Origin of the sequence: Nocardia sp. NPDC005998, assembly GCF_040614395.1 — a bacterium.
Taxonomy (GTDB): Bacteria; Actinomycetota; Actinomycetes; order Mycobacteriales; family Mycobacteriaceae; genus Nocardia.
On record NZ_JBEXUI010000034.1, the window covers coordinates 1 to 90,240 of the forward strand.

Sequence of the window (90,240 nt, forward strand, 5' to 3'; positions counted from 1 at the left end):
GTCGTAGCGATCGCCGGCAACACCGCCAGAGTGCTCAAAAGCACCTACGACACCAGCAAACTCATCAAAATAATCGGCACGGCCTCCGCAGTGGCGGGTGCCGCAGCCTTCACCGTCACAGCGTTCGACAAGGTCCCCAGCCTCACCGATATCGCCATCAAACTCGGCGCCATCATCGCCATGAAGGTACTCATCGATGATGCCGATTCGGATGACATCAACCCAAACAGCCCTAGCGGCGCGTTTACCACGGCCTCACAAACAACGAAGATCAACAAGATCGCCAGTTACTACGGTGTGCCAGCGAAAGATGTCAAAGAAGCCATCCACAGAATCAAGGCTTACGGGGCATGGCGCGGGGATGGCGCGAACAAGAATCCAGATGTTGTGGTCGATCTGGAATCCGGTGAGGTATATGTGAAGAAGCCGGACGGCACCGCGTCAGACGATAGTATTGGAAATATCCGCGACGAGCTAGACAGATGACAAAGGGTAGATGTGAACTCGGAGATTAAAGAGTACGACGACAGGTGGATAATACAACCTTTACGCGGAAGCCGCATTGTCAATATAGTATGGCGGCCCGATAGGTTCGAATTCCACCTCGATTCCGGATTCAGGATAGCTGCCGGATACTCTACCGAACTGTCACCACGATCACTTGCCGAAGACGATCCCAACCGTCACGCGATCACCTACTGGCCGAAATCCGAAATCGAACGGACGCTTACAGCGCCAATCGTATCGCCAGTATTCTTCAAGTCCGGCAGCTTGCGAATCGGCTTCCGAAATGGGTGGAACATGTTTGTGTCCGACCGGCACCCCGAGATACGAGCCGAGGTTCTCTGGGGCGATACTCTCATTTGGAACCGATCAGGTATCGCAAATCAGTCACATTATCCGGTTGTGACCGTAGACAAATGGTCAGGAGCCAGAATTCAGGCACCTCCGTGGCCATCTCGGCCAGCCGACCTCGAAATAAACTACGACTCAGATGATATCAATGATTGACCTGGGGCTCATCACCGACCGGTAGTACTCCAGCACTGATACTGTATACACCGACGGAAAATATGTCTACGATCCAAGACATAGTCCAAACCCCATCCCCATCGAGCAATGGCGTTATGGGAGATAACCCAGGCGCTACGATCAAGGAAGTTGGGTAATGAATTCTGGCGACTTTATTACTCGACTCGAGCGGTACGGAGACCTGGAGTGGTATCGCCATGCGGGCGGCATCGATGAAGACGGCACTCCTGCTCCACCGCTTATTGTCTGGCGTTTCCCCGAACCTCGGCCAAGAGCTCTGTCGGCGTTCGGTACGTGATTTCGAGAGAATCATCGCAGTGTTGGATCGATATTCCGGCAACTGACTCGAAAACTTCGCGCCATCGCCCCCGCGCCAGGCATCACTGACGGACGAGAAGTACATCCTTGGCAAGCGCGTTGAGGGTGCAGCCAATTACGACCCCACGAAGGGGACCTGGCCTGTCCGAACTACCAGTGAGGACCTAGACGATCTGGTTGAAGCAGCTCAAAGCTCACCGGCCCGAGGGCCGAACAAGGACGGAAACTTTCGAATTTGAGAATCCGGGTGGTCTATCTACTTGTGCGAATACGGGCGTCGCTATCCGCCTCCAGTCCGGTGTCGACGGGCGGGCGGCATCGGTGGCGGGCACCATCAGGCCGCGCGTTCACTATCGGCACGGCAGTGGCACAGTGAACCAGAGGCGGGCCCGAGCGAAGAGGAACAGACCATGAGCGAACGTACCCCCAGCCAGTGGGAAGAGCGCACTGCTGCCGACCCTACGCATTCGACGTGGTACGTGGAGCGGTTCCGGGCAATGGCGGCCGAAGGCACAGATATTGTCGGGGAAGCCCGGCTGGTCGACGCGATGCTCGACCGCAGTGGCCGAGTTCTGGACGCGGGGTGCGGTCCGGGCCGTGTGGGTGGCTATCTGCACCGAGCTGGCCACGTCGTGGTCGGCGTCGACGTCGACCCGGTGTTGATCGCTGCGGCGGAGCAGGACTATCCCGGTCCGACCTGGATGGTCGGTGATCTCGCCGAACTGGACTTGCCGGGCCGTGGGATCGCCGGCGACTTCGACGTCATCGTGTGCGCGGGGAACGTGATGACATTTCTGGCACCGTCCACCCGGAAGGCGGTGCTGACCGGGTTCGCCCGCCATCTCGCCCCAGCCGGTCGGGTGGTTGTTGGGTTCGGCGCCGATCGTGGTTACGAGTTCCCGCAGTTCCTGGCAGACGCCGAGGATGCCGGACTCACGGTGGATTTGCGGCTATCGACGTGGGATCTACGTCCATTTACCGACGAGTCCGACTTTCTAGTGGCGGTGTTCTCGCGCGCAGATTGAAGCCTGCCCAGCCCCGAGAGATCCCGCTTCTGAGTGCAGGGTCGCACAGTGTTTGTAGCAGCGAGTGGCGTGGACGAATTTCCTTATGCTCCAACCGGTTCGATGCTCGATCCAGTGGCTTGCGGCAAGGGGGGCGAACACGATGCTCAGGTGTGCCTCGATCCGCTGGGCGCGCGTTTCCCAAACGGGGCCGGACCCCGGAGTTCGACGGTCGGTGGCCGGGTCGCGGGGTCCGGACAGGACCCCGCCACCAGCTGCGCCGACCACGCACCCGTCAGGCCGCGTCGAGGGCCGCAGTGATCTTGCGGGCCATCGCCGCCACGGCCGGGCCGGGCTCACCCTTGCGGGACTGCGCGGCCGCTTCGACAGCGACCAGGACGGTGTCGCGGAAGTTGTCGGCCTCGCCCGGATACTGCTCGCCGAGCAGGCTCATCGCCGCGGTCAGGCTCGGCAACACCTGATCAGCGAGTTCAGCGACCGACTTGCCCGCCAAGTGGATGTCTTTGGACTTGGCGGCGAGCACATGCCCGACCAGTCCGGTCGCCGAGGTCAAGACGATGGAACCGTGCGTAATGCCCTTGTGCGACGCACCGGCGGCGGCCATCAACGACACCGCACCGTAGGCGGCGGTGCGCAGGGTGCTCTTGTCCTGGTCGGCCAGGGTGATGGTGACAGACATCTCGTGTACTCCTCGAAATCGGTTGCGGCACCGACCGGAACCGTGTCGGTGCCGGTCGTATTGTTCGATGGACACACTGTCGCCGGGCCGACTGACAACGACCTGACACACACCTGACACCCGCACTGACACCACGATCGGCCATCAACGCGCCAGCTGACCCGCCGACGATCGGCCGGCCCGAGACCGCTGCGGCACAGGACATCCGCAGAATGCCGATGTGCGGATGTCGCGCAGACAGTCATGGCGAACCGAGCAGTGAGCGCGTCGGGGTGATGGAGCGGATCCGGAGCAGGATGTCGAACCATTCACCCAAGCCGGCACCACCGATGTAGTGGTCGGCATCGCGATCCGGGTCGTAGGTTCCGATGACGAGACGGAGTTTCGCGGGCTCGTGCAGCCATCGTTGTACCGCGTCGGCGGGCGGATTCCGCAAATCGAGCCAATAATTCTCGCGTTCGGGCAGGTCGAGCATGGTGTCGGCGAAATCTTTCGCCGGCGCGGGGATGACCGTGTCGGCGCGGACCTGGCCGTGATGGAAGGTGATCGCCACCGACAGGTAGCCGGTGCCGAACCGTTTCCGGAGCAGAGATCCTGTGGTCGGGAACTCCTGCGACATCGCGGCCAGGGTGAGCCGATCTGCGACCGCTGTATTCGACACCCCTTCCCAGTACACGATGCGATCCCCAGTGCGGTCGTGCCAGTCGGCGATGCGATCGGCCGCGTCCGCAGTTTCGGCGGCGAAGTCACGGCGCCCAGAGGCGGTGCTGAACTCGTGGTATCGCACGATGAGACGGGCTGCGTCCAGCACGGCGGGCATATCGGCGGCACCGGGCAACGACTCGACCAGTGTCAGCGCATCTCGGGCGTAGTCGACGAACGGGCGCCCGGGGTGGGTGCCGTTGGCGCGCTGTATGTGTTCACCCAACCGGTGGGCGGTGACAATCGGGTCGTAATGCGAGCTCAGCTCGCCGAGCCGTTCCGGCGCAACAGTTCTGACGAACGCCGTCACTTGCCCATAGTGTGCAGGCTTCGCGGCCTCCGGCGTCAGGCCGAACAGCCGCAGTGGATCGTCCGGGTGCGCACGATTGAAGGCGCGCGCCCATTCCAGCACCGCAAGTGTCTCGGAGTTGCGCCACGGGACCCAGACGTCGTCGAGCAATTTACGCGGGTCACCGACACCCGTGCGCGCGTATTCGTCGATGGCCGCGATGACGGCAACGTCGTCGAGCAGCGCCAGCGCCCGAAACCCCTTTTGCTCCACCAGCATCCGCAGTATTCGATGCGCGGTTGCAGACAGTTCGTGCCCGGCGCGGGTGGTCATGCCGATACCGGCGATGGTGACGTCACCGGCGGCCCGATCCGCCAGCACCTCGAGATCGGCAAGTGGCCCGTCGGCCTCGACCACGTCGAGCGGATGGGCCGTGTCGCGAATCCATTGCATGACCTCGGCGGCGTCGGGTCCCGGGTACGACATGATGTCCTCCTACAGTGAGCGAACGGCCCCTGCCGTGCCGGAAGGGGCAGCTGAGTAGCGACGAAAATGTCTTTAATTGCAAAGCTAATTAACTTTGACGACAAAAGTAATTCGCAGTGAGGCAGATGTCAACGACAGAGTCGCGACCGGATTCGTTCCTGGTTCGGCTTGTTAACGCCGCCAATGCTTTCCGTTGTTTCGGCGATCCGGTCACGACCCGATGGGCAGCCATCCAGGCAGATCGCTGGGGACGGATGCGCGCGATGACGATCGGCTTCGACGGGCTCTTCGGTCCATCCGACCGGCCGACCGACATGCGAGCGATCCCGTTCACGTTCCCCACGATCGAGAGACTCCGATCGGTCGACTTCATTGCGCCACAACAACAATCGAGGTACGGGGGCGGTCGGGAGGTAAACCCTCGACTTACGCCCGCGTAGGCGCATGGTGATCGCTTGTCGAAGGGGCTTGTATCGGCAACGCTCAGACCAGGTTCACGCGGTACGGAAGGCGTCGATGTTGCGGGTGCACCATTGTTCGAATGTGCGCGGGTCCCTTCCGAGCAGCTGGCGGACGGTGTCGGTGCGGAACCCCACTGTGTCGGCGCGCATCAATTCGAATCCCTCGATAATTGCGGCGGCCAGGGCGGGTGGTGCGCCGTTGGGGTAGCGGGAGTGCAGGGCTTCCTGCGGTGTGGCCGCCTCGTGGACCTCGATGGTGCGGCCGATCGTTCTGGCGATGGTCGCGACTTGCTCTGCGACAGTGTAGGTTTGCGCGCCGGTGAGGGTATAGGTCATGCCTTGATGGCCGTCGTTGGTGAGTAGTTCGGCTGCCACCGCGGCGATGTCGGCGGGATCGATCGGGGCGTAGCGGCCCGGTCCGGTGGGATCGAGCACCGCACCGCCGGAGCGAATCGTCGGCGCCCATGCCAGCGCGTTCGTCATGAAACCACCGGGACGCAGCACGGTCACCGGAATGCCGGATTCGGCGACGATCCGCTCGCGGTCGCGATGCCAACGCCCCATGGCCGGTACGGGGTCGCCCATCGCATTGAAAGACGACAGTTGCACGATATGCCGGATCCCGGCGGCTCGCGCCGCGCTCACCGCACTCACCGTATGCTCCGAGCCGATGCCCGGCACCAGGAGGAACAGCTTGTCGGCACCGCCGAGGGCCGCCGCCAGGGTGGCTGGTTCGTCCAGGTCGCCGACGATCAGCTCGCTCCGGCCGGGATCCGCGATGCGAGCCGGATCGCGAACGAGCACACGGAATTCCGCACCCCTGGCATCGAGTTCGCCGATGAGCTCACGGCCGATATTTCCGGTGCCACCGGTAACAACTATCATCAGATCTCCATATCGTTAGCCGTCTAACGAACGAAACGTTAGACGGCTAACGATCAAGCGTCAATGCCTGGCGACCACAACAAGGAGGCCGACCGTGCCCGAATTCCTCGACCTGCATGGCCGCAGTTCGAAGGTGCTGCGCGCCCTCGCCGATCGCGAGATGCGTACGCATGGACTACATCTGGGCCAGAATCATGTCTTGGCCCTGCTGTGGGAGCGCGACGGCCGCACGCCGGGCGAGGTCGCCGCGGCGCTGAACGTCACCACCCCGACCGTGGTCAAGATGGCCACCCGGATGAGCACGGCGGACCTGCTCGAGCGCCGCCGCGACGAACACGACAACCGCCTGGTCCGCCTCTGGCTCACCGATAAGGGCCGCGCTCTCCAGCAGCCGATCGAGGCGCAGCGACAATCCCTGGAGGACAAGGTGACCGCAGATCTCACCCCCGCCGAACGCCGCCACCTGATGAGCGCCCTACGCAAAATCCACCGGACGGCGAGCGAACTACTCGGCGACTCCACACCCTGATCCCAGTGTGCAGCGCGGCTCGAGTTGCGCCGGGCGACGCCGCCCCTTCGAGCCGCGGCGGTCATCGGCCGACTCGTGGGCGTACCCGACCTTTCGGACGGCCGAGACTCACGGTGCGCGATTGCCCCCGGAGACAGAAACCAATTCAGTTCGCCCCGGGCCGCTGCGATCGGATGATCTCCGCGAGTCGCGCGTAATCATCGGCGCGCGCCGTCGACGCACGAAACGCCAGCCCCAGCGTGCGCCCCGGTGCGGGAGCAGCGAAGTGCGCGGTTTCCAATGTGCCGCGCGCGGTTTCGGCCTCGACCGCCATCTCCGGGATCAGCGTTACGCCGAGGCCGCCCGCGACGCATTGGACTACCGTCGCCAGCGAGGCGGCCCGGGTATCGCCGACCGCGGCCGGATGCGCGTCAGCGGAGCGGCAGAATTCCAGGGTCTGATCGCGCAGGCAGTGCCCCTCGTCGAGGAGTAGCAGCGGCAGCGCATCGAGGGTGGCCGCGGCGACATCGGTGCGACCGGCCAGCTCGTGGCCGCGCGGCGTAACCAGCACGAACTCTTCTGTGTACAACGGGATCTCGACCAGGCCGGGCGCCTCGGTCGGCAGCGCGAGCAGCGCCACATCCAGCACCCCGGTGCGCAGACTCTCCAGCAGCCGGGCGGTTTGGTCCTCGATCACCTGAGGAAGGAGGGCGGGCAACACCTTGCGCAACTCGGGCAGCAGACTCGGCAGCACATAGGGAGCAACCGTGGGGATGATGCCGATTCGCAGGGTGCCGCCCAGACTGTCACCGGTCGCCGAGGCGACGAATCGATCGGCCGCCTCGAGGGTGGCCGTCGCCTGTGGCAGCAGCCGCATACCCGCGGCGGTGACCAACACCCGACGGGTGCTGCGCTCGATCAGCTGCAGCCCGAGCCCGTGTTCCAATGCGGCCAGTGCCTGCGATAACGTGGGCTGGCTCACATTGAGCCTGGCTGCCGCGGTGCCGAAATGGCGATACTCCGCAATCGCTACGAACGCACGCAGCTGCGACAGGGTCGGCTGATAAGTCTGATCAGTCACGCCTATCAGTGTAGTGCGACTGATCACGTTTACCTTTCACTGGCCTTTGGGCAAGATCACCCGTGAGCTTTTCGATCCACTCGCTCTAGCAACCCGACTGACGAGGAGACAAGCATGGCTTTGCTGACCATCGGCGACCAGTTCCCGGCATACAACCTCACCGCGGTGATCGGCGGTGACCTGTCGAAGGTCGACGCTCAGCAGCCTGACGACTACTTCACCCAGATCACCTCCGACGACCACGCCGGTAAGTGGCGCATCGTCTTCTTCTGGCCCAAGGACTTCACCTTCGTGTGCCCGACCGAGATCGCCGCCTTCGGCAAGCTCAACGAGGAGTTCGAGGACCGCGACGCGCAGGTGCTCGGCGCCTCGGTCGACAACGAGTTCGTGCACTTCCAGTGGCGCGCCCAGCACGAGGATCTCAAGACCCTGCCCTTCCCGATGCTGAGCGACCTCAAGCGTGAATTGGCCTCCGCCACCGGCGTTCTCAATGCCGACGGCGTCGCCGACCGCGCCACCTTCATCATCGACCCGAACAACGAGATCCAGTTCGTCTCGGTGACCGCGGGTTCGGTCGGCCGCAATGTCGACGAGGTGCTGCGGGTGCTCGACGCATTGCAGTCCGACGAGCTGTGCGCCTGCAACTGGAAGAAGGGCGATCCGACCATCAACGCGGGCGAACTGCTCGCCGCGAGCGTCTGAGCATTATCCGATACACCTGAAAACCCCCGAATGAGAAGAGGATTCGCCGAATGAGCATTGAGACCCTGAAGAACTCCCTTCCCGAGTACGCAAAGGACCTCAAGCTCAATCTGTCGTCCATCGCACGCACCACGGTGCTGAACGAACAGCAGCTGTGGGGCACCCTGCTGGCGTCGGCGGCCGCGACCCGGTCGGCGACGACGCTGCGTGAGATCGCCGAGGAGGCCGCGGACAACCTGTCGGCGGAGGCGTACAACGCCGCCCTCGGCGCCGCCTCGATCATGGGCATGAACAATGTGTTCTACCGGGGCAAGGCGTTTCTCGAGGGCCGCTACGACGATCTGCGTGCCGGTCTGCGGATGAACATCATCGGCAACCCGGGTGTGGACAAGGCCGATTTCGAGCTGTGGTCGTTCGCGGTCTCCTCGATCAACGGCTGCGCCCACTGCCTGGAAGCCCACGAGAAGACGTTGCGCGAGGCGGGCGTCTCGCGCGAGGTGATCTTCGAATCACTGCGCGCGGCCGCGATCGTGGCCGGTGTCGGCCAGGCCGTGCAGTCCACCGAGGCGCTGGCGGCCGTCACGGTCTGATATCTCGATACGCCGAGCAACGGCTCCGCCCGAAAGGGCGGAGCCGTTGCCGTTTCCGTGTCGACCGGTACATGTCGGAGCGGCTCGTTAACCTGTCCGCGATACGCACCTCGTGAACAAGGGAGACGGGCCGATGGCTGTCCGCACGCCACCGACCGATGAGGACATCTGGGTGGTACCCAGCGCCTGGTGGTCGAAAACCGATCCATTTCGCGGGCGCTGCCCCGTGGCCAGGATCGCCGTGAATGTAGCTGCGGCACAGTCGATCTCCGACAAACTGGCGCAATCCGCGGAGCGGATCCGTGCGATTCTCGGCCATTCCGGCTCGCACCGGGTGCTCGCCCAGCGGGGCGCGCAGTACCTGTCCCGTCCCGGTTCCGATCCGCTCGGTGCGGCCGTGTGCGCCGCGATCGGCATGGACGCGAAGCTATTGGATGCCGATGCCCTCGGCCGCTACTACGACAACCACGCGGATCTGGCCGACTATCTCGTCGCCACCCACGGCCTCCGGTTCGCCGTCTCTACCGTGGCCGCGCTCACCGGCGTCTGCGCGGAGTCGCAGTCGGCCGATAGGTGGAACGGACACGCCTACCGGATCACCGCGCAGCCCTGTGATCCGCCCGCCACGCTGGTTCGCCGCCTACGCACCCTGCTGGCCGCGGCCGCGGACATGGACTATGCCGACGCCCTCGACGAGGCACGGCGGTTGCGGCGCGGGACGCTATCGATCCGGCTGCTGACCTCCTATCTGTTTCCCACCGAACAGCATTGGGTGACAGCCGATCTCGCCGATCCACAACTCAGCGAGGGCTTCGGTGCCACCTTCCTGCTCGCCTCGGTGACCGATCCGGCACTGGCCCATCGCATCCTCGGCATGATCACCTGGCATTGGCATCTGCTGCGCGATAACAAGTCGCTGATCTACAGTCTCGCGGCACATCTCGGCCCCGCCGCCACCAGCGTCCTCATCCGGCTCTGGGAGACCGGCCGCGGCAACGGCTCCGCCCCGGGACCGGAAACCCTGGCGCGCATCCTCGCCCGACTTCCCGACGATGCGGCGATGGACTTCCTGGCCGAGCACGCGTGGCGCAATGCCACCGCCGCGGCGCTGCTCGGTTCCACCGAACGGTTCCCCACACGGGCCATGCGCGTGCTCGCCGCGCGGACCACCCGGAGGGAAAGTACCGACACCTTCCGCGACCACGTCCGGCGTCATCCCGAACTCGCCACCGCCGTGTGCGATGAACTACCCGAATCCGCTCGGCGGCTGATCATCGAGAGTCTGCCGACGCCGTCGGTTCCCGCCACTCCCGCCGAGCTCGTTCCGGCGATTCTGCGCGATCCGCCATGGCAGCGACCGCGCCCAGAGCCGAACACCTTCGCCAACCTCGAAGCGCCTGCCGACGTGCGTGTTTCGTGGCAAGCGGGCGAGCGGGAGAAGTGGCTCGGCCGTGTCGAGACACTGACCACCGACGAAGTGCGGCAGCGGCTGGAGCACGTCCCGCCCGGCGGCTCCACGATCAGCGAATGGCAGCTGACCGCACTCGCCCAGGTCGAGCTCGCGCGCGCGGACCCGTATCTGTGCACCAGCCGCATCAGCTCGTTGCTCTGGCACGCCGAGCCACTGCTCGAACTCACGGCTGCCCACGGTGCCGCGGCTCACGATCTGGTCATCGACGCGGCCACGACGCAGCCGCGCTACCACGCCCCGGCGATCGCTCCGTTCGAAAGTCCGACCGTCGCCGCACTGATCGCCGACTGGCTGCGGTTGCGCTCACGCCGCCGCATCGCCCTGGACTGGCTGCGCCGTCATCCGGACTACGCCGCTACCGCCTTGATCCCGGGTGCGATCGGCAAGGCGCGCAAGGCAAGACGCACACACGCCGCGGCCTTGCGCACCCTCGCCGCGCTCGGCCACACCGATACCGTGCTCGCCGCCGCGAGGGCCTACGGCGCGACCGCTGCCGTGCGCGAGTTGCTCGATATCGATCCGGCCGAGATCGTGCCCGCGCGGATTCCCCCCTTGCCGCAATGGTTGTCGATTCCTGAGCTGCCGCCGATCATGCTGACCACCGGATACCCACTGCCGCACGACGCGGTCGCCAACCTCGTCGTACTCATGATGCTGTCGGACCCCGGAGTTCCGCACGCCGCGCTGGCGCGTATCTGCGAGTACTGCGACACAGCGACATTGGCCGTCGCGGCCGGTGCGATCTTCGACCAGTGGACCAAGACGGGCTCACCGTCGAAGGACACCTGGGTCTGGGAGGCGTTGGCCGCCTTCGGAAATGACCAGACGGTCGCGGATCTGCTGTCTCATATCCTCTGGAGTGCAGCCAAGGACAGTGTGCTCGATACGCTCGCCGCAATCGGCTCGGACTGTGCGTTGTCCGCGCTGATCACGGTGACCCAGCAGGGGCGCAACGCCGCGGTCCGTGCGGCGGCACGGATTCGAGTCGACGACCTGGCCGACGAGTTGGGGTTGAGTGCGGATCAACTCGCGGACCGAATGGTTCTCGACCCGGGGCTGCGTCCCGACGGCACGGCCTTGCTCGATTTCGGACCACGCCAATTCGTCCTCGGCTTCGATGAACAACTGCGCCCCACCATTACCGGCGCCGACGGCATCCGCCGTAAATCCCTGCCCAAGGCGAATGAACACGACGACCAGGCGCTCGCCGCCGAGTCGGGCGCGGCGTACCGCACGATTCGCAAGTACATCCAGAATTGCGCCGCCGAGCAGATCCGGCGACTCGAACGCGCCATGGTCACCGATCGCCGCTTCACCCTCGATGAACTGCGCAACCAGTACATCGCGCATCCGGTGCGCATCAACCTCACTCGCCGACTGATCTGGGCGACCTACCGTGACGATCGACTGGTCGAGTCCTTCCGCGTCACTGCGGACAACACCTTGGCCGACGTCAGCGGCGGCACACTCGAACTCGCCGAAGACGCCGACATCGGAATTGCCCATCCGAGTCATCTCGGCACCGACCTGACCGCCGCATGGGCGGGTGTACTGGCCGAATACGAACTCCCGCAACCATTTCCACAGGTCGGCCGGAGCGCAAACTCATGAGACAGCAACGGCTCCGTCCCCGCGGGACGGCGTCGCCTTTATCGACCAGCCCAACCGGTCGGCGATCTTGTTGAGCTCCAACTGATGGCACAGGAAGGTGAGTCCGAAAAACAGGTTCAGCAGGAAGCTGAACAGCTGGCTGCGCCGCCTCCTGGGACATGACGATGCGGCTGCCGGTGCGGCAGAAACCAAAGGGACTGACCAGGACCAAGGGAATTCAGGGCATAGCGGACAATTCGGCACGTTAGTGGCTTATTTGTCCCAGACACATACCCGCCGACGAGTCATAGGATCACTGGTTAATTGCCGGTAGGCTCGCGCTCATGGGTACACAAGGTGAACCGGAGGCTACCGGTACGCGGGTCGAGGTCGTGCGGGTGTTCACGGATCCGGCGGGGCACGGCGGCAACGAACTCGGCATCGCCCGTGCGGCCGACGTCGCCGACGTGGACCACCAGGCGCTGGCGGCGAAGGCGGGCTTCAGCGAGACCGTTGTCGTCGAGGATCCTGTCGACGAGATCGCCAAGGTACGGATCTACACCCCTGCGGTAGAGCTGCCGTTTGCTGGACACCCATCCGTGGGTACCGCGTGGTGGTTCGCCGAGCAGGGCCGCCCGGTGCGGATCCTGCAGCTGGCAGCGGGTCCGGTCGCCGTCGAGCTGACCGACGGCCTCACCTGGATCAGGGCGCGCGGCGAATGGACGCCGGAATTCACCTTCCACCAGCTCGACGACGTCGACGCACTGACGAACCTGCGGCCCGACGACTTCGACGAGGGCCACCATTACCTGTGGACCTGGACCGACGAACACCGTGGCGCATTGCGCTCCCGAATGTTCGCCCCATCAATGGGAATAGCCGAGGACGAAGCCACCGGCGCCGCCGCCGTCGCCCTCACCGCCCTACTGCGCCGCAGTCTGATCATCACCCAGGGCAAAGGGTCCCAGCTCTTCACCGAATGGGACTCCGACGGCTGGGTCCGTCTCGGCGGTCGAGTCGTCGCCGACTCGATCATCCACCTCTAGTCCACCCCACCACCGCCCGCGTGACCGAGAATGCGTTGGTGCAGGTGCGCTCTCGACGTTTACCCGCATGGCGATCGCCTGTCCAAGGCCGGGGTCAGGTGGCGGTGGTGGCTATCAGCATGTAGGTGGTGCCCAGGTCCATTACGAGGTGGGGGATCATCGCGGATGAGAGGGCGCGGGTGCGGAGCGGACCGGTTGACGGGCCGATCGGGTGGCCGAGCCAGCGTTGTGGACGTCCGGTGCTCGCCGCGATGATCAGCGCGATCGCGTCCGCCGCGAATAGCGTGGCGAGTGCGAGGGCGGGGATCGGCTTCGGACCATCGACATGGCTGCCCGGACCGTGTCCGGACATCGTGTACAGCATCGTGAGCGCGACGACGATATGGTAGCCCAGCGCGACCATCCGATCGGCGGGCATCAATCGAGTCGCACTGCGCCACTGCACAATTCGATCCAGCAGCAGTGCCGCGAAGACGACGACCATTGCGACGAGCACCCCGCGCAACGCGACCGGATTCGCGCCCGTGGGAAAGACCAGCATCGCGAGCATGACCAGACACATGATCAGATGCGCGGCATCGGATTCGTGACATGCCGCCGCGCCCTCGCCCATCGAATTTGCCTGCGGCCGAAGAGAATCAGTCGCTCTTCCGACGCCAACGAGCGGAACGGCGACCGTCCCGGCGTCACCACACTCCCCCGCCATCCGACGCATCTCACGGGCCGGTGCCGCCAACCGGCCGAGCACCACCGCCGCCGCGAACAGAAACGCCACAACCACCGACCACCGCAGGGCGGCATACTCCTGCGCGAATACGACCACACCCACCACCTCCCGACACCGCGCTACCTATCCATGGTCGCATCCGCCACGCCCCTCGGCCGCCCTTTCCGCAGCAACCCCTCGCACCCGCATCGTTTGTCGGGATCCGCACTCGCGCCGCGAGCACGTCATCGATCAGTTTGCGTGCGGCACCGAGTGCGGATCCCGATAAAAGGTGCGAATCATTACCGCCGTCGGCGCGAGGCGGCTATCGGACGACGCTCGGGCGGAGGCGGTCGGCGGCGGCTCGGGCGAAGCGGCCGGGTGAGATACCGCGCCATTGTTTGAATGCGTTAGAGAAGCTGGGTGCGCCGGAATAGCCCATGCGGTAGGCGACATCCTCGACGGTGAGGCCGGTGGTCAGCAGTTCTTCGGCGAGCGTTCCGTAGGTCTCCACGCATAGTCGACGGTAGGAGGTGCCCTCGTCGGCCAGGCGCCGCCGCATTGTGCGCAGGCTCATGTGCAGCTGCTCCGCCACGTCTTCCTGGGTGATGCGGCCGTTCATCTGATGCAGCAGCACCTCGCGCACCGATCCGGCAAGGCCCTGTTTCAATCCTCGGCGTTGCAGCAGGTCGATGCACTGTTCCTCGAAGAGCAGTGCGGTGAGCGGGCTGGCGTTGGGCATCGGCCGATCGATATCGGTGGCGTCGAAGACCGCGAGCTGGAACTGCGAGGATTCGGTGCTGGGAATCTCGAATTGGTCCAATATCGGCCGCAGTCGAGGTAGGAGCCCACCGGCGACCTCGGCCCGCACTACCGGCGGCGGCACCCCGAACACCAGATACCAGTTGTACAGCAGCGCAGCCACATCCCGCTCGGCGAGGAATGCGCGTACGTCGCCCGGCAGATCACGATCGTCGCCATAGAGCCAGATCTCGTCATCGTGATAGACGTGCCAGGCACGCGCCAACGAGGTCAGCATGCTGAAGTAGCGCATCGCGACCTCGATGGCCGAACGCATGGTCGGACTGCTCAGGACCGCCATCCCGAGCACGCCGTGGGTGGTGACGCGCGTGCGCATGCCCGCCTCGAAGCCCACGCCCGGTTGGTCGTCGAGCAAGGTGACGATATTGCGCACGAGTTGGAGTTCTTGTGCCGCAGTGATCTCCGCACCCGGCGTCTTCAACACCACCGGATCGATGGCGGTACCGCGCAAGATGTCCCCGCGCGTCAGATCGTGGTCATCGCCGACCTCGGCAAGGATCGCCGCATGTGCCACCGACCGCCGCCACTCCCATGAGGCCACCGATTCATCGTGATCGCATCTGGCCGATACTCGCAAGGTTTTGGCCGAACATCGTATATACCAATCGAGTTCGACTCGAGCTGACCGGTTTGCGCAATGTCATGACCCGATATCGCATGGCTACTACGCCGCCGCGAATCTACCGTCATGGCTATCGTCGAGCGAAGACCAAGGTAGGCGAGAACAACATGCCGAGAAAGACCCTTGTCGGCACGCGCGTCGCGATTACGGGCGGCACCTACGGTATCGGTAAGGAGGCCGCATTGGCCTTCCTCGCCGCGGGGGCCGATGTGGCGATCGGTGACGCGGATGCGGGCAAAGTGCGTGCAATCACCGCCCAGTTCAACCGGATTCATGGTGCCGACGCGGTCGGTCTACCGCTGGAGGTCACCGACGACGTGCGGTTCGCCGAATTCCTGGCCACCGCCGAACGCAGACTGGGTGGTCTCGATGTGGTGGTGAATGCCGCCGATGTCGAACCGACCGGCTCGTTTCTCGCGGAGTCCGGGCCGGAATCCGACCGCCAGATCGACACCAACCTGCGCGCGGTGATCATCGGATCCCGGCTCGCCGGACTGCGTTTCGCCGAACAGGGGCACGGCCACATCGTCAATATCGGTTCGGCCATCGGCGTGACGGCCGCACTGGGCGCCGCGGTGTACTGCGCGACCAAGCACGCGGTGATCGGGCTCGGCACCGCATTGCACCGCGGACTCGCCGGACAGGGTGTACTGGTCAGCACCATCGCACCCGGTTACGCACCCGATGCGCAGATGGTCGCGGACGCCATCGTCGACTGTGTCGAGTATCGGCGCGGCGGACTGGTGGTGGTGCCGCCGAACGGGTGGTTCCGCACGGCGATGCCGGATCCGGCACAGTTGCGGCATACGATGCGGCGGATGCTGGGCATCATGTGATGCCGCTGGCTCAGGCCGACAGCTCCCGTAATACGCGCTCGAGCACCTTGCCGGTGGGATTGCGCGGGAGTTCATCGATGAAGAGCACATCACGCGGCACCTTGAACCGGGCCAGATGCGACTTGACGTGTTCGCGGACCTCATCCTCGGTGAGCGAATATCCCTCGCGCACAACGACTACCGCACGCAGTCGCTGACCGTACCGGTCATCGGGCACACCGAACGCGCTGACCTCCGCCACCGCGGGATGGGCCGCGAGGAGTTCCTCGACCTCGCCCGGAAAGACGTTCTCACCACCGGAAACGATCATATCGTCATCGCGACCGTCGATGAAAAGTCTACCGGCACTGTCGAAGTGGCCGACATCACCGGTGGACATCAACCCCCCGATGCGGGGCTTGTCACCGCCACCGGTGTAGCCCTCGAACTGGTAGTTGTTGCCGACGAAGATCCGCCCGGTAATACCGGGACCCACCTCGCGGTCATTGTCATCGAAGATCTTCACGGTGGTGCTCGGCACCGGGGAGCCGACACAGCCGGGCTCCACCGCCAGATCGGCGGGCGTGGCAATGGTCGCGTAGGCCACCTCGGTGGATCCGTACACGTTGTAGACCACCGGTCCGAAGGCTTCGGTCACTCGGCCGCACAGCTCGGCACCGAGCTGGGATCCGGCGACGAAGATGATCCGCAACCGCGAGAGATCACGTCCGGCAAAGGCTTTCGGTCCGGCATCGACGAGCCGCTGCAGCATCACCGGCACCGCGATCATGGCGGTTGCGCCATGCCGGTCCAGGCTGTCCAGCACCGCCTGCGGATCGAAGCGGCGCCGGATGACCAGCGTCGAGCCGAAGCCGACCGCAAGGATGGCGTGCGCGAAACCGAGCGTATGGAACAGCGGCGCCGGGCATTCGGTGACTTCGCGCGCCCGGAACGGCACCTTGCCGAGGATGGCGCCCAGCGGCGACAGCGAGGTCGGCTCACTGCTGCGCGGCGCCCCCTTCGGGGTTCCGGTCGTCCCGCTGGTCAGCAGGACGATGCGGGCGGCGGTGCGCGGCTTACGCGGTGGTGTGCGCGCGGCGCCCGCGATCAGATTGTCCAGGGTGTCCACGCCGGGCCGATCGGCCCAGGCGCGGTAGCGGCCGCGCCGGGGCGTGAAATCGCCCAGCATGCTGGCATATTCATCGTCGAAGACCAGCAGATCGGCGCCCTCGCGGGTCACCACCTCCCGCAACTGCGGGCCCGCGAAGTCGGTGTTGAGCAAGATGATTCGGGCGCCGCACTTGGCCGCGGCGAAAACCGAATAGTGGAAGCCACGATGGTTGCGCGCCAGGATCGCCACACCTTCACCGTCGCGCAGACCTCGCGCCCGCCAGGCATTCGCGAGTGCGGTACTGCGCTCATCGAGTTCGCGGAAGCTGATGCGGCCGAGTTCGTCGATAATGGCGCTGCGATCGCGATAGCGCAGGGCGGCAACGGTTGTCAGTCCGCCGAGCAGTCCGGAGCGCAGTACCGCCGCGCCCATTCTGGCAAGCCGATCCGGACGTTCGGGCGTCGCGAGTCCGGCACGCACGGTGAGTGCGGCGTAATAGGTCTCATCGGCGGCCCGTCGCGCCGCGGTCGTGGCCAGCGTCCCGAACTTGTTGGCAAACTTCATTATTCGATCCTCGCGTTGTCCCTGTCCGCCCGCACGTCGGCTGGCATCGATGTACCGCGCCGGTCGGCTCGAGCTACGCCTGTGCCGTTGAGATTTCCGCCACACTCCGAGGTACGCGATGGATCATCGGGTCGAATGCCTTTGGCCGCAGCCGAGATCGAGCGGCCCGCGTTATCGACCAGGGTCTCCGGTGCGCAGAATTCGGCGAACACCCGGTCGGCGACGGTGTCAATGCCCTTGTCGGTGGACAGGTCCCCCGCGATCGCGTGCGTCACCCCACCGCGCGCACCGATCTCGCGCACCGGCACCTCGAGTTCGTCGGCGCGCCGTGCCACCACCAGGGTCGTCGCACCCACGACCGCGAACGCATCGGCCAGCGCCCGGCCGATCCCACTGGACGCGCCGGTAATGAGCACAGTGCGTCCCGCGACCCGATCGGCCAGCGACGGCACCCAGGGCGCGGGCAGGCGGCGCGGTTTGATCAGCACATTGTTCGCCTGCCGGGCGAACTTCTCGAACATCGACATCGTTGGCCACCTAAGGTGAGGGCGAGTGCCCTCACAGTAGAGCGCGCCGAAGGCCTTCGTCGAGTACCGACCCAGACAGCAGGGTCCAGACGCACTGTCCATGATGGACGAATGTCCAGCGATATTGACGAGCAGCTACGGAGCCGAAACGCCGACCTGCGGATCGTCGTCGACGATCTGTCCGGTCCGGAGGTCGCGGCCCTGCTCACCCAGCATCTGGCCGAGATGTACGACAACTCCCCTGCCGACAGCGTGCACGCCCTCGACCTGGATGCCCTGCGCGGCCCGGCCATCACCTTCTGGAGTGCCTGGGAGGACAGCGAACTCGCAGGCTGCGGCGCACTCAACCAGCTCGACGCCACTCATGGCGAAATCAAGTCGATGCGCACCGCCACCGATCGCACCGGCCGCGGCATCGCCGCCACCCTGCTGGGCCACCTCATCGCCGAGGCCCGTGCCCGCGGCTACCACCGGCTCAGCCTGGAAACCGGAGCCTCCGACTACTTCGCCCCGGCGCAACGGCTCTACGCCCGGCACGGCTTCGAGGTCTGCCCACCATTCGCCGACTATCTCGAGGACCCGCACAGCGTCTTCATGACGCGCACCCTCTGAGCGCCGCCGCCCGCTCGCCGCGTCGACTGTTCGCAACAGCAGGACTCGATTCGGCCGCACACAACTCGAAGCGGCGCTATCCGCTCGAGTCGGCCCCGCACGGCTTGATCCAGCCCCACACGACTCGAATGCCACCGCACCCTCGACACGACCCCACACGACTCGACCCAGCCCCACACGACTCAAATGCCACCGCACCCTCGACACGACCCACACGACTCGATTCGGGCCCGCACAGCCCGATTCCGCGCCGCAAGCAGCGGTCGCTGGTCCGCGTCAGGCGGCGTTGATCGCGGTGATCAGCGTTCGATTGCCTGCCGTTCGGGTCGTGATGATCTGGGTGAAGGTCTGTGGTTGCTCACCCGGTCGCTGTTGGGTGAGCCGGACCTCCCAGTGCGCCTCCCCTGCATCGGTGCCCGCGCGGGTGATCTGCACGCAGTACAGGGTGCCGGTGGGGACCTGGTTGATGCCGCGCTGGATCTGGTCGGCGGCGGGCACATTCGCGTCATTCGCGACGACGCCGCGCGCCGCGAACCCCGAACGCTGCACGTAATACGCACGCTCGAAGGCGAGGATCGCCGAGGGGCCATCGCTGGTGCCGCCCGGATCCGTGCCGGAGATGACATCGCCGGTGCGCCGCTGTTCACAGCCCGGTGTCGCGACCTGCGACGGTTGATCGCCGGGGGTGGTGGTCCCCGGAACGCGTCCGGCGGTCCCTGGCACGACGGCCGCCGAGGTCGCCGCGGCGGGGCGCTTCTGCTCACCCGAACCGCCGAAGACGAACATCAGCACCGAAACCACCGCGAGCACCACACCGAGCACGATCAGCACCGCGACCACCCGATTGCCGCCACCTGCCGGTTGCTGATCGCGACGTCGCGGCGGATGCCGCAGCGCCGGGCCGGGATTGCCGCCGGACCGATCGATGATCGTGGGCACAACGGCTTTGGTTTCCGCAGGTAGCGGCGATTCGGTCGCGACGGTGCGGGTCCGGTCCCGGCTCTGCTCCGCCTCCGTTGGCGCCACGGCGGGATGACGCGGTTCCAGCCATTCCTGCCAATCCCCGGACGGCCGGGCACGCAGTGGCCGCTCGGGTGGGTCGAGCGGATCGACCCGAGGGCCCCGTCGTTGGCCCGAACCACGCCGCGCGCCCGGACGCCGCCGCTTCGAGGCGGGGGCGGCGGGCCGGATCATGGGCAGTCCGGTATCGAACGGATTGCCCTGGTTCCGGCTCGGGGAGCCGGAATCAGAGCTCGTCATCGTCGAATTCGCCGATCACCGCGGGCGGGACGGTCGCCAGCACGGTCGGCACGGTGACGCCGAGTTGGCCGTCGCGCGGGCGGCGATCCTCATCCGATTGCGGTGACGGCGGCATCGCCAGACCACCGGTGCTGCCCGGCTGGTTCGCCGGTTCCGGCGCGGAGGGCCGCGACGGTGGCGTCTCCGCAGTGGCCGGTGCCTGCGGCCCCGGTGCTGGCATCGGCGCCGGAGCCGGTTTCGTGGCGGTGGATCCATTGGGCGGGATCACCGAGCTGGTCCCGGCATTCGGCGCGGGCTTGGCCGACAGACCCGATCCGCCGCCGAAGTCGATCACATTCGTGGGTTTGCTCGCGGACTCGCCGGTGGTCGGGTTCGTGGTGCTGCCCGGATGGATGAGTTCCGGAATCGCCTTGTCGATTGCCTTATCCGCGGAGGTGGCCACGGTGTCCATGGCGTGCGTACCGACTTCGGCGATCTTATCGATGAGGTGGGTGCCGATATTGACCCCGGCCTCGATGGCGGCGGTGCCGACCGAGACACCCGCGTTGATCAGGTACTGCTGCAACTGGAGTTGGGCTGCCTGCACCGGGTCCAGTGGCGTTGTCGTGGTCACGCCCGCGGTCGTCGTGCCGTCCGTCGTACCGGGCACGACCGTCTGCTGGGTGGTGCCGACGCCCTGCGGTGTGGTGACGGTGAGCGGTCCCATCGCATCGAGCCGGGCGGTGTGGCCGTCCATTTCCGATTGCGCGGTGCTGACCGCGGTGACGGCGTCCCGCAGCGCCCGGGTTGCCCGCGCGATCACGGCATCGGTATCCGAGGACGCGCTCGCGGTGCTCATGATCTGCCGGGCGTCCCTGCGGAAGTCCGCGATGATCTGCTCCACCTTCTGCGCGGCACGGGCGCTGGTGGCATGGGCGTCACCGAGCACCGACAGGTACTCCGGTCCGCGGTCGGAGATATCGCCGATCTGAGTTTGCGTGGTGCGCAACGCCGGAACGGCATCGTCGGCGGCGCGCGAGGTCCAGGTCGACTCGAGTGCGTGCAGGCCGTCGCGGTGCGGGCCCTCGGCATCGGCGACCTGTGTGGACGCCGCGGACAGCGCCTCGACCACGGACCGGTCCGGTGTCGCGACGCCGCTGCCGAGCGAGGCGCGCAGCTGTAGTAGCGGCTCCACCAGCGCGGCCACGATCGGCGGATCCACATTCGGGTCGACGGTGCTGACGGGGGTATCGGCGGCGGTGTTAGCGGGCCGCCGTCGGAGCAGTCGTCTCATGCCTGCGCCTCGCTGACGCTCGGCTCCGGCATGTGCCGTGCACGCTGGCTCATGATTCGCTCACTTCGTTCGCTCATGCCAGCGCTTCTCCTTGCCGGGCAAGAGCGCCCGCGGAATCTACGTCGATGCCCTGCATATCCGCGCTGTAGTCGCGCAGTACCTGCCCATAGGCGGCCACCAATTGTCCTGCGGTAGAAAGCGCTTGGACATGTTCGTGCACCTTCTCGGTGAATCGGGCCGCAAATGTGGCGCCGACCGGTCCGAGATCGGCGACGAGTCGCTCCGGATTCACCGCGCCACCCGCGACAGCCGAGGCCGAGGCCAGCTGTTGCGACACCGTATTCGCGATCGCGGTGTAGGCGGCCATCGCCGCCGGGTCGAGCTTCAGCGCGTCCACTGTTCCCCCTTAATTACGGAAACCAATCTGTCGCCTCATATTTCGACACTCCGAGCGTACTTGGGACCCGGACAATGCGCGCCCGATCCCGCGTTCGGACCGAGTCTATGCGGCCGCGGCTGGCGCTTATGCGACACCAGTCCGTTATGACAGAGGCCGAGGTAGCGATTCCGGAAACGATCACTTTCACCTCGCGGCGGTCATATGCTTAGCGCTACGAGGTTGGTCCCATCATCACTCTGGCGATCCACGCCCAGGGTGCCCAAGGTGAGAGGGGTCAGTAGCGTGAAGAACAGCAAGCGTTTTCGAAACTGGTCGGTCAGATCCGCAGTGCTCGTCGGTGCCGTGTCGGCCGGACTCCTGATGGCGGGCACGGCGCAAGCAGAACCACTGTGGCCGGGTGGCCCGGATATCGGCACACCGGCGATCATTCCGCCCATTCCGCCGGCTCCCGTTTACGCACCGTGTGCCGAGAACGCACGGATGTGTATGCGGCTGTCCACGAACGAAGCCTGGCTGATGGAAGACGGCAAGGTGACCTACGGTCCGACCCCGATCTCCCACGGTCGGCCCGGGTACGAGACGCCGCCCGGGGTCTTCCGGGTCTCCTTCAAAAGGGAGGACTTCTGGAGCACCATGCACAACGCTCCGATGAAGTGGGCCGTCTTCTTCAACGGTGATATCGCCACCCATATCGGCCCCATCGAGGAACAGTCGCACGGCTGCATCCGGATGACCCCCGAGGGCGCCGAGGCGACCTACCACCACCTCAACCCCGGTGACATCGTCGAGGTCGTACGCTGACACCGTCACCGAGCGAGGCCTGAGCGGAATCCACCGACTGGGCTTGCTCGTATCCGTCGGATCAGCGGCAAAGTCGTTGCGCACCAACGACAACCACCGGATCGCATTGATGGCACCTCAGCTGGCCGGGCTCGGGCCTTGTTCCGGACCGACGGCTGACGGGTGCGCGCGCCGAATGCGATCGGTCGTGGCATGCCCGTCATCGACAGGCCAGAGCACTGCTGGACCGAACCAGTGGCACAGCAGCAGGGCGAGCTCGACATCGAGGCGATCCTCGCCGATCGGGCGGCCGCGGCGGTCGACGGCGCGCTGGACACGATATTTCACCGAGTTGAAGTGCAGGTTCAGCTCGTCGGCGGCGGCCTTGTAGCTCGCGCCGTGATGTAGGAAGACGCGCAGGGTGTCGCGCAGTCGCGCATCGTTGTCGGAGTTGGTCGCCAGCGGCCCGAGCACATCGCCCACCCAGGCCCGAGCCTCGGGCAGATCGCCGCTCAGCAGTGCGGCCGCGGCCAGCCCAGGGTCGCCGGACGCCGTGACGCGCGCGCTGCGTGGACCCGCGGCGATGACGACGTTGCGGACGCTCTCGGCCTGCCGATGGGAGCGACGGAAGCCCTCGACACCGGGTAGTGGCATACCGAGGGCGATACACGGAGCATCGTGGCGCCCGGCGATGAACCGACGGACCAGCCCCTCGACGGTCGGCGCGGTCTCGGCGCTCAACGGAATCCAGCCCCAACCGCTGACTCGATCGGCGGCGACGAACAACGCACTCCCCTGTGTCGGTAGCGATTCGGTGAGCTCGCGCAGGAAGCGTTCCAGCCGCACCAACTCGTTGCCCTTCACGTCGTCGGAGTACCAGAGAATCAGTGCGAGGTGAATTCGCCTGAGCGGGTAACGGATTGCCGCGGTGACCGCGTCCAGATCCACCTCGCCGTCCTCGAGCAGCTCGCGCACACGGACGGCGCGCACGCTGTTGCGGTGCTCCGACCACCGATCGCGCTCGACGTCGTACACCCCGACGACCTGCTGGGAAATCCAATCGATGTAGCGGAAGGAGACCGTTGTCATCCGTTCGTAGACATCGAGGCTCAGTGTCGGATCGAGGTCCGCGGCGCGGATCTCGTCCAGGATCACATCGAGCAGCGCCTGCTGACCGAGCCGGTAGGCCCGCACGAGCGCATTGGAGGAGACATCGTGTTGGGCCAGGCGCCGCGCATACTCCAGCGCGGCGGTCGGCGGTTCGACGCGCTCGATCGGGATGTCGTAGTGCAACGCGTGGAAGACCGCATCGATATTTCCCTCGACGCTGGCGCCCAGTAATTCGATGAGCTGCGAATTACCCCGCAGTTCGGAAATCTCGGCGGCCAGGGTCTGCTGAATCGACCGGGATACCTCGCCCAGCCTGGCACGGAGCAGCCCTTCGATCCTCGCGGCGTTCTCTATGACGACTGCATCGTCGAACCGGCGCCGGTCAGCCATAACCAACAGTAGATCGCTGTGCCGACCAGGGTGATCGATTTCCTGATGCGGTTGTCTTCCCACGACAACACCGGCCGCGGACTTCGTATTTTCGCGACGGTGTTTACCAGATGTCCGATTCCTATCGTTTGGTGTATCCCTTCGAAACCCCCAGCCCAGGAATTGTCCATGAACCTTTCGGAACTCCCCGATCTACGCGCCACCCGCGACCCGTACGGACCGAGCATCGCCGACGATGACGTCGAGTTGAACAACATTCAGTTCCTCCGGACCGTCCAGCGGGCCGCGGCGACCTTACGCAGCCAGGGCATCGGCGCCCAGGACGTGGTCGCCGTGATGCTGCCCAACACCGTGAGCCTCGTGGTGACCCTGTTCGCCGCGTGGCGTATCGGTGCGGCCGTCACTCCGCTCAGCCCCACACTCGTCCCGTCCGAGGTCGCATACCAGGTGGCGGACGCGGGGGCGAAGGTGCTGGTCACCGATCGGCAGATCGAACTGGCCACACCCGCGCTGTTGCCGGTGCGTGAGCTGACCGCCGAACCCCCGGCCTTCGCCGATCCGGTCCAGCAGTCCGACGACGCGCTGGCTTTGCTCATCTACACCAGCGGCACCACCGGCCGCCCGAAGGGCGTCATGCTCGACCACGCCAACCTGAAGGCAATGTGCCGCATGGTGATCGACGCATTCCAGCTGACCGGCGCCGACCACAGCCTGCTCATCCTGCCGCTGTTCCATGTCAACGGCATTGTCGTCGGCACGCTGTCGCCATTGCTGGCCGGTGGCCGGACCACCATCGCGGGCCGGTTCAGCCCGAAGACCTTCTTCGAGCGGATCGTACGCAGCGGCGCGACCTACTTCTCCGCCGTACCGACCATGTACACGATGCTGGCGGATCTGCCCGTGGATGTGCGACCGGATACCTCGGCCGTGCGATTCGCGGTATGCGGCGCGGCACCGGCCAGCGTCGAACTGCTGGACAAGTTCGAAAGCCGTTACGACATACCGATTGTCGAGGGATACGGACTGTCCGAGGGATCCTGCGCGAGCACCGTCAACCCGATCGGCGGCCAGCGCAAGCCGGGCACCGTCGGGCTGCCGCTGCCCGGCCAGACCATCCGGATCGTCGACTCCAACGACCTCCCGGTGGCCGACGGTGAACCGGGCGAGGTGCAGGTGCACGGACCGAATGTCATGCGCGGCTATCTGAATCGCCCCGAGGAAACCGCCAAGGCGCTCGCGGGCGGCTGGTTGCACACCGGCGATATCGGACGCATCGACGAGGACGGCTATCTCGTGCTGGTCGACCGCGCCAAGGACATGATCATTCGCGGCGGCGAGAACATCTATCCGAAAGAGATCGAGACCGTCATCTATCAACTGCCCGAAATCGCCGAGGCCGCGGTCGTCGGCCGGGCCGATGCGGTGTACGGCGAACAGCCGGTGCTGTTCGTCTCGCTGAATTCCGGCGCGCAGATCGACGCCGAGAGGATCCATGAGCACGCGCGCGGCGCGCTGTCGAAATTCAAACTGCCCGTGGCGATCACGATTCTCGACGAGCTGCCGAAGAACGCTGTCGGCAAGATCGACAAATCCTCGCTGCGCAAATCGCTGCACCTCCAGGGTGCCTGAGATACATTCGAAAATTAGGAGTTCACAATGAGTTTCACAAAGCCGGATCTCCCAGCCGTCGATCCGGAAACATTTCTGCGGAAGCCGCTCATGGAGCGGATGCGCATTCTCGCCGTCAGCTGGGGCGAGCACGGATTCGGTTCGCCGCGAATGGTGCACACGATCTACATCCTGAAGCTGCTGCTGTGCTACGCGCTGGGCGGCATTGTCGTGGCGACCGTGACCTCGGATCTGCCTGCGTTCTGGCATGTTTCGCAGTGGTGGGACCAGCCGATCGTCTACCAGAAGGCGGTGCTGTGGACCGTCCTGCTCGAGGCGATCGGTGTCGCGGGCTCGTGGGGACCGCTCGCGGGGAAGGTGAAGCCGATGACCGGCGGCATCCTGTTCTGGGCCAGGCCGGGCACCATTCGGCTGCGGCCATGGCGCTGGGTGCCGTTCACCGGGGGTGATCGCCGCACCTGGTTCGACATCGTGCTCTATGTGGCGATGCTGGTCGCCGTGGCGGTTCCGTTGGTTCTGCCCGGCGTGCACAGTGACTCGCTATCCGCCGCGGTCCCGGACAACACCTCGGGCCTGGTCGCCCCCGCGCTCATCGTGCCCGCAATCGTGCTGCTGGTGGTCAACGGCCTGCGTGACAAGACGGTTTTCCTCGCCGCTCGCGGCGAGCAGTACCTGCCCGCGCTCGTCTTCTTCACCGTGCTGCCATTCGTGGACATGATCATCGCGCTGAAGCTGCTGATCCTGGTCGTCTGGGTCGGTGCGGGTGTGTCGAAGTTCGGCAAGCATTTCGCCAATGTGGTCCCGCCGATGGTCAGCAACAGCCCCTCGATGCCGTTCACCTGGATCAAGCGGGCGCATTATCGCGACTTCCCGCGTGACCTGCGGCCGTCCCGGGTGGCGGATCTGATGGCGCACGTCGGCGGCACCTTCGTGGAGATCGTCGCACCGCTGACGTTGTTCTTCTCGACGAATATCTGGCTCACCGTGGCGGCAGCGACCGCGATGGTGGTGTTCCACCTGTTCATCGTGTCGACCTTCCCGCTGGCGGTGCCGCTGGAGTGGAATGTGCTGTTCGCCTACACCACGATCTTCCTGTTCCTCGGCTTCCCCAACTGGGACGGCTACAGCGTCACCGATATGTCCTCACCGTGGCTCACAATGGTGATCGTGGCAGGGCTGGTTTTCTTCCCGATCCTGGGCAATTTCCGCCCCGACAAGGTGTCCTTCCTGCCCTCGATGCGGCAGTACGCGGGCAACTGGGCGTCGGCGGTGTGGGCGTTCGCGCCCGGTGCCGAAGCCAAACTGGATCGGGTGACCAGGACGGCGCGAAATCAACTCGACCAGTTCATCGAGTTCGGCTACGAACCGCAATGGGCCGAGATCACCCTGCAGAAGACCATCGCCTGGCGCACCATGCACAGTCAGGGCCGCGGCCTGTTCTCGGTGCTGCTGAAATCCCTGCCCGATATCGATACCCGGACGGTGCGCGAGGCGGAATTCATCTGCAATTCGCTGATCGGGTTCAACTTCGGTGACGGACACCTGCACAACGAGGATCTGGTCCGGGCTGTGCAGACCGAGGCACAATTCGAACCGGGTGAGCTGATCGTCGTCTGGGTCGAGTCGCAGGCGGTGGGCAGCAAGGTTCAGCACTACAAGGTGATCGACGGGGCGCTCGGGGTGATCGAGCGCGGTACCTGGAAGGTCGCCGATGCGGTCGCTGAGCAGCCGTGGTTGCCCAACGGTCCGATCCCGACCGAGGTGAGCTGGTCGCTGACCGAACCGAAGCCCACTGCCGCACCGGTCATCCTGGATGAGCACGGGCATGGAGCGCTGGCATGAGCACCGCAACCGTGGTGGGCGGCGGCCCCAACGGGCTCGCCGCCGCCGTCGCCCTCGCGGCGGCCGGAGTACAGGTCACCGTGTTGGAGGCGGCGGACGAGATCGGTGGCGGCACCCGCTCCAGCGAGGCGATCGTGCCCGGTCTGCTGCACGACCACTGCTCGGCCACCCATCCGATGGCCGTCGGCTCGCAATTCCTCGGCAGTCTCGGCCTCGACCGGTACGGGCTGCAGTGGCGCTGGCCCGAGATAGATTGCGTACATCCGCTCGACGGCGGTTCGGCGGGAGTGCTGCATCGCTCGGTCGAGGAGACCGCGGCCGGGCTCGGCCGAGACGGGGCACGCTGGCGGCTGGCATTCGATCGCCCGGTGGCCCGGTACGACGCGCTGGCGCAGGACATTATGAGCCCGCTGCTGCGAATGCCACACCACCCGCTGACGCTGGCACGATTCGGCATTCCGACCATACTGCCCGCCTCGACGCTGGCACGGGCATTCCGGACCGCGGCGGCCAGGGCGTTGTTCGGCGGCATCGCGGCACATACCTTTCGGCCGCTGCATCAGCCGCTGACCTCCGCGATCGGACTCGGCATCATCACCGCCGGGCACCGGCACGGGTGGGCCGTTGCGGCGGGCGGATCGCGATCGATCAGCGGCGCGCTCGCCGCGCTGCTGGCCGATCTCGGCGGCAAGATCGAGACCGGGACCCGCATCGACGCGATATCGCAGTTGCCGCACACCGACATCACGATGTTCGACCTCGCGCCCGGCGCCGTCGCCGATATCCTCGGCGATCGGCTGCCGCGCCGAATCGCCGAGGCGTACCAACGTTTTCGGCAGGGACCCGGGGCTTTCAAGGTCGACTTCGCGGTCGAGGGTGGCGTGCCGTGGACCAATCCGGACGCGCACCGCGCCGGGACGGTGCATCTTGGCGGCGACTACGCCGAGATCGCCGCCGGTGAACGGGATATTCACGCGGGCAGGATGCCGGAGCGACCGTTCGTCCTGGTCGGGCAGCAGTATCTGGCGGACCCGCAGCGCTCGGTCGGCAATGTCCATCCGCTGTGGACCTACGCGCATGTGCCCAACGGATTTACCGGCGATGCGACCGCGGCGATCATCGCCCAGATCGAGCGGTTCGCGCCTGGTTTCCGGGAGCGCATCGTCGGGCAGACCGTACGGACGACGACGGAGATGGCGACCTACAACCCGAACTATGTCGGTGGCGACATCATGACCGGCGCCAAGGATATTCGTCAGTTGGTCTTCGGTCCGCGCACCACACTGTCGCCGTACGACGTCGGCGTGCCGGGAATGTACATCTGCTCCGCGGCCACGCCACCCGGTCCCGGCGCGCACGGTATGTGCGGCGCCAACGCCGCGCAATCGGCGCTGCGCCACCTGGAAGAAATCGGCTAGCAATCGGGTCGCCCGAGATCGATGTCACTTCGGGCCGACCGGCCGCACTCCAATAGCGGCACCGCATGTTCGCAGGTCCTGTGTCCACCTGCCAATGAATCCCTCGGTTCTCGTCTCCCCGAGACGATGATCCCGATCGAATTCCATACGACAGTAATTGCAGCCAGCAACGGCGCGGCATACCAAGATTCCAAATACCCAGAAAGCATCAGGAATGACCACCTCGTACGTTCAAGAAATCCCCGGGCTCGGACTGGGCACCGGAAAACTCACCGGCCGCGTCGCCTTCGTCACCGGTGGCACCCGCGGTATCGGCGCCGCGATCGCGCGCAGCCTCGCTGGCCAGGGCGCCACAGTGGCGGTGGGCTACAACACCGACAGCGCCGACCATTTCGTCACCAACCTCACCGAGCAGGCCCGGGCGCACGGCGCCACCGCTTCGGCCCATCAGGGCGATATAAGCTCCGCCGCCGACTGTCGCCGCACCATCGCCGAGGTGATCGAAACCCATGGGCGACTGGACATTCTGGTCAACAACGCGGGTATCACCATGGACAAGACGGTGGCCGCGATGACCGAGGAAGACTGGCACACCGTGCTCGCGGTCAACCTGTCCGGCGCCTTCTTCCTGTCCCAGGCCGCGCTTGCGCACATGGTCGAACGGGGGACCGGACGCATTGTCAACGTGTCCTCCGTGGTCGGTGAGACCGGCAATATCGGCCAGGCCAACTACGCCGCCGCCAAGTCGGGGCTGTTCGGGCTGACCAAGACCCTGGCCAAGGAGGCCGCCTGCCAGCTCGACAAATCCGGCCTGCGCACCGACTACGGCATCGGCATCACGGTCAACGCCGTGACGCCCGGCCTGATCGCCACCGAGATGACCGACCGCATTCCGAAGCAGGTGATGAGCAAGCTCACCGCGCAGATCCCGGTGGGGCGGGCCGGTCGCCCCGAGGAAGTCGCCAGGGTCGTGCACTTCCTGGCCGCTGACGCCTCCGCCTACATCACCGGACAGGTGTGGAGCGTCAACGGCGGCATGGATATGTGACCCGGGCACCGTCGAACTATCCACCCGAGAGAAGCCATCGTGACGAATACCGTTGATACCGAACGCAATTACCCACCCACCACCGCCCGTGGCGCGGACGAGCTCGCCGCTCCGCTCGATCTGCTGCTGCTCGGCCCCGCCTTCGGCCTGCGCCGCCGCATGACACCGAACACCTCCTGGGCACATATGGCCGCCAATCTGGCCCGCAAGCCGGGGACTGTCGCCGAGCGCGGCCGATCACTGGTCAAGGAATTCGGCCTTATCGCCCGCGGTTCGGCCACCCGGGAACCGGCCAAGTACGACAAGCGCTTCGCCGACCCCGCGTGGCAACAGAATCCGCTGCTGCATCGAACGGTGCAGGCCTACCTGGCCGCATCCGAGACCGCCGAGACGCTTTACCGAGACGCCGAGCTGGACTGGCGCGATGGCGAGCGGATGAAATTCGTACTCGACAATGTGATCGAAGGCGCGTCACCGAGCAACAACCCGCTGCTCAGTCCGCTGGGCTGGAAGGCGCTCATCGATACCGGCGGACTGAGCGCGGTCCGCGGCCTGCGCCGATTCCTGCGCGATATCGCCGGTCAGCCGCGAGTTCCCGCGATGGTCGAGCCGGATGCGTTCGCGGTCGGCGAGACGATCGCCACGACACCGGGCGCGGTCGTGCTGAAAACACGGATGTTCGAGTTGATCCAGTACACCCCGCAGACACCGACGGTGCACACGGTTCCGCTGCTGATGGTGCCACCGGTGATCAACAAGTTCTATGTTATGGATATCGCACCCGGCCGCAGCATGATCGAGTATTTCGTGCAGCAGGGCCAGCAGGTCTTCGCAATATCGTGGCGCAATCCGCATGCCCGGCACCGAGATTGGGGATTCGACAGCTACGGCGCCGCCATTGTGGAAGCACTCGACGCGGTGCGGCGGATCGCGGGGACCGAGCGCGCGCATCTGATGGCGAGCTGTTCCGGCGGCATTCTCGCGGCCATGGTCGCCGCGCATCTCACCGATATCGGCGAGGACGATCGGCTGGCGAGCCTGACGCTCGCAGTCACCGTACTCGATCAGTCCAAGGCAGGTTTCGCCTCGGCGGCGCTCGGCGAGAAGGAGGCGCATACGGCGATCAGGATGTCCGAGCGCAAGGGCTATCTCGACGGACGCGCGCTGGCCGAGGTGTTCGCATGGCTGCGGCCAACCGATCTGATCTGGCGGTATTGGGTCAACAACTACGTCCAGGGGCGCGCGCCCGCGGCGTTCGACGTGTTGTTCTGGAATGCGGACACCACACGCATGACCGCGGCCCTGCATCGGGATATGGTGCTGCTCGGGCTGCACAACTCGCTGACCGAACCGGGTGCGGTGCGCATGCTGGACTCGCCGGTGGATCTGTCGAAGGTGACCGTCGATTCATATGTGATCGGTGGCATCGCCGACCACATCAGCCCGTGGCAGGCCACCTATCGCAGCGCACGGCTGCTCGGCAGCACGCAGCAGCGGTACGTGCTCTCGACCAGCGGACATATTGCGGCGCTGGTCAATCCGCCCGGAAATCCCAAGGCGTCCTACCGATTCGGGCCCGCCGACACCGAAAGACCCGACGAATGGCTGGAAACGGCGGAGCGGGCCGCCGACTCCTGGTGGCCCGATTATGTCGCCTGGCTCGCCGAGCGCGGCGGACCCGAAAAGCCCGCGCCGCAACAGCTCGGCGCCGAGGGCCTGCTACCCGTCGGTCCGGCGCCGGGCACCTATGTCCACGAACACTGATGTCGCGCAGTGAGCCGATGATCGCCGCCACCGGGGACCACATCATCACCGTATTCGGCCAACGGATTCGAGTGCGTATCCGGCCGGGACGGGGCATACCGCTGGTGTTGTGCAATGGCATCGGCGCCGGGCTCGAGGTGCTCGCGCCGATTGTCGACGGGCTCGACCTCGAGATCCCGGTCGTGAGTTTCGATGTGCCCGGCACCGGCGAGTCACCGCATTCCCCACTCCCCTATGGGTTTCCGTATCTGGCCTGGCTGCTCGGCCGCATCCTGGACAAACTGGGCATCGACCGCGTCGATCTGCTCGGCCTGTCGTGGGGCGGTGCGGTGGCACAGCAATTCGCTTTTCAGAACCCGCGCCGATGTCGCAGGCTGGTGTTGGTGTCGGCGGCGACCGGCGTACTGATGGTGCCCGCCCACCCGCGGGTGCTGGTCAAGATGGCCACACCGCGCCGGTTCCGGGATCCGGAGTACGCCACCGATATCGCCGCGGCCAGCTACGGCGGCACCGCACGCACCGATCCCGAGCGCGTCGCCGAACTGTTCCACCGTCAGGTGCACGCGGGATCCTTGCGCGGCTACCTGTACCAACTCCTCGCGGGTTCGCTGTGGACCAGTCTGCCCGCGCTGTGGGCGATTCGGCAGCCCACACTCATTGTCGCGGGCACCGACGACCCGATCATCCCGGTCGTCAACGCCCGCATCATGCACCGAATGCTGCCGCATTCGACGCTGCACCTACATCCGGGCGGACATGTCGACGTCGTTACCGACGCGGCCACATTCGGTCCGGTGATCAGCGGATTTCTCCGATCGGCCCGCGCGCGCCCGCGTCCGACTCGAGCGCCCACTGCTGGGGACCGGTACCGCATTGACGACGTGCGCCGGGCACCGCGAATATGAACTATGGGCAACGAAAACCTGCACAACAGGCGACACACCCGGCGTCCCGGGATGCCGATCGCCTGATACGAGCAGCTGGTGCGCGACGAATCCGATGTAGCACAGGCACGTGTGTTCTACGACCTCCTCACCGCCGAGGCCGAATCACTGACCGCCACAATCGAGAAGACACTGACCAGACGCGGCAGTCCAAGGGCGACAACCGAATCCCGACTGCTCATTCGGGAACTGCGCGAAGTGCGCCGATGCCTGGACCAGCTCCGGACCCGCTTCCCCGAGGTCGCCCGATCGAAGCGTTGACCGGGCCATCGATCGCCCGGTCAGCGCTTCATCTTTCGGCCGCCACCGCCTCAGCGTTCGGAAACCAGCTCCGGCTCCGGCTCGTCAGCCGCGTCCTGCGCCATCACCGCCTCACCGCGCGCAACCATGCCCGCCTCGTCGGAGAGTTTCATCTGTGGGATGAACAGTGCGAGCACGAAGGCGATCGCCGCGCCCGGGATCAGGTACCAGAAGCCAGGGACCAAGGCGTCCACGTACGCACCGACGATGGCGTCGTGCAGCACATCGGGGAGGTGTTTGACGACCGAGGGAACCAGGCCGCCCGGATCCAGTTTCGCCGCAGCGGCTTCGGGGCCGTGGGAGATGAAGACGTCGGTGAGACCTTCGGTCAACCGGTTGGTGAAGATCGAGCCGAAGATGGCTACGCCCAGTGCACCGCCCATTTCGCGGAAGTAGTTGTTGGCGCTGGTCGCGGTGCCGATCTGGTTGGGGGTCACCGCATTCTGCACGACCAGCACGATGATCTGCATGATCAGGCCGAGGCCGGCGCCCATGACGAACAGCATTGCGGAGACGACCCACATCGCGGTGTCGGCGTCCAGGCGGGTCAACCACAGCATGTCCACGATGATCAGCGCCGCGCCGAGCGGCGGATACGCCTTGTAGCGGCCGGTTTTGGTGACCATGGTCATCGAGGCCATCAGCGCAATCATCAGTCCGACCATCATCGGGATCAGCAGCAGACCCGATACCGAAGCCGAAGCGCCCGTTGCCATCTGGAGATAGGTGGGAATGAAGGCCAGGGCAGCGAACATCACGAGGCCGACCAGGAAGCCGATCGCGGAGGTCAGCACGAAGGTGCGGTTGCGGAACAACCACAGTGGCAGCATCGGCTCCTCGGCACGCGCCTCCACGAGTACGAAGGCCGCGACCACGGCGATGAACGCGGCGATCATCGTGACCATGACTGTTGAGCCCCAGGCGTATTGCTTGCCACCCCAGTCAGTGATCAGGATCAGCAGCGTGGTCGCCGCCGACATCAATACAACACCGAGGTAGTCGGGCCGGGTCTTGGGCCGGTGGCTCGGAATGCTCAGGTAGCGGAACGCGATGAACAGCGCGGCGATACCGATGGGCACATTGATCCAGAAGCACCAACGCCAGCCGAGATGATCGGCGAAGAAGCCGCCCAGCAGCGGACCGGCGACCGACGTGATGCCGAAGACCGCGCCCATCGGGGCCATATATTTGCCACGGTCCTTGGCGGGCACCACATCGGCGATGATGGCCTGGGCCAGGATCATCAGACCACCGCCGCCGACACCCTGCAGGCCACGGAAGGTGATGAACTCCCAGAAACTCGTCGACGCCGCGGCGCCGATGGAGGCGACCGTGAAGACGGTGATGGCGAACAGGAACGGCCAGCGACGGCCGAACAGGTCACCGAATTTGCCGTAGATCGGCATCATGATGGTCGTCGCGAGCAGATAGGACGTCGCGGTCCAGGCCATATGGGAGATGCCGCCGAGGTCGCCGACAATGGTCGGCATGGCGGTGCCGACGATCGTCTGATCCAGGCTGGCCAGGAACATCCCCGCGATCAATGCTCCGAAGATGAGCGAGATTCGCTTCTGGGTCAACACAATTGGGGTAGGAGGCGATTCAGCCGGGCCACCCGTCTCCCGGCCACCGCCCCCTACGGAATCGCTTCGCGATGCCGCACTTTTCATCGGTTACCTCTCCTTCTCCTGCCGCCCGGCTGCTCGAACAGCCGGGCGGCCATCGCACCGTGTTGGTGTACCGCTGCCGCCAGCGATACGGTCGGATCATTTGCCGAGGACATGGCCGCCCTCGTGGTGATAGTCGTCATGAATCCCGCTGCCAGACCGATGAATTCGGGTGATAGGTCGGTGCCGAGCCGTGCCGAGAGGAGTTCGCCGATGACGCTCTCCAGTCGAGCACCCGAGGCGACGAAGGCCGCGAGCACCCGCGGCTCGGTCTTGATCAGCGCGGCTACCAGCGAAATCCCCTCGCGCACAACGGTTTCGGATTCGAATCCGTGGGCGAACAACCAGGTGAGATCGTCCATCAGCACACCGCTCGGTCCGCCAGCGATGAACTCTGCACGCAGCTCCGGTGTGCCGATCTCGTCGACCGGTCCGACGATCGCGTCCATCTTCGTTTCGTAGTAGTTGAAGAACGTGCGCGGGGAAACCCCGACCGCTCTGGCGATGTCCTCGACGGTGGTGGCGTCGAGCCCCCGCTCGACCGCCAGCCGCCGCGCGGCCATACAGAGGTCGAGCAGGGTCTGGCGCTTCTTCTGCTCCCGCAACCCGATCGGTCGCTCGTCGCGATTCGCCTTGGACATGTCCGCCAAAGTAGCACAAACTGCAATTTTTCATAAACTGCAAGTTCAGGGGATACTTGCGGCGGAGACGGCCCGCAAGGGCCCTGAGCTCAGATGACCGCCACGCCGGGGACGATCGCACCCACTCGTGCCATCCGGAAACGACCGGCGGAACAACCCGTCACACAGAGGTCATCCTACGAATTCGTGCGTGCCCGAATCTCCTTGCGACGTAGGAGAATTGACGCACATCTCGAACCTAATTAACTCCGATATAACTCAAGTTTCATCGACTCGAGATGCAATTTTCGCTACTGTTGACCTTGCCTACAGCGAGGTGGGATTTCGAGAACCTCACATCGGTCGGGGGGATTACGCCCGTAGGAGAACTCCAAGTGAAGTATCCAGTGTGCGCTCGTGTGTTAGGTCCATTGACGCTTGCGCTCAATAATCACAACGCAACGCCAACCGCGCAAAAGCAACGCCAACTACTCGCATTACTTCTCGTCCGGCACGATACCGTCGTTCCGGTCACCACCCTGGTCGAAGAGCTGTGGAACGACGATCCACCGCGCAGCGCCGTCACCGTCGTACAGACCTATGTGCTCGGAATTCGCAAGAAGATGGCCGAACAACTCGGCATCGGACAGGCCGAAGTGGCCGAACGTTTTCTGCGCACCCGCAGCAAGGGCTATTCGTTCGACGTCAAGGACTGCCTGTTCGATTTGCGCGACTATCAAACCATGTCCGAGGCCGCCCGCTGTGCCGCCAAGACCGGCGACGACTACCGAGCGGTCGACCTGTTCACCGCCGCGGAGGCGCTGTGGAGCGGTCCGGCGCTGGTCGATGTGGAGGGCGGGATGCCACTCGCAGCGGAGATCTCGCACCTGGATCACCTGCGGCTGACCAATATCGAGCTGCGCGTCGAGGCCGAGCTGCGGCTCGGGCGATATCGCGAAGTCTGCCCCGACCTGGCCCGACTCACCGTGCAGCACCCACTGCACGAGCGGCTGCAGGCGTATTACATGTTCGCACTGTGCCGTTCGGGCCAGCGCGCCCGCGCGCTGGCCTCCTACCAGCAGTTCAGTAGGTCGATGCAGCGCGAACTCGGCCTCGACCCGTGCCAGAAGCTGCAGAAGTTGCATCAGGACATCCTTGCCGCCTCCGACGTATCGGTGAGCGCCATGCTCAACAGCCGCCACGCCGGATATCTCATCGGTTGGTACTCCGCCGAATTCCGCTCGGCGCGAGCAAAACCCGCCTAACCGTCCCGCAACAACTCGTCCACCAGCGCGGTCGAATGCGTCGCCGACCGCATGGCGGGATGATCGAGCACCTCGCACAGAAAATCCCGGGTCGTCTGCACCCGTGCGCCCGAAATCCGGAATTCGGCCAGCGCCCGCCGCATGCGCGCGAGCGCCCGCTCCCGGTCCGGCGCCCAGACGATGAGCTTCGCCAGCAGCGAGTCATAGTGCGGCGGAATCGAATAACCGGCGTGCACATGCGTATCCACGCGCACGAACGGACCGCCCGGCGGTGTGAATTCCGCCACAATTCCGGGAGCCGGTGCGAATTCGGCCGCCGGGTCCTCGGCATTGATCCGGCATTCAATTGCCGCGCCGCGCAGGGAAATATCCCGCTGGGCGATGCCGAGCGGTTGCCCGGCCGCGATCCGGATCTGCTCGGCGATCAAATCGATACCGGTAACCATTTCGGTGACCGGATGTTCGACCTGAATTCGGCAGTTGACCTCCATAAAATAGTAATTCCCTTGGCGATCCACCAGAAATTCCACGGTTCCGGCACCGACATAGCCCGCTTCCAGCACCCCGTCCACCGCGGATTTGCCCATCCGCGCCGCGAGCCCGTCCGGCAGCCGGGGCGCGGGCGATTCCTCGATGAGCTTCTGATGTCTGCGCTGTACCGAGCAGTCGCGCTCCCCGAGGTGCACACCATTGCCGTAGCCGTCGCACAGCACCTGGATCTCGACATGCCGAGCGCCCTCGAGGTACTTCTCCAGATAGACTCGACTGTCGCCGAACAACATTCGCGCGGTCGCCCGGGTCTGCTGGTAGGCGTGCGGAAACGCCGCACTCGCACGCACCACCTGCATACCGCGCCCGCCGCCACCGGCGGCCGCCTTGATGATCACCGGATAGCCGATCGAATCGGCGAGCGCGTGCGCCGCATCGGGTTCGAGCGGATCGAGACTGCCCGGCAGCAGCGGCAAGCCCGCCTTGGCCATCAGCGTGCGCGCCGACTGCTTATCGCCGAGTTGGGCCATCACATCGGCGGGCGGACCGATCAACGTGACCGCCGCCGCACGGCAGGCATCCGCGAAATCCGGTGACTCCGAGAGGAATCCGTATCCGGGATGGATGGCATCGGCTCCGGTCAGCTCGGCGGCGGCCAGCACCGCCGCAGCATTGAGGTAGCTCCGCTTGGCCGCCGCCGGCCCGATCTGCACCGATTCATCGGCGAAGCGCACCACTGCCGACTCGGCATCGGCGACCGAGTGCACCGCGACGGTGCGCACACCCAGCTCCCGGCAGGTGCGCGCGACCCGCAGCGCGATCTCGCCGCGATTGGCGATCAGAATCTTGTCGAACATGGTGTCCCGCACTCTCTTACGCCACCGAACGGACCGGAACCTGCTGCCGCGCACCGAATCGGCGGAATCGCGCCCGCCGCTCGGCCGCGAGATCCGCGCCGCTGTGCCCGGTCAGCTCCCGCAGACTCGCTGTCAGCGCCCGGTGCAGCTGATTCGCCGCCGCCAGCGGTGCGGTGCCGACATCATCGCCCGGTTCGGGCAAGACCGCGTCGACGACGCCGAGCCGCAGCAGATCACCGGCCGTAAGTGACAGCGCGGCAGCAGCTTTCGGCGCGGCGGTGGGATCATTCCATACGATGGCCGCACAACCTTCCGGGCTGATCACCGAGTACGTGCCGTTCGCGAACATCAGCACCCGGTTGGCGACGCCGAGTGCCAGCGCGCCACCGCTACCGCCCTCACCGATCACCACACTGATCACGGGCACCCGCAGCGCCGACATCAGCCGGATATTCTCCGCGATCACCACGGCCTGCCCCTGCTCTTCGGCAGTCGCACCGGGATAGGCCCCGGGAGTGTCGATCAGGGTGATCACCGGCAGCCCGAGCTTTTCGGCAAAACGCATGAGCCGCGCCGACTTTCGGTAACCCGCCGGTGTCGGCATGCCGAAGTTGCGGGCCATCATCTCCTTCGGCTCATGGCCCTTCTGGTGCCCGATCACCACGACCGGCTGCTCACCCAGCCACGCGGTGCCACCGACAATGGCGGGGCAGTCCCCGGAAATCCGATCCCCCCGCAATTCGTGGAAGCCGTCGAAGGCGAGGGCGAAGTAATCGAGCGCGGTCGGCCTGCTCGGCGTCCGCGCACGCCGGACCTGCGCCCAGGGATCGCTGTCGGGCATCCGAGCCGGATCGGTGATGGTCCCCGCATCGAGTTCGGTGACCGCATCGCCGGTCGGGTCGACCGGACCGGCGACTCGCAGCAGGGAGCCCAGCGCCTGCCGCAGACCCGCGCGCGGCACGATCATATCGATAAGGCCACGCTCCAACAGGAATTCGGCGGTCTGGAACCTCGGCGGCAACTCCTGGCGGATGGTCTGCTCGATCACGCGGCGGCCCGCGAAGCCCAGCCGTGCGCCCGGCTCGGCGATCAGCACATCCGACAGCGTCGCGAACGAGGCCGCGACACCGCCGTAGGTCGGATCGGTGATCAGGGTGATGGTGAGGATTCCGGCGCGGTCCAACTGCTCCAGCGCCGCACTGGTCTTCGCCATCTGCATCAGCGATAGCGGCCCCTCCTGCATCCGCGCCCCACCGGAAGCGGTAACGATGAGCAGCGGAATCCGTTCGGCGAGTACGGTTTCCGCGGCAGCGGTGATCATTTCCCCGACCGCGGTGCCCAAGCTGCCGCCGAGGAAGCGGAAATCCATTGCCGCGACGATCACCGCATTGCCCTCGATCTCCGCGAGCGCACACAACACCGCATCGTGCATGCCGGTGCGTGCCCGCGCCGCGGCGAGCCGATCCGCATAGGGCTTGGTGTCGGTGAAGGTCAGCGGGTCGTCGTCGGTGGGGATGATGGCGAGGGGTTGGTAACGGCCCTCGTCGGCGAGCTGGACGATGCGCTGCTCGGCGGTGATCGGGGTGTGTCTGCCGCATTCACCGCAGACGCCGAGGTCGCGGGCGAACCGCTTGCCGTACAGCGGAATCAGACAGGCCGGGCAGAGCACCCAGTCCGCGGCGCCGTCCGAGCCGAGTGCTGACTTCATCACGCGTATCTCCTGTGCTCGAGGAAGGTATGACCCACAGCCTGCGCGGGCCCGCTCGAGAACAACTCGACTCCGGCACTCGAGTCAGGTTCGAGGACCGCCTTCGATGCTCGAGTACACGATCGAAGGGAGATAACGCCATGAACCCCAACGCATCCGGTGGTGCGGAATGAGCCGCCGCGTTGTCGTCACCGGACTCGGTGTCCGCGCGCCCGGCGGTTCCGGTAAGGACGAGTTCTGGAAACTGCTGTCCGAAGGACGCACCGCCACCCGCCGGATTTCATTCTTCGACCCGACACCGTACCGATCCCAGGTGGCTGGCGAAGCCGACTTCGACCCGATTCGGGAGGGCCTCTCGCCGAGGGAGATTCGCCGCATGGACCGGGCGGTGCAATTCGCCGTGGTGTGCGGACGGGAAGCGGTGGCCGATAGCGGCATCGATATCGGATCGCTCGACCCGCACCGGCTCGGCGTCAGTCTCGGCAGCGCGGTGGCCGCCGCGACCAGCCTCGAACAGGAGTACCTGGTGCTGTCGGACTCCGGTAAGAACTGGCTGGTCGACCAGACCTATCTGTCCCCGCACATGTTCGACTACATGGTGCCCAGCGTGATGCCCGCCGAGGTAGCTTGGAGTGTCGGTGCCGAGGGCCCGGTCGCGATGGTCTCCAACGGCTGCACATCCGGACTGGATTCGGTCGGCCACGCGGTGCAATTGATCCGCGAGGGTTCGGCCGATGTCATGCTGGCCGGGGCCGCGGATACCCCGATCACGCCGATCGTGGTGGCCTGCTTCGATGCGATCAAGGCGACCACCTCGCGCAATGACGACGCCGAACACGCCTCGCGCCCGTTCGACAATTCGCGCAACGGCTTCGTGCTCGCCGAGGGCGCCGCGATGTTCGTGCTGGAGGAGTACGAGAGCGCGCGCATACGCGGCGCACACATCTACGCCGAGATCACCGGCTACGCAACACGCTGCAACGCATACCACATGACCGGTCTCAAGGCCGATGGGCGGGAAATGGCCGAGGCGATCCGCGTCGCACTCGATGAGTCGCGCATCGACCCCACCGGCGTGGACTACATCAACGCACACGGTTCGGGCACCCGACAGAACGATCGGCACGAAACCGCCGCGGTCAAGCGCAGTCTCGGCCAGCACGCCTATGCGACACCGATGAGCTCGATCAAGTCGATGGTCGGGCATTCGCTCGGTGCGATCGGCTCGGTCGAGATCGCCGCCTCACTGCTGGCCCTGGAATACCAGGTGGTGCCGCCGACGGCCAACCTGCACGAGGCCGATCCGGAGTGCGATCTGGACTATGTGCCGCTCACCGCGCGCGATCACCGGATGGACACCGTACTCACCGTCGGCAGCGGATTCGGCGGCTTCCAGAGCGCGATGGTATTGCGCAAGCCGCACGAGGTGGCGGCATGATCCTGGTAACCGGAATGGGTGTGCTCGCGCCGAACGGCCTCGGCGTCGAACGGTTCTGGGATGCGGTACTGGACGGTCGCGGCGGTATCGCGCCACTGACCCGGTTCGACGCGAGCCGCAGCAGCGCACGATTGGCCGGGCAGGTTGTCGATTTCGACGCGGGCGAACATCTGCCGAGTCGATTGCTGCCGCAGACCGACATTTCCACCCGGATGGCGCTGGTCGCCGCGCAGTGGGCGCTGGACGATGCCAAGGTCGATACCGCGACACTGACCGACTACGACATGGGCGTGGTCACCGGAAATGCCTCCGGCGGTTTCGAATTCACCCACCGCGAGTTCAATAAGCTGTGGTCGCGCGGTTCCGAACATGTGAGCGTCTACGAATCGTTCGCCTGGTTCTACGCGGTGAACACCGGGCAGATCTCGATCCGGCACGGTATGCGCGGACCGAGCAGCGCGCTGGTCGCCGAACAGGCGGGCGGATTGGACGCGGTCGGACACGCCAGGCGCACGGTGCGTCGCGGTACCCCGCTGGTGGTCACCGGCGGGGTCGACTCGGCGCTGGATCCCTGGGGTTGGGCGGCACATCTGGCCAGCGGTGCGGTCAGCACCTCGGACGCACCGGAGCGCGCCTACCTGCCCTTCGATGTCGAGGCGTCGGGATATGTGCCCGGTGAGGGCGGGGCGATGCTGGTGGTCGAGGATGCGGCGGCGGCCCGAACCCGTGGGGTGCCGAAGGTGCACGGCGAAATCGCCGGATACGCATCGACATTCGATCCGCCCCCGGACTCCGGAAGGCCCTCGGGTCTGCGCCGAGCGGCCGAGCTCGCACTCGCCGATGCCGGTGTCGGGCCGGAGGACATCGATGTCGTATTCGCGGACGCGGCAGGCGTGCCCGACCGCGATCGAGACGAGGCGGCGGCCATCGAAGCCGTCTTCGGGGCCGGCACAGTCCCGGTCACGGCGACGAAACCGCTGACCGGACGACTGTTCTCGGGCGCGGGCCCGCTCGACATCGTGACCGCGCTGCTGGCCATCCGCGATTCGGTGATCCCGCCAACCGCCCACACCACCACCCTCGCCGAGGACTACCGGATCGACCTGGTTCTCGGCGCACCACGGCCCGCCACCGTCGGCGGCGCCCTCGTCCTGGCGCGTGGCCGTTGGGGTTTCAACTCCGCGGTCGTCGTACGCGCCGTCACCGACTGATTCGAATATCTAGGGAGCCGATTATGACCATGACCATCACCGAATTACGCCGGATCCTCGTGGAATGTGCGGGCGGCGAGGATATCGCCGAGCTCGCCGGCGATATCGCCGGCGTCGACTTCGAACAGCTCGGCTACGACTCCCTGGCGCTCATCGAGACGGCCTCCCGGATCCAACGCGATTTCGGCGTGACGATTCCAGAGGAGCAGCTCATCGATGTCAAGACGCCACAGGAGCTGGTCGATATCGTCAACAGTCAGTTGCCGGGTGCGGCATGAATATCGAGGTGATGAGCCACAGCAGGGTGGTGCAGGCGCCGCCCGAGATCGTCTACGCCCTGGTGGCCGATGTGACCAAGTGGCCGGTGATCTTCGCGCCGAGCGTACTGGTGCGCCATCTGCACCGCGGACCCGATGACGAGCGGTTCCGGTTGTGGGCCACCGTCAATGGCGAGGTGAAGAACTGGACCTCCCGCCGGGTGCTCGATGCGGCGCAGCGGCGCATCGTCTTCGAACAGGAGCGCAGCCAGGCGCCGATCGCGTCCATGGGCGGTAGCTGGTCGATCCGCGAAATCGACTCCGGCACCACGAAGGTAACCCTCGACCATCGCTTCACGGTGGTGGACGGGGCCGACCGAAATGTGGTCGCGGGCGCGGTGGATCGCAATAGCGAAACCGAACTGGCCGCGCTGGCGCGCATAGCGGAGCTCGGCCATCCGGTCGAGGATGTCGTGCACACCTTCGAAGACACTGTCACGCTGGATATTTCGGCGGCCGAGGCATACGACTTCGTCTACCACAGCGAGCGCTGGCCCGAACACGTCCCGCATGTCGGGCGGATCGAGCTCACCGAGGACGCCCAAGGCGTGCAGCTGATGGAGATGGATACCGTGACCGAGGGTGGTATCCCGCACACCACCAAATCGGTGCGCGTCTGCTCGTCCAATGAGCGCATCGACTACAAACAGCTGCTGCCACCGACCATGCTCTTCGGGCACAGCGGCGCATGGGAATTCACCGACGGTCCCGATGGCGCGGTGGTGACCGCTCGGCACACCGTGGCGATCAATCCGACCGCCGCCCGCGAAATCCTCGGGGCCACCACCGATCTCGCCGACGCACGCGCCTATCTCACCGACGCGCTATCGACCAACAGCCGCAATACCCTGCGGTGCGCCGTAAGGTATGCCGAGACCGTGAAGTCACCGACATGACGGCCACCGAACCACCACAGGTGGCCGGTGACCCCGTGGTACGCGAAATCGCCGACCGGGTCTACGCGTACACCCACCACCGAGGCGGCTGGTGTGTCAGCAATGCGGGTGTACTGGCCGGTCCGGACGGGGCGGTGGTGATCGATACGCTGGCGACCGAGGGGCGCACCCGCGCGCTCGTCGAATTCGTCGACGGACTCGATATCGGCCCCGCCAGAACGATTGTCAACACCCACCATCACGGCGACCACAATTTCGGCAATCACCTCTTCGGCCCCGCCGCGGTCGTCGTCGGCCACGACCGGATCCGGCCGGAGATGATCGAAACCGGACTCGCGCTGACCCAACTGTGGCCCCAGGTGCAATGGGGCGACGTGCGCGTCACGCTGCCGAGCATCACCTTCAGCAGCCGGATCACCCTGCATATCGGCGAACGCCGCGTCGAACTCATCCACCTCGGACCGGCCGCACACACCACCAACGATGTGGTGGCGTGGCTGCCCGAGGAGAAGGTGCTCTTCGCCGGAGATCTGGTGATGTCGGGTGCCGCGCCGTTCTGCCTCATGGGATCGGTCAGCGGATCGATCACCGCGATCAGCAGACTTGCCGCATTGGGTGCGCGGACCGTGGTGTCCGGACACGGTCCGGTCACCGGACCCGAAATCTTCGACCGGACACTGCGGTATCTGCGGTGGGTGCAGCAACTCGCCGCCGAGGGACGCTCGCTCGGCCTCACCCCGTTGGCCGTCGCGCTCGAGGCCGATCACGGCGAATTCGCCGACCTGGTCGATGAGGAACGGATCGTCGGCAATCTGTACCGCGCCGATGCGGAATTGGCGGGCGGTCCGATCGGCGAACCCCTCGATGTGCTGTCGATCTTCGACGAGATGATCGTCTACAACCACGGGCAGGTGCCGACATGTCTGGCGTGACAACCGAATCGGTGCAGGTCTGCGTGGTCGGCGGCGGACCGGCCGGGCTGATGGCCGGTCTGCTGATGGCCCGCTCCGGCGTCAAAGTGCTCGTGCTGGAAAAACATCCGGACTTCCTGCGGGACTTCCGCGGCGACACCGTGCATCCGTCCACACTGCGGGCCATGGACGAGTTGGGGCTCGCGACGGAATTCCTTGCGCTACCACACGTCGAACTGCCGCAGCTGCCGATGGCCACCGCGTCCGGTCCGGTGATCTTCGCCGACTTCCGCACGCTGCCGGGTGGCTTCCCGTTCGTGGCGTTCATGCCGCAGTGGGATGTGCTGAACTTCCTCGCCGACGCGGGCAGGCGGTATCCGGGCTTCCGGCTCATCCAGCACGCCGAGGTCACCGAGCTGATCCACGAGGACGATACGGTGGTCGGCGCACGGGCCAGCACACCGGATGGTGCCCTCGAGGTGCGGGCCCAGCTGGTGATCGCGGCGGACGGGCGCAATTCGATCGTGCGTGGCCTACTGGACGTCGCCGCCAGTGCCGCCCCGATGGACGTGCTGTGGTTCCGCGTCGGCAAACCCGACGGCGAACGGCTGCCCACCGTGCGCAGCGGCAAGGGCTTCTTCATCGTCTGCATCGACCGCGGCGACTACCTCCAGGTCGCGTACATGATCCCGAAGGGCGGATTCGCGACCGTCGAGGCGGGCGGACTCCCCGAATTCCGGGCCGGACTCGCCGCGATCTATCCCAGCCTGACCACCCAGCTGGCGGCGGAAATTCGCACCTGGGACGATGTGAAGCCCCTTGACGTACGGGTGGATCGGCTGCGCCGCTGGTATCGGCCGGGTCTGCTCGCGATCGGCGACGCGGCGCATGCCATGTCGCCCGCGGGCGGGGTCGGCATCAATCTCGCTGTACAGGATGCCATCGCGGCCGCCCGCCTGCTCGCACCCACGCTGAGCACGGGTGCCCGACCGAGCCTCGCCCAGTTGCGCGCCGTGCAGCGCAGACGCGAATTCCCCATGCGCGTAGTCCAATTCGCGCAACTGCGGCTGCTATCGGATCTGTATCCGAACGCGGGGCGGCCGGGCACCGATAAACCCGTGCTCGTGCGCCTGCTGCGCCGCTTTCCCCGCCTGCCGCGGCTGGTGGCCCGCGTGATCGGACTCGGCATTCGGCCCGAGCCGGTGCCACCGGCGGCCGCCATTGCCGGAACCGTCACCGCCCTATCGAAATTCAGGGAGAACTGATCGTGTCGACATATCTGCTCGTCCACGGGGCATTCCACGGCGGCTGGGTCTGGCAGCGGGTGACACCACTGCTCGAGGACGCCGGACACCGCGTATTCGCGCCATCCCTGGTCGGCCTCGGCGACCGCGCCGACCAGCTGACTCCCGAGGTCGGCCTCGACACCCACGTCGAGGATCTGGTCGGCCTGCTCACCTTCGAGGACCGCACCGATGTCATCCTGGTCGGCCACAGCTATGCGGGCATCGTGGTGACCGCCGTCGCCGACGCCGTACCCGACCGCATTGCCGAACTCGTCTACATCGACACCTTCGTCCCACGCAACGGTGAGGCGGTCGCCGACATCATGCCCGGCATGGTCGATGCCTTCACCGCCGCGGCCGACGCGCACGGCGACGGCTGGCGGGTACCACCGCAGACCGAGCCGATGGGCGACGGCGGACTCTACGGCGTCACCGAGGAGCCGGATCTCAGCTGGGTGGCCTCGATGCAGACGGCACAATCGCTGGCGACCTTTCAGCAGCGCATGTTGCTGACGAATCCCGAAGCGCTGAAGGCGATTCCGGTCACCCATGTGCACTGCAGCGAGGGCGGCGCGGATTTCAAGGCCATGCGCACCGCCATGCCGCGCACCCTGCCGCCCGCCGACCTGCCACCGGAGCGGCTGCATGTGCTGCCGACCGGACACGACTGCATGATCACCATGCCGCAGGAATTGGCCGGACATCTGCTGGCTTTGGCACGGAAACGCTGGGTCAGGGACGGATGAGGACCTTGAGTGCTGTGCGGGTGTCCATGGCGCGATAGCCGTCGGCGATGTGGTCGAGGTCGGTTTCGCGGTCGAAGACCTTGCCGGGCTCGACGCTGCCGTCCAGTACGCCGGGCAGCAGGGTCTCGATGTAGGCGCGGACCGGCGCCGGTCCTCCGGTGAGAGTGATGTTGGGGGCGAACAGACTGCCGAAACCGATAGGGGCGCTTTTGTATTGCGGAACACCGACACGGCTGATCACGCCACCGGGGCGAACGACGCCGACGGCCTGCTCGTAGGCGGGCAGGTGGCCGACCGCTTCGATGACGACGTGAGTTCCATCGCCGCCGGTCAGGTCGCGGACCACAGCAATACCTTCCGCACCGCGCGCTGCCACGACATCGGTGGCACCGAATTCCAGGCCCAGATCGGTGCGGTCCTTGTGGCGACCCATGAGGATGATCCGTTGGGCGCCACGCTGGGCGGCGGACAGCACGGCCATCAGCCCGACTGCGCCATCGCCGATGACGGTGACGGTGGTGTCGGTCCCGACGCGGGCTCGACAGACGGCGTGGTGTCCGGTGCCGTAGACGTCGGACAGCGTCAGCAGTGAAGGGATCAGCGGCGAATTCTCCTCCACCGGAACCACAACGAGTGTGCCGTCTGCGAACGGGACGCGCACCGCCTCGGCCTGTCCGCCACCGACGCCCTCAGAGTTCCAGTAGCCACCGCGTCGGCAGGAGGTGTGCAGGCCTTCGCGGCAGAAGTCGCAGGTGCCGTCGGAGTACACGAAGGGCGCGATCACGAGATCGCCCCTTTTCACGGTGCGCACGTCGCTGCCGATGTCCTCGACGACACCGACGAACTCGTGCCCCATGGAGGTGCCCAGCGGTGTCGGCCGCATCGAGTGATAGGGATGCAGGTCGGTGCCGCACACGCAGGCACGCACGACGCGGACGATCGCGTCACCGGCGTCGTGGATCGTCGGGTCGGGCACGTCGATGACGCGGACCTCGCCCGGGCCGTACATGTAGGTCGCTCGCATATGGAACCTCTTCGTGGTGTCGAGATCTCGATGGTGGTGCTCGGTGTGGGCACGCGTTGCGCCCGGTTCACCGCGTCGGTGAGCGCATGCGCGCCCACCGACAGTGGTGATGTGGCAGCCGATCTTCCGCCGGGGGGTCGACGGCAGTGTTATCGCGAACCGCGGGTCGGTCAGCCGGTCAGGCTTGGTGGCCGATGATGCGGGGCCGGTCGTCGCTGACCGCGGTCACATCCACCGGCGGATGGGAGCGTGCACCGAAATACAACAGCTCCCACACGGTTTTCGCGCTGAGCGCCTCGGCGTGACCGTCGCGGGTTTCGATGAGATCGACATCGCCCAGGAACCGGTGGTAGGCGCCGTGTTGGCCGAAATCGATCCGGAAGATGTCCGCGTTGTAGCGGAACGTGACGGTGTAGGTGGTGCCGGACTCCTCGATCGAGTACTGCACCAGCCGGTCGACCGGCACACCGCTGTCGGGATGGATCGACTGGTCGCCGGTCACCACCGCGACGCCGTCGCCCACTCTGGCCGCCACGATCTCGCTACCTCTCGCGATCATCAGCACGGGAACCGTTGTGCCGCCATAGTTGTCGTTGACAACGAAGGTCAGTGACACGATGGTGTAGTCGCCGAGCAGCGCTCTGCCCCAATACCAATGATCGAGCACCTTGCGCGGGGCGATATTGCCCCAGTTGTGGTCGTGGTAGCCGAGCCCACTCAGTGCGGCGGTACGACCGTCGACGGTCAGGATGGCCTCGACCGCGCCGCGCGCCACGAACGGGAGCCATGCGATGTAATGCTCCTCGTCGGCGCCGAAGTACAGGAATCCCGACTCCGGCCGCCACGGCGGCACCTGTGGCGTGAGCGTGAGATCCACCGTGAACTCGTCGATTTCGACGTGGATCTCATAGTGCCGGTCCACGATGCGAAATATGTTGGGGCCGATACGCACATCGCAGGCGTCGGTCGCGGCGGAGAACTCCGTCGGCTTTCCGAGGTAGGTCTGCTCGAGCCGACTGCCGTCGGCGCGGGTCAATGTCACCAGCACGAACGGGGTCAGGGGTGCCTTCGGTGACACATAAGGGGGTTTGGTGTGGAACTCGATGGTCAGGACCGAACCATCGTCGAGGTGGCCATCGAAGTACCACCACTCGAAGGTCCCATCGGCCGCGCCGGTCCGCAGACCGTCTTCCCAGCCGTGGATCACTCCGGGGGTTTCGTTGGCTCGTTGATAGTGGCTATCGGTCCGGCCGACAACGGCTTTCATCCCGCGCTCCTCATCTCGGGCGGCCACGTTCGACGCGGCCGCGACTGCGCCGGCGTCGATCACGCCGACTCGTTCTTGACCGCGATCACCGACAGCGGCGACACGACCGGAGGTCCGGCGAGCAGTTCGGAGCCCTCGCCGAGGATCAGCTGCGCGGCCGGACCGGCCATGTGGGCCTGCTGCGCCTCGGGTGAGGCAAAGATGTCGACCAGATGGAACGTCGACGGCTCGGTCGCCGACCGGCCCGCCAGCCACACCGCCGTGCCTTCCTCGGCTCGGATGTGCGGCAGGGCACGTTCGAGGATTTCCGCGAACGCGTCGGCCTTGCCGTCAGCGGTGGTGAAGGTGACCAGGATGGCTGTGTTGGTGAGCGTTGTCATGACCGTGACTCTAGGAGCGCAAATAGTCACGATTGCGACAAATCAGCTACTATTTGCGACATGAGGATCGGTGTTGCCGCAATCATGGGCGGCTGGGACTCCGGCCTGACCACTGTGCTCGATGTGCTGCGGACCGCAGAGGCGGCCCGTGAACGCGTCGATCGCGATATCCCCGCCATCTCGATACAGGTCGTCGCGGCCGTTCCGACGCCGGTGCCCACGCAGGGCGGGCTGCTCGTCCCGATCGACTTCACCTTCGACGATGCCCGGATGGACCAACTCGACGTGCTGGTCGTTCCCGCGATCGGCGCGAACAGTCCGCCCGGTGTGATCGATGCGTTGATGCGTCCCGACATCTCCGGTTTGCGCGCTCGATTGCGGGACTGGGCCGACGAGGGGCGTCAGCTCGCGGCCGCCTGTACCGGCACGCTGCTGCTCGCGGAGTCGGGGATCCTCAACGGGCGCCGGGCCACGACCAGCTGGTGGCTCACCACCGAATTCCAGCGACGCTATCCGCGGGTCGATCTCGATATGTCCCGAATGGTGGTCCAGGACGGGCACATCACCACCGCGGGTGCGGCATTCGCGCATATCGACCTGGCGATCAACCTCGTTGCCCGGGTCAGTTCACAACTGGCCGAGTTCACCGCCGCGACACTGCTCATCGACCAGCGTCCGGCCCGCAGCGTCGAATCCGCGCTGGGATACCTGTCGACTGTCGATCGGCTGATCACCGACTTCGAAACCTGGGCGCGGCTACACCTGGCCGAAGCGATCTCGGTTGCGGACGGCGCGGCGGCCATCGGCACGACCCGCCGCACACTCGAACGCCATATCCGTCAGCGACTGGGTACCACTCCCAATGCGCTCGTCCAACAGATGCGCGCTGAACGGGCTCGACACCTGCAGCGCACCACCAACCTCACCCTCGCCAAGATCGCGCCGATGGTCGGATATCAGAGCACCACCGCGCTGCGAAAGGCGCTCAACGCCACCGAAAGCCGCGACGACACCGAAGCGGAACCATTGGACGCCACACACGACTGAGCATCGCCGCGGAAGCGACAACTGCCGTGCAAGGTATGTCGCAAACGTTGCCTGCCGTGTCGCATCAGTGACGTTCGTGCTGCGTAGCGTCGACCGCGATGACGAATTGGTCGCCATTGCAGTCGTGAACTGGAGAACGCTATGAAGGCAAGTCAGGCATGATCAAGAATTTGCGGCCCAGCGAGGTCCTCACGGTCGAGAAGTCGGGCCACGTGTTGTTGATGGGTCTGAACCGGCCCGCCAAACGCAATGCGTTCAACATGGACCTGCTGCGAGCGCTCGGAAACGCCTACTACGTGCTCGACACCGACGATGACCTGCGCTGCGGTGTCCTCTACGGCAACGGCGACAACTTCACCGGCGGACTCGATCTCGCCGATGTGCTGCCGCAGATCGTCGACGACAATGTCGATTGGGCCGAAGACGAACTCAACCCGGTGTCCACCACCGGCCCCGCGCGAACAACCCCGGTGGTAGCGGCCGTGCACGGATGGTCCATGACCATCGGTATCGAACTGCTCTTGGCAGCCGACGTCCGAATCGCGGCCGCCAACGCCCAGTTTGCTCAGTTGGAGGTGCAGCGCGGGATCTTCCCACTCGGCGGTGCCACCTACCGGCTGCCACGGGAAGCCGGGTGGGGCAATGCGATGCGTTGGCTGCTCACCGGAGATCCGTTCGACGCGCACGAAGCATTGCGGTTGGGGCTCGTCCAAGAAGTCGTCGAAACCGGCCAACAGCTCAGCCGCGCAATCGAACTGGCGCATCGGATCAGCGAGCAAGCCCCGCTCGGCATCCGAGCGACCATGGCGTCGGCTCGGCTCGCGCTCACCGATGGGGAGGTGGTCGCAGGCGACGCCATCCGAGACGAGCTGCGGCGCATATCGACCAGCGACGACGCCAAGGAAGGCATGCTGTCGTTCATGGAGCGACGCCGAGCACAGTTCACCGGGCGGTAGCCGCTCGCGCAGCTGCAGGTGCGCGGTAGCAGCCTCTGCAGCCGCGGAATGTGGCGTATCGATGACGAATTCGGGTGCTGTCCAGTCGAATCGGGCCTGCGGCTCAGCCTTCGACAGTGTCGTAGGCGGCCCGGGCCGCCAGCACCTCGCTGAGATGTTCGCTCGACCAGTCCACGATGCTCGCGAACACCGGCCGCAGTGTCACCGCGAGCGGGGTCGCCTCGTACTCGACACGCGGCGGCACCTCCGCATGGTAGGTGCGGGCCACCAGGCCATCGCGTTCCAGCTGACGCAAACGCTGAGTCAGCACCTTGGGGGTGAGGCCCGGAATGCGCTGCTGGAGTTCGGTGAAGCGCAGGCGGCCGTCGTGCGTGAGCACCCAGAGCACCTGGGTGGACCAGCGGCCGAAGACGAGGTCGATCACCGGGGTGATCGGGCAGGGATCGACGCTCGCGGGCGCACCCGTCGCGCGGCCACCGCCCGTCATCGGATCGCTACGCACATTTTCTCCCGGGGGTCACTTTCCTCTTGGTAACTACTATACTTTGGAAAGTACTGTGAAACCAGGGGTCGCGAGCGAGCACCACCGCACGCGAAAACCGAAGGGAGCACAGTCATGACGACGATTTCCGTGGACGGGCGCATCGACCTGCCGCCCCGCAGCGGCGAACGCCCGCGCACCCGGGCACACAATCCGCATCAGCAGCTCAGTCAGCTGGCGCCACCGGAGCTGCAGGAGACGCTGTGGTCGAGAATGACCACGCTGAACGGAGTACTGCTCGGTCGCAGCGGTGTATCGCTGCCCGACACCCGTGCGCTGCATCTGCGGCCGACCATGGCCAAGGGGCCCGGCGAGGCGTATCTGGTAGGCACCGAATTCGCGCATTTGCACGGACACGGCGACGGCAGCCTGCACATATGCCTGCCGAAAGATATCGCCGCCGAGGCGATCGCGCAGGGCTGGGCGGAGCTGCATCCGATGGCACGTCAGCGTTTCCTGCCGCAGACATTGGTAATGGTCTACGGGCCAAGGGATATCGACGAACTCGAGGTCGCCTGGCGGCTGGTGCGGATCAGCCACCGGTTCGCGCACGGGTCGGCTACAGCGTGATTAGAGCGGCGGCCGCCATCGTGGGCGATATGAACGCCACCGATCTCATCGGAACCTGGGAACTGATGTCCTACTTCGATATCGACGAACACGATGCGACCAGCACCGGGCCATTGGGAGACGCACCGCGCGGCCTGCTGATCTACGGCGCGCACGGCTATATGTCGGTGAGCATGATGCGCACCGACGGGGCAACGGGCACACCGCCGTTCATGGGTTATGCCGGCTCTTGGCGCCGCCGCGGCACGGAAATGGTGCATGCGATCACCGTGTGCTCCAATCCGGCCTGGGCCGATACCGAACAGGTGCGCCAGATGTCGCTGCACGGCGACATCCTGACGCTGATCGGGGCCGCGCAGGTCGGCGGGCGGGTGCAGCGCCGGGTACTGACCTGGCGCCGCACCTGCCCGCCGTCCTGAAATCCCGTGTCATTCCGGAGAATACGAGAATAAGGGCTCATCGAATTGGACCGGTTCGTTGTTTTCCTTGAGTATTTCGGTGATCACGCCGCTGGCCTGCGCGGTCACCGGGATCATCAACTTCATCGCCTCCACGATGCCGATCTGCTGTCCGGCCGTGACCCGGTCGCCCACCTCGACGAAGGGCTCCGCGCCGGGTTCCTGGCTGCGATAGAACACCCCGACACTCGGTGCGCGGAAGAGCGCACCGACAGTCGGACTATCTTGCACGGCAGAGGTTTCGACCGCTCCCCCCGCCACATCGACCGTTCCGGCGGCCACCGGGGCCGCGATGACCGGCGCGGGCGAGACCTGCCATTCGGCCTCGATCGTCACCTCCCCCACCTGGACTCGCAACGCGCTCGGCTGATGCGGGAAACCCGCGAGCAAATGCAGCGCGCCGGTCTGGATGGCATCGAGGATGCGCAGATACTCGTCGTGGCCGGTGGCGGTGTTCTCTGCAACTGCGGTGCTGTCTTCAACTGCGGTCATTGTCCCTACCTCTCAGTAATTGCCGAGTCCGCCACAGACATTCAGCGCCTGTGCGGTGACCGCACCCGCGCCGGGGCCGATCAGGTAGTCGACCATTGCCGCCACCTCGAACGGCTGCACGTAGCGCCCGATCGGCACCCGTGCGCTCACCCTGGCGTGCACCTCATCGGTGTCGACACCCCACAGACCGGAGTACACCTCCCGAACCCGCTCGGCCATCGGCGTTTCCACGAAACCCGGGCATACCGCGTTCACCGTGATCCCGGTCTTGGCCAGTTCCAGTCCGAGCGCCTTGGTGAACCCCACAACGCCGTGTTTGGAGGCCGAATACGGCGCCCCGTGCACGACGCCCTGTTTGCCGCCGGTGGAGGCGATGTTCACGATGCGGCCGCTGCCGCGCTCGAGCATGCCGCCCGCGGTCAGCACCGCCTTGGTCATCAAGAAGACGCTGTTGAGGTTGGTATTGATCACGTCGAACCACAGCTCATCGGTGACCTGCGCGGTGACGCCGCCGCCGCTGCGGCCCGCATTGTTGACCAGGATGTCGATCGGGCCGTACCGCCGCACCCCCGCGTCGACGTACTCGCGGATCTGGGCGGCATCGACCACATCGCAGACCGTGCCGTCGACCTCGTGGCCGTCATCCTGCAGGCTTTTGACCGTATCGGTCACCTTTTGCTGATCACGAGCGCAGATGAACACCGCGATGCTCTGGGCCGCAAGACTTTTGGCGATTTCCAGACCCATACCGCTGGTCGCTCCGGTGACCAGCGCGACGCGCTTGCTTTCCGCCATGACTCCTCCATCGGTCTTTCCGGGCTGTTCGACCTCCAGACTCGTCGCCGGACCTATAGCCCGGGTCAACCCGCGCGCGGCTCGAGCCAGCCTCTAGCGGCATCGGCGACCGTTGCGTGCAGCCGCGCCCCGCCGCAACCAAGGAGCCACCATGCCCACCGTCGCCAGCCGCACCGAGTTGTACGCCGAGGTCCAGCAGTTCTATGCCGATCAGATGCAGCGGCTGGACAACCGCGATATCCCCGGCTACGCCGAAACCTTCACCGAGAATGCGGAATTCGAGCACACGCCCGGTCGGCCACCGGCTCGGACCAGGGCGGGCATCATCTCGGACCTGGTCGAATTCCACCAGCGTTTCGAGGCCGATCCGATGCAGCGCAGGCACTGGTTCAACATGATCAACCTGCAGCCACAGGACGACGGAACCATTGTCTCCACCGCCTACTGCCTAGTGGTCAAGATTCGGCCGAACAGCAAGCCCGAAATCGCGCCGAGCTGTGTCGTGCACGACGTGCTCGTCCGCGTGGACGGCAATCTGCTGACCCTGTCCCGGCGCGTCGCCCACGACTGAATCCGCTGTCCCCGACTACCTTTCGAGGAGAACCACGTGAACACCGTGCAGCCGCAGACTCTGCTCACCCTTGCCGCCGAAGCCCAGGACCTGTTGTTCCGGGAGGCGCGCACCGCGAATACCTTCACCGACGCACCGGTCACCGACGACCAGATCCGCGATATCTACGAACTGGTCAAATACGGCCCGACATCGATGAATCAGCAGCCGCTGCGCATCGTTCTGGTCCGCAGCCCCGAGGCGCGGGCCCGCCTGGTCACCCACATGATCGAGGGCAATCGGCCGAAGACCGCCGCCGCACCCCTCACCGCAATCCTGGCCGCCGACTTGAACTTCCACGAAAATCTGCCGAAGGTCTTCCCACACGCCCCCGAGGCGAAGGACTACTTCGCCGAGCCCGGCTACCGCGCCGAATCGGCCCGCTTCAACGCCCTGATCCAGATCGGCTACTTCATCCTCGGCATCCGGGCCGCGGGCCTGGCCGCGGGCCCGATGAACGGTTTCGACGCCGCCGCCCTGGACCAGGAATTCTTCCCCGACGGCACGCACAACTCCCTGGTCGTGGTCAATATCGGCATCCCCGGCGTGGACGCCTGGTTCCCCCGCTCTCCCCGCCTGAGCTACGACGAGGTCATCACCACGGCATAGCTGCAATGCCCATTCAACCGCAGCCATCGGGGCGACTACGGTGTCTGCCTTCTGATTGTCGGGAACCTGTTTCAGGCGGTCGGATCCGGTTGGGAGCGTTCGGCGAGTTCGGCGATCAGCGGTTGTGCCGCGTCGGGGATCTGCGTGTCGGTCCAGTGATAGGTGCTGGTCTGCTGGCCGTCGGTGACGGTGAGTTCGTACTCGAACTGATCCGGCATCGCCGGACCGCGCCTTGGCGTGTCCTGCTCGAGCGGTGTGTCGTTGAGCAGGTCGGTGATGACCGGCGACTGCTCGGCGGGCAGGTCGCGCGCGTCGAGCGAGGTTGTCATCTCTATTCCGGCGAGGCCGCCGCTTCGCCGGAATTCGAGATGTACATTCGGTGTGGCCATGGACACGATGGTATTCGCGGCCGGTTCAGCGCAACGTAACCTTCACGGCATCCCATGCGGATTGCACCGCATGCGCTTCATTGCTGGCCCTTCCGAAACGGTAGCGGGCCTGTTTCAGGGTCAATGCGGCGAAGTTGCTGAAGGTTGCGTTGGGTTTGAGCCCCGGGTCGATGAGCGCGTCGTACCAGACTGTTCCCGGCGTCTTCCACGCTTCTCCGCCCAATGTGGTGGCGAGTACATAGAACGCGTGGTTCGGGATGCCGGAGTTGATGTGGACGCCACCGTTGTCCCTGGTGGTCTGCACATATTTGGACATATCGGCGGGTTGGTTGTCGTGGGCGTTGGCGGTGCCGGGGGCCTTCAACGATCGCAGCGCAGGTGACAACAGCGGTCCCACGATATCCGCACCGATCAACCAGTCGGCTTGATCGGCGGTCTGGCTCAGGTGGTACTGCTTCACCAACGATCCGAACACGTCGGATAGGGATTCGTTGAGTGCGCCGGACTGGTTGGAATAGGTGAGATTCGCCTCGAACTGGGTGACCCCATGGGTCAACTCGTGTGCGATCACGTCGAGGCTGCGGGTGGTGTCGGTGAACAGCGGGCCGCTTCCGTCACCGAAGAACATATGTCCCTGTCCGTCCCAGAACGCGTTGTCGTATTTGGTGCCGAAATGGACCATCGCGGCGATCGGCATGCCCTGATCGTCGATGGAGTCGCGTTGGAAGACGTTCCAGTAGAAGTCATACGTGGCGCCGAAATTGTCATAGGCGGAGTTGACCGACGGGTCGGCAACCGGCGGCTGACCTTCGGCTCGGGCAAGCGTGCCCGGCACCGTTGCAGTGGAATGCTGCTGGTCGAAGATCGATCGCTGCGGTACACCGTTGGATACCGCGCCGACGGCCTGTTGCGGTTGTGGTCCCTGTCGTCCGGCGGCCTCGGCGCGCAGCATTCGGATGCTGTTGTCGAGATCCATGGTTGCGAGCAGTGCTGCTCGCTGTTCCGGCGGGAGTTCACGGGCGACCGACTGCAGTAGGTCGGGTGGGAGGATGCATGCTCTTGGGTATCGCATTTTCTGCTCCGTTTCGGATGCTGTGCGGCGGCTGATTCTGGATGCGGGCGGCCGGTTGGGGCGCGGCAATGGCTCGCGCGGAGTCGAGGTTTGCGAGGACCGTTTTGGCCGCTCGACGTTATCCGGGCGTCTATGGCCGTCGAAAACACTTGTGGTGCTAACGATTTGCTGTTTCTTGCCGCAGCGGTTGAGCGGAACAGATGAGTGATTTGCGCCTTACCCCCAGACCAGCGTCTACCTGCGCATTCATTCTCGGACGGCGCATAGTCGCGGACACGGGTATGCGACTACTCTTTATTTCCTGTCGGGGCGACCTCCGGGGCAGGTAGTGCCCAAAAGGGCAAATTTCTTCCGGGCGCATGCTGCAGCCGTTGACCTGGTGAGCGCGGATCCGCAGCGGGTCGACGATGCGGCGGGAGGGGGCCTGACGTCTCGATCACCCCAACGATCGAGTTCCAGGAAGGCGGGCCGCCAGATGATCTGGTAGGCCTGCCGGGCAGGCTCGGGCAGGGATGCGAGCATGGTGGCGACCTCGGTGTCGGTGGCATCGTCCAGCCGTTTGGCGAAGGCTGATCCTGCGAGGTGCTATCGCTCGTCGACGATTTCGCCGGTCTCGGCCGTCGCATCGACGGTCAGCGCCATGAGGGCGGCCACCAGCGGGAAGCCCTGCGATACGGCGATAGCGGCCAGGATCTGCTCGGCCGAGTCCCAGCGCCAGGTGTCGGAGTAGCTGCCGTCCTCCAGCCGGGTGAGCCGGGTTTCGGTCAACCCCCGATCGGCCCTACGGATTCCGTCGATCAGCGCGGCCCGCAGAGCGAGCAGGATCTCGAGCTTATCGTCGGTGACGCGGTAGTGGTACATCCTGACCACAGGCATGGTTGATGTCCTCGGGATGCGGCGCGGGTGCTCGGTGGCGTGGGCCCCGCGGTGTTCGTGCTGGCCGGAAAGAGCCTGTCAGGCAGCGGTATTCGCAGGTAGTGCGTGCAGCACACATCGCATGTGCAGATGTGGGCAGCCCACATATGCGCAATGCATATCCGTCAGCAGGGAACGCGGGCCGACAGTAGGAATTCGCCTCCGGATACCGCGGTGGTGAAAGAGCCGCCCGCGCCGAGTACCCGGGCTCGCATATTGTCGAGCCCCTGTCCGCCGGTTCTGCTCGCACGCTGCGCGCCGTCATTGCGAATATCGAGGTGCAGGTGGTCCTTGCGGCGTCGACATTCGATGCGGACCCGGGTGGCCGCACTGTGGCGCAGCACATTGGTGACCGCCTCGCGCACCACCGGGGCCAGCACCGCCCCCGCCTCATCCGGGAGTTCGTCGTCGTAGCCGAGCTCAACAGTCGCGACGGCGTCGTTGAGCGCCTTTCCGGCCGAATCCAGTTCGCGACCCAGTGATCTCGCGGCCTCGTGGTCCACCAGCGCATATGCCTCCGACTGGGCGTCGGCCGCGATTCGCAGTGCCTCCTCGATCTCCCGCTCGGCCCGCACCGGGTCGCGGGTGATCAGATCGGTGACCAGATCTGCCTTGAGCGCCAGCACCGACAGTGCCAGGCCGAGCAGATCGTGAATATCGCGGGCCAGTCGCAGTCGCTCGACATGCAGTGTGGTGCGGACCAGTTCGGCGCGCGAGCGGTTCAGCTGTTCCGAAAGCTGCCAGAACCGGGCCAATCCGAACAACGTCAGGGTCGCCTGCAGAGCCAGCAGCAGCCAGAGCCCGGGATCGATGGGTGCGGTTCCCGGTTCGGTGTAGCGGCCCCGCAGTGCGAACAGAGCGATCACCGCCACCACCGCCCACGGCCCGCGCAGAGTAAGCAGCACCGCCGCCGCCAACAGGATCAGCCACGCGGACCAGTACGCGCCGAACCACGGCAAGGGAATCAGTGTGATCGCGGCCTGCGCGGCCAGCATCGGTACGGCGAAACGGGCCGAGTACAGCTGGGCCAGGAACAGACAGGACATCAGTGTGCCGCCGATGGCTGTGGACAGGCGGTGTCCACTCAGCTCCATGGTCTGGTTTGCTGTCCAGGCGAACAAGCCGACCGCGATCGCGAGGAACGTCAGCCGCGGGACCAATCGCGCGATCGGTTCGCCATCCACCGGCTGCACTTCGAGATCGCGCTGGGTGAAGGCGATTTCGCGTACCGCCCGAATGATCCGTCGGGTGGCGGACGCCGCGCGATCGACCGCGTCCCGTGCCCGTTCGGGGCGCGCGGTCAGATCTCGGCGGGCGTCGGCCAACAGTTCCCTTACCGTGCCCACCTCCTCGCCCAGTGCAGCGCGCAACTGGTCGGTGACCTGTAGGCGCTCCTGGGCCAGGGTCACCTGGGCCAGTTCCGAGTGGGTGGCGGACAGGCGATCGAGAAGTTCGGGCAACCGCAGCAGGCTGTACAGCACCAGACCGATCGCGGCCGTGCCCAGCGCGGCGTACAGCGATCCCGGCCATACCTGCTGCCATTCGCCGTGCACCACACCGGAACCCACCGCGACCAGCCCGAAAGCCGCCCAGCGCCAGCGCGTTACCGTCGCGAACAGTACGGTTGCGGCGAGTAGACAATCCGTGTTGACGGCACCGCCGAAAACGAGGATCGGCAGATAGGTCGCCACAACCTGCGCCGCGAGCACCCGGCCGCGTGCCGCTGGCCGACACTGCGCGATGACGAGCAATCCGGCCTGCACCACACCGCAGCCGACCGCAGCCACCGCACCACCTTCAGCCAGCACCGAAAGCAGCAGTACAGCGAGGAGAAGATATCCGGTCGATCTCGGTAGCGCTGGCAGCACCCGGTCATTTCATACCGGCCGGATGGTTAGGTCAAATACTCACAACCATCCGGCGTCGGTGGCCAGACGCACCGCATCCACCCGGGTGCGCGCCTGCAGCTTGGTCACCGCCGAGGCCAGATAGTTGCGCACCGTGCCATAGGACAGGTGCAGCCGCGCCGCGATCTGCTTCGGCGCCGCGCCCTCGGCAAAACAGCGCAGCACCTCCACCTCGCGGTCGGTGAGCGGATTGCCCGGACTGCGCAACGCGGTGTACGCCAGCCCCGGATCGAGCACGCTGCCACCGGCCGCAATGGTGCGGACCGCATGCAGCAGATCCTGCCGGGAACCATCCTTGAGGATGAACCCGCACGCGCCGATCTCCATGGCGCGCTCGAGATGTCCGGGAGTGGCCAGCCCGGTGAGGATGAGGACCCGGCACTGCGGATACCGAGTGCACATCTCCGCGGCGGCCTCCAGCCCGGTCCGGCCGGGCAGGTCGATATCGAGAACAGCCACCTCCGCCTGCGCATCCACGGCAGCCGAAACAATGGACTCGCCACTTTCGAGCACAGCCACCACGCTGATGTCGTCCTCGAATTCCAGCGCCGCGACGACGGTTTCCCGCAGCAGCCGCATATCCTCGGCGACCAGCACCCTGATCATGTGGCATTGCTCCTCACCGCCGGGCGCGTGTCGACTTCCACTGTGGCGGTTTGCCCGGACCGCTATGCCATCATCCCGTCCACGCTCGCCCGGCTCCACCGGACACCCCCGCCCAGGGGCGCTCCCATTGATCTCGGGGCATGCGAACGCACCGGTCGCCGATGTCCTTGGACGTTGCCGCCGACTTACGTTGGCTACGAAGGGCGGTCAGTTTGCGGGCCCGGTCGACACTCGGCGGCGTGCGCGTCGCCTAGGGTCTCGGGAGGTCCAAATGCCGGAGCCGCTAGCTCTTCCGTCTTCAGCGCTCCCCGCCTACCGGTCGGCGTATTCGCCGTGGAGCATGCCGGTGGCCTGGCCGATCTCGATGAGGTAGCCGTCCGGGTCGCGGAGATAGCACCGGATCTCGGCTTTGCGGTCGAGTGGTTCGGTGAGGAATTGTGCCCCTTTGGATTTGGCATCGGAGTAGAACGCGGCGATATCGGCGACCCGCACATTCAAGAATGACGAGACCGGATCACCTGATTCATGGGCAGTCAGAATGGTCTCGGGCTTATCCGGGGTCGGTCCGCCGCCCGGGTTCATGATGATCCAGCTGTTGGCGACCTTGACGATGGCCGGGTTCTCCTCCAGCACGACCCGGCCGCCGAAAATTTCGGCGTAGAAATCTCGAGACCGAGCCACGTCGCGCACGGTCAGGAAATGCGTCAGGAGCAATCCCTGTTCGGGAGCAGGCAGGTCGTTCCGATTGGTCACGGTTCCCTCCGTTCGTCCAGTGTTCTGTCCTTCTGGTCCCACCGGTGCGGATCGCATTCGAGTGCCGCTCGGTCCCATTTGCCGCGTTCGGCGGCCGCTCGATAGGTGGTCTGTAGGAATTCCATCAGGCTTCGTTCCGGATCTGCAGCGGTGCGCACCGCCTCGTAGGGCAGCAGAAACTGGCCGTTGTCGGCGCTGTAGAAGGCGTGCCGAGGACCGACCGGATAGTCGGCGAAGCCGTCGGGTTCGGGATAGGCGTAGGCGTAGAAGGCACCTTCTTCGCCGCCACCCGGCCAGAAGCCGCAGCTGCTCAACTCGTGGGAGTAGCCCTCCACCATCACCCAATTACCGCAGTTGGGTGCGCCGCCCGGATGCTTCGGCGCGGTGCGGCCGGAGAACCTGGTGCAGGCCAGATCCATGGCGCCCCAGAAGAAGTGCACCGGGCTCACCTTTCCGATGAAATATGAGCGAAACTCGCTCATTACTCGATGGGCCGCGATGAGTTGACGCCAGAACAGTTGCACGGCGTCGCGATCATAGGAAGCATGCTCGTAGTCATCGGCGAACGGGATCGCGGGATCGACCTCGTTGGGCTTCGCCTGAATTTGTACCGCAACGCCGAGCTCGTCGAGCGCACCCATCGTTTCGGCATAGAAATCGGCAACCGGCTTGGGTTCGAGCGCGATCTGCCGGGCGTGGCCATTACTGGTTCTTATGTGCAACCGATGCTCGGTGAAGTCGAACTCGATGTCGAACACACCGGCCTCATAGGGCATCGCGGAGGTGGTCAACCCCCGCGGGCTGACGTAGAGGGTGACCTGCCACCAGTGGTTGATCAACGGCGCATGAGTGAGTCGAATCTTGCCGATGATCTGGGTCCACATATGCACCGTATCGCGGGTAGCGGTCCAGTCCTCGACCCGCAGCCGCGGCCAGCGTTGCGATGACGCGATCTCTGTGCGAGTGGTCTCGGCCATCAGAGTTCCTTGGTCCGTCCGTCGGTTTCGGTGCCGGTCGCGGCGCGGATTCTGCTGCCTTGCCGTGGCGCTGCGGGCGTCGGCCCGGTGTCGGGCATTCAGGAAACGAGCAGGTCCGCGTTGACGATCGCCGCCCAGGTGGTTGGCATGCCGTGCGGGAAGCCGTCATAGGTCTTCAGCGCGCGGTTCTCGAGAAGCTGCGTGGACAATGGCGGAGGCCTGGTACGGAACGATCCGATCGTCCTCGCTGTGCATCACCAGCACCAGCGCGGTGATCATCTTCAGGTCTTCAGTGTAGAAGATCCCTGTGCCGTCAATGGTGCTGATCGTGCCATATAGAAGAAGGTATACCGACCAGTGGGTCGGTTTTCAGATTTCACGCGGAGTCAGCACAGGCTGTCGACAAATATCGAATGTCGTTGCGACAATAGCCGAAAATAGTTGGTAAGAATGCGTCCCATGACAGGGACTGCCTCCAGCGAATTGATAGTTCGGCAGGCCGACTCGAACGACCGGACATACGACGGGCGGCCTGCGCGGGCGGAATTTCGTGCTGATGTCGAGGGGCTGCGTGCGGTCGCGGTGCTGGCCGTCGTCGTATTTCATGCGGGTGCGCCTGACGTCAGTGGCGGGTTTGTCGGTGTCGACGTTTTCTTCGTCATCTCTGGGTTTCTTATCACCGGGGTGTTGTGGCGTGAAGTGGCGGTTACCGGCACGATCGGGCTTGCGCGGTTCTATGGCGCTCGGGCGCGCAGGTTGCTGCCTGCCGCGGGCATCGTGTTGGTGGCGACTGCGGTCGCTGCGGCGATGCTGTTGCCTCCGTTGCAGGTCCGCGAGGTGCTCGGCGACGGGATTGCCAGTGCGTTGTACGCGGGAAATTATCGGCTTGCCCTGCACGGCACCGACTATCTCGCCGCGGATACGCCGCCTTCGCCGTTTCAGCACTACTGGTCGCTCGGGGTGGAGGAGCAGTTCTATTTGTTGTGGCCTGCGCTGATCATCGGCATCGCCTGGTTTGTGCAGCGCCGCCGCAGGCCAGGGGCGCACGCCTCGCCGGTTCCGTATCTGCTCGTCCTCGCGGTAGTTGCCGCGGTGTCGTTCGCGGTTTCGCTGGCCTGGACCAGCACGCTGCCATCGTGGGCGTTCTTCGCGCTACCCGCACGGGGGTGGGAGCTGGCTCTCGGCGGCATCGTGGCGCTCTCGGTCCCGGTATGGCGCCGATTTCCGACACCGCTGGCCACCGTCGCCGGGTGGCTGGGGCTGGCATTGATCGTCCTGAGTTGCACCCACTTGGACGGGCGGACACCGTATCCCGGTACCGCGGCGCTGCTGCCCGTGCTGGGCGCCGCGCTGATCGTCGCTGCGGGCTGTGCCGCACCCCGGCTCGGAGTCGGTCGCGCACTGTCGGTGGCTCCGCTGCGGGCGCTCGGTCGTCTTTCCTACTCCTGGTATCTCTGGCACTGGCCGGTGCTGCTGCTCGCGCCACGGCTGGTCGGTCACCCACTCGATGCGGTCGGCTCGGTGGGCGCGGTCGTGACAGCCGGTGGCCTCGCCATGCTCACGCTGTGGTTCGTCGAGGATCCCGCCCGTTTTGCGGCGCCGCTGCGGCATTCGGCCACGCTCAGCCTCGCGGGCGGCGGTGTCGTCACCGCGGTCGCCGTCATCGTTGGGGTGGTGCTGCTGGTGCTCGTGCCCGTCCCGGTGGGCCGTGGCGCGGCGGCCGAGGCCCTTACTGTGGCAGCGCCGGGCGTGCCGCCGTCGGAAGCCGTCGATCCGCAGGACGCGACGGTTCAACAGCTGACCGCGCAGGTGCAGGCCGCCGTTGCGGCATCGGCCGAATCGCATTCGATTCCGTCGAATCTCTCCCCGGCGCTCGCCGACGCCGCTGCCGACAAGGCGGCGGTGTTCGGAAATGGTTGCGTGCGTTCCTGGCTCGATGTCGGACAGCCCGAGTGCGCTTCAGGCGATCTCGGATCGGCGAGCACGGTGGCACTGGTGGGCGATTCGCACGCCGCGATGTGGAGCCCGGCGTTCGAGCAGATCGCCGAGCAGCGGCATTGGCGCCTGGAGACGATGAGCAAGGTCACCTGCCCGCTGATGGAACTGCCCATCACCAGCCCCTACCTGGGCCGGGAGTACACCGAATGTGTGCAGTGGCGCCACCAGATCATGGCCCGACTGCAGGCCGAGCATCCGCGGCTGATCGTGCTGAGCATGTCCCGGCGATACGGCGGCGACTTCGGATTCACCACCTACGACCAAGCCTGGATCGATAGCCTGTCCGGCCTGACCACACAGCTGCGCGCGACCGGCGCGAATGTCCTTGTCCTCGGGCCGATTCCGGATCCGCACAGCACCGTGCCGACCTGCCTGTCCGACCATCTGGACGACGCGCTGGCCTGCTCCCCGCCACGGCCGGTCGCCGTGAACGACGCGGGCATCGCAGCCGAACGGGCCGCGACGATGGCGGGCGACGGGCAGTACGCCGACCTCACCGCGCTGTTCTGCACCACCGACCGCTGCCCGCTCATCACCCGCAACAACCTGATCTACCGGGACGACAATCACCTGACGGTCGCCTACGCCAAGTCGCTCGCGCCGATCGCTGCCGCGCTGGCCGACCGCGCCCTCGCCCGCGGCTGAACCCCGGCCAGCTAGCCCAGAGCGCGGGTGAATCCCTCGACGAGTTCGTCGACCTGGTCGTCGGTCATCACGAACGACGGCGAGATCTGCATGGCGCCCTGGCCGGCCGCACGTCCCGAGATGCCGTGTTCCCGGAGGGTTTTCACCAGCGGCAGCCCCTCGGAGGGATCGGCGAGCTGGATCGCGGCGACCGCGCCGAGACCGCTGCGTACCTCGGCGACGCGCGGGTGATCCGCGAGCGGGGCGAGCTTTTCGTGCAGAGTGGATTCCAGGCGCTTCGCCTCGTCCAGCAGCCCCTCGCGTTCGACGATGGCCAGGTTGGCCAGGGCCGCGGCGGCGGCTCCGGCGTGGCCGCCGTAGGTATAGCCGTGCCGCCACCAGACGCCGCCGCTGAAGAAGGGAGCGGCGATATGGGGGGCGATGAAGACCGCGCCCATCGGGACATAGCCGGAGGTGAGGCCCTTTGCGGTGGTCATCAGGTCGGGTTCGAGATCGAAACGGGATGCAGCGAACCAGGATCCGCCGATGCGGCCGAAGCCGGTGACGACCTCGTCGATCACGAAGAGGATGTCGTGGTCGCGGCAGATGCGGCGGACCTCGGCGAGGTAGCCCTCCGGCGGCAGATACACCCCACCCGCGCCGATAATGGGTTCACAGAAGAAGGCGGCGATACGCTCTGCGCCGATCTCCTCGATGAGCGCGAGCAGCGCCTTCGCATCGTCCCATGCAACGGTGCGGGCATCGGGCATCAACTCGCCATAACCCTCCCGGTTGACCGGGATACCCGCCAAAGCCGTTCCCGCGACGTGCATTCCGTGATAGGCCCGCTGACGTCCGACCACAATCGTCTTATCCGGGCGACCGAGCTCGTGCCAGTAGCGGCGGGCGAGTTTCGCGGCGGTGTCCACCGAATCCGAACCACCGGAGGTGAAGAAGATCTTGCTGCCGGGCACCGGTGCGATGCTCGCCAGCTTCTCCGCCAATTCCTGGGTGGCGGGTTCGGTGATATCACCGAAGTTCGAGTAGTGCGCGACCGTGCGCAGTTGCTCGGCGACCGCGTCGGCGATCTCCGCGCGACCGTGCCCGACATTGGTGAACCACAGCCCGGCCGTCGCGTCCAGATACCTGGTACCTGCCTGGTCGTAGACGTAGGCACCCGCACCACGCGCGACGACGAACGCACCGTCGCGTTCGACGGCGCCCATATCGGCGAACCCGTGCCATAGCGCACCCATATCAACCACCTCTACCTCGACGACCACATCACTTCGTCCGCACTGCACCGGTCGCTGCCCGATGCGCCGAACGCGACTACCGCGAGTGCGAACAGCGCGAACCCGATGACCGGGACCACCGGGCCGATCGCCGTCGACACCTGTCCCCGTTGGCACGGATCGTGAACGGGTACGGATACCAGTCGACGATCGGCCCACGGATCAGGGTGTACGCACCGCAGCCGAGCGGGCGGACCGGCCAGCAAGCGATCCGCCGCCTGGAAACGCCCAGCACGACCGGCGCCAGCACCCGATCCACGACCATCACGATAGGCATGAACCGGTGCGCCACCTCATCCACCCACCTCTGTTCGTCCCAGCGGGCGATATGGGCGAGCAGCACCCGCGAGCGCGAAGCGCAGCCGCCGCAATGTCAGCCACCACTCGATCGGACCGTAATGTCGGTGCGGTGGAACAGTTTCCGAGTCGGGCGCTGGTATTGGGCGCCGGTGGTGTCGTCGGAACCGCCTGGATGGCCGGTCTGGCCGCCGGATTGCGTCAGCACGGCATCGATCTCGCCGCCGCCGACCTGATCGTCGGCACCTCCGCGGGCGCGATCGTCGGCGCGGTCCTCGCTTCCGGCCGAGATCCGGGCAAACTCGCCGAACCCCGGCAACCTGCGCCGTCCGATCCGCAACTACCTGCGCCCGACCCGCGCGCGCTCGGCCGTGTGTTCGCGGTACTCGGCGATAGCGAAACGACACCGGAGCTGAGGCGGCGACGGGTCGGCGAGATTGCGCTCGAGATGAGCGCCGAACACGATGCCGTCCATGTCGAGCGCATGCGAACCCTGATCGGCACGGCACAGTGGCCGGACCGATTGCTGGTCGTCGCCGTCGACGCCAGTTCGGGCCAGCGCCGAGTCTTCGACCAACGCGATGCGGCCGCACTGCCGGACGCTGTGGTGGCCAGTCGCGCGATGCCCGGCGTCTACCCGCCCATGACCATCGGCGACCGTCGCTTCATGGACGGTGGCATGTACTCCGCCACAAATGCGGATCTGGCCGCCGGGGCCGAACTTCTCGTCACCCTTCATCCACTGGCACACCTGTTTTCGACCACTGCCCTCCACACGGAACTGCAATCCCCGCGGCCTGGAGAGTCATTGGTGATCACCCCGGACCAACGATCGATCGATGCCTTCGGCGGCGACCTGCACGACCACGCACACTGGATACCTTCCTTCCGAGCCGGATTCGCCCAGGCCGATGCGGAAGCCACACGCCTCCAAGGGATCTGGCCGACCGCGAGGTAGCCTCAGGCCGACCGCCGGAAGGATGAATATGACGATCAGCGAACCTGTTCGAGCCCGGTATCCGCTCCTTTCATCCCCCGGCTTCCTGTGGTTCTGGTCCGCCGACAGCGTATCGATGGTCGGTACCTACATCACGGCGCTGGCGCTGCAGGTGCTCGCGGTCGAAACGCTGCGGGCATCGCCCATCGAGCTCGGCGTGCTGGGCGCCGCGCGCTGGCTGCCGTATCTGCTCTTCGGTTTGATCGCCGGAGTGCTCGTCGATCGGTATCGGCGGCGGCCGGTGCTGGTGGCCGCCGATCTGGTGCGGGCGGGTTTGCTCGCGCTCATCCCGCTGACGGCGGCGACAGGCGTGCTGAGCATGCCGGTCTTGATCGCGGTCGTGCTGGTGTTCGGCACGGTATCCCTGGCCTACGACGCCGCACATCAGTCGTTTCTGCCGACTCTGGTGCCACCGGAACTGCTCACCCCCGCCAATGCCCGGCTGGAACAGTCCTCGGCGGTGGCGCAGACCTGCGGGCCGGTCATCGGCGGTTGGCTGGTCCGGATCGTCGGCGCACCGCTGGCGATCCTGGTGGACGCGGTGTCGTATCTGCTCTCCGGGCTGATCGTGGCGCGGCTGCGCGTGGCCGAGCGATCCGATCCGCCGCAGGACCGGAATCTGCGCAAGGAACTGCGCGAAGGGCTGAGATGGGTGTACGGGCATCGGATGCTCGCCCCGCTCGCCATCGCTTCGCACGGCTGGTTCTTTTTCAGCGCGGTGGTGTCAACGGTGTACGTGCTCTTCGTAATCGACGAACTCGGCTTCGACGCTTCCGCCCTCGGACTGAGTTTTGCGTTCGGCGGCGTCGGTGCTGTGGCCGGGTCATCGGTCGCCGACCGCGCCGGTCGCCAATTCGGTATGGGGCCGGTGATCATCGGCTGCCGATGGCTGACGCCCATGGGATATGCACTGATCCCGTTGGCGCACAATGGAGCTGCGGGTCTGACGCTGCTGTGCTCCGCCCAGTTCCTCTTCGGTCTCTCCATCGGCGTCGACAGTCCGCTCGAAATGGGCTACCGCCAAGCCGTCACACCCGACCGTCTGCTCGGCCGGATGAATGCGACCATGCGCTCATTGAACCGGGCCGCGATCGTGATCGGCGCACCGACAGGTGGCGTGCTGGCCGCGTGGCTCGGCATTCGGTGGACACTGTGGGTCGCGGTGATCGGGCTGCTGATCTCGGCGATCGCGTTCACCGGATCGGAATTCCGTCATGCCCGATCGGGAGCGGACCTGCCGGGCTGATCACGATCGCGTCGGCGGTCGACCTGCACCGAGCGCGGCGACGGCGCGAAGACGCCGGTGCGGATGACCGGGCCGATGACGAGGGAGAACCAGCCCTGCTGACGAGGATCGATGAACGGGCGGATCTTCCCAGATCAGAACCGCTGCGATCGGTGCGCCGAGCCGGTCGACAAACGTCGTCACCACCCTGATCGCGGGTGTGCGCACCGGATGCTCACGCCCGCCTCGGATTCGACTCGCCGGTTTCGCTACCCTGGTGAACGCAATGACCAGGACAACCGACGCGAATCTCCGCGAGCTCCGGACCCGCCTGGCCGCCGTAACGCTCCGCGATGAACACCGGTTGCGCCGAAGCCTGGACCGGGCCCGCGGCGGCGATCTCACCGGTATCGCGGCCGAGATCGCGGCGGCCGAGCAGCGCGTCGAGGCTCGCCGCGCCGCGGTACCCAAAATTCGCTATCCCGAGCAGCTACCCGTCTCCGCGCGCCGCGAAGATATCGCCAAGGCGATCATGGAGAACCAGGTCGTGATCGTGGCGGGCGAGACCGGATCGGGTAAGACCACTCAGATTCCGAAGATCTGCCTGGAACTCGGCCGGGGCATTCGCGGCACCATCGGACATACCCAGCCGCGTCGGCTGGCCGCGCGCACCGTCGCCGAGCGCATCGCCGAGGAGTTGGACACCGAACTCGGCGACGTCGTCGGCTATACGGTGCGCTTCACCGATCAAGCCTCCGATCGCACGCTCATCAAGCTGATGACCGACGGCATCCTGCTCGCCGAAATCCAGCGCGACCGGCTGCTGCGCCGCTACGACACGATCATTATCGATGAGGCACACGAGCGCAGCCTCAATATCGACTTCCTGCTCGGCTATCTGAAGCAATTGCTGCCGCGCCGACCGGATCTCAAGGTGATCATCACCTCGGCGACCATCGATCCGGAGTTGTTCGCGCGGCACTTTGCGAAGCAAACAGACGACTCGAGCGCGAAGCAAACAGACGACTCGAGCGCGAAGCAAACAGACGACTCGAGCGCGAAGCAAACAGACAACCCGAGCGCGGACGAATCGAGTGCTCCCGCACCGATTGTCGAGGTTTCCGGCCGATCGTATCCGGTGCAGATCCGCTACCGGCCGCTGGCGCTGGAACTACCCGGCAGCGCCGATGAAGACGACGAGGACACCCGGATCGTGGATCGCGACCCGGTCGATGCCATCGGCGACGCGGTACGCGAATTGTTCGCCGCGGGCGACGGCGATGTGCTGGTGTTCCTATCCGGCGAACGAGAGATCCGCGATACCGCGGATGCGTTGCGCGACTTGAAGATTCCGCGCACCGAGATCCTGCCGCTGTACGCGCGCCTGTCGACCGCCGAGCAGCATCGGGTATTCGCCCCGCATACCGGTCGACGAGTCGTCTTGGCCACCAACGTCGCCGAGACCTCGCTGACCGTCCCCGGTATCCGGTACGTCGTCGACCCGGGTACCGCGCGCATCTCCCGCTACTCGATGCGCACCAAGGTGCAGCGCCTACCCATCGAAGAGGTTTCCCAGGCCTCGGCCCGCCAGCGCGCCGGACGCTGCGGCCGGGTCGCCGACGGCATCTGCATCCGGCTGTACTCCGAGGACGATTTCGAATCCCGGCCCGCCTTTACCGAACCGGAGATCCTGCGGACCAATCTGGCCGCCGTCATCCTGCAGATGACCGCACTCGGCCTCGGCGATATCGAGAAGTTCCCGTTCGTGGAGGCGCCGGATCGCAGGGCGATCCGAGACGGTATCGCACTGCTGGAGGAGTTGGGCGCACTCGCGCCACGCGCCACCGCAGCACCCGCGCGGCGCGCCGCCGAACCGGATGTTATCGAGAAGACGAACACCAGCACCACTCCGGAACGGCGCGGCGCCGATAGCGTTGCGGGCAAACAGATCCGAGCTGACGAATCCACCGACACACGCTCCGATGCGACGCTGACACTCACTCCCACCGGTCGCGAGATGGCGCAACTGCCGGTCGATCCCCGCATGGCACGGATGCTCGTCGAGGCGCAGCGCAATGGCTGTCTGGCCGATGTGCTGATCATTGTGGCTGCGCTGTCCATTCAGGATGTGCGCGAGCGGCCCGCGGACCAGCAGCAGGCCGCCGATACCAAACATGCGAGGTTCGTGGTCGAGGGCTCGGATTTCCTGGCCTACCTACGGTTGTGGGAGTACCTGAACGAGCAACGTAAGTCGCTGTCGTCCAATCAGTTCCGGCGCATGTGCCGCGAGGAGTTCCTGCACTACCTGCGAATCCGGGAGTGGCAGGATCTGCACGGGCAGTTGCGGACCATCACGCGGGGGCTCGGGTGGTCGACCCACGACGGTTCGAATGGCGACGAAACCGGTTCGCGCCGTGGACGATCCGGCGGGTCGGACAGTTCCGCCCCAGCTCGGGCCAGCGGCGGAGACTCCAGCGGTGGACGGGGCGGGACCGACTCGTCTGCTGCGAACTCATCCGGCACTGGCGCGAACCGTCGTCGCGGTCGCGCACGCGCTGGCGCGGCGTCGGCAGTGCAGGCGGCCCGAGGCGGACGTGTCGCCGAGCCCGCACCGCAGGCAGCGCCGCTCGAAAACGATGGCACCCCATGGGATTCGACCGCAATCCACCAGGCATTGCTGGCAGGCATGCTCTCCCATATCGGCGTCCGCGAGGCCGAATCGCGCGAATTCCTCGGCGCGCGCAATGCCAAGTTCATGATCTTCCCCGGCTCCTCCCTGGCGAAGAAGCCGCCCCGCTGGGTGATGGCCGCCGAACTCGTCGAAACCTCGCGGCTCTGGGGCCGGATGGCGGCGCGGGTGGAACCCGAATGGGCCGAGCGCCTCGCCGGTGATCTGGTGAAACGCACCTACTCCGAACCGCATTGGTCGTCCAAGCGCGGTGCGGCGCGAGCTTATGAGCGGGTCACGCTGTACGGCGTTCCGCTGGTCGTCAGCCGCGCCGTCGATTACGGCCGTATCGATCCGGAGCTGTCGCGTGAACTGTTCATCCGGCATGCGCTGGTACAGGGTGAATGGCAGACCCGGCACGAGTTCTTCCACCGCAATCGCGAACTCCTCGACGACGTTGCCGATCTGGAGCACCGCGCCCGCCGCCGCGACATTCTCGTCGATGACGAGGTGCTCTTCGAGTTCTACGACAAGCGCCTACCCGCCGATATCGTCTCGGTGCGCCATTTCGACAGCTGGTGGCGCAACGCCAAGCGCAAAGATCCTGCGCTGCTGGACTTCTCGACCGAGACCGTGGTCAATGAGGCGGCCGCGGTCCTGGATCCGACCGATTTCCCGGATGCCTGGCGCCAGGGCGAGCTGAGCTTCCCGCTCACCTACCAATTCGAGCCCGGCAACGACGATGACGGCGTCACGGTGCGGATACCGGTCGAACAGCTGGCGCATGTGCGCGCCGTCGGCTTCGACTGGCTGGTCCCGGGCATGCGCGAAGAGCTGGCCACCACACTGATCAAGACACTGCCGAAGGCATTGCGCCGCACCGTCGTTCCCGCACCGGACTTCGCCGCGGCCGCACTCGCCGCACTCACCCCGCGCGCCGAACCCCTGCGCACCGGCCTGGCGCGGGAACTGTCGCGCCTCGGTTCGGTCACCATCGCGGCGAGCGATCTCGACCCCGCCGCGCTGCCCGACCATCTGCGCATGACCTTCGCCGCGATCGATGCCTCCGGCACGACAATCGCCCGAGGCAAGAACCTGGCTCAGCTGAAAACCCAACTGTCCGAACAGGTTTCCGCCTCGGTCGCCCGCGCGACCGCGGGTGCCGAGCGTGCCCCCGCCACGGTGTGGACCTCGGAATCGCTCGGGACGGTCGCACCGACGGTGCGCAGCGAGGTCGCCGGACAGACGGTCACCGGTTATCCGGCACTGGTGCCCGAGGGCGAAGGTGTCGCGGTCCGGGTGCTCAGCTCGCCCGCCGAACAGGCCGCCGCCATGCGAGCAGGCACGCGCACCCTGGTGCTGGCCGCCATGCCGACCTCGGTCCGTACCGTCACCGCGAGTCTGCGGCCGCAGGATCGGCTGGCGCTGAGCCAGAATCCGTACGGTTCGCTCGACCTACTCATCGAGGACTGCCGCGCCGCCGCCGCTGACGAACTGATCGCCGCCGCCGGTGGCCCGGTGCGCAGTCCGGACCAATTCGATGCCCTGGTCGCGCGGATCCGCCCCGAATTCGTCTCCGCCGTTGCCCGCACCGTGCGCCTCGTGGTGCCGATTCTGGCCGGGGCACACCAGGTTTCGTCCATCCTCGCGGAAACTTCCGAACGCGATATCGCCGACGATGTCCGCCACCAACTCGACGACCTCGTCTTCCCCGGATTCATTTCGGAATGGGGCGGCACGCGTCTGCGCGAACTCCCCCGCTACCTCCAGGCCGCGCGCATCCGCCTCGAATCACTGCCCGGATCCGCCGTCCGCGACCGCCAGGGCATGGTCGAGATCGACCGCGCCCTCACCGCCTACGACCGCCTCGTCAACGCCCTGCCCGACACTCGCAAAGACGCCCCCGACGTCACCGAGATCTGGTGGATGATCGAGGAATTCCGGGTGAGCCTCTTCGCCCAGAAATTGGGCACACCCTACCCGGTCTCCACCAAGCGCATCGAAAGGGCGATCACGGCCATCCGCCGCTGACGCCCGCCGGGACTCCCGGTAGTTCTGGGGGCGCGACGAGGTGCAGATACGCGGCTACTGTCGCCGGACATGGTGGCGTGCAGGAGCATTGCGGCCACTGACCACATCCGCCGCGCGCCGGAAGCCGCCTCGGCAGTCCGGCGCGAATTCTCGAAAGAAGAGTTCGCTATGCGGAAATCCCTCGCAGTGATCGTCGCCGTATGTGCCGTCGCGCTCGCCCCGGTGGTGGCCGCTCCGGCGGAGCCGGTGACACCGCAGCCAGCGCCGGTCCGCGCCGATAACGACCTGCTGCGACAACTGGTCCGACTGCTCGACACCGGATCGGTCACCATCTGCCCCGGGCAGGCGATGGGCAGCTTCGGCTGCTCCTGCCCGCCGGGCATCTGCCTATGACCGGGGTGGTCAGTCCGCGCTGGCCGCGACGGTGGCTTCCTCGCGATGTTTGCGCAGGTCGGCGATTTCGCGTTCGAAGTCGTCGGCCGAGGTGAAGGAGCGGTAGACCGAGGCGAAGCGCAGGTAGGCCACCTCGTCCAGATCGCGCAGCGGGCCGAGGATGGCTAGGCCGACCTCGTGGCTGGGGACCTCGGGGGAACCCTTGGCGCGCACCGCGTCCTCCACCTGCTGGGCCAGCAGGTTCAGGGCGTCCTCGGCGACCTCGCGGCCCTGGCAGGCGCGGCGCACACCGCGGATGACCTTTTCCCGGCTGAACGGTTCGGTGACACCGCTGCGCTTGACCACCGATAGGATCGCGGTCTCGACCGTGGTGAATCGTCTCCCACACTGCGGGCAGGAGCGCCGACGGCGGATGGCCGCGCCTTCCTCGGCCTCACGCGAGTCGACGACCCGCGAGTCGGGGTGTCGGCAGTAGGGGCAATGCATCCGAGAGATCCTTCGTCGATGCGCGCGCCCGCGTCCGAATCGGCTCCGGTTCGGCGTTCCGATCCGGCGAGCACGTGTACAGGGGTCTAGACCTATACGTCCATATCGGTTCCAGGATACCCGGGACGGGTCACCAGGCGTCTCACCCGTCCCACCTATCCCGCGCGCGGGCAGTTATCCGAGCTGCCACTGGGTGGTGAGATCGGTGATCAGTTCCGGGATGCGCGCGATCATCCGGCCGTGCGCGAGCTTGTTCCAGAAGGATTCACCGAGTACGACCTCGGCGAAGGGCCGGTTGCTCTCCATATCGATATGGCGCGGCGCCAGGTCGCCCATGATGTAGGTCCAGCGGGTATCGCGGTCGGCCCAGTTGAAGTCCGGCAGCGGGGTGCGCAGCGATACCGTGCGACCGGCGATATCTGCGCTGACGGTCGTGGGCGCGAAGACGCCGGGGGCGCGGACACCGGGAACGGCGGGCTTACCTGCCACGGTGCTCACATAGGTCAGCACCCGGCCCATCGTGCCGCGGCCCGCCGAGGTCAGGTCCCATTGGTCGGCGATGACGCGGTTCTGCTCGCGATCGGTCATGCGGATCAGCGCATCGATATTGCCGCTCTGCGTGTGGGAATCGATCGACCGCCATGCCGTGCGAATATCGGCATCGATCACCCCTGCGGCATACATTTCGTCGATTCCGGCCATACCCAGCGCCGCGTAGGCCTCGTGCATCGGGACCAGGTCGGTAAAGATGTGCTTCTGCATGATCATCAGCCGGGTCTGGTACCAGGTGACGTCGTCGGCGCTCAGCCGTGAACCCTCGGTGGCCAGCAGCCGGATATCGGCGGGCACCTCGGCCACCAATTCCGGTGGGGTGCCACGCAACAGATCGGCGACCACATCGCCGAGTTGGTGGATGCTCGGCACATCGAGCACCACGCCGATATCGCGGAGGTCGAAGAAGCCCGAGGCGAAGGAGCCGCCCGCGATCCCGGCCAGCCCCGCCCACCAATAGTCCTGATGCTGATTCGCCAGCCGGAAGTAGTTGACGTAGACCTGGCTGAAGGTGCGCTGGTTGGCGCGCACACCGAGCGCCGGATCCCAGGCCGCGAGGTCGATATCGGCATTGCGGGTCGAGACCACCAGCCAATACTGGTGCAGCAGCGTGCCGTAGCGGCTCGGCGGCACCCCGTCGACCCTGGCCTGGTCGAGCGCGTCGCGCAGTGTCGACTCATCCAGTGGCAGTGCCGGATTCAGGCCACCACCGCCCGCGCCGTCGCCATTGACCGCGGGTAGATCCAGATATGCCTGGTAGGCGGACGCCGCGTGCGCGGCCGGAATCATGGTGAGGCCGAAGACAAGACAGCTGAGCAGCCCGGCGATTCGGGCGAGAATACGGACAGCGTGTTCGGCGGTGCGGCGATGCATCATTGCGTGGTGTCCCGAAATCGTTCGTCGGCATAGTTGCCGAGATCACGTTTTCAGGCACAGTAACAACATGTTCTAGTTTGCAATCGACAATTTCGGCCACCCTTCGTGGCGGATCGGCCGGTCACCATCCGCCACACCGACTTTCGATGAGCGCTATCGCGGCAGACCGATTCCGGCACCGTCCGGAACTGATTGCTGTTCGACCACGGCGGGCACCGGCGCCGGGGTCTCACCACCGAAAGTCCCGGCACGCCAATGCGCCAACCCGATCAGCGCCGTCACCACCAGCGCGCTCAATAGCGAGGCCACCGCGAGCACCGCGAAGCCGACCTGCGCCTGTTCCACCCGTTCCATCGGATGCGGCACCCGCGCCCGTCGCAGCGCGGGCGTTCGAACCGGACCGCGATCGTAGAGCGCCACCACACCGCCGGGCCTGCTGCCGCGCGGCCGCCGGTCCACCCCGGCCCGCGCGGCATCGAGGGCGCGTACGCCGCCACGATGCGGGCGCCGGGTGCGCGGAACGGAATCGAAACCGAGGTCGATGCCGGACTCGGTTTCCAGGTCGGTGCTCGGGGCGCTGATCGCAGTGCTCATCGGACAAACCTCCGTGACGGGGTGTTGGTGGGTGCTCAGGTATGTCGCGAGACGATGGGAGTCGCTATTCGATCAAGTGTTCGAAGAACTCGTGTTCGATTTCTACCACGCTCCACCGACAAAGTCAGCAGAAAACGCCGACATGCCTCGAACAGATGTTTGATACATCGGCGTGACCGGACTAGATTCGGTAGACGAAATCCATCACACGAAAGGGCGGTTGCGGTGAGCCACACAGACGACACGGGCGACGAGAGCGGAGTTGGCACCGACCCGTCCGGTACCGGGGCGGATCTCACCGTGCGTCAACGCAAGGTCCTCGAGGTCATCCGCACCTCGGTGAGCGAGCGCGGCTATCCGCCGAGCATCCGCGAGATCGGCGACGCGGTCGGACTCACCTCCACCTCCTCGGTCGCCCATCAGTTGCGCTCCCTCGAGCGCAAGGGCTATTTACGCCGCGACCCGAATCGGCCACGGGCCGTGGATGTTCGCGGCCTCGACGAGGCGGTCCGCGCGGTGACCAGCCTGCCGACCGCCGAGGACGTCGAAACCGGTCGGCCCGTCCCGACCTTCGTGCCCGTCCTGGGCCGAATCGCCGCCGGTGGCCCGATCCTGGCCGAGCAGGCGGTGGAGGATGTCTTTCCGCTGCCGCGCGAACTGGTCGGCGACGGATCGCTGTTCCTGCTCAAGGTCGTCGGTGAATCAATGGTGGACGCCGCGATCTGCGATGGCGACTGGGTGGTCGTGCGCCAGCAGAATGTCGCCGACAACGGCGATATCGTGGCCGCGATGATCGAGGGTGAGGCGACGGTGAAGACGTTCAAACGCACCGGCAAGGATGTCTGGCTGATGCCGCACAATCCGCTCTTCGAGCCGATCCCGGGTAATGACGCGCAGATCCTCGGCAAGGTCGTCACGGTCATCCGAAAGATCTGAGAATCGTTGGGTTGCGCGGGCCATCGGTCCGCGCAACCGACGTTCGGCGTCAGTGCAGGAACAGCCCCAGCGGCCACGCCCAGTGATCGAGTGTGATCCGCTCGATGAGCAGAATCTGCAACTCCCCGACGACCCCGCCGAGTACCGCGCCGACCGCGATCGCCGTCGGCTCATCCTCCTTCACTGCGGGCCGCAGCAGATTCTCGAACTGCGCGGGTGAGAGCTCGTCCATCCGTTCGATGACGGTGTTCTCGATATCCATGGCCTGCATCGTGTAGGCGTGCGCGTGCTGGGTGGTGGCCTCGGCGTAGGCGAAAACCCGTTCGGCCGCCGTCGCTTTCAGCTCCCGCCACCGGTCGGTGCCAACGGTCAGGGTGACCAGTGGTTTGGCCAGGCTCGGCGCGGCGTCCGCGGCCCGGTCGACATATTTGGCTGCCAGTTCGAATACCCGGTCCGCCGCGGGCCCCTTCAGGATGGCGTCGACGATCTTGTCCGGCGTGAGCAGTTCGGCTGCGATCAGATGCGCGTACTGCGGAATCAGTTCGTGCCGGTTCTTCGCGAAGAGTCCGTGCCAGGTGAAGATTCCGAAGTACCGCTTGGGCTCGTGCGGGCGGAACAGCATCTGCAGCCCGATGTAGTCGGTGATCCACCCGTTCACGAACCCGAATACCGGCATCAGCCACGGCTCGCGGAACATCGCCCACATGATCGCCTGTCCGACGCCGATGAGCAGCCCGAACCAGAAGCCGATCTTCGGAATCATGGTCATCTGCGCCCCGGCGATATCGCGCATCATCCGATTCAGCAGCGCTTTATCCGCGGTCAGATTCGATATGACCATGGCGCGCAGATCGAACAGCCGCACGATATCGCGCTTGGCGTCCTCGATGGCTGCGACCGCGTATTTCGGTGTCTCGGACTGGATCAGCCCGATCACCGCGTGCCGGGTCAGCTCCGGCATCGCCTCCCACAGTCCCGGGTAGTAGTCGATCGCCATGGAGCGCACGACATCGTCGACGGCCCGGCGCATCGGCGCCTCGACCTCGTTGATCAGCCGATCGGCGTCGAGTCGGTCGAAGAGTTCCTGCGGCTGCAGCAGATTCGTGCTGATCATGTCGTAGGCGATGCCCGCCATCTTCTCGGCCTGGCGCGGCAGCATCCCCTGCCAGCCCAATGGAATTCGGCCCAGCCGCACCCCGACGAATTCCAGCGGACGAAACATCATCTCGATGGCGATCAGCTTGGTGAACCACCCGATCCCACCGGCGATGAATGGCATCGACAGATAGATCCACCACCACTGCCGCACATCCGCCACAATCGACGACCACGACTGCACGCCATACCCCACTCTGCATCGAAGATTCGAAGTTTACAGTGTTGTATCACGACGGCAGCGGCGAACTGCACCCCATGACCTCGTATGTCCGCTGAGGCCAACGGGATAGGAACATTTCGAAACTCACGTTCGCGGCAGCGAAGCAGAATGCCAGCGCGCCAATGACATTCAGTCCGGAGATGGCCCGGAATCGAAGGCAGTCCGACCGACGATCAGCGCGGCAGCAGCGTCATCCAGAAGTCGGCTCGATGGTCGGCGGCATAGGTCTCGATGAGGCGGTTTCCACTGGGACGGAAGGACATGACGAGCGGCGCGGCCGGGTCGTAGGCCGGAATCGGTTCGAGGCCAGCCGGATTCGGGCTGGTGTCGATGGCGAATCGAGTCCAGTACCTGCGCATTTCGCTGGCGAGGCGCTGCTGGTCGGGGGTGAGCACGGCACCGTAGACCCAGCTGAGGTCGCGCAGACTCCACAGCGATATCAGTTCGCTGGCATGGAAGGCGCCGAGCGGGAAGATATTCGGCGGGGCGAGCGGCGCCGGATCATCGAAAGAGTAGACGTAGGTGGGGTTGTGGGTGCTCAGCGCGGCGTACTCGACGGTCAGCGCGGTCAGGGTGCGGTCGGTCCAGGCGCGCGAGAGTGCGAGCGCGGGCTGAGGGTAGGCGGCTGCCGGATAGAGCTGCTCGACGCGGTCGAGTTGCTCCGGCGTCAGGTCGGGCATGGCGGCGGCCAGTGCGTCGCGGTATCCGACTGCCGTCAGCGGCTTACCAAGGGGCACACCGTATTTCAGGTACACCCAGAGCGCCATCTCGTCATTGTTCGCACCGACGAGGGTGGGCACTGCGGCCAGGGATCCGTTGCGCAGTGCCGCCTGCGGGCCGGTCGGCAGGAACGATCCACCGTAGACGGTCGCGGCAATGGGATTGCTCGCCAAGGTGTCGACCGGCAGTGCGCGCAGGCAAGCGGCGGTCTCGGGTCCGGTGCAGCCGAGACGTGCGGCATAGGCGTCGCCGTCGGCCGCCGCCGTCGCGACCGGCACGCCGGCCGAGCACGGGCCGCTCTCCCGGATCGCGGCACGGAACAGTCCACGCGAACTCGGCGCGGCCAACTGCGCGCAGACCGACGCGGCGCCCGCGGACTCGCCTGCGAGGGTCACCTGATCCGGGTCACCGCCGAAGGCCGCGATATTGCGCCGCACCCACTGCAACGCGGCCTGCTGGTCCAGATAGCCGTAGTTCCCGGCCCCGGAGCCGTCGTCGAGTGCGGTGGCGGCGAGGAAGCCGAGCGCGCCGAGGCGGTAGTTGATCGTGACCACAATGACGTCACCGTCACCGTGCGTGATCAGCGGAGCGGCACCGTAGATATCGCCGGAGCCGCTGGTGAAACTGCCGCCGTGGATCCAGACCAGCACTGGCAGCGGGCGCCCGTCGGCCGGCCGGCTGCGCGGTGTCGAAACATTGAGGTACAGGCAGTCTTCCGACTTCGTCGGATTCGCCCCCAGCAGACCGAAGACGCTGTTGTCCTGCGGACAACTCGGCCCCGCCACCGCGGCATCGCGCACACCCGGCCACGATGCGGCCGGAGCTGGTGCCCGCCACCGCAGGTCCCCGACCGGCGGGGCCGCATAGGGAATACCCGCGAATAACCGATGATCCGCGGCCAGCACACCGCGGAGCTGACCGGTTTCGATGGTGACGAGGTCGGCGGCGATCGGCTCGGCCGGAGCCGGTGCCACACCGCTGAGCACGAAGACCGACGCCAGGGCCGCGAACCAGCCGCGAGCCACCGGTCGATCGGGCAGGACACGCCTACCGAACCACCCGTCCGCTGTCACCCACCGACGCCTGCGCACGGGCCAACGCTAGTCACCGGCACCGTCCGAGCGGGCGGTAATCCCCGAAAACAAGGCTTCCGACCGCCCGGACAAAAGTGACCCTTGCCACAGTCGGTACGTGGGCGTACCGTGCTGATGGTACGCAGATGTACCACGCTGGGAGGTGCCGCATGACCACGGTGAAATTGCCCGACGGACCGACTACTCCGGCTCTGTTTCAGGCCGTGGAGGTGATAGCGGGCCGTACCCGCGCCTGGCGCAGACTGCACGATCGCTATGGCTCGGCATTCACCGTCTACCTACCCAGGTTCGGCCGGATGGTGGTGCTATCCGATCCGGCCGAGGTGAAGGCGCTGTTCACCGCGAGCTCCGATATCGCCGACAATGTCGATGTCAATCTCGGCCAGTTCCTCGGTCCCGGCTCGCTGTTCTCACTGCAGGGCGCCGAACATCGCAAGCAGCGCAAACTGCTCACCCCGCCGTTCCACGGCCGCCGTCTCGCCGTATACGAGGCGCTGATCGAGGAGGAGACGGTCCGCGAACTGGCGACCTGGCCGCAGGGCCAGGAGTTCGCCACGATGGATTCGATGATGCGGATCACCCTGAATGTGATCCTGCGTGCCGTATTCGGCGCCGAGGGCAGGGAATTCGACGAGTTGCGCGAATTGCTGCCCAAACTGGTGCTGGTCGGCTCGGCACTGGCCGCGCTGCCGGTGCCACGAAAGTTCCTGGGGCGCTTCGGACCTTGGGCCCGCTTCACCGCGCACCGCCGCCACTACGACGAAATCGTCGGCCGCCTCATCGACCGCGCCGCCGCCGACGAACACCTCGCCGACCGCGACGACGTGCTCGCAATGATGCTGCAGGCCCGCTACGACGACGGCACCGCGATGACCCACAGCGAAATCGCCGACGAACTGCTGACCCTGCTCACCGCGGGGCACGAGACCACCGCGACCACACTCTCCTGGACCATCGAGCGGTTGCGCCGCCACCCGGAAGTGCTGGCCCGCTTGGTCGCCGAGGTGGACGAGGGTGGTTCGGCACTGCGCGAGGCCACCCTGCTCGAGGTGCAGCGAGTCCGGCCGGTGATCGATGCGACGGCCCGCAAGATCCGTGCGGAGTCCATGCAGCTGGGGCGGTGGACGCTGCCCAAGGGACAGAATGTGCTGGTCTCCATCCGGCTCGTGCACGATAACGAGGAGCTGTTCCCCAACGCCCGCGCCTTCGACCCGGACCGCTTCGTCGGGGTCCGGCCCGGCACCTTCAGCTGGATCCCGTTCGGCGGCGGCGCGCGGCGTTGCATCGGCGCGGCATTCGCCACCATGGAGATGAATGTCGTATTGCGCACGCTGCTCAGGGATTTCACGCTCGCACCGACCGATGCGCCGGACGAGCGGACACACTTCCGCGGTGTCGCGCTAGTGCCCGCCAAGAAGGGCCGCGCCGTGGTGTACCGCCGCGCGTCCGTGCCGACCGCCATCGCGGCGCGCACCGAGCAGGTGACGGCGTGACCGAACAATTCGCCGATGTGGGCCGCGGGGTCACCCTCGCCTACGAGCGCCTCGGCAGCGGCGGCACGCCACTGCTGCTCATCGCGGGGCTCGGTCAGCAACTGCACGATTGGCCCGACGGATTGTGCGATCTGCTCGTCGCACGCGGCTATGACGTCATCCGATTCGACAATCGCGATGTCGGCAAGTCGACGCACTTCGGCTTCTCGCCACCGGGTCCGCTCGATTTCCTCCGAAAGCGCTGGCACACAGAGCAATACGATCTCAACGATATGGCCGCCGATACGGTAGGTCTGATCGATGCGCTCGAGCTGGGCTCGGTCCATCTGGTCGGCATGTCACTCGGCGGGATGATCGCGCAGACCGTCGCCGCCCGCTATCCGGACCGCGTCGCCTCGCTGACCTCGATCATGTCGACCACGGGTGCGGCAAGGGTGGGACGACCGGCCCTGTCGACCTGGCGGCTGATGTTCGGCCGACCGGCACGCAACCGCACCGAGCACATCGATCGCTCGGTGCGCATGTATCGGCACATCCGCTCGCACGGCTATCCGTTCGACGAATCCGCGGTGCGCAACGCCGCGGCGACGACCTGGGATCGCGATCCGCATCCAGCGCCAGGGGTTGGCCGTCAACTGGCGGGCATCCTCAAATCCGGTGACCGGACAACCCAACTCGGCACTGTCGTCGCCCCTACCCTGATCCTGCACGGTGACCGCGACCTGATGGTGAACCCGACCGGCGGCACGGTCACCGCGCGCGCCATTACCGGCGCGCGCCTGCACACCCTGCCCGGCATGGGCCACGATCTGCCCGTCGGCGTCCGGCCGACGCTCAGCGACCTCATCGACACCCATATTCGCACCGCCAGGAGCACCGATGCCCCGCACCGCTAGGCCGCTGTCCGGCCGTCCCGCCATGATCACCGGCGCCGCCTCCGGCATCGGCCGCAGTCTCGCCCAATTGCTTTCCCGCCGTGGGTCACCGGTGGCGATCGCCGATATCGATGCGACCGGATTGAAGCAGACGGCCTCGTCGCTGCCTGGTCCGGTGCTGACTCGGGTCCTCGATGTGCGCGATGCCGCCGATCAATTGGCCTTCGCCGCAGAGGTGCGCGAATGGCTGACCGAGCCGCTGGCGGCGGTATTCAATAATGCCGGTGTCGCGGTGTCATCGTCGGTGCTCGACGCGGTACCCGAAGACGATGAATGGCTGCGGCAGATCAACTTCGATGGTGTCGTCAATGGCACCCGCGCATTTCTGCCCATTCTGGTCGAACAGGATCAGGGCGTCATCGTGAATACCTCGAGCGTATTCGGATTGGTCGGCATGCCATACCAAAGTGCCTATTGTTCAGCGAAATTCGCGGTGCGCGGCTTCACCGATGCATTGCGCCAAGAGCTTCGGGGCACCGGAGTATCCGCGGTGAATGTGCATCCGGGCGGAATCACCACCAATATCGCGCGCAATGCCAGGGTCCGCAAGGATCCCGAGGGCCGCGGTCGCTCGCACGAACAGATGGCGGCCGAATTCGAAGCGCTCACCTTGACGTCACCGGATAAGGCGGCCGAAATCATCTGTCGCGGAGTGGAACGCGGGAAGTCCCGCATCCTGGTCGGGCCGGACGCCTACATATTCGACGCACTCGCACGCGTGACCCCGACCCACTACTACGACATATTCACGGTGCTGGAGCGGCGGCTGCGCGCCCGGGCCGAGGTGGGAGCGACGGCATGAGGAATTCGATGAGGGGTCCCGGCCCGGCGGCGGGTCGGCCCGAGCATTTCGATGTGCTGATCGTCGGCGCCGGCCTCTCGGGCATCGGTGCGGCACACCATCTGCAGACCGCGTTTCCGGGGCGCAGCTACGCAATTCTGGAGGCGCGCACGACAATCGGGGGCACCTGGGATCTGTTCCGCTATCCCGGGGTGCGATCGGATTCCGATATGCACACTCTCGGTTACCGTTTCCGCCCGTGGACGCAGGCCGCAGCCATCGCCGACGGACAGTCGATCCTGGACTACATTCGCGATACCGCAGCCGATGCCGGAATCGATCGGCGAATCCGATTCGGGCACAAGGTCATCGGTGCCTCCTGGTCGACGGCCGAGGCGCGCTGGACGCTGACCGTCGAATGCGACGGCACCACCTCGACGCTCACCTGCGGCTTCCTCTACGCCTGCAGCGGCTACTACCGCTACGACCAGGGCTACACCCCCGACTTCCCCGGAATCGATGATTTCCGAGGGCAACTGGTGCATCCGCAGCAATGGCCCACCGACCTGGACTACGAGGGCAAGCGCGTCGTCGTGATAGGCAGTGGGGCCACGGCGGTGACGCTCGTGCCCGCCATGGCCGAGAAAGCGGCGCAGGTGACCATGCTGCAACGCTCGCCCAGCTACATCATGTCCATACCCACCGAGGACGCGGTGGCCATCCGGCTGCGCGAACGGCTCGGACCACGCCGGGCCTATACGATTACCCGCTGGAAGAACGTGCTCATCAGCACCCTCATCTACCAGCTGAGCCAGCGACGTCCCCGGATGATCCGCAATCTCATCCGCAAGCAGAATGCCGCGCAACTGCCCACCGACTACGAGGTGGACGTCCACTTCAAGCCGACCTACAACCCATGGGATCAACGGCTGTGCCTGGTACCGGACGGGAATCTGTTCGGCGCGATCCGGGCCGGTCGCGCCGCGGTGGTGACCGATCGCATCGACCGGTTCACCGCCGAGGGCCTGCGCTTGAGCTCCGGCGCCGACCTGCCGGCCGATATCGTGGTGACGGCGACCGGTCTGCAATTGCTGGCCTTCGGCGGAATCGAGTTCACCGTCGACGGCCGGACGATCGCACTGCCCGAGACCATGGCCTATAAGGGCATGATGCTCAGCGGTGTCCCCAATTTCGCGTTCACCATCGGCTATACCAATGCGTCCTGGACGTTGAAGGCGGATCTGGTCGGCGAATTCGTCTGCCGACTGCTGCGGCATATGGATGCCAATGGCTACGACCAGTGCGTGCCATGGCCCGATCCGGATATCGAGACGGCACCGCTGTTGGACTTCCAGTCCGGATATGTCCAGCGCTCCATCGACCGGTTCCCGCGGGCGGGTTCGCGGCGACCCTGGCGGTTGGGCATGAACTACGCCCACGATGTGCTCGCACTGCGCCATGGGCGAATCGAGGACGGCACCATCCGATTCGCGAACCGAACCGCACTCGGCGAGCCGGTTCCGGTGCGCGTGAGGTCATGATCGCCGTGGCGGCGGGGCGCACTAACCTGATCGTCGTGACCCGTGCCGAGCCCGCCGCCAGCATCGCCGCCGAGGCCACGCCGGAATCCGCCTTCCGGCGTCGACTTCTCGACGCGATGGCCGACGCCGTGCGCGACCGCGGCTACCGCGAGACGACCGTGGCCGATGTGGTCCGCAACGCGCGCACCTCCCGCCGCACCTTCTACGAACACTTCGACAGCAAACAGGACTGTTTCATCGCGCTGCTGGCCGAGCGCAATAGCGAGACCATCCAGCAGATCTACGATGCGGTCGACGCCAGCGCGCCATGGCGTACCCAGGTCCGGCAGGCCATCGAGGCCTGGATCGGCGCCTCGCAACAGGATCCAACGATCACCCTGGCCTGGATCCGCGACATCCCCGCCCTCGGCGAGGCCGCCCGTCAGGTGCAGCACGACGCGGGCGAGGCCTTTATCAATCTCATCCAAAGCCTCACCGCCACACCAGGGTTCGAGGCCCCCGGACTGCACCCGCTGACCCGTCAGATGGCCACCATCCTCTATGGCGGCTACCGCGAACTCATCGCATCCACCGTGGAGGAGGGCCGGGATATCAACGAGATCATCGACGTCGCCGTCGATACCGCTATCGCCCTCGTCGGCCCCCGCTACGAGCCGCGGCGCTAGTCCTTCACCGCGGTGAACTGGGCCAGCGCGCCATTGCACACCAGTTCCACTTCCCGCAGCCCTGCCGCGGCGATCCAGCTCGACAGATCGGCGGCGGTGCCGGACGGACCGAATACCCCGATCGCCCGCATCACTTGCATATGCAGGTCGAAGCGCCGCCGGACACCGCGCACCACACAACTGCCCACCAGCCGTCCCCCCGGCGCGAGCACCCGTGCGAGCGCGGCGACCGCAGCGGCCGGATCCGGCATGCAGTGCAGGCCAGCGAAGGTCACCACCAGATCGAACTCGCCGGTAGGGAAGGGCAGGTCGACCACGTCCGCACGCACGTAGTCGATACCGGACACCCCGGCACGGTCGGCCGCGCGGCGCGCCGCCGCCAACTGGTCGTCGGAAATGTCGGCCGCCACGTAGCGGATCTGGTGCCCCGGTCGCAGACGGCGCAGTGTCACCCCGCCGCCGACCGGCAGATCCAGTACCGCGGAGCCCTCCGGCAGCTCGTTGACGATGTCCATCGCCGCGTACATCCGGCGGGTGTCGCAGCCCCAGAGCACCTGTCCGGCAGGCCGGGCCACCTGCGGATGATCCAGGACGAAGTCGTACACCGGGGCACCGAGGCTCCCCCATGTTCGGCTCTGCCACACTTCACGGACATCGGGCACGGCTGTCTCCTCTTCGCGCGGTGGGAGTCCAGGCTAGGCCGGTGCTCATCGACGCGCCAAGAGCTACTGGACGCGATCGCCGCCGATCGCGCCGCTCACAGCGCCATAGATGTCGTGGCCCAATGGCGCACATCGCCATGAGATCCGGCGTGGTCCGGGCAGCGACAGCTCACCTACCGCCGCCGCACCAGTGCGGGGTATACCCGGTGGACCGATTCACCAATTTCAGCGACAAACGACATAATCGCAATGCAACTATTATTTGTTAACAACTTGGCGGAATTTATACGGATTTGCACGTCGCAACATTGCGATTTCATCGACTTATATACGCGATGTAAAATCGTCGGAGTCAGGGCTTTTGGTCATGAGATGCAGGGTCGAAGGTCCCTGCGCGGCACAGCGTTTACATTCGGCCAGCTGGTGCATCGCAACGCTCTCGAGGGGGAACCAAGATCACCGACCACCCCCTTCCGAATTCGCCGATAATTTCGCGGTGCGGACCGCTGAAACGGGGGTATACATCCGCGAACTATCCGGCTTAGACTGGCCGTGGTCGGGATAGAGGAAAGTTCAATGACCGTTTCGCCGACACAGCTCCGTCCCGGCCAGGGATCGAGCGGAGATACCGAGCCGGACGCGTCAGTAATAGGGCAGGTGCCGCTGTCTGCCGGGCAGCGGGGGTTATGGCTGGCGCAGAAATTGAGTCCGGATGTGCCGATATCAGAGGCACAGTATGTCGAGTTGCGTGGCGATCTCGACGTCGATCTGCTGCGCGAAGCCTCGATTCGGGCAGGCCGCGAGTTCCAGTCCGGATACCTACGGCTGGTAGAGGTCGACGGCGAGCCGTACCAGGTGTTCGACCCGTCGCTCGAGTCGCCGGCGCCGGTGATAGACGTGCGTGGCGAACCGGATCCCGTCGCGGCTGGCTTGGAGTGGATGCGTCGGGAGTACACCAGGCCGCTCGACATGACGCGGGACCGGTTGTTCGGATCGGCGGTTGTGTGGGTGGGGGACCGGCATTACCTGCTGTACACCCGAATCCACCACGTCGCGATGGACGGCTATGCCGGAATGATGACCCTGAACCGCATAGCGGCGCTGTACACGGCGGCGGTGCAGGGCCGGACGGCGGAGCCGAACCGGGCCGCGGACGTGCGCACGTTATACGAGGCCGACCGCAGCTACCGGGAGTCGAAGCGGTTCGCCGACGACCAGGAATATTGGCTGAACAAGCTCGCCGACGCCGGGGACGTGTCCAGTCTGGTCGATGGGCACGCACCCGCGCGCGCGAACAGTGCGGTTGCAACCGCCGAACTTTCGCCGCTGATGGTGCAGCGGATCGAGCATGCCGCGGAAGTGTGGAACGCGAGCCCGGCCGCGGTGGTGATCGCCGCATTCGGCTGCTATCTGGCGCGGATGACCGGCCGCGACAACGTCATGGTCAATATTCCCGTATCGGGTCGCACGAACGCGGTACTGCGACGGTCCGGCGGGGTCTTCGTCAATGTCGCTCCCCTTCCGCTCATGCTGGATCGGGACGATACCGTGGCGACACTGACGCGGCGGGTGCAGTCCGATCTGGTGGGGGCGTTGCGGCACCAGCGGTGCGGCCTGACCGACATTCGTGCCGCCGCCGGACACCACGGCGGACTGCGGCGTTTCGCCGGCCCGGTGGTGAATGTCATGTTCTTCCACCAGGAGATCCGGTTGGGTTCGGTGACCGGGGAGTTCCATATCCTCAGTTCGGGGCCGGTCGACGATCTGCTGGTCGACCTGTATCAAACCGGGGAGCCGCCGCGGACGATCCTGCACTTGCTGGCCAATCCCAACCTCTATACCGACTCCGAACTCTCGGCGCATTGCACGAGGTTCATGGAGTTTCTCGATGCGTTCGCCGCCGCGCCGGACACTGCGCTCGACCAGGTTCACCCCGAAAGCGCCCGTGACGGCGCCCGGATCAAGCGCCGCCGCGAGAACCTGGCGTTCTGGCGGGCCACGCTCGCGAACCTGCCCGAGGAGCTTCGTCTGCCGGTCGATCGGCCGCGGTCAGCGGTACCGTCGAATCGAGGCGCCACCGCAAGCTACCCCTTGCGTGCCGATCTGGTTCCGGCATTGGAACAATGTGCGCGGCAGCATAGTTCGTCGCTGTTCACGGCGATCCATGGCACGTTGGCGGTACTGCTCGCCCGGTTGAGCGGCACCACCGACATTCCGATCGGTACACCGACCAACGGGCGCGCTACGGCCGCGCTCGACGGTGTCGCCGACTTCGCCGACACCGTGGTGCTGCGGACCGAGATCGATCCCGCTGAATCGTTCACCGAACTACTCGGCCGGATCGAACAAGCCGATGTGGACGCCTTCGAACATGCCGATGTTCCGTTCGAGCAGGTGGTGGACGATCTCGTTCCGCAGCGGCGTCAGTCCCGGCATTCCCTGGTTCAGGTGATGTTGGCGTTGCGGAATCAGGAGCCGGTGGGGTCGGCCCTGTCCGATTTCGAGCCGCCGGTGGTCGACCCGAGCGATCAAACGCCTGGATTCGATCTGCGATTCATCCTGTCGGAAGATCATGACGGCGGCGATATGACCGTCGCGGTCACCTACGCCACCGACCTGTTCGACGCCACGACCATCGATTCTCTTGCCCACCGGTGGATTCGGATACTCGAATCGATAGCCACCGATCCAACCGTTCCGGTCGGGGCGATCGATGTGCTCGAGCCTGCCGAACGAGCCGATCTGCTGACCCGCTCCGGCGCGCCCTCGGCACCGCCGACCACGCTGCCCGATTTGCTGTCGGCAGCAGTCGCGTTCGATCCCGACGCCACCGCGATCGCGTGCGATGGACGACAGCTGAGTTATCGGGAACTGGACGAACGCTCCAACCGGTTGGCGCGGCAGCTCATCCGACGTGGCATCGGACCGGAAGACGTTGTCGCGATCAGCATCCCACGTTCCGCGGAGTCGATGCTCGCGGTCTGGGCCGTCGCGAAATCGGGGGCCGCCTTCCTGCCGATCGACCCGACCTATCCGGCCGAGCGCATCACCCACATGATGACCGATTCGAACGCGGCCATCGGTCTGACCATGCCAGCCGTATGCCCACAATTGCCCGACAATATGGACTGGCTGATATCGGACGAACTCGACACGTCCGGCGAGCAGCCCAACACCGATGATCGTCCGATTACCGACAGCGATCGGGTTCGTCCGTTGCGGATCGACGATATCGCCTACGTCATCTACACCTCCGGATCGACCGGACGACCCAAGGGTGTCGCGGTCACCCACCGCGGACTCGGCAACTGCGCCGCGGAACACCGGGTTGCCATGGGCATCGAATCCGGTTCCCGCACGCTACATCTGGCGTCACCCAGCTTCGATGTATCAGTGCTCGAGTTGCTGCTGCCGTTGGCGGCCGGTGCGGCCATGGTCATCGCACCCAACGACGTCTACGGCGGTGATGAACTCGCCGCACTGCTCGACCGCGAACACATCAGCCACCTCCTCATCACACCTTCAGTACTATCCACCATCGATCACACCCGTTGGCCGCTGCCAGATCTGAAGTATCTGATGGTCGGCGGCGAGGACTACGGCAGCGAATTGGTCGAACGCTGGGGCGGCGACCGCGTCGTGCTCAACGAATACGGGCCAACCGAGACCACCATCTCCGCGACGCTGAGCGCCCCGTTGGCAGTTGGTGAGTTGGTCACGATCGGTAGGCCGATATCCGGTGCCTCGGCATGGGTGTTGGATCAGCGGCTGCAACCGGTTCCGGTTGGGGTGGCCGGTGAGTTGTATGTCGCGGGTGATCTGCTCGCCCGTGGATACCACCACCGAGCAGACGTGACAGCCGAACGATTTGTGGCCTGCCCATGGCTACCCGGCCAACGCATGTACCGCACCGGCGACGTCGTCCGCTGGACCACCAACGGAACCATCCAACACCTGGGCCGCTCCGACTTCCAGGTAAAAATCCGCGGCCTCCGCATCGAACTCGGCGAAGTCGACACCACACTCACCACCCACGAAACCGTCGCTTACGCCACCACCATCGGCCACCACAACGGCACCGGAACCCAAACACTGGTCTCCTATGTCGTCGCCCCACCCGACCACACGATCGACGCCACGACACTGACCGACTACCTGAGCGACCGGTTGCCGTCGTACATGGTGCCTTCCTCGATCATGGTGCTCGACCGTATCCCACTGACGCCGGTGGGCAAACTCGACCGAAAAGCACTACCGAGACCGGTTTTCACCGACACCAAACCGTTCCGAGCACCCCGCACAGCGACCGAACACACGGTCGCGCGAGCGTTCATCGATGTATTGGGTATCGACAGGATCGGTCTCGATGATTCGTTCTTCGCCTTGGGCGGCGACAGTTTGGTCGCGACCCGCGTCGC

79 protein-coding genes and 2 pseudogenes are annotated in these 90,240 nt (G+C 65.8%); 43 read left to right on the plus strand and 38 right to left on the minus strand.

Annotation, left to right across the window (positions count from 1 at the left end; genetic code table 11):
- Window positions 1–486: pseudogene (locus ABZ293_RS32160) on the plus strand (hypothetical protein); the annotation flags it as partial.
- A 1,274-nt stretch (window positions 487–1,760) separates the two neighbouring features.
- On the plus strand, window positions 1,761–2,375 hold the full coding sequence (locus tag ABZ293_RS32165) for a class I SAM-dependent methyltransferase (protein ID WP_355186822.1): 615 nt from the start codon (window positions 1,761–1,763) through the stop codon (window positions 2,373–2,375).
- 274 nt (window positions 2,376–2,649) lie between these two features.
- Here ABZ293_RS32165 and ABZ293_RS32170 read toward each other — a convergent pair whose 3' ends face one another.
- The 3 genes from ABZ293_RS32170 to ABZ293_RS32180 form a co-directional block, all read right to left on the minus strand.
- Window positions 2,650–3,054, minus strand: a complete 405-nt coding sequence (locus ABZ293_RS32170; protein WP_355186824.1) for a hypothetical protein — start codon at window positions 3,052–3,054, stop codon at window positions 2,650–2,652.
- A 241-nt stretch (window positions 3,055–3,295) separates the two neighbouring features.
- On the minus strand, window positions 3,296–4,531 hold the full coding sequence (locus ABZ293_RS32175) for an erythromycin esterase family protein (protein ID WP_355186826.1): 1,236 nt from the start codon (window positions 4,529–4,531) through the stop codon (window positions 3,296–3,298).
- A gap of 494 nt (window positions 4,532–5,025) precedes the next feature.
- Window positions 5,026–5,877: an NAD(P)H-binding protein gene (locus ABZ293_RS32180; RefSeq protein WP_355186828.1), complete on the minus strand. Its 852-nt coding sequence runs from the start codon at window positions 5,875–5,877 to the stop codon at window positions 5,026–5,028.
- A gap of 94 nt (window positions 5,878–5,971) precedes the next feature.
- Here ABZ293_RS32180 and ABZ293_RS32185 point away from each other — a divergent pair, with 94 nt between their 5' ends.
- On the plus strand, window positions 5,972–6,406 hold the full coding sequence (locus tag ABZ293_RS32185) for a MarR family transcriptional regulator (protein ID WP_355186830.1): 435 nt from the start codon (window positions 5,972–5,974) through the stop codon (window positions 6,404–6,406).
- A 145-nt stretch (window positions 6,407–6,551) separates the two neighbouring features.
- Here ABZ293_RS32185 and ABZ293_RS32190 read toward each other — a convergent pair whose 3' ends face one another.
- Complete coding sequence (locus ABZ293_RS32190) at window positions 6,552–7,466, minus strand: hydrogen peroxide-inducible genes activator (RefSeq protein WP_355186832.1); 915 nt, start codon at window positions 7,464–7,466, stop codon at window positions 6,552–6,554.
- Between the two features lie 114 nt (window positions 7,467–7,580).
- Between ABZ293_RS32190 and ABZ293_RS32195 the strand changes: the two genes are divergently transcribed.
- The 4 genes from ABZ293_RS32195 (at window position 7,581) to ABZ293_RS32210 (ending at window position 12,865) form a co-directional block, all read left to right on the plus strand.
- Window positions 7,581–8,168, plus strand: a complete 588-nt coding sequence (locus tag ABZ293_RS32195) for a peroxiredoxin (protein WP_354952218.1) — start codon at window positions 7,581–7,583, stop codon at window positions 8,166–8,168.
- Between the two features lie 50 nt (window positions 8,169–8,218).
- Window positions 8,219–8,758, plus strand: coding sequence for a carboxymuconolactone decarboxylase family protein (locus ABZ293_RS32200; protein WP_355186834.1), 540 nt, complete (start codon window positions 8,219–8,221; stop codon window positions 8,756–8,758).
- Window positions 8,759–8,891: 133 nt separating this feature from the next.
- Complete coding sequence (locus ABZ293_RS32205; protein ID WP_355186836.1) at window positions 8,892–11,840, plus strand: DUF4132 domain-containing protein; 2,949 nt, start codon at window positions 8,892–8,894, stop codon at window positions 11,838–11,840.
- A 323-nt stretch (window positions 11,841–12,163) separates the two neighbouring features.
- Window positions 12,164–12,865 carry a PhzF family phenazine biosynthesis protein gene (locus tag ABZ293_RS32210; RefSeq protein WP_355186837.1) on the plus strand — a complete coding sequence of 234 codons (702 nt, stop codon included), beginning with the start codon at window positions 12,164–12,166 and terminating at the stop codon, window positions 12,863–12,865.
- Window positions 12,866–12,959: 94 nt separating this feature from the next.
- On the opposite strand, the gene ABZ293_RS32215 is transcribed toward ABZ293_RS32210, so the two are convergent.
- On the minus strand, window positions 12,960–13,688 hold the full coding sequence (locus ABZ293_RS32215; RefSeq protein WP_355186839.1) for a DUF5134 domain-containing protein: 729 nt from the start codon (window positions 13,686–13,688) through the stop codon (window positions 12,960–12,962).
- A 208-nt stretch (window positions 13,689–13,896) separates the two neighbouring features.
- On the minus strand, window positions 13,897–14,934 hold the full coding sequence (locus ABZ293_RS32220; RefSeq protein WP_355186841.1) for an AraC family transcriptional regulator ligand-binding domain-containing protein: 1,038 nt from the start codon (window positions 14,932–14,934) through the stop codon (window positions 13,897–13,899).
- Window positions 14,935–15,122: 188 nt separating this feature from the next.
- Here ABZ293_RS32220 and ABZ293_RS32225 point away from each other — a divergent pair, with 188 nt between their 5' ends.
- The gene (locus tag ABZ293_RS32225; RefSeq protein ID WP_355186843.1) at window positions 15,123–15,851 is read left to right on the plus strand and encodes an SDR family NAD(P)-dependent oxidoreductase; all 729 of its coding nucleotides are present in this window, start codon (window positions 15,123–15,125) and stop codon (window positions 15,849–15,851) included.
- A gap of 10 nt (window positions 15,852–15,861) precedes the next feature.
- Here the strand turns inward: ABZ293_RS32225 and ABZ293_RS32230 are convergent, their stop codons facing one another.
- Together ABZ293_RS32230 and ABZ293_RS32235 are read right to left on the minus strand one after the other, a co-directional pair.
- A complete protein-coding gene (locus tag ABZ293_RS32230; protein WP_355186845.1) occupies window positions 15,862–17,505 on the minus strand; it encodes an acyl-CoA synthetase in 1,644 nt (547 codons plus the stop codon).
- Window positions 17,505–17,993, minus strand: a complete 489-nt coding sequence (locus ABZ293_RS32235) for an SDR family NAD(P)-dependent oxidoreductase (RefSeq protein WP_355186962.1) — start codon at window positions 17,991–17,993, stop codon at window positions 17,505–17,507. Before ABZ293_RS32235 ends, ABZ293_RS32230 begins: the two co-directional genes overlap by 1 nt.
- A gap of 150 nt (window positions 17,994–18,143) precedes the next feature.
- On the opposite strand from ABZ293_RS32235, the gene ABZ293_RS32240 reads away from it, so the two are divergent.
- A complete protein-coding gene (locus tag ABZ293_RS32240; RefSeq protein ID WP_355186847.1) occupies window positions 18,144–18,644 on the plus strand; it encodes a GNAT family N-acetyltransferase in 501 nt (166 codons plus the stop codon).
- Window positions 18,645–18,920: 276 nt separating this feature from the next.
- Here the strand turns inward: ABZ293_RS32240 and ABZ293_RS32245 are convergent, their stop codons facing one another.
- From ABZ293_RS32245 to ABZ293_RS32255, 3 genes are all read right to left on the minus strand, one after another.
- Window positions 18,921–19,904, minus strand: coding sequence for a hypothetical protein (locus tag ABZ293_RS32245; RefSeq protein ID WP_355186849.1), 984 nt, complete (start codon window positions 19,902–19,904; stop codon window positions 18,921–18,923).
- Window positions 19,891–21,177, minus strand: a complete 1,287-nt coding sequence (locus ABZ293_RS32250; RefSeq protein ID WP_355186851.1) for a hypothetical protein — start codon at window positions 21,175–21,177, stop codon at window positions 19,891–19,893. Before ABZ293_RS32250 ends, ABZ293_RS32245 begins: the two co-directional genes overlap by 14 nt.
- 73 nt (window positions 21,178–21,250) lie before the next feature.
- Complete coding sequence (locus ABZ293_RS32255) at window positions 21,251–21,574, minus strand: hypothetical protein (protein WP_355186853.1); 324 nt, start codon at window positions 21,572–21,574, stop codon at window positions 21,251–21,253.
- 285 nt (window positions 21,575–21,859) lie between these two features.
- Between ABZ293_RS32255 and ABZ293_RS32260 the strand changes: the two genes are divergently transcribed.
- Entirely contained in the window at window positions 21,860–22,378 is a 519-nt protein-coding gene (locus ABZ293_RS32260) for a L,D-transpeptidase (protein WP_355186855.1), read from the plus strand.
- Between the two features lie 117 nt (window positions 22,379–22,495).
- On the opposite strand, the gene ABZ293_RS32265 is transcribed toward ABZ293_RS32260, so the two are convergent.
- Entirely contained in the window at window positions 22,496–23,857 is a 1,362-nt protein-coding gene (locus ABZ293_RS32265) for a helix-turn-helix domain-containing protein (RefSeq protein ID WP_355186857.1), read from the minus strand.
- A gap of 168 nt (window positions 23,858–24,025) precedes the next feature.
- On the opposite strand from ABZ293_RS32265, the gene ABZ293_RS32270 reads away from it, so the two are divergent.
- From ABZ293_RS32270 to ABZ293_RS32300, 7 genes are all read left to right on the plus strand, one after another.
- Window positions 24,026–25,486: an AMP-binding protein gene (locus tag ABZ293_RS32270; protein ID WP_355186858.1), complete on the plus strand. Its 1,461-nt coding sequence runs from the start codon at window positions 24,026–24,028 to the stop codon at window positions 25,484–25,486.
- A gap of 27 nt (window positions 25,487–25,513) precedes the next feature.
- Complete coding sequence (locus tag ABZ293_RS32275; RefSeq protein ID WP_355186860.1) at window positions 25,514–27,328, plus strand: DUF3556 domain-containing protein; 1,815 nt, start codon at window positions 25,514–25,516, stop codon at window positions 27,326–27,328.
- On the plus strand, window positions 27,325–28,746 hold the full coding sequence (locus ABZ293_RS32280; protein WP_355186862.1) for an NAD(P)/FAD-dependent oxidoreductase: 1,422 nt from the start codon (window positions 27,325–27,327) through the stop codon (window positions 28,744–28,746). The genes ABZ293_RS32275 and ABZ293_RS32280 overlap by 4 nt, the downstream gene beginning before the upstream one ends.
- Before the next feature lie 214 nt (window positions 28,747–28,960).
- A complete protein-coding gene (locus tag ABZ293_RS32285; RefSeq protein ID WP_355186864.1) occupies window positions 28,961–29,794 on the plus strand; it encodes a 3-oxoacyl-ACP reductase family protein in 834 nt (277 codons plus the stop codon).
- Between the two features lie 39 nt (window positions 29,795–29,833).
- Window positions 29,834–31,558, plus strand: coding sequence for an alpha/beta fold hydrolase (locus tag ABZ293_RS32290; RefSeq protein ID WP_355186866.1), 1,725 nt, complete (start codon window positions 29,834–29,836; stop codon window positions 31,556–31,558).
- Window positions 31,558–32,463: a poly(3-hydroxyalkanoate) depolymerase gene (phaZ, locus tag ABZ293_RS32295; RefSeq protein WP_355186868.1), complete on the plus strand. Its 906-nt coding sequence runs from the start codon at window positions 31,558–31,560 to the stop codon at window positions 32,461–32,463. Before ABZ293_RS32290 ends, phaZ begins: the two co-directional genes overlap by 1 nt.
- Before the next feature lie 78 nt (window positions 32,464–32,541).
- A complete protein-coding gene (locus tag ABZ293_RS32300; protein ID WP_354952179.1) occupies window positions 32,542–32,763 on the plus strand; it encodes a hypothetical protein in 222 nt (73 codons plus the stop codon).
- A 50-nt stretch (window positions 32,764–32,813) separates the two neighbouring features.
- Here the strand turns inward: ABZ293_RS32300 and ABZ293_RS32305 are convergent, their stop codons facing one another.
- Both ABZ293_RS32305 and ABZ293_RS32310 read right to left on the minus strand, forming a co-directional pair.
- Window positions 32,814–34,385: an MDR family MFS transporter gene (locus ABZ293_RS32305; RefSeq protein WP_355186870.1), complete on the minus strand. Its 1,572-nt coding sequence runs from the start codon at window positions 34,383–34,385 to the stop codon at window positions 32,814–32,816.
- An 83-nt stretch (window positions 34,386–34,468) separates the two neighbouring features.
- The gene (locus tag ABZ293_RS32310) at window positions 34,469–35,110 is read right to left on the minus strand and encodes a helix-turn-helix domain-containing protein (RefSeq protein ID WP_355186872.1); all 642 of its coding nucleotides are present in this window, start codon (window positions 35,108–35,110) and stop codon (window positions 34,469–34,471) included.
- A gap of 374 nt (window positions 35,111–35,484) precedes the next feature.
- Between ABZ293_RS32310 and ABZ293_RS32315 the strand changes: the two genes are divergently transcribed.
- Complete coding sequence (locus ABZ293_RS32315; protein ID WP_355186874.1) at window positions 35,485–36,354, plus strand: AfsR/SARP family transcriptional regulator; 870 nt, start codon at window positions 35,485–35,487, stop codon at window positions 36,352–36,354.
- Here ABZ293_RS32315 and accC read toward each other — a convergent pair.
- Window positions 36,351–37,712, minus strand: a complete 1,362-nt coding sequence (accC, locus tag ABZ293_RS32320; protein WP_355186876.1) for an acetyl-CoA carboxylase biotin carboxylase subunit — start codon at window positions 37,710–37,712, stop codon at window positions 36,351–36,353. The two genes, ABZ293_RS32315 and accC, sit on opposite strands and share 4 nt — an antisense overlap.
- Before the next feature lie 4 nt (window positions 37,713–37,716).
- Entirely contained in the window at window positions 37,717–39,408 is a 1,692-nt protein-coding gene (accA, locus tag ABZ293_RS32325; protein ID WP_355186964.1) for an acetyl-CoA carboxylase carboxyl transferase subunit alpha, read from the minus strand.
- Window positions 39,409–39,577: 169 nt separating this feature from the next.
- Between accA and ABZ293_RS32330 the strand changes: the two genes are divergently transcribed.
- The 7 genes from ABZ293_RS32330 to ABZ293_RS32360 are packed head-to-tail and all read left to right on the plus strand — an operon-like array spanning window position 39,578 to window position 46,213.
- Entirely contained in the window at window positions 39,578–40,846 is a 1,269-nt protein-coding gene (locus tag ABZ293_RS32330) for a beta-ketoacyl-[acyl-carrier-protein] synthase family protein (RefSeq protein ID WP_355186878.1), read from the plus strand.
- A complete protein-coding gene (locus ABZ293_RS32335) occupies window positions 40,843–42,057 on the plus strand; it encodes a ketosynthase chain-length factor (protein ID WP_355186880.1) in 1,215 nt (404 codons plus the stop codon). Before ABZ293_RS32330 ends, ABZ293_RS32335 begins: the two co-directional genes overlap by 4 nt.
- Window positions 42,058–42,080: 23 nt before the next feature.
- Window positions 42,081–42,335, plus strand: a complete 255-nt coding sequence (locus tag ABZ293_RS32340) for an acyl carrier protein (protein WP_354952165.1) — start codon at window positions 42,081–42,083, stop codon at window positions 42,333–42,335.
- An 11-nt stretch (window positions 42,336–42,346) separates the two neighbouring features.
- Complete coding sequence (locus ABZ293_RS32345; RefSeq protein ID WP_355186882.1) at window positions 42,347–43,270, plus strand: aromatase/cyclase; 924 nt, start codon at window positions 42,347–42,349, stop codon at window positions 43,268–43,270.
- The gene (locus ABZ293_RS32350; protein ID WP_355186884.1) at window positions 43,267–44,202 is read left to right on the plus strand and encodes an MBL fold metallo-hydrolase; all 936 of its coding nucleotides are present in this window, start codon (window positions 43,267–43,269) and stop codon (window positions 44,200–44,202) included. Before ABZ293_RS32345 ends, ABZ293_RS32350 begins: the two co-directional genes overlap by 4 nt.
- A complete protein-coding gene (locus tag ABZ293_RS32355) occupies window positions 44,190–45,446 on the plus strand; it encodes an FAD-dependent oxidoreductase (protein WP_355186885.1) in 1,257 nt (418 codons plus the stop codon). Before ABZ293_RS32350 ends, ABZ293_RS32355 begins: the two co-directional genes overlap by 13 nt.
- Before the next feature lie 2 nt (window positions 45,447–45,448).
- Window positions 45,449–46,213, plus strand: coding sequence for an alpha/beta fold hydrolase (locus tag ABZ293_RS32360; RefSeq protein ID WP_355186887.1), 765 nt, complete (start codon window positions 45,449–45,451; stop codon window positions 46,211–46,213).
- Here ABZ293_RS32360 and ABZ293_RS32365 read toward each other — a convergent pair.
- From ABZ293_RS32365 to ABZ293_RS32375, 3 genes are all read right to left on the minus strand, one after another.
- Window positions 46,200–47,237, minus strand: coding sequence for an alcohol dehydrogenase catalytic domain-containing protein (locus tag ABZ293_RS32365; protein ID WP_355186889.1), 1,038 nt, complete (start codon window positions 47,235–47,237; stop codon window positions 46,200–46,202). The genes ABZ293_RS32360 and ABZ293_RS32365 overlap by 14 nt on opposite strands.
- A 178-nt stretch (window positions 47,238–47,415) precedes the next feature.
- Complete coding sequence (locus tag ABZ293_RS32370; RefSeq protein WP_355186890.1) at window positions 47,416–48,504, minus strand: lipocalin-like domain-containing protein; 1,089 nt, start codon at window positions 48,502–48,504, stop codon at window positions 47,416–47,418.
- Window positions 48,505–48,563: 59 nt separating this feature from the next.
- The gene (locus ABZ293_RS32375; RefSeq protein WP_355186892.1) at window positions 48,564–48,884 is read right to left on the minus strand and encodes an antibiotic biosynthesis monooxygenase; all 321 of its coding nucleotides are present in this window, start codon (window positions 48,882–48,884) and stop codon (window positions 48,564–48,566) included.
- Window positions 48,885–48,944: 60 nt separating this feature from the next.
- Between ABZ293_RS32375 and ABZ293_RS32380 the strand changes: the two genes are divergently transcribed.
- Window positions 48,945–49,931: a helix-turn-helix domain-containing protein gene (locus ABZ293_RS32380; protein WP_355186894.1), complete on the plus strand. Its 987-nt coding sequence runs from the start codon at window positions 48,945–48,947 to the stop codon at window positions 49,929–49,931.
- 158 nt (window positions 49,932–50,089) lie between these two features.
- Window positions 50,090–50,887, plus strand: a complete 798-nt coding sequence (locus ABZ293_RS32385; RefSeq protein ID WP_355186896.1) for a crotonase/enoyl-CoA hydratase family protein — start codon at window positions 50,090–50,092, stop codon at window positions 50,885–50,887.
- A gap of 103 nt (window positions 50,888–50,990) precedes the next feature.
- Here ABZ293_RS32385 and ABZ293_RS32390 read toward each other — a convergent pair whose 3' ends face one another.
- Entirely contained in the window at window positions 50,991–51,389 is a 399-nt protein-coding gene (locus tag ABZ293_RS32390) for a helix-turn-helix domain-containing protein (RefSeq protein ID WP_355186898.1), read from the minus strand.
- Window positions 51,390–51,503: 114 nt separating this feature from the next.
- Here ABZ293_RS32390 and ABZ293_RS32395 point away from each other — a divergent pair, with 114 nt between their 5' ends.
- Window positions 51,504–51,998 carry a luciferase family protein gene (locus tag ABZ293_RS32395; RefSeq protein WP_355186900.1) on the plus strand — a complete coding sequence of 165 codons (495 nt, stop codon included), beginning with the start codon at window positions 51,504–51,506 and terminating at the stop codon, window positions 51,996–51,998.
- 29 nt (window positions 51,999–52,027) lie between these two features.
- Entirely contained in the window at window positions 52,028–52,417 is a 390-nt protein-coding gene (locus tag ABZ293_RS32400) for a lipocalin-like domain-containing protein (RefSeq protein WP_354952151.1), read from the plus strand.
- A gap of 9 nt (window positions 52,418–52,426) precedes the next feature.
- Here the strand turns inward: ABZ293_RS32400 and ABZ293_RS32405 are convergent, their stop codons facing one another.
- The gene (locus ABZ293_RS32405) at window positions 52,427–52,948 is read right to left on the minus strand and encodes a biotin/lipoyl-containing protein (RefSeq protein ID WP_355186902.1); all 522 of its coding nucleotides are present in this window, start codon (window positions 52,946–52,948) and stop codon (window positions 52,427–52,429) included.
- Window positions 52,949–52,960: 12 nt separating this feature from the next.
- Entirely contained in the window at window positions 52,961–53,743 is a 783-nt protein-coding gene (locus tag ABZ293_RS32410; protein ID WP_355186904.1) for an SDR family NAD(P)-dependent oxidoreductase, read from the minus strand.
- A gap of 151 nt (window positions 53,744–53,894) precedes the next feature.
- Here ABZ293_RS32410 and ABZ293_RS32415 point away from each other — a divergent pair, with 151 nt between their 5' ends.
- Window positions 53,895–54,314, plus strand: coding sequence for a nuclear transport factor 2 family protein (locus ABZ293_RS32415; RefSeq protein WP_355186906.1), 420 nt, complete (start codon window positions 53,895–53,897; stop codon window positions 54,312–54,314).
- A 36-nt stretch (window positions 54,315–54,350) separates the two neighbouring features.
- On the plus strand, window positions 54,351–54,962 hold the full coding sequence (locus ABZ293_RS32420; RefSeq protein WP_355186908.1) for a malonic semialdehyde reductase: 612 nt from the start codon (window positions 54,351–54,353) through the stop codon (window positions 54,960–54,962).
- Window positions 54,963–55,033: 71 nt separating this feature from the next.
- Here ABZ293_RS32420 and ABZ293_RS32425 read toward each other — a convergent pair whose 3' ends face one another.
- The 8 genes and pseudogenes from ABZ293_RS32425 to ABZ293_RS32460 all read right to left on the minus strand — a co-directional run.
- Window positions 55,034–55,351: a protealysin inhibitor emfourin gene (locus ABZ293_RS32425; RefSeq protein WP_355186910.1), complete on the minus strand. Its 318-nt coding sequence runs from the start codon at window positions 55,349–55,351 to the stop codon at window positions 55,034–55,036.
- A 25-nt stretch (window positions 55,352–55,376) separates the two neighbouring features.
- Window positions 55,377–56,423, minus strand: a complete 1,047-nt coding sequence (locus ABZ293_RS32430; protein WP_355186912.1) for a M4 family metallopeptidase — start codon at window positions 56,421–56,423, stop codon at window positions 55,377–55,379.
- 585 nt (window positions 56,424–57,008) lie between these two features.
- A complete protein-coding gene (locus ABZ293_RS32435) occupies window positions 57,009–57,299 on the minus strand; it encodes a hypothetical protein (protein WP_355186914.1) in 291 nt (96 codons plus the stop codon).
- A 164-nt stretch (window positions 57,300–57,463) separates the two neighbouring features.
- Window positions 57,464–59,125, minus strand: a complete 1,662-nt coding sequence (locus tag ABZ293_RS32440; protein ID WP_355186916.1) for a histidine kinase — start codon at window positions 59,123–59,125, stop codon at window positions 57,464–57,466.
- A 120-nt stretch (window positions 59,126–59,245) separates the two neighbouring features.
- Entirely contained in the window at window positions 59,246–59,851 is a 606-nt protein-coding gene (locus ABZ293_RS32445; protein WP_355186918.1) for a response regulator transcription factor, read from the minus strand.
- Window positions 59,852–60,163: 312 nt separating this feature from the next.
- Complete coding sequence (locus ABZ293_RS32450; protein ID WP_355186920.1) at window positions 60,164–60,604, minus strand: VOC family protein; 441 nt, start codon at window positions 60,602–60,604, stop codon at window positions 60,164–60,166.
- On the minus strand, window positions 60,601–61,581 hold the full coding sequence (locus tag ABZ293_RS32455) for a DUF5996 family protein (RefSeq protein WP_355186922.1): 981 nt from the start codon (window positions 61,579–61,581) through the stop codon (window positions 60,601–60,603). The genes ABZ293_RS32450 and ABZ293_RS32455 overlap by 4 nt, the downstream gene beginning before the upstream one ends.
- 98 nt (window positions 61,582–61,679) lie before the next feature.
- Window positions 61,680–61,878 (minus strand): annotated as a pseudogene (locus tag ABZ293_RS32460) (alpha/beta hydrolase); the annotation flags it as partial.
- Window positions 61,879–62,040: 162 nt separating this feature from the next.
- Between ABZ293_RS32460 and ABZ293_RS32465 the strand changes: the two are divergent.
- Window positions 62,041–64,224 carry an acyltransferase family protein gene (locus tag ABZ293_RS32465; protein WP_355186924.1) on the plus strand — a complete coding sequence of 728 codons (2,184 nt, stop codon included), beginning with the start codon at window positions 62,041–62,043 and terminating at the stop codon, window positions 64,222–64,224.
- Window positions 64,225–64,235: 11 nt separating this feature from the next.
- On the opposite strand, the gene ABZ293_RS32470 is transcribed toward ABZ293_RS32465, so the two are convergent.
- Together ABZ293_RS32470 and ABZ293_RS32475 are read right to left on the minus strand one after the other, a co-directional pair.
- Complete coding sequence (locus tag ABZ293_RS32470; RefSeq protein WP_355186926.1) at window positions 64,236–65,459, minus strand: aminotransferase class III-fold pyridoxal phosphate-dependent enzyme; 1,224 nt, start codon at window positions 65,457–65,459, stop codon at window positions 64,236–64,238.
- 76 nt (window positions 65,460–65,535) lie between these two features.
- Window positions 65,536–65,841 carry a Pr6Pr family membrane protein gene (locus ABZ293_RS32475; protein WP_355186928.1) on the minus strand — a complete coding sequence of 102 codons (306 nt, stop codon included), beginning with the start codon at window positions 65,839–65,841 and terminating at the stop codon, window positions 65,536–65,538.
- A gap of 66 nt (window positions 65,842–65,907) precedes the next feature.
- On the opposite strand from ABZ293_RS32475, the gene ABZ293_RS32480 reads away from it, so the two are divergent.
- The 4 genes from ABZ293_RS32480 to ABZ293_RS32495 all read left to right on the plus strand — a co-directional run bounded on the left by ABZ293_RS32480 (window position 65,908) and on the right by ABZ293_RS32495 (window position 73,109).
- Window positions 65,908–66,753, plus strand: a complete 846-nt coding sequence (locus tag ABZ293_RS32480) for a patatin-like phospholipase family protein (protein WP_355186930.1) — start codon at window positions 65,908–65,910, stop codon at window positions 66,751–66,753.
- A 28-nt stretch (window positions 66,754–66,781) separates the two neighbouring features.
- Entirely contained in the window at window positions 66,782–68,038 is a 1,257-nt protein-coding gene (locus tag ABZ293_RS32485; RefSeq protein WP_355186932.1) for an MFS transporter, read from the plus strand.
- Window positions 68,039–68,303: 265 nt separating this feature from the next.
- Window positions 68,304–72,716, plus strand: a complete 4,413-nt coding sequence (hrpA, locus tag ABZ293_RS32490) for an ATP-dependent RNA helicase HrpA (RefSeq protein ID WP_355186934.1) — start codon at window positions 68,304–68,306, stop codon at window positions 72,714–72,716.
- Between the two features lie 168 nt (window positions 72,717–72,884).
- A complete protein-coding gene (locus ABZ293_RS32495) occupies window positions 72,885–73,109 on the plus strand; it encodes a hypothetical protein (protein ID WP_355186936.1) in 225 nt (74 codons plus the stop codon).
- Between the two features lie 9 nt (window positions 73,110–73,118).
- Here the strand turns inward: ABZ293_RS32495 and nrdR are convergent, their stop codons facing one another.
- From nrdR to ABZ293_RS32510, 3 genes are all read right to left on the minus strand, one after another.
- Window positions 73,119–73,595, minus strand: a complete 477-nt coding sequence (gene nrdR, locus ABZ293_RS32500) for a transcriptional regulator NrdR (RefSeq protein ID WP_063038396.1) — start codon at window positions 73,593–73,595, stop codon at window positions 73,119–73,121.
- A gap of 174 nt (window positions 73,596–73,769) precedes the next feature.
- Window positions 73,770–75,020 carry a hypothetical protein gene (locus ABZ293_RS32505; protein WP_355186938.1) on the minus strand — a complete coding sequence of 417 codons (1,251 nt, stop codon included), beginning with the start codon at window positions 75,018–75,020 and terminating at the stop codon, window positions 73,770–73,772.
- 156 nt (window positions 75,021–75,176) lie between these two features.
- Window positions 75,177–75,617 carry a hypothetical protein gene (locus tag ABZ293_RS32510; protein ID WP_355186940.1) on the minus strand — a complete coding sequence of 147 codons (441 nt, stop codon included), beginning with the start codon at window positions 75,615–75,617 and terminating at the stop codon, window positions 75,177–75,179.
- A 225-nt stretch (window positions 75,618–75,842) separates the two neighbouring features.
- On the opposite strand from ABZ293_RS32510, the gene lexA reads away from it, so the two are divergent.
- A complete protein-coding gene (lexA, locus tag ABZ293_RS32515) occupies window positions 75,843–76,553 on the plus strand; it encodes a transcriptional repressor LexA (RefSeq protein ID WP_355186942.1) in 711 nt (236 codons plus the stop codon).
- Window positions 76,554–76,602: 49 nt separating this feature from the next.
- On the opposite strand, the gene ABZ293_RS32520 is transcribed toward lexA, so the two are convergent.
- Both ABZ293_RS32520 and ABZ293_RS32525 read right to left on the minus strand, forming a co-directional pair.
- Window positions 76,603–77,892: a DUF445 domain-containing protein gene (locus tag ABZ293_RS32520; protein WP_355186944.1), complete on the minus strand. Its 1,290-nt coding sequence runs from the start codon at window positions 77,890–77,892 to the stop codon at window positions 76,603–76,605.
- Window positions 77,893–78,104: 212 nt separating this feature from the next.
- The gene (locus ABZ293_RS32525; RefSeq protein WP_355186946.1) at window positions 78,105–79,742 is read right to left on the minus strand and encodes a carboxylesterase family protein; all 1,638 of its coding nucleotides are present in this window, start codon (window positions 79,740–79,742) and stop codon (window positions 78,105–78,107) included.
- A gap of 152 nt (window positions 79,743–79,894) precedes the next feature.
- Between ABZ293_RS32525 and ABZ293_RS32530 the strand changes: the two genes are divergently transcribed.
- The 5 genes from ABZ293_RS32530 to ABZ293_RS32550 are packed head-to-tail and all read left to right on the plus strand — an operon-like array spanning window position 79,895 to window position 85,160.
- On the plus strand, window positions 79,895–81,238 hold the full coding sequence (locus tag ABZ293_RS32530) for a cytochrome P450 (RefSeq protein ID WP_355186948.1): 1,344 nt from the start codon (window positions 79,895–79,897) through the stop codon (window positions 81,236–81,238).
- Window positions 81,235–82,134 carry an alpha/beta hydrolase gene (locus ABZ293_RS32535; protein WP_355186950.1) on the plus strand — a complete coding sequence of 300 codons (900 nt, stop codon included), beginning with the start codon at window positions 81,235–81,237 and terminating at the stop codon, window positions 82,132–82,134. Before ABZ293_RS32530 ends, ABZ293_RS32535 begins: the two co-directional genes overlap by 4 nt.
- Window positions 82,118–82,975, plus strand: a complete 858-nt coding sequence (locus tag ABZ293_RS32540; RefSeq protein ID WP_355186952.1) for an SDR family NAD(P)-dependent oxidoreductase — start codon at window positions 82,118–82,120, stop codon at window positions 82,973–82,975. Before ABZ293_RS32535 ends, ABZ293_RS32540 begins: the two co-directional genes overlap by 17 nt.
- Window positions 82,972–84,495 carry an NAD(P)/FAD-dependent oxidoreductase gene (locus ABZ293_RS32545; RefSeq protein WP_355186954.1) on the plus strand — a complete coding sequence of 508 codons (1,524 nt, stop codon included), beginning with the start codon at window positions 82,972–82,974 and terminating at the stop codon, window positions 84,493–84,495. The genes ABZ293_RS32540 and ABZ293_RS32545 overlap by 4 nt, the downstream gene beginning before the upstream one ends.
- Before the next feature lie 35 nt (window positions 84,496–84,530).
- Window positions 84,531–85,160 (plus strand): TetR/AcrR family transcriptional regulator, encoded by a 630-nt coding sequence (locus tag ABZ293_RS32550; protein ID WP_355186956.1) that lies wholly within the window; start codon window positions 84,531–84,533, stop codon window positions 85,158–85,160.
- On the opposite strand, the gene ABZ293_RS32555 is transcribed toward ABZ293_RS32550, so the two are convergent.
- Window positions 85,157–85,822 (minus strand): methyltransferase domain-containing protein, encoded by a 666-nt coding sequence (locus tag ABZ293_RS32555; RefSeq protein WP_355186958.1) that lies wholly within the window; start codon window positions 85,820–85,822, stop codon window positions 85,157–85,159. The two genes, ABZ293_RS32550 and ABZ293_RS32555, sit on opposite strands and share 4 nt — an antisense overlap.
- A 576-nt stretch (window positions 85,823–86,398) precedes the next feature.
- Between ABZ293_RS32555 and ABZ293_RS32560 the strand changes: the two genes are divergently transcribed.
- Window positions 86,399–90,240: amino acid adenylation domain-containing protein (locus ABZ293_RS32560; protein ID WP_355186960.1), on the plus strand; the 3,842-nt coding region annotated here is incomplete at its 3' end.

Coding starts and splice junctions, on each gene's coding strand:
- ABZ293_RS32285 (WP_355186864.1), top strand. CDS start 28,961: ATGACCACCTCGTACGTTCAAGAAATCCCCGGGCTCGGACTGGGCACC.
- ABZ293_RS32455 (WP_355186922.1), bottom strand. CDS start 61,581: ATGGCCGAGACCACTCGCACAGAGATCGCGTCATCGCAACGCTGGCCG.
- ABZ293_RS32180 (WP_355186828.1), bottom strand. CDS start 5,877: ATGATAGTTGTTACCGGTGGCACCGGAAATATCGGCCGTGAGCTCATC.
- ABZ293_RS32210 (WP_355186837.1), top strand. CDS start 12,164: ATGGGTACACAAGGTGAACCGGAGGCTACCGGTACGCGGGTCGAGGTC.
- ABZ293_RS32375 (WP_355186892.1), bottom strand. CDS start 48,884: ATGACAACGCTCACCAACACAGCCATCCTGGTCACCTTCACCACCGCT.
- ABZ293_RS32240 (WP_355186847.1), top strand. CDS start 18,144: ATGTCCAGCGATATTGACGAGCAGCTACGGAGCCGAAACGCCGACCTG.
- ABZ293_RS32250 (WP_355186851.1), bottom strand. CDS start 21,177: ATGAGACGACTGCTCCGACGGCGGCCCGCTAACACCGCCGCCGATACC.
- ABZ293_RS32410 (WP_355186904.1), bottom strand. CDS start 53,743: ATGGCGGAAAGCAAGCGCGTCGCGCTGGTCACCGGAGCGACCAGCGGT.
- ABZ293_RS32540 (WP_355186952.1), top strand. CDS start 82,118: ATGCCCCGCACCGCTAGGCCGCTGTCCGGCCGTCCCGCCATGATCACC.
- ABZ293_RS32195 (WP_354952218.1), top strand. CDS start 7,581: ATGGCTTTGCTGACCATCGGCGACCAGTTCCCGGCATACAACCTCACC.
- ABZ293_RS32335 (WP_355186880.1), top strand. CDS start 40,843: ATGATCCTGGTAACCGGAATGGGTGTGCTCGCGCCGAACGGCCTCGGC.
- ABZ293_RS32310 (WP_355186872.1), bottom strand. CDS start 35,110: ATGTCCAAGGCGAATCGCGACGAGCGACCGATCGGGTTGCGGGAGCAG.
- ABZ293_RS32485 (WP_355186932.1), top strand. CDS start 66,782: ATGACGATCAGCGAACCTGTTCGAGCCCGGTATCCGCTCCTTTCATCC.
- ABZ293_RS32175 (WP_355186826.1), bottom strand. CDS start 4,531: ATGTCGTACCCGGGACCCGACGCCGCCGAGGTCATGCAATGGATTCGC.
- ABZ293_RS32400 (WP_354952151.1), top strand. CDS start 52,028: ATGAACGCCACCGATCTCATCGGAACCTGGGAACTGATGTCCTACTTC.
- ABZ293_RS32380 (WP_355186894.1), top strand. CDS start 48,945: ATGAGGATCGGTGTTGCCGCAATCATGGGCGGCTGGGACTCCGGCCTG.
- ABZ293_RS32225 (WP_355186843.1), top strand. CDS start 15,123: ATGCCGAGAAAGACCCTTGTCGGCACGCGCGTCGCGATTACGGGCGGC.
- hrpA (WP_355186934.1), top strand. CDS start 68,304: ATGACCAGGACAACCGACGCGAATCTCCGCGAGCTCCGGACCCGCCTG.
- ABZ293_RS32545 (WP_355186954.1), top strand. CDS start 82,972: ATGAGGAATTCGATGAGGGGTCCCGGCCCGGCGGCGGGTCGGCCCGAG.
- ABZ293_RS32200 (WP_355186834.1), top strand. CDS start 8,219: ATGAGCATTGAGACCCTGAAGAACTCCCTTCCCGAGTACGCAAAGGAC.
- accA (WP_355186964.1), bottom strand. CDS start 39,408: ATGAAGTCAGCACTCGGCTCGGACGGCGCCGCGGACTGGGTGCTCTGC.
- ABZ293_RS32205 (WP_355186836.1), top strand. CDS start 8,892: ATGGCTGTCCGCACGCCACCGACCGATGAGGACATCTGGGTGGTACCC.
- ABZ293_RS32170 (WP_355186824.1), bottom strand. CDS start 3,054: ATGTCTGTCACCATCACCCTGGCCGACCAGGACAAGAGCACCCTGCGC.
- ABZ293_RS32365 (WP_355186889.1), bottom strand. CDS start 47,237: ATGCGAGCGACCTACATGTACGGCCCGGGCGAGGTCCGCGTCATCGAC.
- ABZ293_RS32495 (WP_355186936.1), top strand. CDS start 72,885: ATGCGGAAATCCCTCGCAGTGATCGTCGCCGTATGTGCCGTCGCGCTC.
- ABZ293_RS32370 (WP_355186890.1), bottom strand. CDS start 48,504: ATGAAAGCCGTTGTCGGCCGGACCGATAGCCACTATCAACGAGCCAAC.
- ABZ293_RS32280 (WP_355186862.1), top strand. CDS start 27,325: ATGAGCACCGCAACCGTGGTGGGCGGCGGCCCCAACGGGCTCGCCGCC.
- ABZ293_RS32245 (WP_355186849.1), bottom strand. CDS start 19,904: ATGACGAGCTCTGATTCCGGCTCCCCGAGCCGGAACCAGGGCAATCCG.
- ABZ293_RS32510 (WP_355186940.1), bottom strand. CDS start 75,617: ATGAGCACTGCGATCAGCGCCCCGAGCACCGACCTGGAAACCGAGTCC.
- ABZ293_RS32415 (WP_355186906.1), top strand. CDS start 53,895: ATGCCCACCGTCGCCAGCCGCACCGAGTTGTACGCCGAGGTCCAGCAG.
- ABZ293_RS32530 (WP_355186948.1), top strand. CDS start 79,895: ATGACCACGGTGAAATTGCCCGACGGACCGACTACTCCGGCTCTGTTT.
- ABZ293_RS32425 (WP_355186910.1), bottom strand. CDS start 55,351: ATGGCCACACCGAATGTACATCTCGAATTCCGGCGAAGCGGCGGCCTC.
- ABZ293_RS32270 (WP_355186858.1), top strand. CDS start 24,026: ATGAACCTTTCGGAACTCCCCGATCTACGCGCCACCCGCGACCCGTAC.
- ABZ293_RS32340 (WP_354952165.1), top strand. CDS start 42,081: ATGACCATGACCATCACCGAATTACGCCGGATCCTCGTGGAATGTGCG.
- ABZ293_RS32430 (WP_355186912.1), bottom strand. CDS start 56,423: ATGCGATACCCAAGAGCATGCATCCTCCCACCCGACCTACTGCAGTCG.
- ABZ293_RS32470 (WP_355186926.1), bottom strand. CDS start 65,459: ATGGGTGCGCTATGGCACGGGTTCGCCGATATGGGCGCCGTCGAACGC.
- ABZ293_RS32405 (WP_355186902.1), bottom strand. CDS start 52,948: ATGACCGCAGTTGAAGACAGCACCGCAGTTGCAGAGAACACCGCCACC.
- ABZ293_RS32345 (WP_355186882.1), top strand. CDS start 42,347: ATGAGCCACAGCAGGGTGGTGCAGGCGCCGCCCGAGATCGTCTACGCC.
- nrdR (WP_063038396.1), bottom strand. CDS start 73,595: ATGCATTGCCCCTACTGCCGACACCCCGACTCGCGGGTCGTCGACTCG.
- ABZ293_RS32465 (WP_355186924.1), top strand. CDS start 62,041: ATGACAGGGACTGCCTCCAGCGAATTGATAGTTCGGCAGGCCGACTCG.
- ABZ293_RS32435 (WP_355186914.1), bottom strand. CDS start 57,299: ATGCCTGTGGTCAGGATGTACCACTACCGCGTCACCGACGATAAGCTC.
- ABZ293_RS32505 (WP_355186938.1), bottom strand. CDS start 75,020: ATGCATCGCCGCACCGCCGAACACGCTGTCCGTATTCTCGCCCGAATC.
- ABZ293_RS32165 (WP_355186822.1), top strand. CDS start 1,761: ATGAGCGAACGTACCCCCAGCCAGTGGGAAGAGCGCACTGCTGCCGAC.
- ABZ293_RS32230 (WP_355186845.1), bottom strand. CDS start 17,505: ATGAAGTTTGCCAACAAGTTCGGGACGCTGGCCACGACCGCGGCGCGA.
- ABZ293_RS32445 (WP_355186918.1), bottom strand. CDS start 59,851: ATGATCAGGGTGCTGGTCGCCGAGGATATGCGGCTGCTGCGGGAAACC.
- ABZ293_RS32355 (WP_355186885.1), top strand. CDS start 44,190: ATGTCTGGCGTGACAACCGAATCGGTGCAGGTCTGCGTGGTCGGCGGC.
- ABZ293_RS32350 (WP_355186884.1), top strand. CDS start 43,267: ATGACGGCCACCGAACCACCACAGGTGGCCGGTGACCCCGTGGTACGC.
- phaZ (WP_355186868.1), top strand. CDS start 31,558: ATGTCGCGCAGTGAGCCGATGATCGCCGCCACCGGGGACCACATCATC.
- ABZ293_RS32395 (WP_355186900.1), top strand. CDS start 51,504: ATGACGACGATTTCCGTGGACGGGCGCATCGACCTGCCGCCCCGCAGC.
- ABZ293_RS32385 (WP_355186896.1), top strand. CDS start 50,090: ATGATCAAGAATTTGCGGCCCAGCGAGGTCCTCACGGTCGAGAAGTCG.
- ABZ293_RS32330 (WP_355186878.1), top strand. CDS start 39,578: ATGAGCCGCCGCGTTGTCGTCACCGGACTCGGTGTCCGCGCGCCCGGC.
- ABZ293_RS32275 (WP_355186860.1), top strand. CDS start 25,514: ATGAGTTTCACAAAGCCGGATCTCCCAGCCGTCGATCCGGAAACATTT.
- ABZ293_RS32265 (WP_355186857.1), bottom strand. CDS start 23,857: ATGGCTGACCGGCGCCGGTTCGACGATGCAGTCGTCATAGAGAACGCC.